Origin of the sequence: Streptomyces sp. NA02950 (genome assembly GCF_013364155.1) — a bacterium.
Lineage (GTDB): Bacteria > Actinomycetota > Actinomycetes > Streptomycetales > Streptomycetaceae > Streptomyces.
Genome location: NZ_CP054916.1, coordinates 5,183,299 through 5,298,641, shown reverse-complemented (window position 1 = coordinate 5,298,641; position 115,343 = coordinate 5,183,299). Strand labels below are relative to the sequence as shown.

Annotated in this window: 79 protein-coding genes and 3 pseudogenes (2 of these 82 only partly in view); 28 read left to right on the top strand and 54 right to left on the bottom strand. The window is 72.3% G+C overall.

The genetic code is table 11. The features are described 5' to 3' along the window. Together HUT19_RS23240 and cdgB are read right to left on the bottom strand one after the other, a co-directional pair. A protein-coding gene (locus HUT19_RS23240) for a carbohydrate-binding protein (RefSeq protein WP_176182306.1) crosses the window boundary here: on the bottom strand, positions 1-374 show its beginning. It extends 601 nt beyond the left edge of the window; the window shows 374 of its 975 coding nt (coding positions 1-374); it begins with the start codon at positions 372-374; its stop codon lies off the left edge, out of view. A 231-nt stretch (positions 375-605) separates the two neighbouring features. Beyond that, positions 606-2,276, bottom strand: a complete 1,671-nt coding sequence (gene cdgB, locus HUT19_RS23235) for a diguanylate cyclase CdgB (RefSeq protein WP_176182305.1) — start codon at positions 2,274-2,276, stop codon at positions 606-608. Positions 2,277-2,609: 333 nt separating this feature from the next. On the opposite strand from cdgB, the gene HUT19_RS23230 reads away from it, so the two are divergent. Further along, complete coding sequence (locus HUT19_RS23230) at positions 2,610-3,194, top strand: flavin reductase family protein (RefSeq protein WP_176182304.1); 585 nt, start codon at positions 2,610-2,612, stop codon at positions 3,192-3,194. Between the two features lie 41 nt (positions 3,195-3,235). On the opposite strand, the gene arfB is transcribed toward HUT19_RS23230, so the two are convergent. Next, complete coding sequence (gene arfB / locus HUT19_RS23225; protein ID WP_176182303.1) at positions 3,236-3,664, bottom strand: alternative ribosome rescue aminoacyl-tRNA hydrolase ArfB; 429 nt, start codon at positions 3,662-3,664, stop codon at positions 3,236-3,238. Positions 3,665-3,876: 212 nt separating this feature from the next. Between arfB and HUT19_RS23220 the strand changes: the two genes are divergently transcribed. Beyond that, positions 3,877-4,452 carry a TerD family protein gene (locus HUT19_RS23220; protein WP_009716966.1) on the top strand — a complete coding sequence of 192 codons (576 nt, stop codon included), beginning with the start codon at positions 3,877-3,879 and terminating at the stop codon, positions 4,450-4,452. A 200-nt stretch (positions 4,453-4,652) separates the two neighbouring features. Here HUT19_RS23220 and HUT19_RS23215 read toward each other — a convergent pair whose 3' ends face one another. Beyond that, positions 4,653-5,660, bottom strand: a complete 1,008-nt coding sequence (locus tag HUT19_RS23215) for a helix-turn-helix domain-containing protein (protein WP_176182302.1) — start codon at positions 5,658-5,660, stop codon at positions 4,653-4,655. 206 nt (positions 5,661-5,866) lie between these two features. Continuing rightward, entirely contained in the window at positions 5,867-7,207 is a 1,341-nt protein-coding gene (locus tag HUT19_RS23210; protein ID WP_176182301.1) for a tetratricopeptide repeat protein, read from the bottom strand. 166 nt (positions 7,208-7,373) lie between these two features. On the opposite strand from HUT19_RS23210, the gene HUT19_RS23205 reads away from it, so the two are divergent. Both HUT19_RS23205 and HUT19_RS44025 read left to right on the top strand, forming a co-directional pair. Beyond that, entirely contained in the window at positions 7,374-7,634 is a 261-nt protein-coding gene (locus tag HUT19_RS23205; RefSeq protein ID WP_176182300.1) for a hypothetical protein, read from the top strand. 274 nt (positions 7,635-7,908) lie between these two features. After that, the gene (locus HUT19_RS44025) at positions 7,909-8,040 is read left to right on the top strand and encodes a hypothetical protein (RefSeq protein WP_303332037.1); all 132 of its coding nucleotides are present in this window, start codon (positions 7,909-7,911) and stop codon (positions 8,038-8,040) included. A gap of 213 nt (positions 8,041-8,253) precedes the next feature. Here HUT19_RS44025 and HUT19_RS23200 read toward each other — a convergent pair whose 3' ends face one another. Together HUT19_RS23200 and HUT19_RS43155 are read right to left on the bottom strand one after the other, a co-directional pair. Then, positions 8,254-8,838 carry a Uma2 family endonuclease gene (locus HUT19_RS23200; protein ID WP_254886207.1) on the bottom strand — a complete coding sequence of 195 codons (585 nt, stop codon included), beginning with the start codon at positions 8,836-8,838 and terminating at the stop codon, positions 8,254-8,256. A 126-nt stretch (positions 8,839-8,964) separates the two neighbouring features. Next, a pseudogene (locus HUT19_RS43155) lies at positions 8,965-9,096 on the bottom strand (NADP oxidoreductase); the annotation flags it as partial. Between the two features lie 26 nt (positions 9,097-9,122). Here HUT19_RS43155 and HUT19_RS23195 point away from each other — a divergent pair. The 7 genes from HUT19_RS23195 (at position 9,123) to HUT19_RS23165 (ending at position 15,806) form a co-directional block, all read left to right on the top strand. Further along, positions 9,123-9,485, top strand: a complete 363-nt coding sequence (locus tag HUT19_RS23195) for a helix-turn-helix domain-containing protein (protein WP_176187193.1) — start codon at positions 9,123-9,125, stop codon at positions 9,483-9,485. Positions 9,486-9,881: 396 nt separating this feature from the next. Beyond that, positions 9,882-11,531, top strand: a complete 1,650-nt coding sequence (locus tag HUT19_RS23190; protein WP_217712281.1) for a M4 family metallopeptidase — start codon at positions 9,882-9,884, stop codon at positions 11,529-11,531. A 124-nt stretch (positions 11,532-11,655) separates the two neighbouring features. Further along, complete coding sequence (locus tag HUT19_RS23185; protein ID WP_176182297.1) at positions 11,656-12,744, top strand: S-(hydroxymethyl)mycothiol dehydrogenase; 1,089 nt, start codon at positions 11,656-11,658, stop codon at positions 12,742-12,744. Next, complete coding sequence (locus HUT19_RS23180; protein ID WP_176182296.1) at positions 12,741-13,379, top strand: MBL fold metallo-hydrolase; 639 nt, start codon at positions 12,741-12,743, stop codon at positions 13,377-13,379. The genes HUT19_RS23185 and HUT19_RS23180 overlap by 4 nt, the downstream gene beginning before the upstream one ends. A 104-nt stretch (positions 13,380-13,483) precedes the next feature. Then, a complete protein-coding gene (locus HUT19_RS23175) occupies positions 13,484-13,981 on the top strand; it encodes a hypothetical protein (protein WP_176182295.1) in 498 nt (165 codons plus the stop codon). 111 nt (positions 13,982-14,092) lie between these two features. Then, a complete protein-coding gene (locus tag HUT19_RS23170; protein WP_176182294.1) occupies positions 14,093-15,097 on the top strand; it encodes a zinc-binding dehydrogenase in 1,005 nt (334 codons plus the stop codon). 397 nt (positions 15,098-15,494) lie between these two features. Continuing rightward, the gene (locus HUT19_RS23165) at positions 15,495-15,806 is read left to right on the top strand and encodes a hypothetical protein (protein ID WP_176182293.1); all 312 of its coding nucleotides are present in this window, start codon (positions 15,495-15,497) and stop codon (positions 15,804-15,806) included. A gap of 244 nt (positions 15,807-16,050) precedes the next feature. On the opposite strand, the gene HUT19_RS23160 is transcribed toward HUT19_RS23165, so the two are convergent. From HUT19_RS23160 to HUT19_RS23050, 22 genes are all read right to left on the bottom strand, one after another. Continuing rightward, complete coding sequence (locus tag HUT19_RS23160) at positions 16,051-17,958, bottom strand: BTAD domain-containing putative transcriptional regulator (protein WP_254885733.1); 1,908 nt, start codon at positions 17,956-17,958, stop codon at positions 16,051-16,053. 27 nt (positions 17,959-17,985) lie between these two features. After that, positions 17,986-18,771, bottom strand: a complete 786-nt coding sequence (locus HUT19_RS23155; protein ID WP_254885732.1) for an IclR family transcriptional regulator — start codon at positions 18,769-18,771, stop codon at positions 17,986-17,988. A gap of 11 nt (positions 18,772-18,782) precedes the next feature. Then, the gene (locus tag HUT19_RS23150; protein ID WP_254885731.1) at positions 18,783-19,580 is read right to left on the bottom strand and encodes a thioesterase II family protein; all 798 of its coding nucleotides are present in this window, start codon (positions 19,578-19,580) and stop codon (positions 18,783-18,785) included. Between the two features lie 113 nt (positions 19,581-19,693). Next, a complete protein-coding gene (locus tag HUT19_RS23145) occupies positions 19,694-20,533 on the bottom strand; it encodes a LuxR family transcriptional regulator (protein WP_254885730.1) in 840 nt (279 codons plus the stop codon). 88 nt (positions 20,534-20,621) lie between these two features. Then, positions 20,622-21,353, bottom strand: coding sequence for a hypothetical protein (locus tag HUT19_RS23140; protein ID WP_254885729.1), 732 nt, complete (start codon positions 21,351-21,353; stop codon positions 20,622-20,624). A gap of 50 nt (positions 21,354-21,403) precedes the next feature. Beyond that, positions 21,404-21,781: a hypothetical protein gene (locus HUT19_RS44345; protein ID WP_368661748.1), complete on the bottom strand. Its 378-nt coding sequence runs from the start codon at positions 21,779-21,781 to the stop codon at positions 21,404-21,406. Positions 21,782-21,961: 180 nt separating this feature from the next. Then, positions 21,962-23,554 carry a phosphoglycerate dehydrogenase gene (gene serA, locus HUT19_RS23130; protein ID WP_176187183.1) on the bottom strand — a complete coding sequence of 531 codons (1,593 nt, stop codon included), beginning with the start codon at positions 23,552-23,554 and terminating at the stop codon, positions 21,962-21,964. Between the two features lie 44 nt (positions 23,555-23,598). Then, complete coding sequence (gene sbnA, locus HUT19_RS23125; RefSeq protein ID WP_176182290.1) at positions 23,599-24,603, bottom strand: 2,3-diaminopropionate biosynthesis protein SbnA; 1,005 nt, start codon at positions 24,601-24,603, stop codon at positions 23,599-23,601. A gap of 40 nt (positions 24,604-24,643) precedes the next feature. Beyond that, entirely contained in the window at positions 24,644-25,687 is a 1,044-nt protein-coding gene (sbnB, locus tag HUT19_RS23120; protein WP_176182289.1) for a 2,3-diaminopropionate biosynthesis protein SbnB, read from the bottom strand. 51 nt (positions 25,688-25,738) lie between these two features. Beyond that, positions 25,739-26,719 (bottom strand): TauD/TfdA family dioxygenase, encoded by a 981-nt coding sequence (locus tag HUT19_RS23115; protein ID WP_176182288.1) that lies wholly within the window; start codon positions 26,717-26,719, stop codon positions 25,739-25,741. Between the two features lie 13 nt (positions 26,720-26,732). Then, complete coding sequence (locus HUT19_RS23110; protein WP_176182287.1) at positions 26,733-29,117, bottom strand: amino acid adenylation domain-containing protein; 2,385 nt, start codon at positions 29,115-29,117, stop codon at positions 26,733-26,735. Beyond that, entirely contained in the window at positions 29,114-29,830 is a 717-nt protein-coding gene (locus HUT19_RS23105) for a 2-hydroxychromene-2-carboxylate isomerase (RefSeq protein WP_176182286.1), read from the bottom strand. The genes HUT19_RS23110 and HUT19_RS23105 overlap by 4 nt, the downstream gene beginning before the upstream one ends. Then, positions 29,827-30,591 (bottom strand): 3-oxoacyl-ACP reductase FabG, encoded by a 765-nt coding sequence (gene fabG, locus HUT19_RS23100; protein WP_176182285.1) that lies wholly within the window; start codon positions 30,589-30,591, stop codon positions 29,827-29,829. Before fabG ends, HUT19_RS23105 begins: the two co-directional genes overlap by 4 nt. Beyond that, entirely contained in the window at positions 30,588-31,433 is an 846-nt protein-coding gene (locus HUT19_RS44340; protein ID WP_368661704.1) for a 3-hydroxyacyl-ACP dehydratase FabZ family protein, read from the bottom strand. The genes fabG and HUT19_RS44340 overlap by 4 nt, the downstream gene beginning before the upstream one ends. Then, complete coding sequence (locus HUT19_RS23085; protein ID WP_176182284.1) at positions 31,430-32,539, bottom strand: beta-ketoacyl synthase N-terminal-like domain-containing protein; 1,110 nt, start codon at positions 32,537-32,539, stop codon at positions 31,430-31,432. The genes HUT19_RS44340 and HUT19_RS23085 overlap by 4 nt, the downstream gene beginning before the upstream one ends. Beyond that, complete coding sequence (locus tag HUT19_RS23080) at positions 32,536-33,549, bottom strand: hypothetical protein (protein ID WP_176182283.1); 1,014 nt, start codon at positions 33,547-33,549, stop codon at positions 32,536-32,538. The genes HUT19_RS23085 and HUT19_RS23080 overlap by 4 nt, the downstream gene beginning before the upstream one ends. 36 nt (positions 33,550-33,585) lie before the next feature. Continuing rightward, positions 33,586-34,356 (bottom strand): alpha/beta fold hydrolase, encoded by a 771-nt coding sequence (locus HUT19_RS23075; protein ID WP_176182282.1) that lies wholly within the window; start codon positions 34,354-34,356, stop codon positions 33,586-33,588. Then, entirely contained in the window at positions 34,353-35,330 is a 978-nt protein-coding gene (locus HUT19_RS23070) for a beta-ketoacyl synthase N-terminal-like domain-containing protein (protein ID WP_176182281.1), read from the bottom strand. Before HUT19_RS23070 ends, HUT19_RS23075 begins: the two co-directional genes overlap by 4 nt. Next, positions 35,327-36,460 carry a beta-ketoacyl synthase N-terminal-like domain-containing protein gene (locus tag HUT19_RS23065; RefSeq protein WP_176182280.1) on the bottom strand — a complete coding sequence of 378 codons (1,134 nt, stop codon included), beginning with the start codon at positions 36,458-36,460 and terminating at the stop codon, positions 35,327-35,329. The genes HUT19_RS23070 and HUT19_RS23065 overlap by 4 nt, the downstream gene beginning before the upstream one ends. Beyond that, complete coding sequence (locus HUT19_RS23060) at positions 36,457-37,755, bottom strand: beta-ketoacyl synthase (protein WP_176182279.1); 1,299 nt, start codon at positions 37,753-37,755, stop codon at positions 36,457-36,459. The genes HUT19_RS23065 and HUT19_RS23060 overlap by 4 nt, the downstream gene beginning before the upstream one ends. A gap of 36 nt (positions 37,756-37,791) precedes the next feature. After that, positions 37,792-38,043 carry an acyl carrier protein gene (locus tag HUT19_RS23055; protein WP_176182278.1) on the bottom strand — a complete coding sequence of 84 codons (252 nt, stop codon included), beginning with the start codon at positions 38,041-38,043 and terminating at the stop codon, positions 37,792-37,794. Positions 38,044-38,103: 60 nt separating this feature from the next. After that, a complete protein-coding gene (locus tag HUT19_RS23050) occupies positions 38,104-38,322 on the bottom strand; it encodes an MbtH family protein (RefSeq protein ID WP_176182277.1) in 219 nt (72 codons plus the stop codon). A 360-nt stretch (positions 38,323-38,682) separates the two neighbouring features. Here HUT19_RS23050 and HUT19_RS23045 point away from each other — a divergent pair, with 360 nt between their 5' ends. Continuing rightward, positions 38,683-39,450: a thioesterase II family protein gene (locus HUT19_RS23045; RefSeq protein ID WP_176182276.1), complete on the top strand. Its 768-nt coding sequence runs from the start codon at positions 38,683-38,685 to the stop codon at positions 39,448-39,450. On the opposite strand, the gene HUT19_RS23040 is transcribed toward HUT19_RS23045, so the two are convergent. Together HUT19_RS23040 and HUT19_RS23035 are read right to left on the bottom strand one after the other, a co-directional pair. Continuing rightward, the gene (locus tag HUT19_RS23040; protein WP_176182275.1) at positions 39,439-39,699 is read right to left on the bottom strand and encodes an alpha/beta fold hydrolase; all 261 of its coding nucleotides are present in this window, start codon (positions 39,697-39,699) and stop codon (positions 39,439-39,441) included. The two genes, HUT19_RS23045 and HUT19_RS23040, sit on opposite strands and share 12 nt — an antisense overlap. A 151-nt stretch (positions 39,700-39,850) precedes the next feature. After that, positions 39,851-40,429 (bottom strand): hypothetical protein, encoded by a 579-nt coding sequence (locus HUT19_RS23035; RefSeq protein WP_254885728.1) that lies wholly within the window; start codon positions 40,427-40,429, stop codon positions 39,851-39,853. Between the two features lie 167 nt (positions 40,430-40,596). Here HUT19_RS23035 and HUT19_RS23030 point away from each other — a divergent pair, with 167 nt between their 5' ends. After that, entirely contained in the window at positions 40,597-41,841 is a 1,245-nt protein-coding gene (locus tag HUT19_RS23030) for a sensor histidine kinase (protein WP_176182274.1), read from the top strand. Here the strand turns inward: HUT19_RS23030 and HUT19_RS23025 are convergent. After that, positions 41,759-42,376, bottom strand: coding sequence for a hypothetical protein (locus HUT19_RS23025; RefSeq protein WP_368661703.1), 618 nt, complete (start codon positions 42,374-42,376; stop codon positions 41,759-41,761). The genes HUT19_RS23030 and HUT19_RS23025 overlap by 83 nt on opposite strands. 305 nt (positions 42,377-42,681) lie before the next feature. Between HUT19_RS23025 and HUT19_RS23020 the strand changes: the two genes are divergently transcribed. Both HUT19_RS23020 and HUT19_RS23015 read left to right on the top strand, forming a co-directional pair. Beyond that, positions 42,682-43,659, top strand: coding sequence for an ATP-binding cassette domain-containing protein (locus tag HUT19_RS23020; RefSeq protein ID WP_254886206.1), 978 nt, complete (start codon positions 42,682-42,684; stop codon positions 43,657-43,659). After that, the gene (locus HUT19_RS23015; protein ID WP_176182273.1) at positions 43,656-44,510 is read left to right on the top strand and encodes an ABC transporter permease; all 855 of its coding nucleotides are present in this window, start codon (positions 43,656-43,658) and stop codon (positions 44,508-44,510) included. Before HUT19_RS23020 ends, HUT19_RS23015 begins: the two co-directional genes overlap by 4 nt. Before the next feature lie 19 nt (positions 44,511-44,529). Here the strand turns inward: HUT19_RS23015 and HUT19_RS23010 are convergent, their stop codons facing one another. From HUT19_RS23010 to HUT19_RS22980, 7 genes are all read right to left on the bottom strand, one after another. Further along, on the bottom strand, positions 44,530-45,639 hold the full coding sequence (locus tag HUT19_RS23010) for a hypothetical protein (RefSeq protein ID WP_176182272.1): 1,110 nt from the start codon (positions 45,637-45,639) through the stop codon (positions 44,530-44,532). A 218-nt stretch (positions 45,640-45,857) separates the two neighbouring features. After that, complete coding sequence (locus HUT19_RS23005; RefSeq protein ID WP_254885727.1) at positions 45,858-60,803, bottom strand: non-ribosomal peptide synthetase; 14,946 nt, start codon at positions 60,801-60,803, stop codon at positions 45,858-45,860. A 21-nt stretch (positions 60,804-60,824) separates the two neighbouring features. Continuing rightward, positions 60,825-76,235: a non-ribosomal peptide synthetase gene (locus tag HUT19_RS23000; RefSeq protein WP_176182270.1), complete on the bottom strand. Its 15,411-nt coding sequence runs from the start codon at positions 76,233-76,235 to the stop codon at positions 60,825-60,827. Beyond that, positions 76,232-82,579 (bottom strand): non-ribosomal peptide synthetase, encoded by a 6,348-nt coding sequence (locus HUT19_RS22995; RefSeq protein WP_176182269.1) that lies wholly within the window; start codon positions 82,577-82,579, stop codon positions 76,232-76,234. The genes HUT19_RS23000 and HUT19_RS22995 overlap by 4 nt, the downstream gene beginning before the upstream one ends. 261 nt (positions 82,580-82,840) lie before the next feature. Beyond that, entirely contained in the window at positions 82,841-84,127 is a 1,287-nt protein-coding gene (locus tag HUT19_RS22990; protein WP_176182268.1) for a cytochrome P450, read from the bottom strand. 7 nt (positions 84,128-84,134) lie between these two features. Beyond that, positions 84,135-85,103: a TauD/TfdA family dioxygenase gene (locus HUT19_RS22985; RefSeq protein WP_176182267.1), complete on the bottom strand. Its 969-nt coding sequence runs from the start codon at positions 85,101-85,103 to the stop codon at positions 84,135-84,137. Further along, positions 85,100-89,155: a PA14 domain-containing protein gene (locus tag HUT19_RS22980; protein WP_176182266.1), complete on the bottom strand. Its 4,056-nt coding sequence runs from the start codon at positions 89,153-89,155 to the stop codon at positions 85,100-85,102. The genes HUT19_RS22985 and HUT19_RS22980 overlap by 4 nt, the downstream gene beginning before the upstream one ends. 214 nt (positions 89,156-89,369) lie before the next feature. On the opposite strand from HUT19_RS22980, the gene HUT19_RS22975 reads away from it, so the two are divergent. After that, positions 89,370-90,020, top strand: a complete 651-nt coding sequence (locus HUT19_RS22975) for a response regulator transcription factor (protein WP_217712280.1) — start codon at positions 89,370-89,372, stop codon at positions 90,018-90,020. A 168-nt stretch (positions 90,021-90,188) separates the two neighbouring features. Here the strand turns inward: HUT19_RS22975 and HUT19_RS22970 are convergent, their stop codons facing one another. The 3 genes from HUT19_RS22970 to HUT19_RS22960 form a co-directional block, all read right to left on the bottom strand. Beyond that, complete coding sequence (locus tag HUT19_RS22970; protein WP_176182264.1) at positions 90,189-90,443, bottom strand: LysR family transcriptional regulator; 255 nt, start codon at positions 90,441-90,443, stop codon at positions 90,189-90,191. Between the two features lie 270 nt (positions 90,444-90,713). Continuing rightward, positions 90,714-93,263, bottom strand: coding sequence for an ABC transporter permease (locus HUT19_RS22965; protein WP_176182263.1), 2,550 nt, complete (start codon positions 93,261-93,263; stop codon positions 90,714-90,716). Then, the gene (locus tag HUT19_RS22960; RefSeq protein ID WP_176182262.1) at positions 93,263-94,027 is read right to left on the bottom strand and encodes an ABC transporter ATP-binding protein; all 765 of its coding nucleotides are present in this window, start codon (positions 94,025-94,027) and stop codon (positions 93,263-93,265) included. The genes HUT19_RS22965 and HUT19_RS22960 overlap by 1 nt, the downstream gene beginning before the upstream one ends. Positions 94,028-94,286: 259 nt before the next feature. Between HUT19_RS22960 and HUT19_RS22955 the strand changes: the two genes are divergently transcribed. After that, the gene (locus HUT19_RS22955; RefSeq protein ID WP_176182261.1) at positions 94,287-95,504 is read left to right on the top strand and encodes a cytochrome P450; all 1,218 of its coding nucleotides are present in this window, start codon (positions 94,287-94,289) and stop codon (positions 95,502-95,504) included. Positions 95,505-95,547: 43 nt separating this feature from the next. On the opposite strand, the gene HUT19_RS22950 is transcribed toward HUT19_RS22955, so the two are convergent. Both HUT19_RS22950 and HUT19_RS22945 read right to left on the bottom strand, forming a co-directional pair. Beyond that, positions 95,548-96,183, bottom strand: coding sequence for a DUF4142 domain-containing protein (locus tag HUT19_RS22950; protein WP_254885726.1), 636 nt, complete (start codon positions 96,181-96,183; stop codon positions 95,548-95,550). Between the two features lie 210 nt (positions 96,184-96,393). Then, positions 96,394-97,389, bottom strand: a complete 996-nt coding sequence (locus tag HUT19_RS22945; RefSeq protein WP_176182259.1) for an SDR family NAD(P)-dependent oxidoreductase — start codon at positions 97,387-97,389, stop codon at positions 96,394-96,396. A gap of 87 nt (positions 97,390-97,476) precedes the next feature. On the opposite strand from HUT19_RS22945, the gene HUT19_RS22940 reads away from it, so the two are divergent. Next, positions 97,477-97,914, top strand: a complete 438-nt coding sequence (locus HUT19_RS22940) for a MerR family transcriptional regulator (protein ID WP_176182258.1) — start codon at positions 97,477-97,479, stop codon at positions 97,912-97,914. A 29-nt stretch (positions 97,915-97,943) separates the two neighbouring features. Here HUT19_RS22940 and HUT19_RS22935 read toward each other — a convergent pair whose 3' ends face one another. Next, on the bottom strand, positions 97,944-98,453 hold the full coding sequence (locus HUT19_RS22935) for a MarR family winged helix-turn-helix transcriptional regulator (RefSeq protein ID WP_176182257.1): 510 nt from the start codon (positions 98,451-98,453) through the stop codon (positions 97,944-97,946). A gap of 112 nt (positions 98,454-98,565) precedes the next feature. Here HUT19_RS22935 and HUT19_RS22930 point away from each other — a divergent pair, with 112 nt between their 5' ends. Continuing rightward, entirely contained in the window at positions 98,566-98,970 is a 405-nt protein-coding gene (locus HUT19_RS22930) for a hypothetical protein (RefSeq protein WP_176182256.1), read from the top strand. A gap of 6 nt (positions 98,971-98,976) precedes the next feature. Here HUT19_RS22930 and HUT19_RS22925 read toward each other — a convergent pair whose 3' ends face one another. Continuing rightward, on the bottom strand, positions 98,977-99,171 hold the full coding sequence (locus HUT19_RS22925) for a hypothetical protein (RefSeq protein WP_176182255.1): 195 nt from the start codon (positions 99,169-99,171) through the stop codon (positions 98,977-98,979). Between the two features lie 45 nt (positions 99,172-99,216). Between HUT19_RS22925 and HUT19_RS22920 the strand changes: the two genes are divergently transcribed. After that, a complete protein-coding gene (locus HUT19_RS22920; RefSeq protein WP_176182254.1) occupies positions 99,217-100,056 on the top strand; it encodes an alpha/beta fold hydrolase in 840 nt (279 codons plus the stop codon). A 37-nt stretch (positions 100,057-100,093) separates the two neighbouring features. Here HUT19_RS22920 and HUT19_RS22915 read toward each other — a convergent pair whose 3' ends face one another. After that, entirely contained in the window at positions 100,094-101,392 is a 1,299-nt protein-coding gene (locus HUT19_RS22915) for a phosphatase PAP2 family protein (protein ID WP_176182253.1), read from the bottom strand. Between the two features lie 1,374 nt (positions 101,393-102,766). Here HUT19_RS22915 and HUT19_RS22905 point away from each other — a divergent pair. Continuing rightward, a pseudogene (locus tag HUT19_RS22905) lies at positions 102,767-103,288 on the top strand (IS5 family transposase); the annotation flags it as partial. 19 nt (positions 103,289-103,307) lie between these two features. Here the strand turns inward: HUT19_RS22905 and HUT19_RS22900 are convergent. The 6 genes from HUT19_RS22900 to HUT19_RS44010 all read right to left on the bottom strand — a co-directional run bounded on the left by HUT19_RS22900 (position 103,308) and on the right by HUT19_RS44010 (position 109,244). After that, complete coding sequence (locus tag HUT19_RS22900) at positions 103,308-103,739, bottom strand: hypothetical protein (RefSeq protein WP_176182251.1); 432 nt, start codon at positions 103,737-103,739, stop codon at positions 103,308-103,310. A 32-nt stretch (positions 103,740-103,771) separates the two neighbouring features. Continuing rightward, positions 103,772-104,143, bottom strand: coding sequence for a restriction endonuclease fold toxin-2 domain-containing protein (locus HUT19_RS22895; protein WP_254885725.1), 372 nt, complete (start codon positions 104,141-104,143; stop codon positions 103,772-103,774). Between the two features lie 43 nt (positions 104,144-104,186). Then, complete coding sequence (locus HUT19_RS22890; protein ID WP_176182249.1) at positions 104,187-105,305, bottom strand: hypothetical protein; 1,119 nt, start codon at positions 105,303-105,305, stop codon at positions 104,187-104,189. A 353-nt stretch (positions 105,306-105,658) separates the two neighbouring features. Beyond that, complete coding sequence (locus HUT19_RS22885) at positions 105,659-107,035, bottom strand: IS1380 family transposase (RefSeq protein ID WP_176178549.1); 1,377 nt, start codon at positions 107,033-107,035, stop codon at positions 105,659-105,661. Between the two features lie 580 nt (positions 107,036-107,615). Continuing rightward, complete coding sequence (locus HUT19_RS44015; protein ID WP_303332032.1) at positions 107,616-107,750, bottom strand: hypothetical protein; 135 nt, start codon at positions 107,748-107,750, stop codon at positions 107,616-107,618. A gap of 684 nt (positions 107,751-108,434) precedes the next feature. After that, the gene (locus HUT19_RS44010) at positions 108,435-109,244 is read right to left on the bottom strand and encodes a transposase (protein WP_303332599.1); all 810 of its coding nucleotides are present in this window, start codon (positions 109,242-109,244) and stop codon (positions 108,435-108,437) included. A 99-nt stretch (positions 109,245-109,343) separates the two neighbouring features. On the opposite strand from HUT19_RS44010, the gene HUT19_RS22870 reads away from it, so the two are divergent. From HUT19_RS22870 to HUT19_RS22845, 6 genes are all read left to right on the top strand, one after another. Beyond that, positions 109,344-109,541 (top strand): ferredoxin, encoded by a 198-nt coding sequence (locus HUT19_RS22870; RefSeq protein ID WP_176182248.1) that lies wholly within the window; start codon positions 109,344-109,346, stop codon positions 109,539-109,541. 1 nt (position 109,542) lies between these two features. After that, positions 109,543-110,790, top strand: coding sequence for an NAD(P)/FAD-dependent oxidoreductase (locus HUT19_RS22865; protein WP_176182247.1), 1,248 nt, complete (start codon positions 109,543-109,545; stop codon positions 110,788-110,790). A gap of 65 nt (positions 110,791-110,855) precedes the next feature. After that, positions 110,856-112,088: a cytochrome P450 gene (locus HUT19_RS22860; RefSeq protein WP_176182246.1), complete on the top strand. Its 1,233-nt coding sequence runs from the start codon at positions 110,856-110,858 to the stop codon at positions 112,086-112,088. After that, positions 112,085-112,942 (top strand): SDR family NAD(P)-dependent oxidoreductase, encoded by an 858-nt coding sequence (locus tag HUT19_RS22855; RefSeq protein WP_254885724.1) that lies wholly within the window; start codon positions 112,085-112,087, stop codon positions 112,940-112,942. Before HUT19_RS22860 ends, HUT19_RS22855 begins: the two co-directional genes overlap by 4 nt. Further along, positions 112,939-113,361 carry a carboxymuconolactone decarboxylase family protein gene (locus HUT19_RS22850; protein WP_217712278.1) on the top strand — a complete coding sequence of 141 codons (423 nt, stop codon included), beginning with the start codon at positions 112,939-112,941 and terminating at the stop codon, positions 113,359-113,361. The genes HUT19_RS22855 and HUT19_RS22850 overlap by 4 nt, the downstream gene beginning before the upstream one ends. 60 nt (positions 113,362-113,421) lie before the next feature. Next, positions 113,422-114,075 (top strand): TetR/AcrR family transcriptional regulator, encoded by a 654-nt coding sequence (locus HUT19_RS22845; protein ID WP_176182245.1) that lies wholly within the window; start codon positions 113,422-113,424, stop codon positions 114,073-114,075. 88 nt (positions 114,076-114,163) lie between these two features. Here the strand turns inward: HUT19_RS22845 and HUT19_RS43145 are convergent. After that, a pseudogene (locus HUT19_RS43145) lies at positions 114,164-114,774 on the bottom strand (MFS transporter); the annotation flags it as partial. A 314-nt stretch (positions 114,775-115,088) separates the two neighbouring features. Between HUT19_RS43145 and hemC the strand changes: the two are divergent. Continuing rightward, positions 115,089-115,343, top strand: partial view of a hydroxymethylbilane synthase gene (hemC, locus tag HUT19_RS22830; protein ID WP_368661702.1) — the 5' portion only. The gene runs 438 nt beyond the window's last position; only the first 255 of its 693 coding nucleotides appear in the window; it begins with the start codon at positions 115,089-115,091; its stop codon lies off the right edge, out of view.

Here is a 115,343-nt window from a genome sequence, read left to right as displayed (position 1 = left end):
AGCAGACCCCGGTTGTTGGGGCCGCGGCCGCCGCCACGGCCGCCGCTCGGGGGCGCGGCGGCGGGCTGCTGCTGCCGGGGCGCGCCGCCGGGCAGGGTCTCGGGGGCGGCGTAGTGGGCGTTCTGCCGGCCGTAGCCCCCCTGCTGTCCGTAGCCCTGCTGTCCGTAGCTGCGTTCTCCCACCGCGCGGACCTGGTTGTACGAGGTCCGGGGCACGCCGGGCTGGGCCGGACCGGGATAGCCGTAGCCACCGGTGCGGGGACCCGGCTGCCCCGGCTGAGCCGACTGGCCGGACTGCTCGCCCTCGGAGCGGTACAGATAGGCGAACGGGTCGTCGTTCTCCGGTGTGTCCGAGCCGTTGTTGCCGGCCGTCATCCCTCGTCACTCCCCTGTGCATTGGCCTTCGGCGTCACGATGCGTTTGCGCCACGACTGCTCATACCAGGGCCGACAGGGCCGCGGCAGGTGGTGCGCTGTCCGGATGGCCAATATTCATGATCGGTTCACTGTCGGCGGCAAGGCCGCATCGGCGCAGCCTACCGTGACAGGGACGTCCCCAGGCCCGGCCCGGGTTCCACCAGGGTCGGACCAGGGGGACGCCCCGGGGTTATCCGGCCCGTCTGCGCTCCTTGGAACGGGACCGCTTCTCCACATACATCCGCTGGTCAGCGGATTGCAGTACCTCTTCGGCCGACATTCCGCACCCCGCCCAGCCGATTCCGAAGCTGGCCCCGACCCGGACCGCGCGGCCGTCCACCCGGATCGGCGGAATGATGGCGTTCCGCAGCCGGACGGCGAGGTCCTGGGCGTCGGCGCGGCCGAGGCCGTCGGCGAGGACCACGAACTCGTCACCGCCGAGCCGGGCGACGGTGTCCCCGTCCCGGACGCCGTTGGTCAGCCTGCGGGCGACCTCGATCAGCACGGCGTCGCCCGCGTGGTGCCCGAACCGGTCGTTGATGGACTTGAAGCCGTCGAGGTCGCAGAAGAGCACCGCGAGGCCCTTGTGGCCGTCGTCGATGTCACTCTCCTCGTTGGGCGGGACGGTGTGCACATGGCTGTCGAACGGGACGCTGCCCGGGGCGGGCGGGCTGCCGAAGCTCTCGAACTCGTCGAAGCCGTAGAGATGCCCGCCGGGGTGGGCCCGGGCGGAGCCGACCGCGACGGGCCCCGTCTCCACCCCGCCCGGCAGCGGCGGAGTGCCGCACAGCCTGCTGCCCAGACGGGCGCGCAGCTCGGCGCTGTTGGGCAGACCGGTCAGCGAATCGTGGCTGGCGCGGTGGGCGAGCTGGAGCTCATGGCGCTTGCGCTCCTCGATGTCCTCGACATGGGTGAGCAGGAACCGCGGGCCGTCGGCGGCGTCGGCGACCACCGAGTTGCGCAGTGAGACCCAGACGTAGGAGCCGTCGCGGCGGGCGAGGCGCAGCTCGGAGCGGCCGCCCTCGGCGGAGGTGCGCAGCAGGGTGCCGATGTCCTCGGGGTGGACGAGGTCGGAGAAGGAGTAGCGGCGCATCGCGGAGGCGGGGCGGCCCAGCAGCCGGCACAGGGCGTCGTTGGTGCGCAGCAGCCGGCCGTGCTGGTCGCCGCCCATCTCGGCGATGGCCATCCCGCTGGGCGCGTACTCGAACGCCTGCCGGAAGCTCTCCTCGCTGGCGCGCAGCGCCTGCTGCTCGCGCTCCAGGCGGAGCAGGGCGCGCTGCATATTGGCGCGCAGCCGGGCGTTGCCGATCGCGATGGCGGCGTGGAAGGCGTACATCTGGAGCGCTTCGCGGCCCCAGGCGCCGGGGCGGCGGCCGTTGCGCGGACGGTCCACGGAGATGACGCCGATGAGCTCGCCGCCGGAGGCGCCCGCCGCGTACAGCGGGGCGAACAGCCGGTCCATCGGATGCCATTCGTCGGCGAAGCGGGGGGCGGGGCCGGGGGTGTGCCACTGGGGGACGTCGTCGTCGTCGAGCACCCAGCCCTCGGTGTACGGGATGAAGCGCAGATCCCCCCAGCGGTCGCCCATGGAGAGCCTGCGGTCCCAGGAGGCGCGGGAGCCGACCCGCCCGGCCATCAGCGCCTCGGCCCCGGCGCTGCCGCCGACGGCGGCGACCACGAGATCGCCGTCCGGGCGGACCAGATTGACGGCCGAGAGCTCGTAGCCGAGCCCGGCTATGACGCCGTCCGCGACGGTCTGAAGCGTGTCGGCGAGGCTGCGCGCGGTATTCAGATCCGCGACCACCTGGTGCAGCTGCCGCAGGGTCGCAAGGCGGATATAGGGCTCCGACTCGGTCTCCATCGTCGCACTCCCCCGAGACCTCGACAGCAACTCCTGGCTTCTTGTCGTCCGATTGCCACGGCCACTGAATCACAGCGAGCTGCCCACTCGGTACACAGGGTCAACAATTACTGGCTGCTGTGACTCATGTCACAGACCGTATTCATTCCTTGGCAAGAGGGTGTGGGAGCGCTCCTATCTTTCCTGTCCGCAAATTCCGGAATGACAATGCCTGGTCATCGCTGGCGTTCCCTGGTAACCGGGGCGACGTCCGACCTAGAACCGAGGACCTAAGCCCGCTTTGGGCCCTGGGCCCGATGCACGGAAGAAGTGGGCGACGTTAGCGTTCGGAACGTGTTTCCGACGACGCCTCCCCCTCCCGCCTCCACCCCCGCCGAGCCCTCCGTCCCCCATCCTGGTGGAGTGAGTGAGGACGATTTCCGCGCCGCCCTGTCGCGCCTCGCCGCGGGCGTGGTACTGGTGACCGCGCACGACCCGGACGAGGGTCCGCGCGGCGAGGACGTCGGCATGACGGCCACCGCGTTCATGTCGGTGTCACTCGACCCGCCGCTGGCGATGGTGAGCGTGCGCAACGGCTCCCGGATGGACGACCTGCTGGAGCGACAGCCGCTGTGGGCGGTGTCGGTACTGGCGGAAAGTCAGCGTCATATCGCGGGACGATTCGCAATGAAGGGGCGCATCAGCGACAGACTGCTCTTCGACGACATGCCGGTCGTCCGGGGCGCGGAGAGCGGCGCCCCGCTCGCCGCCGGAGCGCTGGCCACGCTGGAGTGCCGCACCGAGCAGCGGGTGCCGGCCGGGGACCACACGCTGGTGGTGGGGCGGGTGCTGGCGGCGTCGACGCATACGGAGGCCGGGGCGGGGGCGGAGGGCGGCCCGCTGATGTACTTCCGGGGCCGCTACCGGACGATGGGCTGACGCCCCTCGCGGGCTCTCATGGCGCTTCCGCTGTGAGCGCTTCAGTGCCAGTCGCGGCCGGAGCGGCCGCGCTTGGTCTCACCGCGCTGCTTCTTCTCCCGCAGACGGCGCTCGTTGATACCGCGCGGAATGCGGGTGGGGCGGCGCGGCCTCGGCGGCGGCGCGGTGGCCTCCGCGAGCAGCGAGGCCAGCCGGACGGCGGCCGTCTCGCGGTTGCGCCACTGGGAGCGGTGCTCGGACGCCCGCACGGTCACCACCCCGTCGACCAGCCGCCCCGCCAGCCGCTCCAGGGCGCGCTGCTTCCACACCGGCGGCAGGGCGGTGGTGCGTACGAGGTCGAACCGCAGCTCGACCTGGCTGTCGCTGGTGTTGACGTGCTGTCCGCCGGGTCCGGAGGACCGCGAGAAACGCCACATCAGCTCGGCCTCCGGCAGGGAGACCGAGCCACGGATGACATAGGGCGCGGACATGCCCCCATGGTCGCGTGCCGACCGGGGCCCCGTCACCTCGTTTTGCCGGGGGTCCGTTCGGCCCGGGTTCCGGTCCGGCATCAGGATTTGGCAAAGAAAGTAAAGGAAGCTGGAACCCGGCACCGCCCTGATGGCGTTGTGGAGGGTGACGGTAGCTTCGTCCGGTACGAAGCCCGACGCTCGGATCCACGAGACCACGAAAGGGACTCCCCATGGCTGTAAGCCTGTCCAAGGGCGGCAACGTCTCGCTCACCAAGGAGGCACCGGGCCTGACCGCCGTCACGGTCGGCCTCGGCTGGGACGTCCGCACCACCACGGGCACCGACTTCGACCTGGACGCCAGCGCCATCGCGGTGAACACGAACGGCAAGGTCTACTCCGACCAGCACTTCGTGTTCTTCAACAACAAGGCCACCCCGGACCAGACCATCGTCCACACCGGTGACAACGTCACCGGCCAGGGCGAGGGCGACGACGAGCAGATCAACGTCAACCTGGCGGGTCTGCCGGCCGACATCGAGAAGATCGTCTTCCCGGTCTCGATCTACGACGCCGAGTCCCGGAGCCAGAACTTCGGCCAGGTGCGCAACGCGTTCATCCGCATCGTCAACCAGGCGGGCGGCACCGAGATCGCGCGCTACGACCTCAGCGAGGACGCCGCCACCGAGACCGCCATGGTCTTCGGCGAGCTCTACCGGAACGGCGCGGAGTGGAAGTTCCGCGCCGTCGGCCAGGGCTACGCCTCGGGCCTGGTCGGCATCGCCCAGGACTTCGGCGTCAACGTCTGACGTACCGCCGGAACCACCGGCACCGCCGGTGAATGACACCGAGGGCCGGATCCCGCAGCTGCGGGATCCGGCCCTCGGTCGTAAGGATCATGGCAAGGAGAACCCCCGTGTCTCCTTGCCGGCCCTCGTCGGGCGGCATCGGCCGCCGCCGTCCAGCATTCCGCAACCGCCGCGGAAAGTTGTTCGCACTGCGTCCACAGTTATAGGCGCTGAGTCGACAACAGGACCGGAGCGGCACCGTGGAGGACCTGCTGCCGGTAGTCCCTGGGCGGCATGCCGTAGGCGGTGCGGAAGGCACGGGTGAAATCGGCGGCGCGGACGAAGCCCCAACGGGCGGCGACGGCGTGGATGGTGGTGGAAGCCATCGCCGGGTCCGCGAGATCGCGCCGGGCCCGCTCCAGCCGCTGGTGGCGAATCCAGGCCGCGATGGTTTCGTGCTCGCCCTGGAACAGGCGGTGCAGATAGCTGATCGAGATGTTGTGCGCGGCGGCGATCGTGGTCGGGGTCAACCGCGGATCGTGCAGATTCCGTTGCACATGGGCCCGAATGCGCAGCACCAGACTCCGGGTGCGGGTTTCCGGCGGAAGAGCACGGTCCGCGTCCAGCGTGCGCGCGAACAGCGAGGAGAGCAGATCGACCACGACCGTGCCCAGACGGGGACCGTCGGACGGCAGATAACAGCTGGTGTCCGACACCACCTGGGTGAGGAACTGTACGAGCAGGGCGCCGAACCCTTCCCGTCCGGACATTCCACGGGCGAACAGCCGGTCCATGCTGTGCTGCGGCAGATGCAGCAGCCGCTTGGGGATTTCGATCCCGATCCCCGAGAACGGATCGGTTCCGTTGGTGCAATTGACCTCGACATCCCGTGAGCTGTCGTAGACCTGTATCTGATAAGCGCCGAGCAGGGCCCGCTCATCGCCCCAGCTGATGCGGTTGGTGCCCTGGAGCGGGATCCCGATGTGGTACTGCTCGGGGTCGGACTGGCGAATCAGCTTGGGGGTCCGGCGATAACGGAGGGCCTGGTGGGTCGTGGGCCACACATGAAGCGCGCCGAGCTCCACCACGCGCTGATGCGCCCGGTAGTCCGCCGCATAGGGGCTGTGGAGGTCCAGCGGCGCATGGGTCCGCCCGATGCGCTCGCACCAGTAGTCGAACCGGTCCGCCCCCGGCAGATCCTCCGTCCGGAACACGGTCTCGTTCAGCATCCCGATGTCTCCTCGCCCTCATGACCTGCCCGGACGCCCTGGACCAGACGCCGACGGACAGGCTTGCAGCTCACCTGCGGGAACTCCATTCGAGTCCATCACAAGGTGGTGACATGACACCGACAGGGCCGGGATCGAATGCTGTTGTGAGTGGTGGGTGAGGGATCACTGGTCTGCGCCCGGCCGTGCGGCGGACGCCGGCGTTCCTACGCCCCGAGGGAAGCGGGCGCCACCGTACGAGCGCGCTCGCGCAGTTCCCGCGCTGCTCGATTCTTGAGGTGCGGACGGATCAGTCCCACCATCGCCCGCATGCGGTCGTCCGCTCGGCCCGACTGGACCAGCGGGTAGTCGTCCAGGGCCTGGTGCCAGGTCGCGCAGGCCGCCTCCAGATGGCCCACCTTCATCTGACGCTCGGCGAGCATGGCCCGGTGGTGGACCCGAGTGCGACGGTAGACGCTGTGGCGCAATACGTCCGCCTGCCGCATGGCCGTGATGGAGCCGTGGACATCGCCGAGCTCATAGCGCACCTGGCCGATGTGGTAATTCAGCGCGGCCGGGTCGTAGCGGCCGGTCACCTTCTCCCTGGACTCCGCCCTCTCCATGGCCGACTCCGCTTCCCGCAGACGCAAGAGAGCCGTACCACGGTCACCGATCTGCGCCGCGGCATGAGCCTGTTGACCCGCCAGGAACGCCCGCATCCTGGGCCCGGCCTGGGGCGACGCCGATGCGGCGGCGTCCGCCAGACGCATGGCCTCGCGGCCGTGGCCGAGGTTCACCGCCTGAACGCTCATCCCGCGTAACGTCGTGCAGTAGGTCAGATGGTCCTCCGAGGCACCGGCCAGTTCCAGCGCTTTGAGGTAATACCGCTGCGCCAGGCCATGCAGGCCCTCGTCGACAGCCATGTATCCGGTCAGATAGCAGAGGTCGGACGCGGCCGACATCATCGCCTTGCGAACGGCCTCGGGGGCGTCCGCCGTCAGATAGGGCGCGACGGTGTTCACCAGGAATGCCGCCGCCATGGGGCGGGCGTGACGTCCGCCGAACTGGTCGTCCACTTCGGAAATGCGCTCGGTCATGGCCGTGACCATCTCCACGTCGGCCATTCCGGCCCGCTGGATCCGGCCCTTCCCGGCGGCCTCCATCCGGCCCACGACATCGGGCCAGTGCGGCACGGTCAACGCGACGGAGAAAATGCTCGCGCCGAGGACGCTGCGGCGTGAGGGGTCCATGTCCTGCCTCCCCAAGTCGACCAACGCCTCCACGGTACTCGGGCGGGCGTTCGACTCGTCGGCGGTCACGGGGAATCCCGCTTCGGCGTGTGTGACCGGGCGGCCCAGTTTCCGGGCGAACGCTTCCAGGATCAGTGGCCGGGTGGCCTCCCTGGGCATATGGCCACGGAGCCACTGATGAGCGGAGGGTTCCCGGTACTTCTGCGGTGTGCCTCGTTCGGTGCCGATGCGGTTGATCTCCTGGACCCACTGCCGCAATGTCCATCCGGTCGCCCGGAACAACCGGTCCAGGCCCGCGTTGGACTCCCACTGGCTCACTCGCCTCAACTCCTCGGCAAGGCAGGGCGCTTAAAGCTCTTAAAAGCTGCCGGGCACATCACCGTACCGCGATGCGTAGCGGGCCGGTTGCATAGAGCGAGAAAAGCACCCCCGCGGCCGTGCGACCGGCCCGGGGGCATGGCCAACGCTGAACAGGAGCGTCAACATGCGCGAGCGTATCGCCCGGTTCATGGTGCGGTGGCTGGGGACATTACGACCCGTCGTCCTCAGCCACCTCACGATGCCGGAACCACCGCGGTCCGCGCCGGTGCGCGTCCCCGCCCCGGCACGCGTACCGGCCGCTCCGCCCACGCCGTGTCTGCCGCGCCTACCGGTCGGGGAACGCTTCCCCATCGCGTGGGACACGGACCCGGTGCCGCTGTACATCCTCCAGCACGAGCGGCTGCGGACGCTGGGGGTGCGGTGAGCACCGCGCGGCCCGAACCGGGCCAGGAGGCCTACGACAACGCCACGGGGCGGGTGGGCGTTCTCCAAGCCGTCTGTGACGTCAAGGAGCTCATGTTCGACCATCAGATGCCGGGCCCGCTCGTCGCGTTCCTCCGCCCCGTGGGGGGCGGGCAGGAATGGACGGCTGATCCCAGGGACGTCTCGTTCCCGGAGAGAGCACAACCGCGTCCCGACTCCGGCGACGAGTGCCATGCGCCATTCCACATCAGGGAAGGAACACAGCAAAGACAGCAGTGGCGAGCGAGCAGCGGACCGGCCGTGCACTGGTCAGCGAGGAACTGTTCGACAGCATCGCCCACTTCGGGGCCGTCCACGACGAACAGCCCATACGGGCAGCCGGAGTAGCCGTCGGCCGGGTGACGTAAGACGGGCCGCCCCTTAGCCTGCACCGAGGGTCGGCCCGTTCTCGAGAGGACCGGAACCAATGGCCACCGCCGAAGCGCCGTACGAGATCCCCATCAGCGTCTCGGCGGCGCTGGATCCGTTGTCGCCTACCCCGACGACGCGAGCCGCGCGGAGCAGCGGCAGGCCGTCGTGGACGGACCTCATCGGCCGGCAGACGCCAAAGCCCGCAGGGGTCAGAACTCGCTGGTGTCCAAGTCGAATCCGAAAGGTTCGGGCAGGGAGAGCGGCTGCGAGAGGTCGACCTCGACCTTGCGGGTGTAGCGATTCCCGACCGGCAGGCTGTGCAGGACCGCCAGCCCCCGCTCGCGGTCGATCAGCAGATAGAACGCGATACCCGACTGGGCATACCCTCGCAGCTTCGGCCCACGGTCGTTGTCGGCGGTGGAGGGCGACGTGACCTCGCCGACGAGCATCGCGGGACCTGGGTCGTGGTATTCGAGGGCGTCACTGAAACTGCCCTTCGGCGCGATGACAAGATCGGGAACCACTCTGCCCGCGGGCGAGGCGCCGGGGACGAGCAGTCCGATCCCGGTGTAGCGCCCCAGATCCTTCCGGTGGTCGCGCACCTGACCGGACACTTCCGACACGATCTCTTCGTGCTCACCGTTCGCCGGAGGCACCACGTGGATCTCCCCTTCGATCAGTTCCACGCGCCACCCCTCCGGGGCTGCCGCGCTCAACGCCTCGAAGGCGTCCTCGACCGATGAGGTGGCGCCCCCGCCGCCTCCCGTGTGGGGCGCACGCTCGGGAGCCGTCAGTGCCACGGTGGACCTCCTTCGTACGGAGCGACGCTTCCAGCGTAGGCGAGTCGCTGTGACCGAATGGGCCGCACCTCACCCGTATGGGTGATGAACAGATTGTCCCCAGGTGAGGCCGCCGACGCGTCACCCGGTGGGGCCCGTCGCGTAGGCCAGGGGTGGGGCGATGGCCTGGGCGTCGGCGGCTTCGCCGACCCAGAGGCCGATGAACAGGGCGGCGGTGGCCTCCAGGAGGCCCGCTCGGTCGACGCCGCCCGGACTGCCGGGCGCGCCTCGCCTTCGATCTGCTCTCCCACACCTGGAACGCCGTGGTGCTGTGGTCGCTGCGCGACGGCCCCGCGCGCCCCGGTGAACTGCGGGGGCGGATCGGGCGCATCAGCTCCAAGGTGCTGACCGAGACCCTGCGGCGGCTGGAGTGCAACGGGCTGGTGGAGCGGCGGGCCTATGCCGAGGCGCCGCCCCGGGTGGAGTACGGACTGACCGCGCTGGGGCGGACGTTGCTCGGTCCGATCGACGCGTTCGGGGCATGGGCCTTCGAGCACGGGGACGAGGTGATGGCGGCGCAGGAGCGCGGGGCCGGTTCCACTTCCGGGCCCCCTTCCGGATCCGCTCCCGGGTCCGCCTCCGGCGCCGCGTCAAGGAAATAAGCTACGGGGTCAAACGAATTGGCCATCCCGTGATTCCCGGTCCGGGACCGGCGGGCTGCCCGGGATCCGCCAGGGAGGGCGGCCGGAAGCCGTCGCGGCGGTACGACGGAAGGGCACGGGTTACCGCCAGAAGTCGCCATATTCCAGGCGTAGTTCAACCTCAGAAGCTGACCGATTTCGCCTGCGTACCAACAAGCGCAAGTCAAATCCTTGTTACGCACCTGTCAGAACCGGTCGTTCGGTGACAGTCTCTGCTCGACCTCGCCACGCACATCGGCTGACACGTGGCAAGGCGGCACCTCACGTACCACTCCTGCTGTACCGGACGGTCCACCCATGGCCGTCCGCACCCCCTACACAGGGCCGCGACCAGCGGCCCCCAAGCAAGGAGACCGAGTGAGACCCAACGCTTCCTCCCCCCGCAGAAGGACCGTCCGCGCGGCGGCGTTCATCGCCTCCGCCGCCATGGTGGTCATCGGTGTCCAGACCGGCCAGGCCAGCGCCCGGCCGGACCGTGGCAGTGAGGCGGGCGCGTCCGCGCTGCCGCTGAGCGCCGCGCAGCGGACCACCGCGATCAAGGCGGCACAGGCCGACGCCTCCGCGCAGGGCCAGACCCTCGGGCTCGGGGCCAAGGAGAAGCTCCTCGTCCGCGACGTCATCAAGGACGCGGACGGGACCGTCCACACCCGCTACGAGCGCACCTACGCGGAGCTGCCCGTGCTCGGCGGGGATCTGGTGGTCCACGAGAAGAAGAGCGGTGCGCGCTCCGTCACCAAGGCGACCGGCGCCCGGATCTCGGTGCGCAGCACGGCCGCGGGGATACCGGCCGCCGACGCCGCGAAGACCGCGCTGAAGACCGCGGAGAAGACCGCGGAGAAGGCCACCGTCAAGGCCGACGCGGGCGACCACCGGCGGAGCCGGTCGCCGCGCAAGGTGATCTGGGCGGCCACCGGCGAGCCCGTGCTGGCCTGGGAGACCGTCGTCACCGGCACCCAGCACGACGGCACCCCCAGCGAGCTGCACGTCATCACCGACGCGACCACCGGCAAGCGGCTGTTCCAGGACGAGGCGGTGGAGACCGGCACCGGAACCAGCCAGTACAGCGGCACGGTGTCGCTGGGCACCACCCGCAGCGGCTCCAGCTACAGCCTGACCGACGGCACCCGCGGCAACCACAAGACGTACGACCTGAACCAGGGCACCTCGGGCACCGGCACCCTGTACACCGACGCGGATGACCGCTGGGGCGGCGGACGGCAGACCGCCGGGGTCGACGCCCACTACGGCGCCGGGCAGACCTGGGACTTCTACAAGAACGTGCTGGGCCGCAACGGCATCCGGAACGACGGCGTCGGGTCGTACTCCCGCGTCCACTACGGCAACAACTACGTCAACGCCTTCTGGTCGGACTCCTGCTTCTGCATGACCTACGGCGACGGCTCGGGCAACACCCACCCGCTCACCTCACTCGATGTGGCAGGCCACGAGATGACCCACGGCGTCACCGCGGCCACCGCCAAGCTCAACTACAGCGGTGAGTCCGGCGGCCTCAACGAGGCCACCTCCGACATCTTCGCGACCGCGGTGGAGTTCTACTCGGCCAACTCCGCGGACCCCGGTGACTACCTCATCGGCGAGAAGATCGACATCAACGGTGACGGCACCCCGCTGCGCTACCAGGACAAGCCCAGCAAGGACGGCGCCTCCAGGGACTACTGGTCCTCCTCGCTCGGCGGGATCGACGTCCACTACTCCTCCGGGCCCGCCAACCACTTCTTCTACCTGCTGTCCGAGGGCAGCGGCGCGAAGGTGATCAACGGCGTGAGCTACAACAGCCCGACGTACGACGGCTCCAAAGTCACCGGCATCGGCCGGGACAAGGCGATCCGGATCTGGTACCGGGCGCTGACCACGTACCTGACCTCCACCTCGAAGTACGCCCAGGCCCGCACCGCAACCCTCAACGCGGCGCGCGACCTGTACGGCTCCACCTCCACCGAGTACAAGACGGTCGAGGCGGCCTGGACCGCGATCAACGTCCGGTAGGCCGGTGAGGCGGTAGGCCGGTAAAGGCGGTACGAAGCGGTACACAGCGGGACAGCGGACCGCACCGGAAAACCGGTGCGGTCCGTTCCTGTTGTCACCGCTGATCGGCGCTTACGCTGCTGTCATGACTCAACAGGTACGCGGCGTGGTGGCCCCCGGAAAAGGCGAGAGGGTCAGGATCGAGACGATCGTGATCCCCGACCCCGGCCCCGGCGAGGCGGTGGTGCGGGTGCAGGCGTGCGGTGTCTGCCATACCGATCTGCACTACCGGGAGGGCGGGATCAACGACGACTTCCCCTTCCTGCTCGGCCATGAGGCGGCCGGGATCGTGGAGTCCGTCGGCGACAACGTCACCGAGGTGGCACCCGGCGACTTCGTGATCCTCAACTGGCGTGCGGTCTGCGGCCAGTGCCGGGCCTGCCGCCGCGGCCGCCCCTGGTACTGCTTCGACACCCACAACGCGTCCCAGCCCATGACGCTCACCGACGGCACCGCGCTGACCCCCGCCCTCGGCATCGGCGCGTTCGCCGAGAAGACGCTGGTGGCCGCGGGCCAGTGCACCAAGGTCGACCCGGACGCGTCCGCGGCCGCGGCCGGGCTGCTCGGCTGTGGGGTGATGGCCGGAATCGGCGCCGCGATCAACACCGGCGCGGTCGGGCGCGGCGACTCGGTCGCCGTCATCGGCTGCGGCGGGGTCGGCGCCGCGGCGGTCGCCGGGGCCCGGCTGGCCGCGGCCGAGAAGATCATCGCGGTGGATGTGGACGACCGGAAGCTGGAGTGGGCGCGCGGGCTCGGCGCCACCCACACCCTCGACGCCACCCAGGGCGACGTCGTGGAGCGGATCCGCGAGCTGACCGACGGCAACGGCGCCGATGTGGTGATCGAGGCGGTCGGCCGCCCCGAGACCTACCGGCAGGCGTTCTACGCCCGTGACCTGGCGGGCACCGTGGTGCTGGTCGGCGTCCCCACCCCGGAGATGAAGCTGGAGCTGCCGCTGCTGGACGTCTTCGGCCGCGGCGGTGCCCTCAAGTCCTCCTGGTACGGCGACTGTCTGCCGTCCCGCGACTTCCCCATGCTGATCGACCTCTACCGGCAGGGCCGGCTCGACCTGGACGCGTTCGTCAGCGAGACCATCGGCCTGGACGACATCGAGGAGGCGTTCGCCAAGATGCACCGCGGTGAAGTACTCCGCTCGGTGGTGACGCATCGATGACCCCTCCGCCCGTACGCATCGACCACCTCGTGACCTCCGGCACCTTCTCGCTGGACGGCGGCACCTGGGAGGTGGACAACAACGTCTGGCTCGTCGGTGACGACCACGAGGTCTACGTCATCGACGCCGCGCACGACGCGGACGCCATTGTCGAGGCCATCGGCGGCCGCAGGCTGCTGGGCATCATCTGCACCCACGGCCACGACGACCACATCGATGCCGCCCCCGCCGTCGCCGACCGCACGGGAGCGCCGATCCTGCTGCACCCGGAGGACGAGGTGCTGTGGCGGATGCGCCACCCGGACCGGGCGCCGGACCAGCCGCTGGCCCACGGCGACGTGCTCACCGTCGGCGGGGCCCAGCTGCGGGTGCTGCACACTCCCGGCCACTCCCCCGGTGCGGTGTGTCTGCACGCCCCGGCGCTGACCACGGTCTTCTCCGGGGACACGCTCTTCCAGGGCGGTCCGGGCGCGACCGGGCGCTCGTACTCGTCCTTCCCGACGATCATCGAGTCGATCCGGGAACGGCTGCTGGCGCTGCCGCCGCAGACCGTCGTGCGCACCGGGCACGGTGATACGACGACCATCGGCGACGAGGCCCCGCACCTGGACGAGTGGATCGCCCGCGGGCACTGAGGCGGCCGTGACCGGAACGGGGCGCCGGGCCCGTCCCCGGCGCCCCGCGGCGTCCCCGGCGCCCTCGGGTGAGGGTCTCCTCGGCTCATGACACCATCGACCGCGTGATCGACCTGGGCTACTCCCTCTCCCGCCGCTTCCCGGATCCGCCGCAGACGGACTACCGGAGCGCGGACCAGCGTGCGCTGCGGCACGATCTGTTCTGCGGGGACGTCTATCTCGCCGACACCCGCGAGGACCGTGAACTGTCCACCGCCTGGGGCTGGGTTCCGGTGCTCGACTTCGCCTGGGCGCTGTGCGACATCGTGGAACGGCTCGACCGGGACCCGCGCGGCAGCCGCTCGTCGACCCCCGTCCACGCGGAGCTGGACTTCACCGAGTCCACCGACCGGCTGCTCTTCGAGCGGCGCTTCGGCTGGGTGGACATCACCGCCGACTGGGTCCCGGCCGGAAAGCCGCCGCTGACCTTCGACCACGCGGCGCTGCGCCGTGAGGCACGCGACTTCCTGCACGATCTGCTCGCCGATCTCGTCGACCTGCACGAGGGCCTGGGCGACAACCCCGTGGTGTGGGACCTCCAGTCCCGCTTCCCGCGCGTCTGACCCTGGCCGGCCGTCCTCGGGACGGCCTTGACTTCAACCTTTGTCGAGGTTGGAGGCTCACAGGGCAGGGGCACCGATCACCCGGTGCGCCACCAGCCTTGGGAGAATGCCATGCACGCCGTACGACTGCACGCCTTCGGCCCCGCCGAGAACCTCGTCCTGGAGGAGACCGACGACCCCGTACCCGGTCCCGGCCAGGTGCGGATCGCGGTCGCCGCGGCCGGGGTCCACCTCCTGGACACCGCGCTGCGCGAGGGACTGACCAGCGCGGTGCACACCGCTCCCGAACTGCCCACCGTCCCGGGCCGGGAGGTCGCGGGCACGGTGGACGCGCTGGGTGCGGGCACCGACCCGGGATGGCTGGGCAAGCGGGTGGTCGCCCATCTGGGCATGGTGCCCGGCGGCTATGCCGAACGGGCCGTGGTCGCCGCCGGGAAGCTGCACGAACTGCCGGACGGACTGGACGAGGCGCAGGCCGTGGCCATGATCGGCACCGGCCGGACCACGATGGGCATCGTGCAGTTCGCGGAGCTGACGGCGGACGACGTGGCGATCGTGACCTCGGCGGCGGGCGGAATCGGCCAACTGCTCGTCCAGTACGCGAAGAACGCGGGCGCCACCGTCATCGGACTCGCGGGCGGCGCGGCCAAGGTGGCGCGCGTCCGTGAACTGGGCGCCCGGATCGCCGAGGACTACAACGACCCGGCCTGGCCCGAGCGGGTCCGGGCCGCGCTGGCCGGGCGTACGGCCACCGTGCTGTTCGACGGGGTGGGCGGCGACGCGGCGCGGGCCGGGGTGGAGCTGCTCGGCCGCGGCGGACGCCATCTGGTCTTCGGCTGGTCCTCCGCGGGGCTGCGGGGCGGCGGGCCGCTGGAGCTGGACGAGCGGGAGCTCACCGAGCGCGGGATCACCTCGACTCCGGTGCTGGGCCCGCCGATGCTGGAGCGGGCCGGTGGCCCGGACCCGATGCGCACTCTGGAGGAGCGCTCGCTCGCTCAGGCGGCGGCCGGGCGGCTGGTCCCGGCGGTGCAGCGGTTCCCGCTCGCGGAGGCGGCCGCCGCGCACCGGGCGCTGGAGAACCGCGCCACGATGGGAAAGGTCGTGCTGATCCCCTGAACCGGCCGGCCGGGAACGGGAATTCCCGGGGGTTCGGATTTCGGTGCGGAGTTGCCGCCTGGCGGGGGTCCAGGCGGCGGCTCAGAAGCTAGCAGCGGGTGGAATACCGGTGCGATCGCAATGCAAAGAATTTGATCTCACTACCCCTCCGCCCGTCCCCGGCCGCACCATGACAACGGTGTCCACGGCGTGCCGCGCGCCCGCTCCGTCCCCGCTCCGGCCTGCGCCGAACGACCGCCGCCGACGGATCTATCAAACGTCTATCGCCGACCCCGGCCGGAGAATAGGACGGTGATGGGAGCGTATTCCATGCTGGTTCCGCGGCACCGCTGTCGGGGTCGGCATGAAAACCGGGGAGGAAACATTGGAAACGAACACGACGGAGATCCTCGCCAGAATGGAACGCGACTACACGACCTGGCTGGAGCAGGGCGGGCTCAGTCGTATGGTGGATCTGGACGGCCGTGATCTGACCGACCCGGCCGTGTTCGCCGAGGTGATCAGCGAACTCGCCCTGGAGGCACACCGGGCGGAGTACACCGGATCGCTCGCGGGCCAGTCGCTGATGAGCGACGCCAGCGCCCGCTGGGCCAGCCTGGTGGCGATCTTCATCAACGCCGTGCACAACGACACCCTGGACGCCCTGCGCGCCGAGAACTCCGTGATGGCGGCGAGCCTCGACGGCGGCCACGCGGGCGGCTGCGGCTGAACCACCCGTACGTACTGCCGCGTCAGCCGAGGGCCGCCCCGCTCGCCGCCCTGGCACGCTCCCCCGGCTACCGCTGGGAGGTGCCCCCTCTCGCCGCGTTGGCCGAAAGCCCGAGCAGGCCCACTGCGAGGGCTTCCGGCCGCCTTGCGATCGCACGCGCCAGGACACCTCGCTCCCGGGCAAACCGTGACTGACGCGGCAGTACCTGGGCCGGCGGCCACCGCGCGGTGGCCGCCGGCCGGGCTCAGGCCACCAGCGCCGGACCGGGGAACCCGGTCAGCTCCGGCTCGGCCGCGTCCTGCTCCCGGGCGAACTGCCGCACCAGGGAGCGGAAACGGTACTCCAGCCGGTCGCCCCGGGCCGAGAGCTCCAGCAGCCGCGCGGTGGTGAGGGAGTCGAGCGCGTCCTCGGCGCTCGCCTCGGACCAGCGCAGCTCCGCCGCCGCGTCCCGGGCGGTGAACGCCGCCGCGTACCGGTGGGCCAGCGCCCGGAAGGCGTGCCGGGCGTCCGCCGCGAGCCGGATATGGCTGCGGCGCAGCGCGGCGCGGACGGAGAGGCTGCCGAGGGAGAGTTCGCCCAGCAGCCGTTCCACCGGGGCCAGCCGGTTGGCCAGATGGTCCAGCCGCCACTGGGGCTGGGCGGCCAGCCGGGCCGCGCAGATCCGCAGCGCCAGCGGCAGTCCGTCGCAGCGCTCCACGATCCGGTCGGCCGCTTCCGGCTCCGCCGCGACCCGTTCGGTCCCCGCGACCGCGGCCAGCAGTCCGCGGGCCTCCGCCGCGTCCAGCGGGTCGAGCCGGACCAGCCGTACGCCCTCCACGGAGGTGAGCGGCGAATGGCTGGTGACCAGGGTGCGGCAGCCGTCGCCGACCGCGAGCAGCGGACGGACCTGGCGGTCCTCGACCGCGTTGTCCAGGACGACCAGGGCGCGGCGGCCCGCGAGGCGGCTGCGGTAGAGCTGGGCCCGTTCGTCGAGGGCGGCGGGCAGATCGTGGGGGCCGACCCCCAGGGCGCGCAGAAACCAGCCGAGCACATCCGAGGGATCCTTGGGGGTGCCGTCCTCGGCGCGCAGATCGGCGTAGAGCCGGCCGTGCGGAAAGGCCTGGCGGCAGCGGTGGGCGGCGTGCACGGCGAGCGCCGAGGTGCCGGTGCCGGGAGCGCCGGTGAGCACGATGCCGCCGGTGCCGCGGGGATCGTCCAGTGCGGCGCGGAGTTCGGCGAGCGGCTGGTGGCGGCCGGTGAAGTCGGCGATGTCGGGCGGCAGCATGGCGGGGACCAGCCCCGCCCAGATGTCCGCCGGGGGCGGTGCGGCCCCGGACCCCGTCCCGCCTCCGGAACCGCTCCCGACCGCCGGCGTGAAGGCCCTCGGTGCGGCGGCCGGTCCGGTCAACTCGCCGGCGATCAGCTCCCGGTGGAGTCGGCGGAGGGCGGCCCCGGGATCCACGCCCAGTTCGTCGCGGAGCGCCCGGCGCCCCCGCTCGTACACGGCGAGCGCGTCGGCCTGCCGGTCGCAGCGGTACAGGGCGGTCATCAGCTGATAGCGCAGGGACTCCCGCAGGGGGTGTTCGGCGACCAGCCGGGTCAGTTCGGGCACCGACTGGGCATGGCGGCCGAGGGCCAGTTCGGCCTCGATCCGGTTCTGCACGGCGGCGATCCGGGCCTCTTCCAGGCGCGGCAGTTCGGTCTCCGCGAGACGGCCGGTGACATCGGAGAGCGCGGGGCCGCGCCACAGGGCGAGGGCGGCGGTCAGCCGGTCGGCGGCGGTGGCGTAGTGATGCGCGGCCAGTGCGGTACGGCCCTGTTCGGCCAGCCGCCGGAACTCGTCCCAGTCGTAGCGGGCGTCGCCGACGTCCATCGCGTAGCCGCTGCCCCGGCGTTCGGTGCACAGCCAGGGGCCGCAGCGCTTCCGCAGCCGGGAGACATAGGTGTAGAGCTGCGCGGTCCGGGTCGGCGGCGGGGTGGGGCCCCACAGCAGCTCGCTGAGCCGGTCGTCGGAGAGCACCCGGCCGCCGGAGAGCAGCAGGGCGGCGAGGACGGTGCGCTGTTTGGCCCCGTCGACCGGTACCGCCGCCCCGTCGACCCGGACCTGCACCGGACCGAGGATCCGGAACTCCACGTGCGGCGGGCGCTCCTGACCATCACATTCCAGCCGCAAAGCTGCACTCCTCCGGGCTTGTGCCTGTCAGCATCCTGACAGTTCGCTGAGTCTGACGGCGGCGTCGATCGTGTCGCATCCGTACTCCCGCCCGGGGTGCCGGGTGAGCCGGCCGATCGGCCCGGAGAGCGACACCGCGGCGATCACCCGGCCGCCGGGGCCGCGGACCGGTGCGGAGACGGTGGCCATGGCGGGCTCCCAGCCGCCGAAGCTCTGGGCCCAGCCGCGGCGGCGGACCCCGGAGAGCATGCCCGCGCTGAACCGGGCGCCGCGCAGCCCCTCGTAGAGCAGCTCGGGCTCGTCCCAGGCCAGCAGCACCTGGGCGACGGCCCCGGACTTCAGCGGGAAGGCGCTGCCGACCGGCACGGTGTCGGCTCCGGTGCCGCGCGCCTCGGCGGCGGCCACGCACACCCGGAGCCGGCCGCGGCGCCGGTAGAGCCGGGCACTGGCGCCGGTGCGGTCGCGCAGGTCGGTGAGGACCGGTTCGGCGGCGAGCAGCAGCCGGTCGTGGCGCGCCTCGACGACCATGTCGCCCAGCCGCGGGCCGAGCGCGAACCGCCCGTCGCGGTCGCGGGCGACCAGCCGCAGCCGTTCCAGGGCGAGGGCCAGCCGGTGCACGGTGGGCCGCTTGAGGCCGGTGGCGGAGACCAGGGTGGCCAGGGTGGCCGGACCGCTCTCCAACACGCCGAGCAGCAGCGACGCCTTGTCGAGTACGCCGACGCCGCTCTCCAGCCGGGGCGGGCCGGGCTGAGCGGGCCCGGCCGCCCGCCGTGCCGCGGGGTCAGCTGTTGTTGTCATCGTCAAGGTGGCCATGGCAGTTGTCCTCAGCCGAGGTGGGCGGCCAGCGCGTGGAGGACGGCCTCCCGCTGCTGGACCAGGTAGAAGTGGTCTCCGGGCAGCACCGTGAGGTCGAACCCGGCGGGGGCCACGGCGGCCCAGGCCCGCAGGTCGGCCACGGTGACGCGGGGGTCGCGGTCGCCGATGAGGCCGACGACGGGGCAGCTCACCGGGATCGGGGTGCGCGGCCCATAGGTGCCCACGGCCTTGAAGTCGGCCCGGAGCGCGGGCAGCACGAGCTCGCGCAGCTCCGCGTCGTCCAGCAGCGCGGACTCGGTGCCGCCGATCCGGTGGACCTCCGCCAGCAGGGCGCGGTCGCCGTGGCGGTAGGTGTCCTTGGGGGTGACCTGGTGGGGTGCCTTGCGGGCGGAGACGACGAGTGCGTCGAGGCGGATGCCGTGTCTGCTCTCCAGCCGCAGCGCCACCTCGTAGCCGACCGAGGCGCCCATGCTGTGGCCGAAGAGGGTCAGCGGGGTGTCGGCGAACGGCAGCAGCGCGGCGCTGACTTCGTCGGCGAGCCGCTCGATGCTGTCGATGGCGGGTTCCTCCAGCCGCTCCTGGCGGCCGGGGTAGCGGGTGGTGAGGAGCTCCACCCCGGCGGGGAGCACACCCTCGGCGACCGCCCGTCCCCAGCTGTGGAAGAAGCCGGCCGAGCCGCCCGCGTGCGGCAGGCAGACCAGCCGTCTGCGGACCTCCCCCACCGGGGCGTACCTGCGGAACCACCTGCTGTCGACACCGACGGCCATCGTCTGCTCGCCTCCCCGTGCGAGAAATCCGTGATTCACCCTACGGACCGGACAGCCCGGATTCCCCTCATCTTTTGTAGCGGTGCGGCTCGGTGTCCGGCAACGTGGCTTCATGAAGCTGCCAGCGGGTTGCGGAAAATCAAGAATGCCGTTCATCTTCGGTTGCCGGGGGATTGCGAGAGCAAAAGGCCCAGTTCGGCGGCGCGCACACCGGCCTGAAATCGGGAGGTGGCGCCTAACAGCGCCATAATTTCGGCCACATATCTTCGGTAGGTGCGGACCGACATGGACAGTTCACGGGCGGCGACGTCGTCGGTGATCCCGGCGCGCAGTCGCTCCAGGATCTGCTGGGCGATCTCGGTGCGGGCCTTGTCGCCGAAGTCGATGCGGTCGGAGACCACCACGGCGTTGCGCCAGACCCCGTCGAACAGCGCGAGCAGCGGCCGGATCACCCCGCCGGAGCGGATGACCGAGGCCCGGCGGCCGACCGCGGAATCGGCGCAGACCAGGGCGTGTTCATGGTCGGCGATGACGGCGGCCAGGGCGGGGATCCGGGCGACCCGGGTCTCCACCCGGGGTTCGGCGACATGGCTGGTGACGAACCGCCAGTCGAGGGTGGCCGGGGTGCACAGCAGCCGCACCGTCAGCTCCTCGTGGTCGTCGGCGGCCAGCAGCGCGGTGAGGGCCTGGTGAACGGCGCGGGAATAGCCGGGTTCGGCGGCGAGCACCACATCAACGCGCGTAGTGGCGTCGGCGACCAGTTGTGCCGCGGTGTCGACCGCGGTGTCCCGGCCTTCGATGACGGCGACCGTCGCGCCCTGGTGCATCCGGTCGCGGCGGCGTACGACGGTGGAGGCCAGCAGCGCGCTGACTTCCAGGAGTTCCTGTTCGAATTCATCGCCGACGCCGGCCTTTTCCAGGCTTTCCAGGCTTTCCAGGCCGCGTTCCGGCCGACCGGTGCCGGACGCCCGGTCGGGCATCACCGATGCCACACCACTCACCCCCGTGTGAGTTCCGTTCAACGGACGGCGCCGCCGAACATTTCTCCAGCTCTGTGTCCCCCCGCGCCCCGGCGGCGCCTCAGTCGTTCGACGACAGCAGCCCCAGCTCGACCGCCCGCACCCCGGCCTGGAACCGGGAGCTGGCGCCCAGACCGCGCATGATCTCGGCGACATGGCGGCGGTAGGTGCGCAGCGACACCTCGACCTCCCGGGCCGCCACATCGTCGGTGTAGCCCTGACAGAGCCGCTCCAGGATGCGGCGGGCGGACTCGGTCCGCAGCCGCTCGCTGATCCACTCGTGCTCGGCGGGCTGGACGGCGCTGCCCCAGGCGCCCGCGAACAGCAGGTCCAGCGCCCGGACCAGGGCCGGGTCCTCGATGACCGAGACCACTTCCTCGCCGCCGCGCTCCAGCCGGGAACGCACCATGGCCACCCGGCCGTCCACGATCAGGGTCTCCGCCAGGGCCTGGGTGACCCGGAGCTGCACATGGGCCCCGCCGCGTTCGGCGACCGCCCGTACGGCGGACTCCCGCAGCGATTCGGGGGTGCACAGCAGCCGGGCGGGAATGCGCTTGCGGCCGCCCGAGGTGAGCCGGCCGACGGCGGCGCCGACCGCCTTCGCGCGGTCGCCGCCCTCCGGCAGGGCCGCACTGACCCCGTGCTTGGCCTGGCTGATGAGCACCTCGACGGCATTGGCGACGGCGGCTTCGTCGCGCTCGAGGGTGACGATGGAGTTCCGGGCCGCCGTGCGGCGATGCAGATTCACCGTCGACTCGATCAACTCGCGGGCCTGGAGCAGCGCTTCTTCCACGCTGTCGGCCGTTCTCGAGGAATCGGATGCCTTCGACGGACCTGTCATGCCTACCCCCGAGACGTTACGACGAACAGCGCGGCCCACGGCACGTCGATCGACCAGGAGTGACCCATCGGTTGACCCATCGGTTGACCCATGAATGTATTGCTGGTGACCAGGGTCCGACCGAAGGGGAATCGCCTGAGCATCCGAGCGGAACTCCGTGAACGGGAAAAGCTGCGAAGCACGGAACACTTCACCAAGTGGCTCCCGGCCGAGGTTAGTTTGAGCGGTGTACGGCAGTCAACGCACCGGAAACGGTCAAGAGTCGGCAAAGTCCGCTTCTCATGGATGACTTCCCGTCCACCTGGGCGGCGACGAGTCCGCCTTGTCAGCAACTTACGCCACCCAACCGGAAACTCTCCCCCATTTCGCCCCACGACCATCACCCTACGCACCGATCTCGCGACCTTCGGCTATCATCACGCCTCTCTCTGTCCTCTTGCTGCCACCTCCGGAGCAATAGCGGGACTGACCCCGCGCTATAGTCCGGCCGTCGCGCAAATTGCTCCGGTCTTCCATCGGATGCGGAATACAGGAATCTATACAACCGTCTTCCGGAGTTTTTATCCGCCGTCGCCCAGCGTCCACCAGCGCGTCGCCCGCACCTCACCGGCGACTTCCGCCAGCAGCTCGGGTCGCACCGGGGCGTCCACGCTCAGCGCCACCACGGCATCGCCGCCCGGCGCCGTCCTGGCCAGCGACATCGCGGCGATGTTCACACCCGCCGCGCCCAGCGCCGCACCGAGCGCGCCCAGCGCCCCGGTCCGGTCCGGACATCGGACGAAGACCGCCTCACCGGCCAGCGGGAAGTCGATCGGCAGCCCGGAGATCTCCACCAGCCGGGCGCGGCCGCCGGGTTCGGTGAGCGTCCCGGTCACCGACGCCTCGTCGCCGTCGGGGAAGAGCGCCCGCACCGTCACCGCCGAGTGATGGCCCAGCGCCTCCCGGCCGGTGGCGGCGACCGCCTCCAGACCGCGTTCGGCGGCCAGCGCGGGGGCGTTCACATACGACACCCCGCCCTCCACGGGACCGGTCAACGCGCCCTTGAGCGCGCCCAGTTCGAGCACCCGTACATCATGCTCCGCGATCTCGCCGCAGGCCACCGCCTCCAGCCGCCCCGGCAGCCGCCCGGTGGCCGCGACCAGCAGCCCGGCCAGCCGCTCGGTGAGCACCAGCCAGGGCGCGAGACCCGGGGCGACCGCCCCGGCCCGTACGTTGACCGCCTCCGGCAGCAGCGCACCGGCCAGCGCCCGCCGCACCGAGGTGGCCACCGAGACCCCGGCCCGCTCCTGGGCCTCGGCGGTACCCGCGCCCAGATGCGGGGTGACCACCACCGAGTCCAGCTCGAACAGCGGGGAGGCGGTGCAGGGTTCGACGGCGAACACATCGATGCCCGCGGCGGCCACCCGCCCTTCCTTGAGCGCGGCGTACAGCTCTGCCTCGTCCACGATGCCGCCGCGGGCCGCGTTGACGATCCGCACCCCCGGTCTGAGCCGGTGCAGCGCCTCGAACCCCAGCAGCCCGGTGGTCTCCGGGGTGCGGGGCAGATGCACCGAGATCAGCTCGGCGCGCTCCAGCACCTCGTCGAACGGCACCAGCCGCACACCCTCCTGGGCGGCGTGGGCTGGCCGGACATACGGGTCGTAGGCGATGACGTCCATGTCGAACGCCCGCATCCGCCGGGCCACCAGGGTGCCGATCCGGCCCAGCCCCAGCAGTCCGAGCGTCTTGCCCGCCAGCTCCACCCCCGAGAAGCGGGAGCGCTGCCACCGCCCGGCCTTGAGCGCCGCGTCGGCCTGCGGGATGTGGCGGGCCACCGACACCAGCAGCCCCACCGCCAGCTCCGCCGCGCTCACCACGTTCGCGGTGGGGGCGTTGACCACCATCACCCCGGCCGCGGAGGCGGCGGACACATCCACATTGTCCAGCCCCACCCCGGCCCGGCCGATCACCCGCAGCCGGTCCGCCGCGGCCAGCGCCTCGGCGTCCATCCGGGTCGCGCTGCGGATCAGCACGGCGTCGGCCCCGGGGAGGGCGGCGAGCAGCGCGGCGCGGTCGCCACCCGCGCAGTGGCGCACCTCCACATCCGGCCCGAGCGCGTCCACGGTGGCGGGCGACAGCTCCTCGGCGATCAGTACGACGGGCCGGCGGACCACGGGCTCGTCCATGGCATGCCTCCTGGAACGTTGCGGAAAGGGGCTCAGCCGACGCCCGCGACCAGCCGGCCGGCCGGGACCGGCGGCACCGGCGGTTCGCCGGCCACGGCGTCGTAGTGCTCGGCCACCCACTCCGGGTCGTACACCGAGTCGAGATAGCGGTCGCCCTGGTCGGGGGCGATGGCCACCGCGGTCGGCCGGTCACCGCCCGCCCGTGCGGCCAGCCAGCGCCGGGCGCCGCCGACCACCGTCCCGGTCGAACCGCCGAAGAGGAAACCGCGCCGGGCCATCGTCCGGCACGTCTCGATGGTCTCCCGCTCCTCCACCAGCACCACGTCGTCGACCAGTTCGGTGTCCAGCAGCGGTGGCCGCACCCCGGCGCCGAGCCCCGGGATCAGCCGCCGCGCGGGCGGCCCGCCGAAGGTCACCGAGCCGACCGAGTCCACGGCCACCACGGTCACCGACCGGCGGTGCTCCCAGAACCAGCGGGCGCAGCCCATCAGGGTGCCGGTGGTACCCGCGCCGACGAACAGCACGTCCAGCCCCGGGAACTGGGCGGCGATGGCCGGGGCGGTGGTGCGGTAGTGAGCCGACCAGTTGTGCGGATTGGTGTACTGGTTGAGCCAGACGTAGCGGGGGTCGTACGCCACCAGCCGCTGTACGTAGTCCATCCGCGCGCCGAGCAGTCCGCGGGTCCGGTCCGGTCGGCTGATGGTGAGCACCTGCGCGCCGAAGGACTGCATCTGGCGGCGGCTCGCGGGGTTGCAGCGCGAATCCGTGACGCACAGGAAGCCGTAGCCGCGGCTGGCCGCGATCATGCTCAGCGCGATGCCGAGGTTGCCGGAGGAGGACTCGACGATGACCGAACCCGGGGTCAGCACCCCGTCGCGTTCGGCGGCGAGCACCATCTCCCGGGCGGCCTTCAGCTTCACCGAACCGGCGAAGTTGAAGCTCTCGCACTTGAGGAACACCGGGATGTCGCACACCGCGGCGAGATCCACATAGAGGTCCTCCACGTTGATCTCGTGCGGGGCTTGGATTACGGGCACTTCATCACCGCGATTCGTTGGGGGCGCCGCTGCCCGGCGCTCAGGAGCCGGACCGCCCGTAGCGGCTGAGCTCGTGGAAGAAGCCGTCCACGACCGACAGCTCACCCGCCCGGGCCAGCCGGTCGTGGACGAAGCGGCCGAGCGCGATGTCGAGCACGCCCAGGCCGAACGGGGAGAACACCACCGGGCGGTCGGCGGGCAGCTCCACCCGGCCCTCCAGCACGTCGTACAGGGTTCCGGCGATGAAGTCCCGGTTGCCGGTGAGCCGTTCCACCAGATGCGGGGAGGTGTCCGCCTTCAGACAGTGGTCCACGTCGTCCACGACATTGGTGGCGCCCAGCAGGATCTCGGGGGCCAGATCGCGCAGCGACACATGCAGCACCAGCGGGTTGTGCGCGAACCAGGCCGGGTCGTGGATGTGCGGGGTGCCCGCCACCGTCGCGAACACCACCAGGTCGCTGGCCTCGATCAGCTCCCGGGCGGAGCCGTGCACCACCGACGGGGCGGCGTCCGGACGCGAGCCGAGGTACCCGGCGAAGCCCTGGGCGTGCTGTGCGGACAGGTCGAAGACGCCGACCTCGTCGAAGCTCCAGCCGGTCGCCACCAGATAGGTGTGGATGTAGCGGGCGATCAGTCCGGTGCCGACGAAGCCGATCCGCCGCGGCCGCTCGCCCCGGGTGAGCCTGTCGGCGGCCAGCGCCGCCGAGGCCGCGGTGCGCGCGGCGGAGATGATCGAGGACTCGAGGCAGGCGAACGGATAGCCGGTGGTGTGGTCGTTGAGGATCAGGACGGCCGAGGCGCGCGGAATGCCCGCCGCCACGTTCTCCGGGAAGCTGGAGATCCACTTCAGTCCGTCGGTGGGCCGCTCCCCGCCGACCGAGGCGGGCAGCGCGATGATCCGCGAGCTCGGCCGGTCGGGGAAGCGCAGGAAGTACGACGGCGGATTGACGGTCCGCTGCTCGCCGTGCAGCCGGTAGACCTCCTCGACCAGGCTCAGGACCTGCTTCTCGTGGCCCGAGAGCACGTGGTCCACCTGGGCTCCGGAGATGACGGCGAAGGGCGGCACGCCGGACTGCGGGGACATGTTGGGCTCCATCCATGACATCGGTGGCGGTGGGTGTCGGTACAGCGGGGCTCAGACCGGGTCCGGGATCCGCACCGGGTCGCCGAGCACCACGGCGATCTCGCGCTCCCCCTCGTACGGTTCGCGGCTGTGCGCCATCCGCAGGTTGTCCACGACCATCAGGTCCCCGGCCTGCCAGGGCTCCCGGAGGGTGTGCTTCTCGTAGACGCCGTTGATGGCCAGCACGGTGTCCTCGGCGATGGCGCCGCCGTCCCCGTAACGGCTGTTGAACGGCAGGCCGTCGGCGCCGAACTCGAACGTCAGGTACTCGCGGATGACCGGGTCCAGCGTCCATTCGTTGAGGAACGCGATCTGGTTGAACCAGCCGCGGCGGCCGTCGGCCGGATGGCGCAGCACCGCGGCCGAACGCTGCCGGGTACGCAGATCGCCCCCCGGCCGCCACTCGGTCCCGATGCCCCAGCGGGCGCAGTACGCGTCGATGCCCTCGCGGGACGCGGCGCCGAAGGACTCCTCGCGCCCCACGCCGACGGTGTCGGTGTAACTGCGGTCCAGCCGCCAGCCGTTCCGCTCGAACCGCTCGACCAGCGCCGGGTCCAGTGACTCCAGCACCGTCCGGGAGTCGGCCACCCCGGTGATCCCGCCGGAGGCGGGCGGGGTGAGACAGCCGAAGAGCAGGGTGGCGGGCACCTCACGGCGATAGCTCAGCTCGTGGTGCATGCACATCGGCTGGTCCGGCGGCCACTCCGAGGAGGAGTACACCCCGTCGGCGAGGAGCCGGCGGGTGGCGAACCCCTCCCGCTCGGTCATCACCCCGTCCAGCAGCTCCCGGCCGACCCGGCCCACCGTCGCCGCGTCGGCGAGGCCGAGCCCGCGCACCAGCACCGCGCCGTGTTCGGCGACGGCGGAGCGCAGCGCGGTGCGGTGGGCGGCGGCCCAGGCGGCTGGGTCGGCGGGCGGCGGCCCGTCGAGCCGGAGCACGGCGGGGCGGTCGGCGAGGACCTCCGCCGGGGGAAGCGGGGATTGCACGGCCATCGTCGGGAAGTCCTCACGTCTCGGGGGCGGCGTCGATCAGCGCGGCCAGCTCGGCAAGTACGGGGCGGCGGTGGAGGTCCTCGAGCGTGAAGCGGCGCTCCATGCGGACGATCAGCCGCACCGCGGAGAGCGAGGTGCCGCCCCGGTCGAAGAAGTTCTCGGCGCGCCCGATCTCCTCGGCGGGCACCTTCAGCACTTCGGCCCAGGCCCCCGCCAGCCGCTGTTCGGTGGGGGTGCGCGGGGCCTGGTGGCCCATGTCGCCGCCGCTGTCGCCGAGTTCGGCGGCCAGGGCGCGCAGCGCCTTCTTGTCGATCTTGCCGTTGCCGGTGAGCGGCAGGGGCTCCAGCCGTTCGATCCGGCGCGGCACCATGTAGCCGGGCAGCACCTGGTCCAGCTGTTTGCGCAGTACGTCGGCGGGTTCGGCGGAGCCGGACTGGAAGGCCACCAGGTGCTTTCCGGCGTCCGGGGTCTCCACGACCACCACCGCCCCGTCGCGCACCCCGGGGAGTCTCAGCAGCTGGTTCTCGATCTCGCCGATCTCGATCCGGAAGCCCCGGATCTTGACCTGGGCGTCCCGGCGGCCGAGGAACTCCAGTTTGCCGTCCGGCAGCCAGCGGCCGAAGTCACCGGAGCGGTAGAGCCGCCTGCCGGGCCGGTGCGGATCGGTGCCGAACGCCTGGGCGGTGCGCTCGGGGTCGTTGACGTAGCCGCGGCCCACACAGATCCCGGAGAACACGATCTCGCCGGGGGCGCCGAGCGGCACCGGCCGGAGCCGTTCGTCCACCACGTACACGGTGACGTTGCCGACCGGCGGGCCCAGCGGTACGGAGTCCCGCTCGGGCACCTCCGTCATCACCTCGTGGTTGGTGTCGTCGCTGGTCTCCGTCAGGCCGTAGGCGTTCATCAGGGCGATGTGCGGGAAGCGGGCGAACCAGCGGACGGTCAGCTCCTTCTTCAGCGCCTCGCCGGTGACGGACACACAGCGCAGCGCGGGCAGTTCGCGCGGCCGGGTCTCCAGCCGGGAGAGCACCACCTCCAGATAGGAGGGCACCGCCTGGAGCACCGCCACCTCGCCGCGCTCGACGGTGTCGAGGTAGCGGTCGACGTCGAGGATCGCCTCCTGCTCGACGATGAGTGTCCGCCCGCCCACCACCAGCGCGGCCACCAGCTGCCACAGCGAGATGTCAAAGGACTGCGGGGCGGTCTGCGCCACCACCTGTCCCTCGGTGATCGACTGGTCGTCGATCTTGGCGTAGAGGTGGTTGACGAAGCCGCCGTGTTCGCACATCGCGCCCTTGGGCTCACCGGTGGAGCCCGAGGTGAAGTAGAGATAGGCCAGCCGGTCGGGGCCGATGTCCAGCCCGGGGTCGGTGTCCGGGTGGCCCTCGGCGCGGGCGTCGCCGACGGTCAGCAGCTCCGTGCCCGCGGGCGCGGCCCGCTGGAGGTGGCCGGGGCCGCCCGGCTCGGTGAGGACGAGCCGGCATCCGGCGCGCACCAGGGTGCGGCCCATCCGGTCGGCGGGTGCGGACGGTTCGATGGGCAGATACGCGGCTCCAGCCTTGAACACACCGATGACCGCGGCCAGCCAGTCGAGGTTCCGCTCGGTGACCACGGCGACCACGGCCTCCTCGCCCAGGCCCCGGGCGAGGACGGCGTGGGCGATCCGGTTGGCGTGCGCGTTGAGTTCGGCGTACGTCCAGCTCTCCCCGGCGTGGACGGCGGCGACGGCGTCGGGGCGGGCGGCCGCCTGCTCCTCGAACAGCTCGTGGAACCGGCGGTCGGGCAGGGCCCGTTCGGGTCCGGACATCCCGGTGAGCTGGTGGCGCAGCTCGTCATCGGAGAGCAGGGTGCGGGCCCGGCAGGGCGCGTCGGGTTCGGTGGCCAGGCTCTCCAGCGCGGTGACGTAGTACCCCGCGATCCGGTCGGCCGCGGCGGTGTCCAGCACCCCGGCGGGGTGGCGCAGCCGCAGTTCGGCGCCGCCGGGGGCGAGGTGGAGGGAGACGGTGAGCACCACGGGGGAGTCCTCGGCCGGGGTGTGGCCGCCGCCGAGGTCGAGCACCGTCTCGTACGCGGTGTCGTCCGGCCGGGGTGCGGCGGACGTCCGCAGCAGCTCCCGCCAGCTCTCGTCACCGGCGGCGATCCGCAGCCCGGCCGGGGCGGTCCCGCCCGGGGCCACATAGCCGGTGGTGAGTTCCCGGTCGCCGCTGAGCGCGCTGAGCACCACGGTGTGCGCGGCCAGGGCCGCGGCCTGCCAGCCGCAGCCGGTGCGGCGGGCCCGCAGCCGCACCGCCGCCAGCAGCCTCGTCGGGAGCGGCCGGGAGGTCTCGACGGGGCGCGCGGCGGCCGGGCCAGTCTCCAGCGACCAGCGGGGGACGGTCCGTTGGGGTTCGGCGCTCATGGCGAGGTCCTCTCCAGCGGGTCACCGGCGGCGGCCGCCGCCGCGGGAACGGTGGCCGGGGCCGCCGCGAAGGGGGCGTCCGAAGCGCCGTCCCACGCTGTGCCGCGCACCGCGGCCACGAACGCCGAGACCCGCTCGGCGCCCCAGAACCCCTCACGGCCGTGCACGAAGTACGGCACCCCGAAGGCGTCGTCGTGGTACGCGGCGGCCAGGCAGGCCACGCCCTTGGCGCGCAGCCGTTCGTCGTCGACGGCGTCGGCGATTCCCGGGCCCAGGCCCAGTTCACCGGCGATGAGGCCGATGGTGGCCCGGTCCGCCAGATCCAGACCGCGGTTCCAGCGGGCCCGGTAGGCGGCGGCCACGAACTCCCGGCCGCGGCCCGCCTCCTCGGCGGCGAGATAGGCCAGATGCGACACCTCCCAGTGCGGCGCCCGGTCCACCGGCCAGGTCACCTGCCAGCCGCGGGCGTGGGCCCAGCGGCGGGCGTCGCGCAGGATGTAGAAGTTCTTGGCCCGCGACATGGGGACCACGGGCAGGGTGATGCCCTCGTCGGCGAGCAGCTTCTCGGACGCGGCGTCGGGCTCCCAGTACGGGATCCACTGGATCGCGTCCAGGACGTCCGGGTAGCGCTCGCTCAGGTCCCGGTACGCGAACCACGAGTACGGGCTGCGCAGCGAGAAGTACCAGCGGGGCTGTTTGTTCCGGCGGCTCACAGCACGATCCCCCCGTCGATGTGGACTACGGATCCGGTGATGTATCCGGCGCGGGCCCCGGCGAGGAAGGCCACCAGGTCGGCGACTTCCTCCGGGGTGCCCATCCGGCCGAGCGTCACGTTGCCGAGCGCCTTGTCGCGCGCGGTGTCGCCGACGGCCGCCACCATGTCGGTGTCGATGAAGCCGGGCGCCACGACGTTGACGCGTACGCCGTAGCGGCCGATCTCCTTGGCCAGCGAACGGGAGAAGCCGATGATCCCGGCCTTGGAGGCGGAGTAGTTGGTCTGGGTGGCATTGCCGTGCACCCCGGCCACCGAGGAGATGTTGACCAGGGATCCGGAGCGGCGCTTCATCATGGAGAAGGCGACCGAGCGGCAGACGTGGAAGACCCCGTCGAGATTGGTGCCCACCACCGAGCGCCAGTCGTCGTCGCTCATCATCACCATCGCCTTGTCACGGGTGATTCCGGCGGAGGTGACCCCGACGTCCACCGGGCCCAGCTCGCGTTCGGTGCGCGCCACCCACACCCGGACGGCATCCGGGTCGGACACGTCCACCCGCTCGGCCAGCACCCGGGCGCCCAGCGCCTCGGCCTCCTTGGCGAGGAGTTCGGCGGCCTCGGGCCGGGAGTGGTAACAGAAGCCGATGTCGTAGCCGTCCTCGGCCAGCTTCAGCACCGTGGCCCGGCCGATGCCCCGCGATCCGCCGCTGATCAGCGCCACCGGCCGGTCGTCGGCCTGCCGTCGCACATCCTGTGTCATGAAGTCGCCTCCTTCAGCGCGCCGGCCGGCCGGAAGGCCATCACCATGCGCGCCACGGACATCACCGGGCGGCCGCCGCAGCGGCTCTCGCCCTCGAAGATCACCGAGTCGCCGAGCGAGCGCGCCACCGTGACCCGGTGCTCGATCAGCTCACCGGGGTGGACGGGGCTGTGGAACTCCGCGTCGGCGACCGAGCCGAACAGCATCACCTGACCGCGGGTCTCCGGGGCCCCGGCCGAGGCCAGCAGCCCGGCGGTCTGCCCCCAGGACTCGACCACCAGCGAGGCGGGGTAGGCCAGGCCGGTGCCCGCGGCGATCCCGGCGTACCAGGGCTCGTTGAGGGTCACGGCCTTGACCGCCGTCACCCGCTCCCCGGGCACCAGCTCCACCACCCGGTCCACCAGCAGCATCGGATAGCGGTGCGGCAACAGCCCGGCCACCGCGGGGCCGTCCCGGTCCGGGGCGCCGGTACCGTCCGCGGGCCGGTAGCGCAGCCGTACGGAGGCGGCGTCACCGCGCGGGGTGACGGCGGAGGCCGAGCAGCGCCAGCCGTCGTCCCGGCGGCGCCAGGTCAGCTCGAGGTCGAGGACGTCGCCCGGGTAGACCGCGCCGCCGAACCGCGCCGAGCCCACGGCCGCCAGGGCGACCGGCTCGGGGGCGGTGGCGAGCGCCGCGCGGTGGGCGCACTCCACCACACAGACGCCGGGGAAGATCGGGAAGTCGGGGTAGTGGCCCGCGAACACCGGCTCGGCGGCGTCGATGTGCACCCGCGCGGCCGCCTTCCCGCCGGCCGGCGGCGCCACGACGCTCACCCCGGCGGCGACCGGGCTCACGCCGTTCACGCCGCCACCAGCCGCAGTACGGCACAGACCAGTGAACCGTCCCGGTCGGCGGAGGTCACCACCGCGAGCCGGCCGGCCGCCTCGTCCGACAGCGCGGCGGTGGCCAGCAGAAAGGCGATCTGGAAGGTGGCCGAGGCGGCCGAGACGTCGCCCAGCCGCCCCACCCCGGGCACCCGCTCCAGCGCCTCGGCGCCGAACAGCGCGGTCAGCGCGTCGCGTTCGTCCCGTCCGAGCCGCCCGGGGGCGTCGCCGGGGCTCGCGGCCCAGACGTCCCGGGGCCGGGCGCCGGCCGCCTCCAGGGCCGAGGCCACACACGCCTCCAGCACCGGCCGCACCCGGTCGCCGGTGGCCACCCGGGTGCGCACGGACAGGATCTCGGCGAGTGGGGGCCGGCCGGGGCTGACCGCGTCCGGTCGCTGGACCAGCAGCACCGCCGCGCCCTCGCCCAGCGCCACGTCCTGATCCCCGCGGCTGTGCCGCTCCAGCCAGTAGCGGGCCCGGGAGAACTCCTCGGCCGCGGCGCACAGCACCGATCCGGCGCGCCCCGACGCCAGCAGCCGGGCCGAGTAGTGGAGGGCGGCGAGCCCGGCCGTACGGCCCCCGGCGAGCGTGGTGTTGGGGCCCCGGATGCCGTACCAGATGGAGCACTGTCCGGCCGCGCAGTTCATCACCGCGTTGGGCATCACGGCCGGGTCCACGTCGAACGGCGCCTCGCCCTCCAGGGAGGTGCGGGTGAAGTCCATCATCGACTCGGCGCTTCCGGTGGTGGTGCCGAGTACCAGCCCGGCCCGTTCCCCGGTCTCCCGCTCCCGGTCCGCCTCCGGCTGGTCCAGCAGCCCGCCGACCGCGCTGACCGCGAGACCGGTCACCCGGTCCATGGAGCGGGTGCCCTTCTTGCCGAGCACCTGGCGGGTCTCGAAACCGGGCACCAGATGGGCGGTTCCCCCGGGCACCCGCCAGCGGGCGGTGTCCACCGGGGCGCCGGTCGGCCGGCCCGAGCGGAGCCCGTCCACCAGCGCCGGGGCGCCCAGGCCGTACGGGGAGACCGCCGACCACGCGGAGATCACCGGTGGCGCGGCCGCCGGTGCGCTTGTCCCGCCGCTCATACGGACGCTCGCTTGGGGCTGCTGAGCGCGGCGACGGTGGCCTCGTCGAGGGTGGCCATCGCCCACTGGTTGGGGGCGTGTTCACGGAGGTAGCCATGGGTGATGGTGCCGGTGGCGGTGTGCACCAGCTCCCCGCCGCGGATGACGTAGCAGTCCATCCGGGCGGTGTAGAGCAGGCTCTTGAAGATGTCCTCGATGGTGTAGACGGTGTAGAGCTCCTCCTCCATCACCGTCTCGTCCAGCAGCCGGATCCGGGACCGGGTGACGACCGGGATCCAGCCGCGCGAGTCCAGGACCTCCTTGATGGGCAGCCCCCGGTCGGCGAGGAACAGGTCCTCGGCCTCCTCCATCACCCGCAGGAAGCCCGACATCTGCACGCGCTCGTTGAAGTGGCAGTAGAAGTACGGCATCCGCCAGCGCCACCCGAACGCGTTCTCCTCGCCGATCAGCTGGGCCAGCACCGGGTCGGCGGTGCCCGTGGTCCCCCGGCCCTCGGCGAGGCCGCCGTACGGGCGCGGGGTGACGGCCAGTTCGCGGCGGTCCCCGGTGCCGAGCCGCGGTACGGCGAACCGGCCGAGCCCGGCGGGGTACTCCCCGGACGGGGCGATGTGGCCGTCGACGCGCAGCGCCACCCGCACCGTGGAGCTCGCGCATGTGACCCGCCGGCCGTCGCGCTGGACGAACTGGCGCACGGTGAAGGTGAGTTCAGCCGCCTCGGCCTTGGTGGCGGGGACCACCTCCGCCTCCACCTCGTCGTCCACCGCCAGCAGCGCGCCGAGCCGGGAGCGCAGCTCCACCACCTCGAAGCCGAGCCCATACCGCTGGTACAGCTCGCCCACCGGGAGCCCGGCCGTGCGGAAGTGGTGCAGCACCGCCGCCTCGGCGACATAGTTGATGTGCTTGAAGCCGATGGCGTAGCTGATGTTGTTGCCTTCGAACACCGGCCGCAGCCGCACGGTGGTCGGGGCGTCCAGCAGAGCCGACACGGCCGGATCTGACACCGGGCCCATCGCAGTCTCCTTCGGTTCCAGGGGTCGTTTCCGGATTCAGGTGCCGACGGGGTACGCACCGCTGTCGCTCCGGGCGCGCCGGGCGAGTCCGTCGAGGAAGTCGTGTACGGCGCCGGTGAACCACCCGGGGCCCTCCAGCATCGGGAAGTGGCCGCCACCGGGCAGGATCCGGGCCCGGCCGCGCGGCAGGGCGGCGCCCAGCGCGCGGGCCTCGGCGACATCGACGGTGGCGTCCCGGCCGCCGCCGATGACCAGACACGGGGTGCCGATGGTGTGCACCGGGACCAGCGGGGTGCTCAAGTAGGCGTCCAGGAAGCGCAGCCAGCCGTAGGGGCCGACGAACTCGCAGAGCCGCTGGGCGATATCGGCCCGCAGCTCCGGGTCGATCGGCCGGTCACCGGACTGGAGCCGGACGCCCTCGGCCATGGTGGCCGGGAAGGACTCCAGCAGCGGCGCGATCACGGCCCAGGGGAAATCGTCCGCCGACGGCCGGTAGAAGGGGTTCACCAGCACCGCTCCGGACACCTCCAGCGGGTCCCCGGCCAGCGCGCGGCGGCCGAGCAGCTCCAGCAGCGGCATCGAGGCGAAGGAGTGGGCGACCACCAGATCGGCGCCACCGGGCACCGCCGCGAGCACCTCCTCCAGCAGCCGGGCCGAGTCCCGCTCGTGCCGCCATCCGGTGATCCCGGCCCCGCTCCAGGGGAGTTCGGGCGCGTGGATCTCCGTGTCGGGACGCCAGTGGGCGGCGCACGCGGACCAGATGCCGCCGCTGTTGCCCAGTCCGTGCAGCAGGACGACCCGTTTCACGCCGCACGCTCCGCCGCGAGAGCCGGATCCGCGGGGCGGGCCGGAGGCTCCACCGGGAGGAAGGCCGTACCGGTCGCCTCGGTACCGGCCCCGCCCAGCAGCGCGTACACCGGTCCGGTCCGGCCGGAGTCGGCCCAGCCGACGGCGGCCGCGCACTGGAGCAGCCCCAGCGCGCCGGAGCACTCGCCCCAGCCGGACAGCCCGGCCGTCGCCGCGCCGGACGGGACGAGCGCCGGATCGGGGCACAGCCACAGCGCGCCCTCGTCCGGTACGGCACCGGTCAACCGGGCGGCGGCGTCGGGCAGTTTCCCGGTCCGCACCGAGGGGCCGAGCAGCAGCCGGGGAGCGGCCACGCCCACCGCGTCCGTACGGTCCACCGCGTCCGTACGGCTCACCACCACGGCCGCGCCGCCGTCGACCACCGGTCCGCCGGTCAGCCGCCGGGTGATCTCGTTGTCCGGTTCGACCCCGATCACCAGCATGTGATCGGCGCGCCCGGACCGCAGCGTCAGCCCGGCCCAGCGCAGGGCGTCCAGCCCGGAGGTGATGCCGTTGCACACCGTCAGGTTGGGTCCGCGCAGCCCGAAGCGGATCGCGGTCTCGGAGGCGATGATGTTGCTGGAGGCGTTGGGGGTGTCCATGGGGCTCAGCCCGCCGGTGGTCTCCCGGGCGATGGTCTCCACCGCCCGGCAGACGGTGTCGGCGTTGCCCAGGTTGGAGCTGACCACCACCCCCACCCGGTCGCCGGGGAGCCGCGGGCCGTCCTGGCCGAGCAGTCCGGCGTCGGTCAGCGCGGCGGCCGCCGCGCACAGGCCGAGCTGGGTGGCCCGGTCGCTGAAGCGCAGCCCCTTCCTGCCGATGAGGTCGGCGGGCCGCACCGGCTCGGCACCGGCCACGGGGCCGCGCAGCAGCCCCGCCGGGTCGTTCACCCCGGGCAGCACCACGCCCGTGCCCGTGATCGCCGTCCCCGTCATGCCGCACCCGCCACGATCGCGACGGCGTTGACCCCGCCGAAGCCGAATCCGTTGATCTGCGCCATCCGCACCGGGGTGGTGAGCGGGACGTCGCGGACCAGCCGCAGCCCCGCGCCTTCAGGCAGCGGATCGGTGAGATGGGCGATCGGCGGCACCCGGCCGCTCTCCACCGACGCCAGCGCCACGATCAGGCTCATCAGCCCGGCGGAGCCGGAGGTGTGGCCGGTCAGCGACTTGATCCCGGTGAGGGCGGGGCCTGGGCCGCCGAACACCCCGGCCATCACCTCCGCCTCGGTACGGTCGTTGAGCGGTGTTCCGGTGGCGTGCAGCACCACCAGGTCGATGTCCTCGGGGCGGCTGCCCGCCGCCCGCTGTGCCCGCTCGACCGAGGCCCTGACTCCGTCCGCGTCCGGCGCGGTCTGGTGGTGGGCGTCGCAGTTGACCGCGACCGAGCGCAGCCAGCCGCGCACCGGGCGGTCCGCCACCTGCTCCCGGCGCAGCACGACGGCCGCGGCGCCCTCGCCGAGGATGGTGCCCCGGCGGGCGCGGTCGAAGGGGCGGACGACGTCGGGCGGATCGAACTGCACCCGGTCGGCCAGGCCGAACATGGACTCCGTCACCGTGTCGCAGCCCGCCACGATCACCGTGTCGCTCTCGCCCTGTTCCAGCAGGTCCCAGCCGAGTGCGAGCGCGTAGAGCGAGGCCGAACAGGCGCCCGCGAAGGTGTGGGTGTCGTACGCGCCGAAGCGGCGGCGCAGCGCCGGGCCGAAGTCGAGGCCCCCGGCGTCGAACGGGACGCCGTCGCGCCACCACAGCTCCAGCGAGCGCAGTTCGCGCAGTCCGGTGCCGACCAGCACCGGTGTGCCGCCGAGGTCGTCGGGGAGCCCTGCGTCGGCGGCGGCCTGCCGGACGGCCTCCAGCAGGAAGCGGGTGGCGCGGCCGGGTTCGTCGGTGCCGTCGTCGCCGGAGCGGTCGTCGATCTCGAAGAGCTGCTGGGCGGTGAACCGTCCGCGGTCGAAACCGCGCAGCGGGCCGAGCCCGCTGCGGCCCTCGCACAGCGCGGTGAAGATCTGCCCGGGGTCGTCCCCGATGCTGGCGACCGCGCCGACGCCGGTGATCGGATAGCTCATGACACGCTCCCGGCGAGCGGGCGGTCCACGGCGCCCGGGGCGCTCTCGCTCTCGCTCTCCTCGTATCTTCCGAGGATCACGATGGCGTTGTTGCCGCCGAACGCGAGCCCGTTGTTCTGCACCACCCGCAGATCGGCGTCCACGGCCCGGTTGGGCACACAGTCGATCTCGCAGGCCGGGTCGGTGGTGGTGTGGTTGATGGTCGGCGGGATGAAGCCGTGGGTGATGGCGAGCCCGCAGGCGATGGCGCCCAGCGCGCTGGCCGCGCCCATGGTGTGGCCCAGCATCGACTTCAGCGAGATGGTGCGCGGGGTGGCGTTCCCGAACACGTCGCGGATGGCCCGCGATTCGGTGATGTCGTTGGCCTTGGTGCCGGTGCCGTGGGCGGAGATCAGATCGACCTCGTCCGGTTTGACCCCGGCGTTCTCCAGGGCGATCCCCATACAGGCGGCGACGCTCGCCCCGTTCGGCGCGACCTGGTGGTAGGCGTCGCAGTTGAGGCCGTAGCCCAGCACCTCGGCGTAGATCCGGGCACCGCGCGCCAGCGCCGATTCCAGGCTCTCCAGCACCAGCACCCCGGCGCCCTCGCCGGTGAGGATGCCCTTGCGGTCGATGTCGAACGGCCGGCAGCACTCGGGGGCGATGGTGCCCAGCCGGTAGAAACCGGTGAAGGTCTTGCGGCACATGGCGTCCGCGCCCCCGCACAGCGCGAACTCCACCTCGCCGGAGCTCACCGCGTCGAAGCCGTAGCCGATCGCGTAGTTGCCCGCGGAGCAGGCGGTCGCGATGGTCAGCGCCTCGACGTCGGTGAGCTGGAGCTCCTGCGCGATGGTGGTGGACAGCCGGGCGGCCGGGACCCGGCGTACGGTCTGCCGGTCCATCCCCTCGGGCCCGTCGGCGAGTTCGGTCTCCACCAGCCGGTCGAGCTCGAAGGACTCACCGTCGGTGGTGCCCACGGAGATCAGGCCGCGCCGGTCGGCGAGCCATTCGGGGTCGAGGCCCGCGTCCGTCACGGCCATCCGGGCCGCCGCGACGGCGAACCGGCTGGCCCGTCCGAGCTCCTGGACCGGGGTACGGGTGATCCACTCCTGCGGGTCGAATCCCCTGACCTCGCATCCGTTGACATGCGCGAAACCCTCGGTGTCGAACACCGAGATGGGGCTGACTCCGCTGCGTCCCTCCCGAAGGCTCCGGGTGAACTCGGCGGCGCCGATACCGATACTGGAAATGACGCCGAAACCGGTGAGCACCACACGGCGTTTCACCGCCGCGGCACCGGGACGTGACTCGGACATGGTGACTTCCCTTTTGACTCGGCGGCCACGGGCCGGTTACCGGCTGGGGGCCTCCGCCACGACCTGGTAGACCTTCTCCAGATTCACCATCTCGCTCAGTTCGGACTGATCGATGGTGATCTTGAATTCCTTCTCCAGCGAGGCGAGGATCTCGATCGCGCGGAGGGAGTCGGCACCGTGGTCGTCGATGAAGAGGCTGGTGTCGGTCACCTCGTCCTCTTCCAGTTCGAGAATGTCGCAGACGATCTCCTTGATCGCTGCCTGGCGCTCCGTGGTGATCGTGGCCATACCGGTTTTCTCCTTGTGACGTTTGACGATGCGGGTGACATCAGGTGCGCGGGACGGCGTTCAGGACGCGTTGGCGGCCATGGCCTCGGCGAGGCTGCGCGGACGCATATCGGTCCAGTTCTCGTTGATGTAGTCGAGGCATTCCTGCCGGGCCGCCAGTCCGTGGACGGACTTCCAGCCGGCCGGGATCTCGGCGAAGGCGGGCCACAGAGAATGCTGGCCCTCGTCGTTCACCAGCACGTAGTAGGTGGCCTCGTCGTCCTCGAATGGATTAGCCATCTGCTTCCCCTTCCAGGGCGCTCGCCCATTTCGGGTCGACCATAGGCAGCCGTGATTCTTGGCCACAAGCGTTGTCGGGAACGAGCGGAGCGAAGGGCGTCAGAGATTCCAATGAGAAGAATTCGATAAAGCGTTGCCAACGAACCGGCCGGTGGTTTCCGCCGGTGCGGGAACACGGGAAAAGGGGCGTTTGCCGCGGTACGGCCCCGGCACGGCCCGTCCGGCCGTCACCCAGCCCGCCCGCTCCACCACACACGGTCACCTCGGGCCATCAAGAAATTCTCGTTCCCGGGCCGTCGGCCGTGTGCCGCGCGGTACCGTGACCGCGCCAACCGCCGTCCACCGCACGGGAGTCCACCGATGTCGCGGTCGCTGCTCCGTCCGCTCCCCCGCCCCGGCGCGACCCGGACCCTGCTGTGCCTGAGCTTCTGCGGCGGCGGTACGGCTTCCTTCCGGCCCTGGGCCGAGGCCCTGCCGCCGGATGTGGAGCTGGTGCTGTACTGCTACCCCGGACGGGAAGGCCGATACACGGTTCCTTTCGCGGCCGACTGGAACGCGCTCATCGCGGACGCGCTGGAGGCCGTCCGCACGGTCGCGGCCGAACGCCCCTACCTCCTGCTGGGCCACAGCATGGGCGCCTGGGTCGCCTTCGACCTCACCTGCCGGCTGGAGGCGGGCGCGGGCGCCCCGCCGCGCGCGCTGATCGCCTCCGGCGCCGACTCCCCGGTCCGCTGGGCCGAGAAGCGCCGGGAGACCCCCACCCCGCGCGACACCGACGACGAACTCCTCACCTGGATGAGCACGGTGGGCCAGCTGTCCGACGTGGTGCTCGCCGAACCCGAACTGCGGTCGATGGCGGTCGAGGTGTTCCGCGCCGATCTGCTGGTCTCCGACGGTTACCGCTACCGCGAGGGCGTCACGGTCCGCACCCCGCTCCAGGTGCTGTACGGCGCGGACGACGACCTCGACGCCCCGGCCGCGCGCTGGCGGCCGCTGGCCACCGGGGAGTTCCGCGCCGACGAACTGCCGGGAGGCCATTTCTACACCCCGCCGGTGTGGGCACGCCTGCCCGAGTGCATCGCGGCGCTGCACCCCGCCCCGGCCGGGGGCCACCGGTCATCCGCCTGACCGCGGGCACGGCCCCCGGCCACGGCGGCCCTCGCCGCTCTCGCCGTGCCCCGCACCGCGGATCCCCACCAGGGCCCAGCGGGTGAGGAAGGCGGCGACGGTCCGTGTGAAGCGGACGGGGACGTCCAGCCGTGGGTGGTGGCCGGCGCCCGGCTGGACGGTCAGTTCGGCATGGCGGAACAACGACGCGATGCCGGCGGCGACCCGGGGGCGCGGGCCGCTGTCCAGTTCACCTGCGAGTACCAGCACCGGGGCGGCCAAGTTCGCGATGGCGGCGCGGGCCGCGGCGGGGTCGATGGCGCCGGAGGATGCGTAGATGTCCGCCGCCGGCTCATCGGTCCGTCCGACCTCGGCACGGCGGTGAGCGTGGGCATGGCGCCATCCTCATCACCGGCGACGATCACGGCAAACGGTTTCCGGGCAGCGCCGGGCCCTGGCCCTGACCGGTGCCGAGCGCCCGGCGGCGGATCGCGCGCAGCATCGACGTCCGGGTGAGGCCGCTCCCGGCCCGGATGGCCAGCCAGTACGGCCGGAACCGGCGCCGGGTGCGGTCGTCGGTGGCGTACACCCGGGTCTCCGTGCTGAGCACACCCCCGCCGAAGCGCACGTTCATCACCACCTTCAGCAGCCCCGGCTCCGCACACCCCCGGACCACGTCCAGCGCGCTCCCCTCGGGCCGCGCCCTGCCCTCCTCCAGCGTGTCCACGCCGACGAACAGCACCTCCCGCTCCCCGGCGCGCACCGTCTCCCCCATTGCGCCGAGGAAGTCCCCGACGATCCGCCGCTCCCTGCCCACATCGGCCCGCGTCAGCGCCACCAGCGCCCGTGCCATCGGGGCCTCGGCCCAGGTGGTCTCCCACACCGCCCGCATCACCGCTTCGGCGGACGCCGTCACACACACCCGGTGGACTTCCCGGAAGTGCCATCGCGGGAGCAGTCGATCCAATTCCGCCCGGCCGTCATGGTCCTGCGCATCCATCGGCATCTCCCGGGGACAGCGATACGGCTTCCCGGCAGTCCTCCCATGGGATCCGCATTCCTGTCCACGCCATATCGAATTCTTCGAAAGCCCGTCAACTCCCTTTAGAATTCGCGCGGCAGTGGCGCGAAACGGGTCGACGGCAAACGGACGGCGAGGGGAAGTCATTGGGCAGGGAGAGCGGACACGGAAACCGGTACGGCTCCTGGCGCACCGCCGTCCGGGCCGTGTGCGGGGGCGCGGCGGGGCTGGCCGTGGTGGGCGGGCTCGCGGTGGGGTCCGCGGCCGGGTGGGTTGCGGCCGTGTCGATGGTGGTGGCGGTGGGGGCCACGCTGGTGACGGTCGGGTGGTGGCCGCGCACCCGGGCGCGGCTCGGGGCGACGGCGGCGGTGGTGGCCGTGGTCTCCGCGGTGGCGACCGTGCTCACGGGGGACGCCGGGGAGGACTCGCCGCTCGGGGTACTGATGCTGGTGGAGTTCGCGGCGGTCACGGCGCTGGTGTTCGTGGTGACCCGGTTCGCGCCCGCGCCGCAGGGGGTGCCGCTGGTGCTGCTGCTGTCGGCCGCCGGGTCCACGGTGATCCTGCGGGTGGGGGCATACGAATCGTTCCTCGAGGCGTTCGGGCAGTGCGCGTTCATGGGGCTCGGGGCCATCGGCGCGACGCTGGTCGGCGGGTACTTACGGGCGCTGGACGCGCGGCGGCTGAACTCGGTGCGGGCCGCGCGCCGCAGCCAGCGGCTGGAACTCGCCCGGGACCTGCATGACTTCGTCGCCCACGACGTCTCCGGCATCGTGGTGCTCGCCCAGGCCGCGCAGCTGGTGGGGGCCGAGCAGCCGGAGCGGCTGATGCCGCTGCTGCGGCAGATCGAGGCGGCCGGACAGCAGGCGCTGCGTTCGATGGACCGTACGGTGCGCATGCTCGGTGACGCCGACACCGGGGGCGGCGAGGCGGAGGACCGGCCGCGGACGTACGGGCTGGAGGACATCACCGATGTGGTGGAGCGGTTCCGCTCCTCGGGGCGGGCCGAGGTACGGCTCGAACTGGAGCTGACCGCCGAGGCGATCGCGCGGGTGCCGCGCGAGGTGGCGAGCACCGCGCACCGGATGGTGGTGGAGGCGCTCACCAACGTCCGCCGTCACGCCCGCACGGCGGCCACCGTACGGGTGCGGGTGGCGCTGGAGCGCCGCGGCAACGCGCTGGCCGTGAGCGTGGTCAACGGCGTCGAGGCCCTCAGCTCGGGCTCCGGCGGCCATGTCGGCGAGGACGGCCGCCGGGGCGGCACCGGGCTGCTGGGGCTGACCGAGCGCATCGAGGCGCTGGGCGGCACGCTCAGCGCGGGCCCGGACGCGGGGGGCGGCTGGCGGACGGCCGCCGTTCTGCCGCTCGCCGACGCCGGTAGTACGCCACGGTGACCACGCCCAGCAGCGGGCCCCAGGCCAGCAGGGGCGCGTAACAGGCGGTCTGGAGCCAGTAGAGCGGGCCGTACGGATCGCTGATCTCCGCCAGGTTCTCCGGGGCGTTCCAGGTGAACGCGCCGACGATGGTGATGAGGGTGACGGCGAGCGCGCCGAGGGACGCCGGGATCACCGCGCACAGCACCGGAATCCGCCTGCCGCCCAGGAACGGGATCCAGCGCGGCACCACTTCGCCCCACGGCTGGATCAGCCCCAGTGTGAGCAGCCCCAGTGCCTCCGCGAAGAGGCTGAGCGCGATGACGTACAGCGTCATCCAGCCCGGGAAGTGGCTCTCGTGCAGATCCGAGGTGGTGGCGAAGCCCAGCGGCACACCGAAGCCCATCGCGCACCGCCACAGCCCGGTGGGCAGCAGGGTGAACGGCACGGTGTGCGCCGCCCGGCGGGCGAGCCACGAGGGGCGGGGGGACGGTGCGTCGTCGGCGTCGGTGCGGGGCGGCGGGGACGCCAGGTCCCGTTCGGCGCTCATGGTCATGGTGTCCTCCGTCGGTCCGCCGGTCCGCTGCCAGCGTGACGGAACGGGACGGGTCGGCACATCCACCGATCGGCAGGTCGTCATGGGTCCTGATCCGGCGGGGAATGTGCCGTTCGGCAGAGCCCGGACCGGCCCCCGGAGCGGATTCGGCCGCCGGTTTTCCCCGCGCATTCCGGCCCGCGTTTCCGGCCCGCCGCCCCGGCGGAAATAGCACGGCTTTCACCAAGCGGCAATTCCACTTCGACGTTGCTGATAGCCCGGCCCCACGGCGGACAATGCCACCTACCGTATATCCGGTGGACACGATGATGATCGACGTCTCGCATATCTCGAAGCGATTCGGGACGATGACCGCGCTCGACGATGTGAGCCTCGCGGTGCCGCGGGGCTCGGTCCTGGGTCTGCTCGGCCACAACGGCGCCGGAAAGACCACCCTGGTCAGCATTCTGAGCACGCTGACCCGCCCCTCCTCCGGACGGGCCCGGGTCGCCGGGCTCGATGTCACCGCCCGGGCCGAGGAGGTGCGCCGGCTCATCGGGCTCACCGGCCAGTACGCGGCGGTGGACGAGACGCTCCCCGGGCGCGCCAATCTGATCCTGCTGGCCCGGCTGCTGGGCGCCACGCGCACGGAGGCGGCGGAACGGGCCGACGAGTTGCTGGAGCTGTTCGATCTGACCGGAGCCGGACGCCGCAACGCCAAGAACTACTCCGGCGGGATGCGGCGGCGGCTCGATCTGGCGGCCAGTCTGGTCGGCCGCCCCGAGGTGATCTTCCTCGACGAGCCGACCACCGGACTGGACCCGGTGGCCCGGCGCGGACTGTGGGAGATCGTGGAGCGGTTGGTGCAGGACGGCACCACGGTCCTGCTGACCACGCAGTACCTGGAGGAGGCCGACACGCTGGCCGACTCCATCACGGTGCTCGCCGCGGGCCGGGTCATCGCCTCGGGCACCGCCGCCGAGCTGAAGGAGCGGGTGGGGCGGCGCAGTGTCTCCGTCACCCTGCGCCGGGCCGAGGACCGGGCCCGTACGGTCCAGGCGCTGCGCCGGGCCGCCCTGGTTCCGGCCCATGACGAGGACGGGCTCGTCCTCACCGTGCCGGTGGCCGACTCCACGGACATCGCGGTGGTGGTCCGGGCCGTGGACGAGGCCGCTACGGACATGGCGGGGCTCGCGTTCTCCGAACCGACCCTCGACGACGTGTACATGGCCCTGAACCACCCCACGGCAGCGCACCACGCCACCAACGCCGGTAACCCGACCGAGGCAGGGACGTCCTCATGAGCATCATCGCCGACCGCCCGCACTCCCCGGAGCCGGAGACCGCCGGCCCGACCGCCCCGGTCACCCCGCCGCGCTTCCGCGGTTCTGGCCCGCTGCGGCAGATCCAGGTGCTCTCCGGACGGTCGCTGCGGGCGCTGCGCGAACCGGCCCTGGTGCTGCCGGGCATCCTGGAGCCGATCCTGATGCTGACCGTCTTCAGCCAGGTCTTCAAAAGCGTGTCGCAGACACAGTCGTTCCCGGCGGGCGTCAGCTACATCGACTATCTGCTGCCCGCCTTCCTCATCACCAGCGCGATCAGCGCGGGGCTGAAGTCGGGTGTGGCGCTGACCACCGAGCTGAACAACGGGATCATCTCCCGCTTCAAGTCCATGCCGATCCACACCGGCACCATCCTCATCGGCCGCAGCATCGCCGACACCGTGCTCAACGCGGTGAACATGGTGGTGATGCTGGTGGCAGGTGCCCTGGTCTTCGGCTACGGCCCGCAGGGCGGGGTGCTGGGCTCCCTGGGGGCGCTGCTGGTGGCGATGGTCCTCGGCTGGTCGCTGGGCTGGGTGTTCATGGCGCTGTCCGCGTGGCTGCGCAAGCCGGAGGCGATGCAGCCGGTGGGCGGCATGGTCAACATGGTGCTGCTGTTCGCCTCCAACGCGTTCGTCCCGACCGACGGACTGCCGTCCTGGCTGCGGGCGTTCGCGGAGGTGAACCCGATGTCCCACGCCATCACCGCGGCGCGCGACCTGGCCCTGGGCGACCCGGACGCCGGGACGGTGCTGGCCACGTTCGGCATCTGCGGCGTGGTCGTGGCCGTCATCGCCCCGCTGGCCATCCGCAACTTCCGCCGCGCGAGCTGAACCGCCCGCCGACGGGGTCTCACCGCCGTCCGCAGCGCTTGCAGCGGCCCCGGCGGCGCAGATGGTAGGCGAGGGTGGCCGCGGCCAGCGCGGCCCCCCACAGCGGCCAGAACATCTCCGGCACCGTGGTGCCCCAGTCCTCGCTCTGGTTGTCGAACCTGCCCTGGATCTCCAGCCGGATGTACATCACCCCGGCGATCGTGATCAGCAGTGCCACCAGCGAGGCCGGGATGATGGCCAGCGGCGGCGGCACCCGCTTCCCCCGCAGCCCCACCATCCAGCGCGGGAAGACCTCGCCCCAGCGCTGGACCAGGCCGAGGGTCAGCAGCGCGCCGAGGGCGCCGAGGGTGGCGAGACCGGCTCCCCAGTACCAGAGGTGGTCCTCCTTGCCCTCCTCCCACAGCTTGTCGGAGATGCCCAGGGGGATGCCCAGCGCCCAGGCCCAGCGGGTGCTGGCGTAGACGAACGGGATGACGACGGCGATCCGCACGGCCTTGCGGCCCCACTGCGCCGCCGCCTCCGGGCCGGTCCAGCCCGGTTCGCCGTCCGTGCGGCCGCAAGCGCCGCAGGCGTCCCGCAGCCGGCGCTGGTACGCCAGCGCCGTGAGCGCCATCAGCCCGACGCCCAGGACCAGGAAGAACTGGTTGAGCACCGTCCAGTTGATGGCGCCGAAGCGGAGCAGCAGCGCATAGGCGAGATTGCCCAGCAGCCGGAAGTCGGCGAACGCCGCGAGCGCCACGGCGACGAAGCACCAGGTGTAGCCCAGCAGCAGATTCCGCGGTACCCGGCGGTGGCCCGGGAGCGCCATCAGCAGCGCGACGGCCGCGCTGGGCAGCAGCAGCGCTGCCAGCGCCGGGGCCAGGGTGGACGCCGGGGTGTGCTCGAAGGCCGAGTACTCCGGGTTGGCGTCCTCCGCGCCGAACGGGAAACCGTCGCCGCCCAGCGCCCAGTGGACGTTGGCCAGTCCGTACAGCAGCAGAGCGGCGAAGGCGGCGTAGCCGACCCACGACGGCCATCCGGGACCCCGGCGGGAGCCCCGTGCTGCCCCGTCCGCCCCGTCCGCCCCGTTCAGTGGTTGCCTCCGCTCCTCCCGCGACCGCTGGGGCTCACTGTCCGCGAGCTGCGTCATCGTTGTCCTCTCCTCCTCGTCACCGCGTCGGCGACGAGCGCTGTTCCTCCCGCTCAGCATTCCGAGCGGACCCGCGCCGGACATCTGCCGAATGGGAGATTTCGGGGCGGGAACACCCCGCGGGGCACCCCTGGAAACCCCGCGACGCACCCCGGGAAAACCCCGGTGCTCCCGGGCGCGGAGGCTCGGGAGCACCGGGATACGGAGCGGCCGGGGGGTCAGCCGCCGTGGCCGGGCCGGTCCACGGGCCGGTCCAGAAGGTCCCGTACCACCCGCGCGACCTCGGCCAGCGGCCCGGGCCGGAGGAGCTGCCGGTGTTCGCAGTCCACCTCGTGGGTGGCCACCCGCCCGCTGGTGTACGGGGCGATCCGGCCGGACCAGCTCGCCACCTTGCCCGCGGGGTCACCGGGGAAGTCCTCGGACTCGGTGGCCACGAACAGCGTCACATCGCCGTCGTAGACCCCGGGCACATGACCGAGCGTCAGCTCCCAGTTGTTGTTGTTGACCCGGCCGATGCGGAGGATGTCCCGCTCCTCGAAGGTGGCCAGCGCACTGCCCTCGGCCCGCAGCACCTCCATGACCCGGCCGTACTCCAGCGGGCCGTCCCCGAACATCCTCGGGTCGTGTCCGGTGAAGTCCAGCAGCACCGCCAGCACCTTCTGCTCGTCCGCCGCCACGTACGCGTCGCCGAACTCCTCGACCGGCACCGGCGGCTGGTCGAGGTTGGCCAGCAGTCCGACCTCCTCGCCGCTCAGTCGCAGCTGGACCGCCATCTCATGGGCGACCAGCGCCCCCATTGACCAGCCCAGCAGGTGGTACGGGCCGTGCGGGCGCACCTTGCGGATCTGCTCGACGTAGTCCGCCGCCATCTCGGGGATCGAGGCGGGCAGCGGCTCCTCGCGGGCGATGCCACGCGCCTGGACGCCGTAGACGGGCTGGTCGGCCGGGAGATGGCGGAGCAGCCCCGCGTACATCCAGCTGACCCCGCCGACGGGGTGCACACAGAACAGCGGTGGCTTGTCCCCGGCGGTGCGCAGCGGCAGGACGACCTCGAAACCGCTGTCCCCCGTCCCCTCCCCCTGGTCCTCCTGTCCCATCAGCTCGATCAGCTGGGCGACGGTGGGCGCCTGGAAGACGGCCCGGTTGGAGACCTCCGCGCCGAACACCGAACGGATCCGGCTGACCAGCTGGATGGAGACGATGCTGTCCCCGCCCAGCTCGAAGAAGTTGTCGTCGATACCCACCTTGGGCAGCCGCAGCAGCTCGGCGAAGAGCGTGCACAGCAGTTCCTCGCGCGGGGTGCGCGGACCGCGGCCGCCACCGGCGGCCGCCCCGAAGTCGGGCGCGGGCAGCGCCGTGCGGTCCACCTTGCCGTTGGGCGTGAGCGGCAGCGCGTCGAGGGTGACGAACGCGGCGGGCACCATGTACTCCGGCAGGGCCGCGGCCACCCGGTCACGCACCGCCTGGACGTATCGCTCCCCCCGGCCCCCCTGATCAGCGGCGGGGACGAGATAGGCCACCAGCTTCTTGGCTCCCGGCCGGTCCTCGTGGACCACCACCGTCACCTGGGCGACCCCCGGGCCGGCGGCCACCGCGCTCTCGATCTCGCCGAGTTCGATCCGCAGGCCGCGGATCTTCACCTGGTGGTCGGCCCGGCCGACGAACTCCACCCGCCCCTCGGCGTCCCACCGCACCAGGTCCCCGGTGCGGTACATCCGCGCCCCGGGCGGACCGTACGGATCGGCGGTGAACCGCTCGGCGGTGAGCCCCTGCAGATCCGCGTAGCCGCGGGCCACTCCGGCGCCCGCCACGTACAGCTCGCCGACCACCCCCGGCAGGGCGAGCCCCAGCCGGTCGTCCAGGACATAGGCCCGCATCCGGTCCATGGCCCGGCCGATGGGCACGGTCGTCCCCACCCGGTACGGGGCGCGCATCGGATGGCAGGTGGCGAAGGTGGTGGTCTCGGTGGGCCCGTAGACATGCACCAGACCGGTGTCCGGGCAGGCGTCCAGAACCCGCTGGAACGCGCCCGGCGACACCTGCTCACCGCCGGTCCACACCTGCGCGAGACCGGCGAAGCAGCCCGGGTCCTCCTCGGCCATCAGGTTGAACAGCGCGGTGGTGAGGAACACCGCGGTCAGTCCGTCCCGATCGGCATGGCCGCGCAGCCGGGCCGCGTCGAGCTGACCGGGCGCGGCCACCACGAGGGTGCCACCGCCGAGCAGCGGCGCCCACATCTCGTACGTCGAGGCGTCGAAGGCGTGCGGCGAGTGCATCAGCACCCGGTCGTGCGCCCCGCCGCGCCAGTGGCCGTCGGCGGCCAGCGCCACCACGTCCGCGTGGGTGACGGCGATGCCCTTGGGCCGCCCCGTCGAACCGGAGGTGTACATGAGGTACGCCAACTGGCCCGCCAGCAGCGGGATCCCCGGATTGTCCGCCTCGTGCTCCGCCTCGTGGTCCGCCGCACCGTCCGGCCGCTCCTCGTCCACCACCAGCACCCGGGCGGTGTGCGCGAACTCCACTCCGGCCATCGCCCGGTCGGTGAGCAGGGTGCCCGCGTTCGTCTCGGCGACGATCGTCTCCAGCCGCGCCCTGGGCGCCCGGGAGTCCAGCGGCACATACGCCGCGCCCGCCTTGAGCACGGCGAGCGTGGCCACCACCAGCTCCACCGAACGCTCCTGGAGGATCGCCACCCGGTCGTCGGGCCGCACCCCCAGCGCGATGAGGCGGTGCGCCAGGGCGTTGGCGCGGGCGTTCAGCTCGGCGTAGCCCAGCGTCACCCCGTCGGCGACCACGGCCGTGGCCCCGGGGGTGTCCGCAGCGCGGGCCTCGAACAGCGAGACCACCGTGCCCGCCGGAACCGCGTCCTCGGTGGCACCGGGCAGCAGCCGCGCCCGCTCCTCGCCCGCCATCAGCTCAAGCCGTGCCAGCGGCCGCTCGGGATCGGCGACGGCCGCCGTCAGCAGCCGCACCAGCCGGTCGGCCATCGTCTCGACCGTCGCCCGGTCGAAGAGCGCGCTGTTGAACTCGATACCCGCGCCCAGCACCGGTCCGGTGCCGTCCTCCCCCGGCTCCTCGCTGAAGCCGAAGGTCAGGTCGAACTTGGCGAGTTCGGAGTCCAGCGGATACGGCTCCGCCGTCAGCCCCGGCAGCTCCAGATCCGCCCGCTCGTTGTTCTGATAGCTGATCGCCACCTGGAACAGCGGGTTGCGGGACAGTGAGCGGACCGGGCTCAGCTCCTCCACCAGCCGCTCGAACGGCACGTCCTGGTGGGCGAAGGCGGCAAGATCGGCCGTCTTCACCCGCTCCACCAGGGCCAGGAAACCGGGGTCGCCCGAGGTGTCCGTGCGCAGCACCAGCGTGTTGACGAAGAAGCCGACCAGATCCTCCAGCGCCTCGTCACCGCGGCCCGCCACCACCGTGCCCAGCGGGATGTCCGTCCCCCCGCCGAGCCGGGTCAGCAGCGCGGCGACGGCGGCCTGGAACACCATGAACAGACTGGCCCCGGTGCGCCGCGCCAGCTCCGTCAGCCCCTCCGCCAGCCCCTCCGGCAGGACGACCGGCACCGTGCCGCCGCTCACCCCGGCCTCGGCGGTGCGCTGCCGGTCCAGCGGCAGGCTCAGCTCCTCCGGCAGCCCGTGCAGGGCGCCGCGCCAGTGGTCGAGCTGACGGCCGACGGCGCTGTCCGGGTCGTCCTCGCTGCCCAGGGTCCGCCGCTGCCACAGCGCGTAGTCGGCGTACTGGACCGGCAGCGCCACGAACGCGGGCGCCAGCCCCTCGCACCGCGCGCGGTAGGCGGTGCCGAGGTCGCGGACGAGCGGGGCCAGCGAACCGCCGTCCCCGGCGATGTGGTGCAGCACCAGCAGCAGCACATGCTCATCGGGGGCGAGCCGCAGCAGCCGGGCCCGCAGCGGGATGTCGGCCGCGAGGTCGAAGTCCCGGCCCGCCTCGGCCTCCAGGGCCCGGTCGAGCCCGGCCCGGTCGATGTCCGCCGCCTCCAGGGCGAGGGCCACCTCCCCCGGTGCCAGGACGTGCTGGGACGGTACGCCGTCGGACACCGGGAAGACCGTCCGCAGGCTCTCGTGCCGGGCCACCACATCGGCGAGCGCGGCACGCAGCGCGGCGGTGTCCAGTTCGCCCCGCAGCGTCACGGCGAGCGGGATGTTGTAGGTGCCGCCGCCCTCGACCTGGTTGATGAACCACAGCCGGCGCTGGGCGTACGACAGCGGGACCACCGACGGCCGCTCCACCGGACGCAGGCCCTCCCGGGCCCCGGCCGCCCCGGCCAGCCGCTCGGCCAGCGCGGCGACGGTCGGCGCCTCGAAGACGGCCCGCACCGGGAGTTCGGCGCCCAGCTCGGTACGGATCCGGTTGACCAGCCGGGTCGCCAGCAGCGAATGGCCGCCGAGGTCGAAGAAGCCGTCGTCGATACCGGGCGCGTCGATCCCCAGGACCTCGGCGAACAGCCCGCACAGGGTCTCCTCGCGGGGGTGGCGGGGTGCGCGCCGCTCACCGGCGGCGCCGTACTCGGGCACCGGCAGCGCCGCGCGGTCCAGCTTGCCGTTCGACGTCAGCGGCAGGGCGTCGGCCAGGACCACGACGGCCGCGGGGACCATATAGCCCGGCAGTTCGCCCGCGAGGTACCCGCGCAGTTCGGCGGGGGTGACGGACGGGTCGGCCACGGCGTAGCCGACGAGCCTGCGGTCCCCGGGACGGTCCTCCCGGACCACGACGGCGGCCTGGGCGACAGCCGGATGTCCGGCGAACCGGTTCTCGATCTCGCCGAGTTCGATCCGGAAGCCGCGGATCTTCACCTGGTCGTCGGCGCGCCCGACGAACTCCAGCTGGCCGTCGGCCCGCCGGCGCACCACATCCCCGGTGCGGTACATCCGCGACCCGGGCGGACCGTAGGGATCGGCGGTGAACCGCTCGGCCGTCAGCGCCGCACGCCGCAGATAGCCACGCGCCAACCCCGGCCCCGCCACATACAGTTCACCGGCCACTCCGGGCGGGGCCAGCCGCAGCGAACCGTCCAGCACATACGCCCGGGTCCCGGGCACCGGGGTGCCGATCGGGGGCGTTCCGGTCCCCGCGGTCAGCGGCTCGCTCATCGACACGGCGACGGTGGACTCGGTCGGACCGTAGGCGTTCACCATCCGGCGGCCCGGCGCCCAGCGCTCCACCAGCTCCGCCGGGCACGCCTCCCCGCCCACGACCAGACAGCGGAAGTCCGGCAGCGCGGTGGCCGGGACGGTCGCGAGGGCGGCCGGGGGAATCAGGGCGTGGGTCACCCGGCGCTCCGCGAGGACCTCGGCGAGCGGTTCCCCCGCCAGCGGTCCAGGGGCCGGAACGACCAGCGTGGCACCGGACGTCAGGGTCATGCACAGTTCCAGCACCGAGGCATCGAAACTGGGCGAGGAGAACTGCAACACCCGACTGTCCGCCGACACCGCGAACCGCTCCCGCTCGGCCGCCGCGAACGCCGCGATGCCACGGTGGGAGACCACCACACCCTTCGGCACACCGGTGGAACCGGACGTGTAGATCACATACGCCGGACCGTCGAGCGCGACGGGGACCGGCACGGGCGCGGCCGATGATGCCTCGGTGCCGTCGACCATCAGCACGGCCCGGCCCCCGGGCACCACCTCCGCGTACGCCTCCGTGGTCAGCACCACCACCGGACGGGCATCGTCCAGCATGAACGCCACCCGCTCCGCCGGATAGTCCGGATCCACCGGCAGATACGCCGCCCCCGCCCGCATCACCGCGAGCGAAGCCACCACCGACTCCACCGAACGCCCCAGCACCAGGGCCACCACATCCTCCGGCCCCACCCCCGCCGCCGACAGCCGACCCGCCAACGCGTCCGCCCGCGCCGCCAACCCCGCGTACGACAACGCCACATCCGCCGACTCCACCGCCACCGCGTCCGGCGACCGCCCCACCTGCGCCGCGAACAGCTCACAGAAGGTCACCGGTTCCACCGCACGGCCGGTGGTGTTCCACCGCGCGAGCCGTTCCCGCTCGGTGACCGACAGCAGGTCCACCGCCGCCACCGGCCGCGCCGGGTCGTCGGCGAACGCCTCCAGCAGCCGCACCAGCCGCTCCCCGAGGGCGTGTGCCGCGGCCGCGTCGAAGAGGTCGGGGCGGTAGTCCAGCTTGAGGGTGAGCGCGCGGGCGGTGTCGGTGACGGCGAGCTGGAGCGGATAGTGCGTACCGTCCTGGATCTCGGCGTCCACGACCCCGAGCCCCTGGGCGGCCTCCTCCAGGCCGCCGGAGTCCACCGGGAAGTTCTCGAATGCGGTGGAGGTGTCGAACAGCGCACCGCCCGCCCCGGCCAGCCGCTGGATGTCGGTCAGCCCCAGGTACTTGTGCGGCATCAGGTCGAGCTGCCGGTCCCGGAGCCGGGTCACCACGTCCAGCAGGGTGTCGCCGCGTTCGACGGTCACCCGCACCGGGAGGGTGTTGATGAACAGGCCCACCATGGTCTCGACACCGGGGAGTTCGGCGGGGCGTCCGTTCACGGTCTCGCCGAACAGCACGTCGTCCCGGCCGGTGGCGGCGCACAGCAGCAGCCCCCACGCGGCCTGCACCACGGTGTTCTTGGTCAGGCCGTGGCGGCGGGCGCGGGCGGTGAGCGCCGCGAGGGCGTCCGCCGACAGCCCGCCCTCCCACGCCTCGGGCCGCACCGGACGGCGGGCCGGGTCGGCGGGGGCGACGAGCGTCGGCTCGTCCACCCCGGCCAGCGCGGTGCGCCAGGCGTCCTCGGCCGCCCGCCGGTCCTGTTCGGCCAGCCACGCCAGATGGTCGCGGTACGGGGTCACCTCCGGCAGCCCGGAGGCATCGCCCGCCCGCCCGTACAGCTCGAACAGCTCGGCCATGACAAGCGGCCCCGACCAGCCGTCGAGCAGGATGTGGTGGTTGGTGAAGAGCAGCCGGTGCTGGTCCTCGCCGAGCCGGATCAGGGTGAACCGCAGCAGCGGGGGCCGCCGCAGATCGAACCGGGCGGCCAGGTCCTCGGCGAGCAGCCGGTCCAGCCCGGCCCGCCGCGCGTCCTCGTCCAGCCCGCTCAGGTCCACCTCCGTCCAGGGCGGTTCGACCTCGCGCGGAATGGCCTGGAGGGACTGTCCGCGGGCGCCGGTCCGGAAGGCGGCGCGCAGGTTGTCGTGGCGGCGCAGCACGGTGCGGGCGGCGTCGCGCAGTACGGCCGGGTCCAGTTCCCCGCGCAGGTCCAGCGCCATCTGGACGTTGTAGACATCGGCTCCGCGCTCGTCGTAGAGGGCGTGGAAGAGCAGCCCCTCCTGGAGCGGGGAGAGCGGGAGGACATCGGCCAGACCGCCGGGGTGGGCGGCCTCCAGCCGGTCGATCTCCTGCTGGCCGAGGTCGACCAGCGGAAGGTCGGACGGAGTGAGCCCGCCGCCCTCCGGGCGTTCGGCGTAGGCCACCAGGGCGCGCAGCGCACGGAACCAGGCCCGGCCCAGCTCCCGTACGTCGGCCTCGGTCAGCAGCCGGGTGGGGTAGACCCAGTTGGCCACCAGACGCGGTCCGTCGGGGTGGGTGACGGCGGTCGCGGTGAGGTCGAGGGTGTGCGGCAGCGGCATCGCGGCGTCGGCGACGGCCGACAGATCGCCCGCGGCCACCGGCTCCTCGGGGACGTCCGCGTCGGGTGCCTCGCCCAGCCGTCCCAGGTAGTTGAAGCCGATCTGGGGTTCGGCGCAGCGGCCCAGCGCACGGGCGGTCTGCGGGTTGAGATGGCGCAGCAGCCCGTAGCCGATGCCGTTGTCGGGGATGGTGCGCAGCCGCTCCTTGATCCGCTTGAGGGCGGCGCCGACGGCCGGACCGGCGGCCGCGATGTCCTGTCCGGTCAGCTCGCCCGCGTCCAGCCGCACCGGGTAGAGGCTGGTGAACCAGCCGACCGTCCGGGAGAGATCGGCTCCGGGCACGATCTCCTCGCGGCCGTGGCCCTCGAGGTCGATCAGCACCTGCGAGCCCTCACCGCGTCCGGCGGTGCGTCCGGTGCCGCGGCGCCAACCGTCGACGGCGACGGCGAGCGCGGTGAGCAGCACGTCGTTGACCCCGGCACGGAACGCGGCGGGCACCCGGCCCAGCAGCGGCCCGGTCACCTCGGCGGGCAGGGTGAAGCGCAGCATGGCCGCGGTGCCCATGGTGTCGCGGGCCGGGTCGAGCGGTTCGTCGGTCAGCAGTGGATCGGGGCCGGTGAGCATCTCGCGCCACAGCGCCAGTTCCCGCATCCGCTCCGGCTCCCCGGCCGCCTCGGTGAGCTGCCGGGACCAGCGGCGGAAGGAGGTGCCGACGGGGTCGAGGGCGACCGGGCGCCCCGCGCGCAGCGCGTCGATCGCGGCTTGGAGATCGGGCAGCAGAATCCGCCAGGACACCCCGTCGACCACCAGGTGGTGGGCGACGACGGCGAGCTGACCGGGGGCGTCGGATCCGGCGTCGAACCACACGGCCCGCACCATCCGGCCCTGGTCGGGGTCGAGTTCGGCCTGTGCGGCGGCGATCTCCTCGGCGGCCAGCGTGTCGAGCCGGTCCTCGGTGAGCCCGGTGCGCACCAGCGCGGCCGCGTCCACCCGGCGCAGACAGTCCTCGGCCCGTACGGCGCCGGGCGGCGCGGTCTCCAGCGACCACCCGATGTCCTCGGCGATCCGGGACAGGGTCATCCGCAGCGCGTCGTGGTGGTCCAGCACGGCCTGGAGCGCGCCGTGCAGGGTGGCCGCGTCGGTGCCGGGCGGCACGGGCATCGACATGGTCTGGTTGAACTGGTCGATGGTGCCGCCGCGTTCCCGCAGCCAGTGGACGATCGGGGTGAGCGGGATCTCGCCGACGCCGTCGGAGGAGGACGCCTCCTCGGCGGCCGTCTCCGCCGTGCTGTCAGCGGTGGCGACGGCAGCGGCCAGGGCCGCCACCGTGCGGTGGGCGAACACATCGCGCGGGCTGAACCGCAGCCCCTCCGCACGGGCCCGGCCGACCAGCTGGATCGAGATGATGCTGTCGCCGCCCAGCTCGAAGAAGCTGTCGTCGACACCGACCGTCCCGACCCCCAGCACCTCGGCGAAGAGCGCGCACAGCGTCTCCTCGGCGGCGGTGCGCGGCGCCCGCGCGCCCTCGCCACCGCCCTCGTCACCGCTTCCGCCTCCGAACGCCGGGGCGGGCAGCGCCCGGTGGTCCAGCTTGCCGTTGACGGTCAGCGGCAGCGCGTCGAGGGTGACGAAGGCCGCGGGGACCATATGGTCCGGCAGCGCGGCGGCGGCGTGTTCGCGCAGCTCGCCCCCGTCCGCCGCGGCGCCCGGCGCGGGCACCACATAGGCGGCCAGCAGCCGGTGGCCCGGCCGGTCCTCGCGGACCCGCACCGCCACCTGCCCGACCGCCGGATGCCCGGCGAGCACGGCCTCGATCTCGCCCGGTTCGATCCGGAAGCCGCGGATCTTCACCTGGTCGTCGGCGCGCCCCAGGTACTCCAGCCGTCCGTCCGGGCCCCGGCGGGCCAGGTCGCCCGAGCGGTACATCCGGCCGCCGGGCGGGCCGAAGGGGTCGGCGACGAAGCGGCCCGCGGTGAGCGCCGGGCGCCCGAGGTAGCCGCGGGCGAGACCCGCGCCGGAGATGTACATCTCGCCGGGCGCGCCGGGCAGTACGGGCCGCAGTGCCGGGTCCAGGACCTGCACCCGCAGATCGGGGATGGCCTCGCCGATGACACTGCCGGTCGCGGCGGCCGCGCCCGCCCGGTCCAGGGCGGCATGGCTGACGTGCACGGTGGTCTCGGTGATCCCGTACATGTTGACCAGCCGCGGCGCGTCGTCGCCGTGCCGCTCGTACCACTCCGCCAGGCGCCACGGGTCCAGTGCCTCACCGCCGAAGACGACGGTGCGCAGGGCCAGTCGGCGGCCGAGTCCGGGGTGCTCCCGGTCGGCGGCCATCAGCTGGTAGAAGGCGGACGGGGTCTGGCTGAGCACCGTGACCCGCTCGCGGACCAGCAGTTCGAGGAACGCCTCGGGGGAACGGCTGACGGTGTGGTCGACCACCACCAGCCGTCCGCCGTGCAGCAGCGGGCCCCAGATCTCCCACACCGAGAAGTCGAAGGCGTAGGAGTGGAACATGGTCCACACGTCGTCGGGGCCGAAGCCGAACCAGTGGTCGGTGGCGGTGAACAGCCGCACGGCGTTGCGGTGCGGGACCACGACGCCCTTGGGGCGGCCGGTCGAGCCCGAGGTGTAGATGACGTACGCCGGGGCGTCGGGGGTGAGCGCGGCCGTCCGGTCGGCGTCGGTGGGGTCGGTCTCCGGCCGCCCGGCCAGCTCCTCCCGTACGGCCGGGTCGTCCAGGGCCAGCACCGGCACCCCCTCGGGTACCGCGGCCGGGCCGGCTCCGGTGGCGGTGAGCACCAGCGCGGGCGCCGCGTCGCCGACCATGTACGCGAGGCGGTCGGCCGGGTAGTCCGGGTCCAGCGGCAGATAGGCCGCGCCCGCCTTGAGGACGGCCAGCAGCGCCACGATCGTCTCGGCCGAGCGCGGCAGCGCGAGCGCCACCAGCCGCTCGGGCCCGGCGCCACGGTCGATCAGCTGGTGGGCCAGCCGGTTGGCGCGCGCGTTCAGTTCGGCGTAGCTCAGCGCGGTGTCCCCGCACACCACGGCGGTGGCGTCCGGGGTGGCCGCGGCGGCGGTCTCGAAGACCTCGGTGAGGGTGTGCGGCTCGTCCTCGGCCGCGCCGTCCGCCGCGTCGGCCGCGGCCCGCCGCGGCGCCCGCTCGTCCTCGGTGCTCAGATCGAGCCTGCCCACGGGTGTGGTGGGGTCGGCGGCGAACGCCTCCAGCACCCGCCGGTAGCGCCCGGCCAGGGTCCGTACGGCGGCCGCGTCCAGCAGATCGGGGCGGTGGGACCAGGTCAGCGACAGCGCGTCACCGCGCTGGGCGGCCAGCAGCCCCAGCGGGTAGTGCACCGCGTCCCGGACGTCGGCGTCGACGACCCCGAGGTCGCGGGCGGTGGACTCCAGGGTCTCGGCGTCCACCGGATAGTTCTCGAACACCACCAGGGTGTCGAAGAGTTCCCCGGTGCCGGTGAGCCTCTGGAGGTCGGCCAGGCCCAGGTACTGGTGGGCCAGCAACCCCGACTGCCGGGACTGGAGCCGGCCGGCCATCCCGGCGAGGTTCTCCCCGGGCCGGGTGTCCACCCGCACCGGCAGGGTGTTGATGAACAGCCCGACCATGGACTCCACACCGGGCAGCTCCGGCGGGCGCCCGGAGACCGTCGAGCCGAACACCACGTCCTCACGGCCGGTGAGCGCGCCGAGCACCACCCCCCACGCGGCCTGCACCACGGTGTTGACGGTCAGCCCGTGTTCGCGGGCGGCGGCGAGCAGCCCCTGGCTCAGCTCCGCGGGCAGCTCCTGGGTCCACCGCTCGGGCGCGGCGGGGGCGCGGTCCGCGGGGGCGCCGGACACCAGCAGGGTCGGCTCGGTGACGCCGTCGAGCGCGGTCCGCCAGGCGTCCTCGGACACCTGCCGGTCCTGTGCGGCCAGCCAGGCCAGATAGTCGCGGTACGGAACGGCCGGGGGCAGTGCGGTGTCGTCGCCGCCCCGGCCGTACAGCTCGAACAGCTCCCCGATGAGCAGCGGCATCGACCAGCCGTCCACCGCGATGTGGTGCACGGTGAGCACGAAGCGGTGCCGGTCGGTGCCGAGCCGGACCAGGGTGCAGCGCAGCAGCGGCGGCGCGGTGAGATCGAACCGCTCGGCGCGGTCGGCGGCCAGCAGCCGGTCCAGTTCGGTCCGCCGCGCCTCCTCGTCCAGCCCGCTCAGGTCCACCTCGGCCCAGGGCACCTCGGCCTCGCGCGGCACGACCTGGAGGGACATGCCGGAGGCGGAGGTGACGAAGGCGGCGCGCAGATTGCCGTGGCGGCGCAGCAAGGTGCGGGTGGCGGCGCGCAGCCGCGCGCCGTCCAGGGGGCCGTGGAGCTCCAGGGCGGACTGGATGGTGTAGACGTCCGGCGCGGACTCGTCGTAGACGGAGTGGAACAGCAGCCCCTGCTGGAGCGGGGAGAGCGGCAGGAGGTCGGCGAGTCCGCCGGGCGCCGCCGCCAGCCGGTCGATCTCGTCCTGGCCGACGGTCACCAGTGGCAGGTCGGAGGGGGTGAGCCCGCCCGCGTCGGGCCGGGTCGCGGCGGTGGCCAGGGCGCGCAGCGCGTCGAACCACATCCGGGCGACCTCGCCGACCTCCTCCTCGGTGAGCAGTTCCGCGGAGAAGGTCCAGGAGGCCACCAGCCGCTGCCCGTCGGGGTAGGCCAGGGCCGCGGCGTTGACCTCCAGGGGATAGCCGAGCGGCATGGCGGGGTCGCCCGCGCCGGTGAGGTCGCGCACCGCCACGGTGTCGGCGGCGGCGGCGTCCTCGGCGTCGGCCTCGCCCATCCGGCCCAGGTAGTTGAAGCCGATCTGGGGTTCGGCGAAGGCGGCCAGCTCCGGTCCGGTGGCGGGGTTGAGATGGCGCAGCAGCCCGTAGCCGAGGCCCTTGTCGGGGATGGCGCGCAGCTGCTCCTTGACGGTCTTCAGCGCGGTGTCCAGCGCCCGGCCGCCGGTCCACAGCTCGTCCTCCGGCAGCGTGCCGGGGTCGAGGGCCACCGGGAACAGGCTGGTGAACCAGCCGACCGTACGGGACAGGTCGATGCCCTCGGCGATCTCCTCGCGGCCGTGGCCCTCGAGGCCCACCAGCACCGCGGAGCCGTCGCCCCGGCCGCGTTCGCGCCGCCAGCGGGCGACGGCCAGTGCGAGACCGGTGAGCAGCACCTCGTTGATCCCGGCGTGGTACGCGGCGGGCACCTGGCCCAGCAGCGGTTCGGCCACCTCGGCGGGCAGGGTGAGCGTCAACTGCCGGGCGGCGCCCACCACATCGCGGGCCGGGTCCAGCGGGCGGTCGGTGAGCGCGGGGTCGTCCGTGGCGGCGATGGCGCGCCACAGGTCCAGTTCGGCGACGCGGCCGGGCGCGGTGGCGTTCTCGGCCAGCAGCTGCGTCCAGCGGCGGAACGAGGTGCCCACCGGCTCCAGTTCGGGGGTCTTGCCGTCGGTGAGCGCGTCCAGAGCCGCCTCCAGATCGGGCAGCAGCACCCGCCAGGACACCCCGTCGACCACCAGGTGGTGGGCGATCACGGTGAGCCGTCCCGGGGCGGCCCCGGCGTCGTACCAGACGGCCTGGAGCATCCGGCCGTCCTCGGGCGCCAGCCGCCGCATCGCGACCCGCAGCTCCTCCTCGTCGTCCGGGTTCCCGGCGCGGCGTACGCAGTCCTCGGCCCGGACGGCGCCCACCGGGTCCACGGTGAGCGCCCAGTCGGCGCCGGGGGTGCGGGCCAGCCGCAGCCGCAGCGCGTCGTGCCGGTCCAGCAGCGCCTGGACGGCGGCCCGGACCTGTTCCAGTGCGAGCCCGGCCGGCACCGGCAGGGTCATGGTCTGGTTGAAGGCGTCGACCGGGCCGCCCCTGGCCTGCTGCCAGCGCATGATCGGAGTGGGCACGACGGCGCCCACCCCGTCCTCGGCGGTCACGGCGGGCTGCCGGGGGCCGTGGTCGAGGGCGGCGAGCCGGGCCACCGTACGGTGCTCGAAGATCTCCCGCAGGGTGATCTCGACGCCCTCCTTGCGGGCGCGGTGGGCGAGCTGGATGGAGGAGATGCTGTCCCCGCCCAGTTCGAAGAAGCTGTCGTGGACCCCGACCGGGGCCACACCCAGCACCTCGGCGAAGAGCGCGCACAGCGCCGTCTCGCGCTCGGTGCGCGGCGCGCCGCCGGACGCCTCCGCCACGGGCTCCCGGGTGGTGGCGGGCCTCGCGGTCACCAGCCGGGCCCGGTCCTCGGGGGTGAAGGCGGGCACCGATCCGGCGGGCCGCCCGGGGTCGGCGGCGAACGCGGCCAGGACGGCGAGGAAGCGGTCCAGGATCTCCCGTCCGGCGCCGTCCGCGAACAGGTCCGGCCGGTGGTCCAGCCGGACCGTCATCCGCTCCCCGCGGACCGTGCCCTCCAGGTTGAGGGTGTAGTGGGTGGCGTCCACCGTGGTGGCGGCGACGGCCCCGATGCCCTCGGCGGAGTTCTTCAGGGTGTCGGTGTCGATCGGATAGTTGGCGAAGATGGTGATGGCGTCGAACAGCTCCCCGCCGCCCACCAGTTGCTGGATCTCGGCAAGCCCCAGGTGCTTGGCGGCGATGAGTTCGCTCTGCTGGTCCTGGAGCCCGCGCGCCAGCTCGGCGAGCGAACGCTCCGGGTCGATCCGCAGCCGCACCGGCAGGGTGTTGATGAACAGCCCGACCATGGACTCCACACCCGGCAGCTCCGGCGGGCGGCCGGAGACGGTCTCGCCGAACACCACGTCGTCCCGGCCGGTCAGCCCGGCCAGCACCAGCCCCCACGCGGTCTGCACCACGCTGTTGAGCGTCAGCCCGTGGGCGCGGGCCCGGCGGGCCAGTCCGGCCGCCAGCTCCGCGTCCACCTCCTCGATCAGCGTCGCGGGCAGCGCGGGGCCGCGCGCCGGGTCGGGCGGCGCCACCAGCGTAGGCCCGTCCAGACCGGCCAGCGCGCGCCGCCACGTCTCCTCCGCCTCGGCCCGGTCCTGCCGGGCCAGCCAGGCCAGGTAGTCGCGGTACGGGGCGACCGGCGGCAGCGCCGAGGCGTCCCCGCCGCTGGTGTACAGCGCCATCAGTTCGCCCAGCACCAGCGGCATGGACCAGCCGTCCAGCAGGATGTGATGGGCGGTGAACACAAACCGGTACTCGGCGTCGGCCAGCCGCACCAGCGAGAACCGCAGCGGCGGCCGGGCCAGGTCGAACCGCCGGGTACGGTCGTCCGCCAGCAGCCGGGCGAGTTCCGCCTCCCGGTCCGCCCCGGCCACCCCGCGCAGATCGTGTTCGGCCCAGTCGGGTTCGGCCTCGCGCAGGATCACCTGCACCGGTTCGCCGCTGGTGCGGTTGCGGAAACTGGCCCGCAGGTTGTCATGGCGCGCGAGCACCGTCCCCACGGCGCCGCGCAGCAGCCCGGCGTCCACGTCCCGGCGCAGGTCGAGAGCCATCTGGATGACATAGACATCCGCGCTGTGCTCCTCGTACAGGGCGTGGAACAGCATGCCCTTCTGGAGCGGGGACAGCGGCCACACGTCCACGAAGCCCGGCTTCGTCACTTCGCTGTGTCCTTTCATCAGCTAAAGCCCACTCTCGAACGCGTCGATCTCGTCCTGCGACAGCGACAGCAGGGAGAGGTCGGACGGGGTGAAGCCGCCCGCCTCGGGGCGTTCGGCGTGCGTGACCAGGGCGCTCAGCGCCTCGAACCAGTAGTCGGCCACCCGGCGGACCTCGTCCTCCGCCAGCAGTTCGCCCGGCCAGGACCAGATGGCCACCAGACGCACCCCGTCGGGGCGGTCCTGGGCGACGGCGCTGACGCCGATCGCGTGGGCCAGGGGCAGGGCCGGATCGGCTCCGGAGCCCAGGGTCTCGACGGCCTCCGGGGGCGCCGCCCAGTCCTCGGCGCGCACCTCTTCGGGGTCCACGGCCGCGAACCGGCCGAGGTAGTTGAACCCGATCTGCGGTGCGGCGAGCGCGGCCAGCTCCGGGCCGTGCTCCGGGTGCAGATGGCGCAGCAGCCCGTAGCCGAGGCCCTTGTCGGGCAGGGCGCGCAGCTGCTCCTTGACCGCCTTCAGCGCGGTGCCCAGGGCCGGTCCCCCGGTGCGCAGCTCCTCCTCGGACACCGGTCCGGGGTCGACGGCGACCGGGTACAGGCTGGTGAACCAGCCGACCGTACGGGACAGATCGACGCCGTCCGCGATCTCCTCGCGGCCGTGGCCCTCCAGTCCGACCAGCAGCGCCGAGCCCTCGCCGCGGCCGCGTTCCCGCCGCCGGCGGGCGACGGCCAGCGCCAGGCCGGTCAGCAGGACGTCGTCCACTCCGGCGTTGAAGGCGGCGGGCACCCGGCCGAGCAGCGGTTCGGCCACCTCGCCCGGCAGGGTCACGGTGAAGCTGCGGGCGCTGCCCACCACATCGCGGGCCGGGTCCAGCGGGCGGTCCGCGAGCGCCGGATCGTCGGTGGCCAGCACCGAACGCCACAGCTCCGGCTCTCCGCCGCGCTTCCCGGCCGTGGCCTCCTCGGCCAGCAGCCGCGCCCAGCGGCGGAAGGAGGTGCCCACCGGCGCGAGCCGGACGTCCTCACCGGCGGTCACCGACTGCCAGGCGGCCTCCAGGTCCTCCTGGAGGACCCGCCAGGACACCCCGTCGACGGCCAGGTGGTGCACGACGAGCAGCAGCCGGCCCGGGCGGTCGCGTCCGGCGTCGAACCACACGGCCCGCACCAGCTCCCCGTCCTCCGGCGACAGTTCGCCCTGGACCCGGACCTGTTCCGCCGCCACCCGCTCGATCAGCGCGGACGGCGCCACCCCGGCGATGTCCGCCCGGCTGATCAGCCGGGCGGCCTCCACCGCGCCCTTGGGGGCGACCTCCAGCCGCGGCCCGGCCCCGCCACCCGCGGGCAGCAGCTTCGCCCGCAGCATGTCGTGGTGGTCCAGGACGGCCTGGAGGGCGGCGGCGAGCAGGCTCTCCGAGCAGTCCGCGGGCACCTGGACCAGACTGGCCTGGTGCACGGTGCCGGTGGGCCCGCCGCGCTCGTACAGGTCCAGCATCACCGGGGTGAGCGGCAGTTCGCCGAGGGCGTCCTCGGGGGCCTCGGCGGGGGCGGCGGCCGTCTCCTCGCGGGCGACCCGCGCCAGCGCCCGTACCGTCTTGTGCCGGAACACCTCCCGCAGACTGATCAGCAGCCCGGCCTTACGGGCCTTGCCGGCGAGCTGGATGGAGACGATGCTGTCGCCGCCCAGCTCGAAGAAGTCATCGTCGGGACCGACCTCCTCGACGCCCAGCACCTCGCGGAAGAGCGTGGTGAGCAGCTCCTCGCGGGAGCCGCCGGTGCCCTCCCCGGCCCCGGCCGGGTCGTCGCCGCCGGTGCGGGCGCGCGCTTCGAGCGCCGGGCGCACCGACGCCCACCAGCGGGCGGGCGCGTCGTCGCCGAGCTCGCCGACCGGGCTGCCGGGGGCCTCGGCCATGGCCGCCAGAACCCCGCGCAGCGCGGCCATCAGTCCGGCGATCTCGGTGGCGGTGAACAGGTCGGGGCGGTAGCCGAGTCGGCAGTGCAGCTCGGTGCCGTCGAGACCGGCGTCCAGGGTGAGCGGGTAGTGGGTGGCGTCGTTCATCTCCAGGTCCACCGCGCGCACCCGGCCGTCGTCCTCGCCGCCGAACCCGGCGCCGTCGGCGGGCACGTTCTGGAACACCAGCAACGTGTCGAAGAGTTCGCCGTGGCCGGTCTCGCGGCGCAGCTCCACCAGCCGGATGTGCTCATGCGGCATCAGCTCGGTCTGCCGCTCCCACAGCCGGCGCAGCAGCGCCTCCAGCGGTTCGGCCGGATCGATCCGGACCCGCACCGGGACGGTGTTGATGAACAGCCCCACCATCCGCTCGACGCCCGCCACCTGGGGCGGCCGTCCGGCCACCGTGGTGCCGAAGACCACGTCCCCGGAGCCGGTGATCCGGCTGAGCAGCAGCCCCCACGCGGCCTGGACGACGGTGTTCATCGTGACCCCGTGCCGCTGGGCGGTGGCGGTGAGCGCGGACACCAGCGCGCGCGGCATGTTGGCGGAGACCTTCTCCGTCATCACCGGCGGCCGGTCCGGGTCGGCGGGCGCCAGCAGGGTGGGCCCGGCGAGACCCGACAGCTCCCGGCGCCAGGCGGCCCGGGTGGCCTCCCGGTCCCGGTCGGTGAGCCAGCGCAGGTAGTCGCGGTACGGGCGGGCCGGGGGCAGCCCCGAGCCGTCGCCCTCCGCCGCGTACAGCCGCATCAGCTCGTCCAGCAGCACCGGGGTGGACCAGCCGTCGAGCAGCAGATGGTGCCAGGTCAGCACCAGCCGGTGACGGCCGGTGGCCAGCCGCACCAGGGTGCAGCGCAACAGCGGCGGCCGGGCCGGGTCGAAGCGGTGGGCGCGGTCCCCGGCCATCACCCGGGCCAGTTCGGCGCCGCGCTCCTCCTCGGGCACCGCGCTCAGATCCCGTTCGGACCAGGGCAGTTCGCCCTCGGCCAGGACGATCTGCACCGGCTGGGCCAGTCCGTCGTGGGCGAATCCGGCGCGCAGGTTCGGATGGCGGCGCAGCAGGCCCGCCACGGCCGCCCGCAGCGCGCCCGGGTCGGGCTCCCCCTCCAGGTCCAGCCCGAACTGCACGGTGTAGACGTCCAGTTCGGTGTCGCTGTAGAGGGAGTGGAAGAGCAGCCCCTCCTGGAGCGGGGCCAGCGGCAGTACCTCCACCAGATCCGGGTGGTCGCGCTCCAGGGTGTCCACCTCCGCCTGGGTCAGGGAGACCAGCGGGAAGTCGGACGGGGTGCGGCCACCGGCGCCGGTGCCCGAGGCCAGCGCGGCCAGGGCGGCCCGCCAGCCGTCGGCCAGCTCCCGGACGTCCGTCCCGGCCAGCAGCTCGCCCGCCCAGGTCCAGCGGGCGGTCGGCTCCCCGCCGCCGGTGACCGCCCACTCGATGTCGAGCGCGTACGGCAGCGGGGTGTCCGGGGCGCCGGGCGGGGTGGGAACGGCCGCGCCGGGGGTGACCCGGATCTGGGGTGCGGCGAATCCGGCGAACACGGCGGCGGTCTGCGGGTTGAGATGGCGCAGCAGCCCGTAGCCGACCCCGTGGTCGGGCACCGCGGCCAGCCGCTCCTTGATCCGCTTGAGCGCGGCACCCGGCTCCGGGGCGTCCCCGGTGTCGAGGCGGACCGGGCGGGTGGCGGTGAACGGGCCCACGGTGCCGGACAGTTCCGCCGGGGCGCGGGTCCGGCCGTCCGCCGCGACGTCGAGCAGCAGCCCGGCGGGGGCCGGACGGCCGTGGCGGTCGCGCCACTCGGCCACCGCGAGGGCCAGCGCGGTCAGCAGCACCGTGTCGGGGTCGGTGGTGAACCGCCGCGCCACCTCGGTGAGGGCTCCGGCCGGCAGGGTCACCTCCAGGGTGCGGGCGGTGGCGGCGAGATCGCGGGAGGCGTCCAGGGCCCGGTCACCCAGCGGGGTGTCCCCCGCACCCAGCACACCGGTCCACACCGCCACTTCCTCGATCCGGGCCGGGTCGGCGGCCTCGGCGGCCAGCCGCTCGGCCCAGGCGCGGAAGCTGGTGGCCACGGGGGTGAACGCCGGGGTCCGGCCCTCGTCCGCCGCCCGCCACGCCTCGTCCAGATCGCCCAGCAGCACCGGCCAGGAGCCGGGGTCGGCGGCGAGCTGGTGGACGACCAGCAGCAGCCGGTGGACGGCACCGGGTCCGGCGTCGAACCACACGGCCCGGACCACCACCCCGCTCTCCGGGGCGAGCCGGGCGCGGGCGGCGGCCGCCTCCTCCCGTACGGCGGCGTCGAGGGGTTCGCCGGTCAGCTCGCGGGCGTCGACCCGGGTGAGCAGATCACCGGCGGACACCGCGCCGCGCGGCAGCGTCTCCAGGCTCCACACGTGGTCCCCGACCCGGCGGGTGAGCCGCAGCCGCAGGGTGTCGTGGTGGTCCAGCAGCGCCTGGAGCGCCGCGGCCGGTCCGTCCCCGCCGCGCACCGCCCGCTCCACCAGAGCGTCGCGGCCGAGGTGATCGGCCGGAGCGCCGGTGCGCAGCACATGCAGCGCCGGGGTCAGCGGGATCTCGCCGACTCCGGTGTCCGGGGCGGTCCGCTCGGCCTCCCCGACGGCCACCGCCGCCGCGGCCAGCTCCTCGACCGTGCGGTGGCGCAGCACATCGGCGGCGGTGAACTCCAGGCCCGCTTCCAGCGCCCGGCTGACGAGCTGGATGGAGACGATGCTGTCGCCGCCCAGCTCGAAGAAGCCGTCGTCGATACCGACCCGCTCCACCCCGAGCAGTTCGCCGATCAGCGCGCACAGCAGCCGTTCCTTGGCGTCGCGCGGCTCCCGGCCGCCGCCCCCGGCCCCGAGCTCGGGTTCGGGCAGCGCGGCGCGGTCCACCTTGCCGTGGGCGGTCAGCGGCAGTTCGTCCAGTGTCACCAGGGCGGCGGGCACCATGTAGGCGGGCAGCCGCGCCGCCAGATGGGCACGCAGCGCCTCCGGGCCGGGCGGCCTGCCGCCCTTGGCGACGGCGTAGCCGATGAGCCGGTCGCGGCCGTGCTCGTCGGGGCGTACGGCCACCGCGGCGCGGTCCACCTTGGGGTGGGCGGCCAACGCCGCCTCGATCTCGCCGAGTTCGATCCGGAAGCCGCGGATCTTCACCTGGTCGTCGGCGCGGCCGACGAACTCCAGCTGACCGTCCTGGCGGTGGCGGACGACGTCCCCGGTGCGGTACAGCCGCTCGCCCGGCCCGCCGAACGGGTCGGCGACGAAGCGCTCGGCGGTCAGCACCGGCCGGTGGAGATAGCCACGGGCCAGCCCGGCCCCGGCGATGTACAGCTCGCCCGCGACCCCGGGCGGGACCGGGGCCAGCCGGTCGTCCAGGACGTAGACCCGGGTGTTCCACACCGGGCCGCCGATGGGCGCGCGCACCGCCCCGGTCAGCGGACGGCTCATGGTGGCCGCCACGGTGGTCTCGCTGGGCCCGTAGGCGTTGACCATCCGTCGCCCGGCCGACCATCGCGCCACCTGGTCCGGGGCGCAACTCTCACCGCCGACGCCCACGGTGCGCAAGGAGGGCAGCTCGGTGTCGGGCACGGTGGCCAGCGCGCCCGCGGTCAACTGGAAGTGGGTGATGGCCTGGTCGCGCAGGAGCGCGGCCAGCTCCGGCCCCACGGGTGCGCCGTGGCCCTCGGGCAGCACCAGCGCGGCCCCGCTGAGCAGCGTCATCGCCAGGTCGGCCATGGAGACGTCGAAACTGGGCGAGACGGCTTGCAGCACCCGGCTGTCGGCGTCGAGGGCGAAGGTCTCCCGGTGGGCACCGGCCATGCTCGCGATACCGGTGTGGGTGACCACCACGCCCTTGGGGCGGCCGGTGGAGCCGGAGGTGTAGATGACGTACGCGGGGTGGGCCACGGTCAGCGGCCGCAGCCGGTCCGCGTCCGCCGGATCGCCGGTGGCGGCCGCGGCCGCCTCGGCAGCGGTCTCCGCCCCGTCGACCACCAGCGGTGGCGCTCCGGTGGCCGCGCCGATCCGCCCGGCCTCGGCCGCGGTGGTGAGGACCAGCGCGGGCCGGGCGTCGCGGGCGATGAACGCGATCCGCTCGTCCGGGTAGCCGGGGTCCACCGGCAGATACGCCGCCCCGGCCTTGAGCACGCCCAGGGTGACCGCGAGCCAGTCCGGCGACCGGGGCACGGCCACCGCGACCAGGTGCTCGGGGCCCGCGCCCCGCGCGATCAGCAGCCGCGCCCACCGGTTGGCGCGGGCGTTGAGCTCGGCGTACGTCAGGCTCTGGGCACCGGCGACCACGGCGGTGCGGTCGGGGGTACGGGCGGCCTGCGCCGCGAACAGGTCCGGGAACGTGGCCGGTCCGGCCTCCCGCGCGGTGTCGTTCCACTCGACGAGCACCCGCCGCCGGTCCTCGCCGCCGAGCAGCTCCACCCGGCCCACGGGCTGGTGCGGATCCCCGGCGACGGCGGCCAGCACGGCGCGGAACCGCGCCGCCAGCGCCTCCACGGTGGTGTGGTCGAACAGCTCGGTGCGATAGGTGATCTGCCCGCGCAGCCCGGCGGGCGCGCCGTCCGCGTCGAACACCTCGCCCAGCTCCACACCGAGGTCGGCCTTGGCCGACGTCAGGGCGAAATCGGCCGGGGAGGCGGTGAGACCGGGCAGCTCCAGCCGCGGGGCCGCGTTGTTCTGGAACGCCAGGAACACCTGGAACAGCGGGCTGTGCGCACGCGTCCGGTCCGTTCCGAGCGCGTCGACCAGCCGCTCGAACGGCACGTCCTGGTGGGCGTAGGCCGCCAGGTCCGCGGCCCGCACCCGGCCCAGCAGCTCGCCGAAGTCCGGGTCGCCGCTGAGATCGGTGCGCAGCACCAGGGTGTTGACGAAGAACCCGACGAGGTCCTCCAGCGCCTCGTCGGCGCGTCCGGCCACGGCCGTGCCGATGGGGATGTCGTCCCCGGCGCCCAGCCGGTGCAGCAGGACGGCGAGTCCGGCCTGCACCACCATGAACAGGCTGACCTGGTGTTCCCGGGCCAGCTCGACGAGGCGTGCGTGCAGGTCGGGGTCGTAGCCGAACTCCACCGTGCCGCCCTCGTGGCCGGGTTCGGCCGGGCGCGGCCGGTCGGTGGGCAGCGGCAGTTCGGCGGGGGCGCCGTCGAGCGCGTCCGCCCAGAAGTCCAGCTGCCGGGAGATCAGGCTGTCCGGGTCGTCCTCGCTGCCCAGCACGGTCCGCTGCCACAGGGTGTAGTCGGCGTACTGGACGGGCAGCGGGGCGAGGTCCGGGGTGCGGCCCTGGACCCGGGCGGCGTAGGCGGTGGACAGATCGCGGGCCAGCGGCGCGTTGGACCAGCCGTCGCTCGCGATGTGGTGGACGGTCAGCAGCAGTACGTGTTCGTCCTCGGCCACCCTGAACAGATGGGCCCGCAGGGGAAGTTCGGCCGCCAGGTCGAAGCCGCGCGCGGCGGCCCCGCGCAGCGCCTCCGCGAGACCGGTGGCCGAGGTGTCGGCCGTCTCCAGCGGGACGGTGATCTCCTCCGGGGCCAGGATGTGCTGGCGGGGCCGCCCCTGGGTGTCGTGGAAGACCGTCCGCAGGCTCTCGTGGCGGGCGAGCACATCGCCGAGCGCCGCGCGCAGCGCGTCCCGGTCCAGGGTGCCGCGCAGCCGGATCGCGATCGGCACGTTGTAGGTGCCGCTCGGCCCGTGCAGCCGGCCGAGGAACCACAGCCGCGACTGCGCGAAGGACAGCGGGATCTCATCGGGCCGGGCGGCCGGGACGAGCGCCGGGCGGGCACCGCCCGCGTCCGCCAGCCGCCGGGCGAGCAGCCGCGCGGTGGGGGCCTCGAACACCGCCCGCACGTCGACCTCGGCGCCGAAGGCGGACCGGACCCGGCTCAGCAGCCGCACGGCGCTGAGCGAGTTGCCGCCGAGCGCGAAGAAGTCGTCCTCCACCCCGGCCTCGGGGATCTCCAGGACCCGTGCGAACAGCCCGCACAGGATCTCCTCCTGCGGGGTGCGCGGCGTCCGCGCGGCCGCCGTCCCGGAGCGGAACTCCGGCTCCGGCAGCGCCGCGCGGTCCAGCTTGCCGTGCGCGGTCAGCGGCAGCGCGTCCAGCACCACGACCGCGTCCGGGACCAGGTACGCGGGCAGCGCCCCGGCCATCCGCTCGCGCACCGCCGCACCGTCCAGGGTCCGCCCCGGGCGGGCGGTGGCGTAGGCGATCAGACGCCGGGTGCCGGGCCGGTCCTCGCGGACCACCACGGCCTGCGCGGCCACGTCCGGGTGGGCGGCGACGGCCGCGGCCACCTCGCCCGGTTCGATCCGGTGGCCGTGCAGCTTCACCTGGTCGTCGGCGCGCCCGGCGAACACCAGGTTCCCGTCGGCCCGTCGGCGCGCCAGATCGCCGGTGCGGTACATCCGGGTCCCGGCCGGGCCGTACGGGTCGGCGGTGAACCGCTCGGCGGTCAGCGCGGGCCGGCCCAGGTATCCGCGGGCCAGCGCGGTCCCGGCGATGTACAGCTCGCCCACCACCCCGGCGGGCACCGGCCGCAGCGCCGCGTCCAGGACGTACGCCCGCACATTGCCCTGCGGACGGCCCATCGGCACCGGACCGCCGGGCAGTTCGGCACCCGGGGCGATGCGGTACTCGGTGCAGTTCACGGTGGCCTCGGTGGGCCCGTACACGTTCCACACGGTGGCCGCCGGATGGCGCGCCCGCCACTCCGCCAGCGCCTCCCCGACCAGCGCCTCCCCGCCGAGCAGCAGCTCCTGGGCGGGTGAGAAGCCGTCGGGCAGCGCGCCCAGCAGCGGCAGATGGCTGGGGGTGGCCTTCATGAACGTCACCGGGGTGGCGGCGAGCCGGGCCGCCACCGGGTCGTTCTCCTCCAGCGCCCCGACGAGCACCGCGCCACCGGTCACCAGCGGGGTGAACAGGGCGGTGACGGTGAGGTCGAAGGAGACCGGCGAGTGCAGCAGCGCCGCCCCGGCCGCGCCCGGATAGGTACGCGCGGTCCAGGCCAGATAGTCGGCGACCGAACGGTGCGCGACCACCACACCCTTGGGGCGCCCGGTCGATCCCGAGGTGTAGATGACGTACGCGGGGTGGTCCGGCGTCAGCGGCGCGGCCCGGTCGTCGTCGGTCAGCCCACCGGACGGCAGCGCGGCGAGGGCGGCGGCCGTGTCCGCGTCGTCCACCACCACCCGCGCCACGTCGTCGCCGGGCAGTCCGGCGGCGAGCTCCGCGGTGGTCACCAGCAGCACCGGGGCGCTGTCGGCCAGCATGGAGCCGATCCGCTCGGCCGGGTACGCCGGGTCCACCGGGACGTACGCGGCCCCGGACTTCACCACCGCCAGCAGCGCGACGACCAGTTCGGCGGAGCGCTCCATCGCCACCGCCACCAGCCGCTCGGGTCCGGCCCCGCGCTCGGCCAGCAGCCGGGCGAGCCGGTTGGCGCGCGTCTCGACCTCGGCGTACGACAGCTCGGTGCCGTCGTGGAAGAGCGCGGGCGCGTCCGGGGTACGGGACACCTGCGCCTCGAACAGCTCCGGCAGCGTCCGGTCGGAGGCCGGGAGTTCAGGACCGGCCCACTGGGACTCCAGCCGGGCCCGCTCCTCCTCACCGAGCAGATCGACGCGGCCGACGGGCAGTTCGGGGGTGGCGGCGATCGTCTCCAGCAGCCGCCGCATCCGCACGGTGATGGCGGTGGCGGTGTCCGCCTCGATCAGATCGGGACGGTGGTACCAGTGCAGCGCCATCCGGCGCTCGTCCCGCATCACCACCACGCCCAGCGGATAGTGGTTGTCGCCCTTGGTGTCGACCTCGGTCAGGGTCAGCCCGTGCACCGGTCCTCCGGCGCCGTCCGCGCCGTCCGCGCCGTTTGAGGGATAGTTCTCGAAGACGACGGCGGTGTCGAACAGCGTGCCGAGGCCGGTCAGCCGCTGGAGGTCGGCAAGACCCAGGTAGTGGTGGGCCAGCAGTCCGACCCGCCCCTCCTGGACCCGCACCAGGGTGTCCAGCAGCGAGGCGGCCGGGTCGACCCGCACCCGCACCGGCACCGTGTTGCTGAACAGCCCCACCATGGACTCCACGCCCGGCAGCTCCGGCGGACGGCCCGAGACGGTCTCGCCGAACAGCACATCGTCCCGGCCGGTCAGCCCGGCCAGCACCAGCCCCCAGGCGCCCTGCACCACCGCGTTCATGGTCAGCCCGTGGCGGCGGGCGAGCGCGCCCAGCGCGGCGGTCAGCTCCGCGGGCAGCTCATCGGTGATCCGTCCCGGCAGCACCGCCGCCCGGCCCGTGGCGTCCGGCGCCACCAGCGTCGGCCCGTCCACCCCGGCCAGCGCGGTACGCCAGGCGTCCTCGGCGGCGCCCCGGTCCTGCCGAGCCAGCCAGGCCAGATAGTCGCGGTACGGGACGACCGGCGGCAGCACCGTGTCCTCGCCCCCGCTTCCGTACAGCGCGAACAGCTCACCCGCCAGCACCGGTGCCGACCAGCCGTCCAGCAGCAGATGGTGGGCGGCGAACAGCAGCCGGTGGGCGTCCTCGGCCAGCCGGATCAGGGTGAAGCGCAGCAGTGGCGGCAGCTCCGGGTCGAAGCGGTGGGCCCGCTCGGCGTGCAGCAGCCGGTCCAGTTCGGCGGTGCGTTCGTCCTCGCCGAGCCCGCTCAGGTCGATTTCGTTCCAGGGCAGTGCGGCCTCGTGCGGGATCAGCTGGAGCGGCCGTCCGTCGGCGGTGCGGTGGAAACCGGCGCGCAGGGTGTCATGGCGGCGCAGCAGTCCGCTCACCGCGGCGCGCAGCGCACCGGTGTCCAGGCGGCCGGTCACATCGACGGCGAGCCGGGTGATGTAGACGTCCTCGGCGTCCTGGTCGTACGCGGTGTGGAAGAGCAGCCCCTCCTGGAGCGGGGAGAGCGGCAGCACATCGGCGAGGCCGGGCTGGGCGGCGGCGAGCCGGTCGATCTCCTCCTGGTCCAGCTCGACCAGCGGCAGGTCCGACGGGCTGAGCCCACCGCCACCGGGCCGGTCGGCGTGCGCGACCAGCGCCTGAAGCGCGTCGAACCACGCCCGCGCCACCTCCGCCACCTCGTCCTCGGTGAGCAGTTCGCCCGGCCAGGTCCAGGTGGCCGACAGCCGGGGGCCGTCGGGGTGGGTCTCGGTGACGGCGTTGACGGTGAGCGCGTACGGCAGCGGGGTGGCCGCGCCGGCGCCACCGCCGAGGCCGTCCCCGGAACCGTCCGCGCCGTCGGCGGTGCCGATCCGGCCGAGGTAGTTGAAGCCGATCTGCGGTTCGGCGTACTTCGCCAGGGTCACGGCGGTGCGCGGGTTGAGATAGCGCAGCAGTCCGTAGCCGATCCCGTGGTCCGGAACCGCCCGCAGCTGCTCCTTGACCCGCTTCAGCGCCCCGGCCAGCTCCGGGCCCGCCGCCGCCCTCTGCTCGCGGGACAGCGACCCCGGGTCGAGACGCACCGGATAGAGGCTGGTGAACCAGCCGACCGTACGGGACAGATCGACGCCCGGCACGATCTCCTCCCGGCCGTGGCCCTCGAGGCCGACCAGCACCGAGGAAGTGTCACCGCGTCCGTGGCGGCGCCGCCAGTCGGCCACGGCCAGCGCCAGCGCGGTCAGCAGTACGTCGTTGACCTCGGCGCGGAACGCGGCCGGCACCCGGCCCAGCAGCGGTTCGGTCACCTCGGCGGGCAGCCGCAGGGTGAGGTGTCCGGCGGTGGCGAGGGTGTCCCGGGCCGGGTCCAGCGGGCGTGCGGTCAGCGCCGGATCACCGCCGCCCAGCACCTCGCGCCACAGCGGCATCTCACGCATCCGCTCCGGTTCGGAGGCGGCGGCCGTCAGCGCCCGCGCCCAAGCGCGGAACGAGGTGCCCACCGGCTCCGGGACGAAGCGGCGGCCCGCGGCGGCGGCCTCCAGGGCGGCGGTCAGTTCGGGCAGCAGAATGCGCCAGGAAACGCCGTCCACGGCCAAGTGGTGGATCACCAGCAGCAGCCGCCCCGGCTCGGCCGGGCCCGCGTCGCACCACACGGCCTGCACCATCCGGCCCTCGCCGGGTGCCAGCCGGGCCTGCGCCGCGCCGAACTCCTCGGCGGTCAGCGCCGGCAGGGCGTCTGCGCCGAGACCGGCGGTGTCCACCCGGCGCAGACAGTCCTCGGCGCGCACCGCACCGCGCGGGGCGACCTCGAGGGTCCACTCGCCGATGTCCTCGATCCGGTGCAGCCGCAGCCGCAGCGCGTCGTGGTGGTCCAGCAGGGTCTGGAGCACCTGGCCGACGCGCTCGGCGTCGAGACCGGCCGGCACCGGGACGGGCATGGACTGGTTGAACTCGTCGACCGGGCCGCCGTGTTCGCTGAACCAGTGGATGATCGGGGTGAGCGGCACCCCGCCGATCCCGTCCGAGGGCGCGGTGCGCCGCGCGGGCGCCTTGCCCTCGGTGGCGACCCGGGCCAGCGCCTCGACCGTCTTGTGGCTGAAGACGTCGCGGGGGCTGAACCGCAGCCCGGCCTTGCGCGCCCGGCTGATCAGCTGGATCGAGCCGATGCTGTCGCCGCCCAGCTCGAAGAAGGACTGGTCGGCGCCGACCTTCTCCACCCCCAGCACCTCGGCGAAGAGCGCGCACAGCAGCTTCTCGCGGTCGGTGGCCGGTTCCCGGCCGGTGTCGTCCGAGCCGAGGTCGGGGGCGGGCAGGGCCTTGCGGTCCAGCTTGCCGTTGACCATGAGCGGCAGCGCGGCCAGCGGGATGAACAGCGCCGGGACCATGTACGCGGGCAGCAGCCCGGCGACATGGTCGCGCAGCGCCTCGGCCCCGGGGGTACGGCCCGGCGCGGGCACGACGTACGCCACGAGCTGCCGTACGCCCGGCTGGGACTCGTGGACGACCACGGCGGCGCCGTCCAGCTCCTCGTGGCGGGCGAGCACCGCCTCGATCTCGCCGAGTTCGATCCGGAAGCCGCGGATCTTCACCTGGTCGTCGGCGCGCCCGACGAACTCCAGCTGGCCGTCGGCCCGCCGGCGCACCACATCCCCGGTGCGGTACATCCGCGACCCGGGCGGACCGTAGGGATCGGCGGTGAACCGCTCGGCCGTCAGCGCCGCACGCCGCAGATAGCCACGCGCCAACCCCGGCCCCGCCACATACAGTTCACCGGCCACTCCGGGCGGGGCCAGCCGCAGCGAACCGTCCAGCACATACGCCCGGGTCCCGGGCACCGGGGTGCCGATCGGGGGCGTTCCGGTCCCCGCGGTCAGCGGCTCGCTCATCGACACGGCGACGGTGGACTCGGTCGGACCGTAGGCGTTCACCATCCGGCGGCCCGGCGCCCAGCGCTCCACCAGCTCCGCCGGGCACGCCTCCCCGCCCACGACCAGACAGCGGAAGTCCGGCAGCGACCCGGCGGGGACACTCGCCAGCGCGGCGGGCGGGATCAGGGCATGGGTCACCCATCGGCCGGAGATCACCTCGGCGAGCGGTTCCCCCGCCAGCGGTCCAGGGGCCGGAACGACCAGCGTGGCACCGGACGTCAGCGTCATGCACAGTTCCAGCACCGAGGCATCGAAACTGGGCGAGGAGAACTGCAACACCCGACTGTCCGCCGACACCGCGAACCGCTCCCGCTCGGCCGCCGCGAACGCCGCGATGCCACGGTGGGAGACCACCACACCCTTCGGCACACCGGTGGAACCGGACGTGTAGATCACATACGCCGGACCGTCGAGCGCGACGGGGACCGGCACGGGCGCGGCCGATGATGCCTCGGTGCCGTCGACCATCAGCACGGCCCGGCCCCCGGGCACCACCTCCGCGTACGCCTCCGTGGTCAGCACCACCACCGGACGGGCATCGTCCAGCATGAACGCCACCCGCTCCGCCGGATAGTCCGGATCCACCGGCAGATACGCCGCCCCCGCCCGCATCACCGCGAGCGAAGCCACCACCGACTCCACCGAACGCCCCAGCACCAGGGCCACCACATCCTCCGGCCCCACCCCCGCCGCCGACAGCCGACCCGCCAACGCGTCCGCCCGCGCCGCCAACCCCGCGTACGACAACGCCACATCCGCCGACTCCACCGCCACCGCGTCCGGCGACCGCCCCACCTGCGCCGCGAACAGCTCACAGAAGGTCACCGGTTCCACCGCACGGCCCGTGGTGCGTCCGCCACCGAGCTCCCGCCGCTCGTCCTCGGACAGCAGCGCGATCCGCCCGGCCGGACGGTCCGGCTCGTCGATCAGCGTGCGCAGGATGCGGACCAGCCGCTCGCCCGCGACCGCCACATCGGCCCGTGCGAAGAGGTCGGGCCGGTAGTTGAGCACCAGCCGCAGCCGTCCCTCGAAGACATGCGCCACCAGGCACAGCGGATAGTGGTTGGCGTCCAGGACGTCGAAACCGTCGATCCGCAGCTCGCCCGCGAGCGCGCGCAGCGACTCCAGGTCGAAGGGGAAGTTCTCGAACGCCACATAGGTGTCGAACAGTTCGCTGTGTCCGGCCAGCCGGTGGATCTCGCTCATCCCCAGGTGCTGGAACGGCATCAGCTCCATGTGTTCGCGCTGGAGCCCGGCGAGGGCGTCGGCCAGCGGGGTGCCCGGGGTGATCCGCATCCGTACCGGCAGCGTGTTGATCAGCATGCCGACCATCCGCTCCACGCCCGCGACCTCCGGCGGACGGCCGGAGACGACCGTGCCGAAGGTGACGTCGTCCCGGCCGGTCAGGGCGGCCAGCAGCAGCGCCCAGGCGCCGTGCACGGCGGTGGAGAAGGTGAGGTCACGGCCGCGCAGCCGGGCCGACAGCGCCTCGGTCTCCGCCTCCGTCAGCTCCAGCGCGAGCTGTTCGGGGTGGACGACCGCGCGCCCCGGGTCGGCCGGGGCCAGCCGGGTGGGCGCGTCGATGCCCTCCAGGGCCTGCTTCCACACCTTCTCGGCGCGGGTGCCGTCCTGTCCTGCCAGCCACGCCAGATGGGTGCGGAACGGGGTGACCGCGGGCAGCGCGGCGGTGTCGCCCCCGCGGCCGTAGAGCTCGAACAGCTCGCCCAGCAGCACCGAGGTGGACCAGCCGTCCAGCAGGATGTGGTGGAAGGTGCACAGGAAGCGGTACGCACCCTCGCCGAGCCGCACCAGCAGGAACCGCATCAGCGGCGGCCGGGACAGATCGAAGCCGTGGGCCTTCTCGGCGTTCTGCAACCGCTCCAGCTCCGCGGCGCGCTTCTCCGCGCCGAGCCCGCCGAGGTCGGCCTCCGCCCACGGCAGCTCCACCTCGCGGGAGACCACCTGCACCGGACGGCTCTGTTTGGGGTGCAGGAAGCCGACGCGCAGATTGGCGTGGCGGCGCAGCAGGGCCGCGGCGCTCTCCCGCAGCGCGGCCACCTCCAGCGCCCCGCCGAGGTCCAGCACCACCTGCACGGTGTAGACGTCGTGGCCCTTCTCGTCGTACAGCGCATGGAAGAGCAGCCCCTCCTGAAGGGGCGACAGGGGAAGGATGTCCTCGGGGCCCGACTTCGTCATTGCAGCGTCCTCCACTCGGCTTCCAGGCCGTCGATCTCGTCTTGGGATAGCTCCACCAGCGCCAGGTCCGACGGCGCGTAGCCGCCCGCCTCCGGCCGCTCGGCGTGGTCGGCCAGCGCGCGCAGGGCCCGGAACCAGCCGTCGGCCAGCTCACGCATGTCGGCGTCGGACAGCAGCCGTCCCGGCCAGGTCCAGGAGGCCAGCAGCCGGTGGCCGTCCGGATGCCGGTGGGCCACCGCGTTCAGCTCCACCACGTGCGACAGGGGCTGACGCGGGTCGCCGTCGCCGAGCACGGCGTCGGACTCGGCGGCGGGGCTCCAGTGGCCCGCCGCACCGGATCCGGGCGCGTCGGCGCGGCCCAGGTAGTTGAAGAGCAGCTGCGGGGTGGCGAGTCCGGCGAGCCGGGCGCCCGCGGCGGGGTCGAGACGGCGCAGCAGCCCGTAGCCGATGCCCTCGCCGGGCAGGGCGCGCAGCTGCTCCTTGACGGTGCGCAGCGCCGCACCGGCCGCCGCGCCGCCGGACCACAGTCCGGCCCAGTCGCCGTCGGCCACGCCCGGGTCGAGCCGGGCGGGGTGGACATCGGTGAACCAGCCGACGGTACGGGACAGGTCGAGGCCGTCGCCGAGGTCCTGGCGGCCGTGGCCCTCCAGGTCGATCAGGGCGCCGGGGCCGCCGGGCGCCCCGCGCCGCGCCCGCCAGTCGGCGACGGCGAGGGCGAAGGCGGTGACCAGCACCTCGTGCACGGTGGCGCGGAGGGCGGCCGGCACGCTGGTCAGCAGTGGCTCGGTGCGGTCGGCGGGCAGGGTCATGGTCAGCCGCCGGGCGGCTCCGGCGGTGTCGGTGGCCGGGTCGAGCGGGGTGTCCACCAGTCCGGGGGCGGGCTGCCGCAGGATCCCGGCCCAGATCCCGCTCTCGGCCGCGCGGACGGCGTCGGTGGCGCGTGCGCGCAGGGCGGTGGCCCAGTGGCGCAGCGGGGTGCCGACGGGCGGCAGTTGGGGCGCACGGCCCTCGCCCGCCGCCTCCCAGGCGGTGCGCAGGTCCTCGAGCAGGATCTGCCAGGACACCCCGTCCACCGCGAGGTGGTGGACGGCGAACAGCAGCCGTCCGGGGGCACCGGGCCCGGCGTCGCACCAGACGAGCTGGGCCATCACCCCGGCCTCCGGGTCGAGCCGCCGCCAGGCCGCGCGGGCCTGTTCGGCCACGGTGGCGCGTACCGCGTCCGGGTCCTGACCGGTCATGTCGATCCGCCGGACCAGGTCGCGCGCGGCCACGGCGCCGCGTTCGGCGATCCGGTACGTCCAGCCGCGCCCGTCGCGCCGGGCGCGCATCCGCAGCGCGTCGTGGTGGTCCAGGACGGCCGCGAGGGCGGTGGTGAACCGGTCGTCGTGGCCCGCGCCGGGCGGCACCCGGGTCAGGGTGGTCTGGTGGAAGGCGGCGAACGGGCCGCCGGGGCCGCCGCGTTCCTCCAGCCAGCGCATCACCGGGGTGGCCGGGAGGTCGCCGGTGGCGCTCACGGCCGCCTCCAACGCGGTGGCCGCGGCGGGTCCGGCCGCCGGCAGCGCGGCGGCGATCCGGGCCACCGTCTTGTGCTCGAAGACGTCCTTGGGGGCGAGGTCCAGGCCCATCCGGCGGGCGCGGGCGACGAGCTGGATGGAGACGATGCTGTCGCCGCCCAGCTCGAAGAAGGAGTCGTCGAGGCCGACCCGCGCCACGCCCAGCACCTCGGCGAACAGCCCGGCGAGCGCTTCCTCCCGGGCGTCGCGCGGCGCCCGGTGCTCCGTGTCAGCGCCGTCGGGGCCGAAGGCTCCGGTGTCCGGGGCGGGCAGCGCCCGCGCGTCCAGCTTGCCGTTGGGGGTGAGCGGCAGCTCCGGCAGGGCGACGAACGCGCTGGGCACCATGTAGTCGGGCAGCAGCCCGGCGGTGTGGGCGCGCAGGGCCGTCCCGTCCACCGCCGCGCCCGGTTCGGGCACCGTGTAGCCGACGAGCCTGCGCAGCCCCGGCTGGTCCTCGCGGACCACCACCGCGGCCCGCGCCACTCCCGGGTGGCGCCGCAGCACCGCCTCGACCTCGCCGAGTTCGATCCGGAAGCCGCGCAGCTTCACCTGGTCGTCGACGCGGCCGAGGTAGTCCAGCACGCCGTCCGGCCGCCTGCGGGCCAGATCGCCGGAGCGGTACATCCGGGCGCCGGGGGCGCCGTACGGGTCGGCGACGAACCGTTCGGCGGTCAGCCCCGGCCGGCCCAGATAGCCGCGGGCGAGCTGGCCGCCCGCGATGTACAGCTCGCCGGGCACCCCGGGCGGCACCGGCCGCAGCGCCCCGTCCAGCACATAGACCGCCGAGTTCCACATCGGGCGGCCGATCGGCACCGGTCCGGCGGGTATCTCCTCCTCGGGACCGATGCGGTGCTCGACACAGCCGACGGTGGCCTCGGTGGGTCCGTACTCGTTGACGACGGTGGCGCCGGGCCGCTGCTCCCGCCACCGCGCCACCACCTCGCCGAGCAGCATCTCGCCGCCGACGACCAGTTCACCGGTGGGCGAGAACTCCTCGGGAAGCACTCCGAGCAGCCCCAGGTGGGACGGGGTGGCCTTGAGGAAGCCGGGCCGGGGCGCACCGTCGCCCGGCCCCTCCAGCGCGCCGACCCGCACACAACCGCCGCTGATCAGCGGCGCGTAGAGCGCGGTGACGGTCAGGTCGAAGGAGACCGGTGAGTGCAGCAGCGCGCTCTCCGCCACCGACGGGTACCGCTCGCGCGCGTAGCCGAGGTACACCGCCACCGAGCGGTGGGCCACCACCACGCCCTTGGGGCGGCCGGTGGAGCCGGAGGTGTAGATGACGTACGCGGGGTGGTCGGCGGCCAGCGGGGCGCGGCGGTCGGTGTCGGTCGGGTCCCGCTCCACCGTGCCCGCGGCGCGCGTGATGTCGAGCACCGGCAGCCCGTCGGGTACGGCTCCGGCGGCGGAGGGGGCGGTGAGCACCAGCGCCGGATCCGCGTCCGCGAGCATGAAGGCGATGCGCTCGGCCGGGTAGTCGGGGTCCACCGGGACGTACGCGGCGCCCGACTTGACCACCGCGAGCAGCGCCACCACCAGATCGGCCGAGCGCGGCAGCACCACGCCCACCAGCCGCTCGGGTCCGGCGCCGCGCGCGATCAGCTCGTGGGCCAGCCGGTTGGCGCGTACGTTCAGCTCGGCGTAGCGATACGTCAGCGCGCCCTCGGTCAGGGCGGGCGCGTCCGGGGTGCGGGCGGCCTGCGTCTGGAACAGCTCGGGGAGCAGCGCGCGGGGCGTCACGGTGGGCGCCTGGTTGACGCCGTACAGCAGCCGTTCGCGCTCGGCGGCGGTGAGCAGTCCGATGGCGCTGAGCGGGCGGTCGGGGTCGGCGGTCACCGCGTCCAGCAGCCGTACGAACCGGTCGGCCATCCGCTCGACGGTGTCGCGGTCGAACAGATCGGTGGCGTACTCCAGCCGTCCGTCGATCCCGGTGGCGGCGCCCTGGTCGGCGGCCCGTTCGTCCAGGCCGAACAGCAGGTCGATCTTGGTGACTCCGGGGTCGACCTGCTGCGGGGTGGCGGTCAGCCCCGGGAGTTCCAGGGTGGATTCGGACGGCGTCTGCACATCCATCATCACCTGGAACAGCGGGTTCCGGGACAGGGAGCGCTCCGGGTTGAGCGCCTCCACCAGCCGCTCGAACGGCACGTCCTGATGGGCGTGGGCGGCGAGCGCCATCTCCCGGGAACGGCCGAGGAGTTCGGCGAAGCTCGGGTCGCCGGTGAGGTCGTTGCGGAACACCACGGTGTTCACGAAGCAGCCGATGAGATCGTCCAGCGCCGGATCGGTGCGCCCGGCCACCGCGCTGCCCAGCGGGATGTCCTCGCCCGCGCCCAGCTTGTTCAGCAGCACGGCCACCGCGCTCTGGAAGACCATGAACAGACTGGCGCCGTGGGCGCGGGCGAGCTCCGCGAGCCGGGTCCGGAGTCCGGCGCCGACGGCGAACCGCACGATGTCCCCGCGCTGGCTCAAGCCCGGCGGCCGGGGCCGGTCGGCCGGCAGCGACAGCTCCTCCGGCAGCCCCTCCAGGGTCCGCTTCCAGTACGCGAGCTGGCGGCCGAGCGGGCTGTCGGCGCTGTCGGTGCTGTCCTCGCTGCCGAGCACGGTGTGCTGCCACAGGGTGTAGTCGGCGTACTGGACCGCGAGCGGCGGGAGATCGGGTGCGGCGCCCGCCGCCCGCGCGGTGTACGCCCGGCCCAGATCGCGGGCGAGCGGGGCGAGCGAGAGCCCGTCGGCGACGATGTGGTGCAGCACCACCAGCAGTACGTGCTCCTCGGGGCCGAGCACCAGCAGCCGGGGCCGTACCGGCGGTCCGGCCGCCAGGTCGAAGCCCTCGGCCACCACGGCGGCCACGGTGGCGTCGAGCGCGTCCTCGGTCACCTCGGTGACCGACAGCACCACCCGGGCATCCGCCTCGGCGGGGCTGAGGACGTGCTGCCGCGGGCGCCCGTCGGTGTCCGGGAAACAGGTGCGCAGGCTCTCGTGGCGGGCCAGCACATCGGACAGCGCCCGCCCCAGCGCCGGCCGGTCCAGCCGCCCGGACAGCCGCAGCGCGAGCCCCATGTTGTAGGCGCCGGTGGGAGCTTGGAGCCGGTTCATGAACCACAGCCGCTGCTGGGTGAGCGACAGCGGAAGCTCGGCGGGGCGCGCCATCGGCGCCAGGGCGGTACGGGCGCCGTCGGCACCCTCGATCCGGGTCACCAGCCGGGCCACGGTCGGCGCCTCGAAGACGGTGCGCACCGACAGCTCGGCGCCCAGGGTCTCGCGGATCCGGCCGAGCAGCCGGATGGCGGAGAGCGAATGGCCGCCGCGTTCGAAGAAGTCGTCGTCCAGGCCGATGCGTTCGGCCTTCAGCACCTCGGCGACCAGGGCGCACAGGGTCCGTTCGCGCGGGGTGCGCGGGGCGCGGTACGGCGCCCGTACGGCCTCCTCGGCGGGCGCCGGGGCGGACGCGGCCACCGGCGCGATCCAGCCCTCGGGCAGCGGCAGTTCGAGTGCGCCGACGGTGTCCCCGGGCGCGGCGTCGGCCAGGGTGGCGAGGAAGTCCACCAGCCGCTGCCGGTGGTCCGCGACCGCGTCGTGGTCGTACAGATCGGCGTTGGCGTGGAAGTCGACGAGGAAGCCGTCGCCCGGCTCCCGGTTGTCGACCACCAGCGACAGATCCTCCTCCGGGCCGATGGAGAAGCCGCGCACGGTCGAGGGGCGGCCCGCGAAGGTCAGCGGGGTGCCGTACATGATGAGGTTGATCTCCGGGCCCCACAGCCGCTTGCGCGTCCCCACCCGGCGCAGATCGCGGTGCACGTCCTCGTAGCGGTAGCGCTGATGGCGCAGCACCTGGTGGAGTTCGCGGCTGACCGAAGTGAGCAGCGCGGCCACGGTGGTGTCCGGGCCGACCTCGGTCCGCAGCGGCAGCGCGTTGGAGACCATCCCGGGGGTCCTCCGGGCGGCCGGGTCGGGGCGGGCGGCCACGGCAAGGCCCAGCACCACATCGGTGGCGCCGGTGAGCCGGTGCAGATAGGCGGCGATGGCGGCGACCGTCACGGCCGGCCAGCTCACCCCGGTCTCCCGGCCCAGCGCGCGCAGGCCGTCGGCGGTCTTGGCGGGCACCTCCCCGGCCAGCCGCACATGGTCGGTGGGCACCCGGTCCGGCCGCGGCGCCAGGCTGACCGGCTCGCCGAGACCCGCCAGTCGGCCGGTCCAGAACTCCCGGTCCTCGGCGAACCGTTCGGACTCCCGGTAGGCCAGGTCCTGGGCCACCAGCTCACGCACCGACCCGAACCGGTCGGGCGACGGCTCGTCCCCGGCCACCAGCGCGGTGTACACCTCGGCGACCCGGGCCACGATCAGCGACCAGCTGTAGCCGTCCACGATGGCGTGGTGCACCCGGCTGAACCAGGTGTACCGGTCCTCGGCCAGGGTGATCAGCCCGAACGTGAACAGCGGCCCCGCGGAGAGATCCACCGGGGCCGCCACCCGCGCGAGCATCCACGCCTCCGCCTCCGCGGAGGGATCGGCAGCGCCGCTCACATCGAGCGTGTGCAGCGGCCAGTCCACGGCCTCCTGGACGATCTGGCGCGGACCCTCGGCACCGGGCACGAACCGCAGCCGCAGGGTGTCGGCCTCGTCCACGGTGCGCCGCAGCGCGGCCTCGAACAGCACGGTGTCGACCGGACCGGATATCTCGACGCATTCGGCGATGCTGTACATCGGGTTGTCCGGATTCACCTGCTGGGCGAGCCACATTCCGGACTGGGCGGCCGTCAGCGGCACATGGGGACCATTCTGATCGGCCATTGCCATTCACCTCGATTGGGTAGGCTCATCGATCGGGCCCAACCCTACGGAGCTTCGGGAACGGCCCCAGGGGCGCATGAAAAACTTGAAATCGCCGAGAAACGCATATCGAAGAATGCGTATCGCGCTGTACCGGATGCGCGCCGGACGGCTACCGTCGACGGCTGCTCCGCACCTCGACGGCCACCCCGCACCTCGACGGCCGCCCGGTACGGAGACTGCCCCGGCCTGGGGACGGCCGGGGCAGTCGGATGCGGTGGCTCAGGCGGTGGCCGGGGTCAGGGACACCGGCAGACTGCTGTAGCCGTGCAGAAAGTTGGAGTGGATCGGCCGGCCCGGTCCGGTCAACTCCGCCTCGGCCACAAAAGTGCGCAGCGCGGTGAGCATCGCGTGGATTTCCGCACGCCCCAGATAAGCGCCGAGACAGAAGTGCGGTCCGTATCCGAACGACACGTGCTTGTTCGGTGTGCGGCCCAGATCGAATTCCTCCGGAGCGGCGAACACCTCCTCGTCGTAATTCGCGGAGCTGTTCCACAGGGTGACGATGTCCCCGGCGCGGATCCGCTGTCCGCCGATGTCGGTGTCCACCACGGCCCGCCGTCCGAAGTGCATGGCCGGGGTGACCCAGCGCAGCACCTCCTCCACGGCGCTGTCCACCGTGACGTCCCCGCCGCGCAGCCGCTTCCACTGCACCGGGTGCTCGATCAGCTCCCGCATCCCGCAGATCATCGACAGCCGGCTGGTCTCGTCGCCGCCGAGGATCAGGCTGTAGCAGTTGAAGACGATCTCTTCCTCGGTGAGCGGCTCACCGTCGACCGTCGCCGTGGCCAGCACGCTGACCACGTCCCCGGTGGGCTCCTCGCGCCGCTCCTCGGCCAGCTCGGCGAAGTACAGCAGCAGTTCGTTGCGGGCCACCAGGGAGTCCTGGGCGCTCTGCCCGGCCTCCTCCGCGCTCAGCGCCTGTTTGGTGAGGGTGAGCAGATAGCCCCGGTCGGACTCCGGGACACCGAGCAGATCGGCGATGGTGGCCATCGGGATGTGCTCGGCCACGTCCTGGGCGAAGTCGCAGCCACCGCGCTCGACGGCGGTGCGCACCAGCCGTTCGGTGCGCCGTCGCACCCCCGCCACCACCCGCTCCAGCACCCGTGGCGCGAACGCCTTGAGCAGCAGATTGCGGATCTCGCGGTGGCGGACCCCGTCGGTGACGGCGAGCATCTTGCCGCTCGCCGAGTCGCCGCCCTGGAGCAGGGTGGTGAGGACGTTGCCCTTCTCCGAGGTGAAGGCGCGGTTGTCGCGGTAGACCGACATCACGTCCCGGTAGCGGGAGAGCACCCAGAAGCCGGGCATCAGCCCCTCGGTGGGATGCCAGTGCACCGGGCTGTGCTCCCGGAACCGCCGCCACATGGGCGCCGGGTCACGGTTCAGGAAGGTCTGCGGATCGGTGAGATCGACCTCGGTGAGATCGGCCTCGGTGAGATCGGCCTCGGCGGGTTCCGGCCCGTCGAGGGCGTTCGGCTCATCGAGGGCGTTCGGCGGCTGACCGGACATCCCGCGCCTACCCCTCGCGCCGGGTCATCGACACCAGCACCTTGCGGTCCCCGGTGAAAGGGCGCCGCCCGTGCGTGGTGAGGATGTTGTCGATCATGATCAGATCGCCGTCCTCCCACCGCTCGGCGAGCGTGGTGGTGGCGTACACGTCCAGGATCGTGGCCAGCTCCTCCGCGGTGATCGGGGTGCCGTCGCCGGCGTAGGCGTTCCGCGGCAGCCCGTCCTCGCCGCAGATCTCCAGCAGCCCTTCGCGCACCGCCTCCGGGAGCGCGTGCACATGGAACAGATGCGCCTGGTTGAACCACACCCTGCGCCCGGTGAGCGGGTGTTCCACCACCGCCGGACGGCGCTGGCGGGTGCGCAGCACCTCGCCGTCCCACTCCGCCTCGATACCGTGCTCGGCGCAGTAGCGGTCCACCTGCGCCTTGTCCTCGGTCTGGAACCCCTCCTGCCAGGACAGGCCCATCCCGGTGCGATAGGTGCGGGTGTAGAGCACCCCGTGCTCCTCGAACCGCGCCACCAGGTCCTCCGGCAGCCGGTCCAGGACCGCGCCGCTGTCGGCCACCGGGGTCTCCCCGCCGGTGGCCGCCGCCTTGGCGCAGTACAGGAAGAGGTTGTGCGGCCAGTTGTGGGAGTACGCGCTCTCGTTGTGCTGCGGAATGGACTGGTCGGCCGGGTACTCGGTGGAGGTGTAGACGTTCCCCTTGACCCGGCTGCGCGGGGTGGAGCGCTCGTTGTACTCCAGCGTCCGCCCGCCGATCAGCCCGGCGAGCCCCGCGAGTTCGTCCTGCTCGCCCAGGCCCAGGTTCTTCACCATCACCGCGGCGTGGTCCAGCATCGCCGACCGCAGCCCGTCCACGTTGGCGGCGATCCACCCCGGTCCGTCGCCCCCGTGGCGCGGGGTGACCCGGACCAGTTGGGTGCCGTGGTGTTCCAGCAGGTCGACCTCGGCGTCCGTGAAATACTTCTCCGTCATTCCTTCTCCACCTCCAGGCTGAAGCCGTCGATGCTCACGTGGTTGACCGGGTCACCGGCCGCGTACTCGTACGCGTTCAGGAACGGCCCACTGGAGACCGGCTGGGTGAAGCGGCCGAGCGCGTTGTTGAGCAGCCGGGTGTCCAGCACCGTGGCGTACTGCGCGCCCGCGTGCTCGGTCCCGCGCTGGTACTGGCCGAGCCAGCCGTAGTCGTAGTCACCGGGCAGGTTGTCCGGGACGTGGTCGGGGTCCACGGTGCCCTTCGCGGTGAGCGGTTCGCCGTACGGGCCGTAGCGGTACACCCCGCCCCGCTGCTGTCCGTCGTCCCCGGCGACGGCGAACACATCGCCGCGCACGGTCGGATAGCTCCAGCTGGTGCGCGCGCCGTCCACGGCGCCCTTGCGCACCCCCATTACCCCGCCGGGCAGTGCCACCACCCGGGCCAGCACCCGCTTGTCGGCGCGGAGCACGAAGTCGACGTCCCCGTCGGCCGGCGAAGTGTGACCGTAGAGCAGGCCGGTGTCACCGGCGCCGGTGGAGGTGCGCTCCACCAGGTGGTCGGCGATGTCGGAGCCGTAGCGCACCTCGGCCGGGTCCGTCCCGGTGATCTTCGTACCGAGGTAGCGCTCGGCCGCGTCGTGGCGCTGCACCACCGTGGCACCGCCGGTCCGGTAGCCGGTCATATGGCCGTTCTCGGCGTAGGTCACCCCGCTCACCGGGTGGTCGCCGGTGGTGGCCAGCAGCCGGTCGGCGGCGTCGTAGCAGTAGCCGGTCTCGGTGGTCCCGTCCGCCGTGCGGTCGGTCAGCCGCAGCCGGTTGCCGTTGTCCCCGGCGCCCGCCTCGGTGCCCTCCGGGCAGTCCTTCGGCGCGGCGGTGAAGTCGTAGCCGTAGTGGTGTCCGGTCACCCAGGCGTCGACCAGCCGACCCGCCGCGTCGTAGCGGTAGTCGGGCCCGTCCTCACGGGGATCCTCACCCGCCGTGGACTCGTCCGTCACCACCCCGGACCGGGCGCGGGTGACCCGGCTCGGCAGCTTCCGGCCGTCGGCCAGCTCCCAGTCCTTGGCGGTGATCCGGCCCGCGGCGTCCCGGCGCACCGCGAGACGGCTGCCGTTGGCGTAGCTCACCTTCTCGATCCGGCCGCCCTCGTCCAGCGCGACCGTGGCCAGCGTCCTGCCGTCCAGCGCGACTCCGGTCTCCCGGCCCGCGTCGTCGTACGCCACCGTCTTCACCTGCGTCCGGTCCCCGCCGCCGGGCGGCGTGGACGTCTCGCGCACCGCGCGCCCGGCCCGGTCGTAGCGGGTGTCGGTACGGATGCCGTGGACATCGGTGAACCGCACGGTGCGGCCGAGCAGATCGACCGTGTACACCAGATCGCCACCGGGCTCGGACGCCTTCGTGGTCAGCGGATCACCGCCGTGCGCGGTGTCGTAGGCGATGGTGCGCGCCGGGGCGTCGGCAGTGCCGGGGACGTGCATGGCGAGGATCTGGCCGCGCTCCCCGTAGTCCACACAGGCCCACTTCGGCCCGCCGAAGTTCACCGCGACCGGCAGCCCCCGGGTGTTGTAGACGAACCGCTCGGCCCGCGCGGCGCCCTTGGCCGGTGCCGCCGAGGTGACCGACTTCGGCAGCCCCGCCTGGGGCAGCGGATCGTCCTTGTCGGTGCAGGGGTTGTCGGCCTTCTCGTCCGCGCCGTAGTACGCGTACGTCTGCCGGGCGCCGCTGGGCATCACCTTGGCGGTGGGCCGGAACATCTCGTCGTAGGTGTAACCGGTCCTGAGCTTCAGCCCCTTCGGATCGGTGACCGTCGCCACCGGGACACCCATCTCGTTGAGCCGGGTCTCCACCGTGCGGTCCGGGACCCCGTCGGAGCCCGCGGTGACGGTGGTCATGCTCGTGGCGCCGTAGGTCGTGGTCTCGGACGGCACCTTCGCGCAGCCGTCCGGGGCGGGGGCCATCAGCCTGCCGCCGGCGGTGAAGCACTTCTCGGGGCCGGGCCCGAAGGTGCCGACGGGGCGGCCCGCCCCGTCGTGGACCGTGGTGGTCAGCAGGCCCGCGGCGTCGAGGACGGTCGCGGGCTCGCCGCCCGCGGTCCAGGTGGTGCGTACGGTACGGCCGGTGGCGTCGGTGTCGGCGCCGACCCGGCCCGCGGTGTCGTACGCCACGGTGCGGACCCCGCGCAGCCCGGCCACCTCGATCCGGGTGGAGCCGGAGCCGTAGCGGTAGGCGTGCTCGGGGCGCGCGGGCTTGCCGCCGGCGAAGCCGGTGGGCTCGGGACCGGCCAGCAGCGTGGCCCGGTTCCGGTGGGCGTCCGTATCCGCGTACGCCAGCCGGTAGTTGGCGGTGGCGTGGTTCCGCCGGACCGGGTCGACCGCGATCCAGTCCATCACCAGCGGGGTGCGCACATCGGTGAGCCGGTGGTCGGCGGTGTAGCCGAAGTCGGTGGTCTCGTCACCGGGGTTGACGATCCGGGCCAGCTTCCCGGCCGCGTAGTGCAGCTGGGTGGTGCCCACGCCCGGCACGGTGACGGCGCAGACGAAGCCCCGCGGGGCGTGGTCGTCGGCACAGGTCGGGCTGCCCGCGTAGGAGAACTTCAGACCCGCGTCCTCGGCCTCCTCGGCGGCCTTGACCTGGGCGGCGTCGGACGTTCCCTTGGCCTTGCCGTTGGCCTTGCCGTTGTCGCCGGGCTCGGCGAACGACGCGGGCCGTCCGGAGGCCGCGGCGGAGGGCTTCTCCTCCGCTCCGCCGGGGCTCAGCGGATTGGCCGCGCCCGTGTTCCCCGTCGTCCCCGCGCCCGGCGCACCGTCGCCCGTGCCCTCCTTGACCGCGCTGGCGCCGTCCGCCCCGGTGGCGGCCGGGGTCACGCTCCAGCCGGGCGGCAGTACGGCACCGGCGGGCGCCAGCCACGACGAGGGCACCGGAAGGCTGCCCTTGCCGGACCGCTGGACCCACAGGGCCACCCGACCGCCCTTCGCGGGCCGCTGGTACTCCATCCGGATCCGGTAGGTGTGCCCGGCCTTCAACTGGCGTACGGCTCCGAACTCGGGCGCCGTACCGCCCTTGTCGCCCTTCCAGTCGTCCACGACCGGGGTGCCGTCCAGCCAGATCCGCACCCCGCCGTCGTAGACGCCGCCCAGGCGGTAGCCGCCCGAGTCGGGCACCCGCAGGCGTCCGGTCCAGCGCGCCCGGAACCGGTCGCCGGGCGTGGCGTCCGGCCACGGCGCGCTGTCGCCGCCCCAGCCGAACGAGGGCTGGGTGTCGGTCCGTACGGCCGCCGGGTCCTCGTCGTCGCCGATACCGGTGCCGGAGGTGCCGGTGTAGTACGCGCCGGTGAGCCCCACTTCGGCGGTGGCCAGTGAGTTGTAGGTGAAGGTGGCGCCCTGCGGACCGGCGGGGGTGGCGGCCTGCGGGGTGGCGACGGAGGCCGTGGCGTTGCCGTTGGCCAGGTTCACCGACACCGGGCCGAGGGTGTCGGCGGGCACCGGCCCCCCGGGGGCCTGCGCTCCGAGCCGCAGGTTCACCGCGAGGGAGCGGGCCGGGGCGTCGGCGGTCACCGTGCCGCCCGCGCGGTTCCGCGCCCGCACGGTCCAGCGGTACCGTTCCCCGTCCTTGAGCACCCCGTCCGGCACCGTCCAGCGCGGTGTCCGCAGCCAGCCGGAGGAGACGGTCTGCCCGCTGCGCGGGGTGTCACCGGTGCCGATCACGAACTCGTACGCGGCACCGCCCGCGGCGCGCGCGGCGCTCAGCACCGGGCGGCGGGCGGCCGTGGTCGCTCCGTCGGCCGGGGAGGCGGGCCTCGGTGCCGCGGCGGTGTCCTTGCCGGACGTGCCCGCCGGTGCGCCGGTGCCGTCGAAGTCCCCGGCGGGCCAGGCGGGCCGCACCGGATCCCCGGCCTTCGCGGACAGCATGGCCACGTCCGAGGGGGAACGGTGTGCGGCGCGGCCCAGCCAGTCCGGGGCCGCCGAGGCCAGGGGTCCGCTCGCGATCAACGCCACGGAGGCGGTCACGGACGCCGCACACGCCGCCGCCACTCTGAGTGTTCTGGTGCGAGCCATGCTCAGTCACCACTCCAACCTGAAAAGCACCGCGCGGAGCCGCACGGCGTCGAGAAGGGGGGCCGCGGGCTGATCCGAGCTGATCCGCAGGACACGGCCTGGCCGAATGCTCCCAACCGCCACCACGCCCCCAAAGCCCTTAACGAAACTTTGAATACGGGCCCCGAGGCCGTCCCGGTGCGGAGGGTGTGCCCTTCCGGCTACGGTGAGTGCCGTGACCACCCGCATCCTGCTGGCCGACGACCAGGACACCGTCCGGATCGGCTTCCGGCTGATCCTCGACTCGCAACCGGACATGGAGGTCGTGGGCGAGGCCGGGGACGGCCTGGAGGCCGTCGAACTCGCCCGCAAGCTGCGGCCCGACGTGGTGCTCGCCGATATCCGGATGCCGCGGATGAACGGGCTCGAGGTCACCCGGCTGCTCACCGGGCCCGATGTCGAGGACCCGGTCAAGGTGATCGTGGTGACCACCTTCGACCTCGACGAATACGTCCACACCGCGCTGCGCAACGGCGCCTGCGGCTTCCTCCTCAAACGCTCCGGGCCCACCCTGCTGGTGGAGGCGATCCGGGCGGCGATGGCCGGGGACGCCATGATCAGTCCCTCGGTGACGGTCCGTCTGCTGCGCCAGTTCCAGGAGCCGGAGAAGCCGCGGGCCAAACAGCCGGTCGAGGCGCTGACCGAGCGCGAGGTGGAGATCGCGGGGCTGGTCGCCCAGGGGATGACCAACGCCGAGATCGCGGGCGAGCTGTTCATCTCGGCCGGCACGGTCAAGACCCATATCGCCAACGTCCAGCGGAAGCTGGACGTCCGGAACCGGGTGGGGATCGCCGCCTGGGTCTGGGACAGCGACCGCGTCGGCTGAACCCCCGTGACGTAACCGGTGGTTGTGTTCCCTGCACGTTCCTGCCATCCACACCCTGTGGACAGCCCTGCCCCGCCCCGGACGGCGGCGTCCCGCCCGCGACGGGACGGACAAAGGGCCCGGCCCCCCGTTGTGCGGGGGACGCGGGCCCATCGGGGTGGTGCGGGGTCAGGCGGCGCAGACGCCTTTCATACTGTCGATGAGAGCCAGTACGGCACGGGCCGACGGCAGGATCATGCGCCCTTCCCTGGTGAGCTGGGCGCCGGTGGAGTCACGGGTGAAGAGCTTTGTGCCCAGCATTTGTTCCAGGCACTTGATCTGATAGCTGATGGCGGGCTGTGAATAACCGAGGACCTTCGCCGCCTGATCCATCCGCCCTATCTCCGCTATAGAGACGAAGGCGCGGAATTCCCGCTCGTGCATTTTGCCCCCTGTCCGATTCGGCTGCCTTCTGGGCTGCCGAGAACCGGTTCCACAGCACCGGTCATCCGATCCGTCGAACCCATATCAACGTAACTGATCTCGAAAGGCAACAGCCGGTGCAGGAAGCTGCAATGCGGTGCGCCGCGGTATGGGTAGGACAGCCCCGCGGTGCCTCGTCGGGGGAATTTTCGAGGCACCGCGGGAGTCTTTTCGGTGTTTCCGCGACACGTTCCGGAAGCGGGGGGCACGCGGCCTGTCACGGCCGGAGCGTCACTCCTGGGTGACCGCCCTCAGCACATTGAGCCGGGCGCCCCGCCGGGCCGGTCCCAGCGAGGCCAGCATCCCGACCAGCGCCGCACCCACCAGATAGACCGCGATCAGCGCCCACGGCAGCGACAGGCGGCTGACGCCCTGGGACTTCATCGAGCGCGCCACCGCGAGTCCGAATCCGGAACCGACCACCACCCCGAGCACCGCGCCGAAGAGCGAGATCACCACCGACTCCGCCATGATCATGCGGATCGTCTGGCCCCGGCCGAGGCCGATCGCGCGCAGCGCGCCCAGCTCCTTCGTCCGCTCCATCACCGACAGCGCCAGGGTGTTGACGATGCCGAGCACCGCGATGATCATCGCGACCGCGAGCAGCGCCTGCACCACGTTCAGCATCATGTCGAAGCCGTCGTTGAACTTCTCCGCGACCTTCTCCTTGGACTGGACGGTCACTTCGGGGCTGTCCCGGAGCGCCTTCTCCACCCGCGGCTGGACCGAGGCGGCCGACGCGCCCGGCGCCAGCTTGATGTACGCCTGCGACGGCTGGGCGTAGCGGAAGCCCTCGGTGGCATCGGCCCAGGGCACCACCACACTGTTGGCCAGCGCCATCTCCTCGAAGGTGCCCGCCAGCCGGTAGGTGCGGCGCTCACCGCGCTGGAGCTGGAGGGTGACCTTGTCCCCGACCTTCACCTTGCGGTCCTCGGCGGTGTTTTTGTTCATCAGCACCGAGCCGGGGGCGAGTTCGTCGATCGACCCGGCCTCGGCCCGCAGGCTCAGCAGCCCGCGCGCCGCCTTCCAGTCCTCCCACGAGGACACGGTCTGGGTGGCCGTACCGACCTTCGCGGTGTCGAACGACGCCGCCGCCACCGCGTCCACCCCGTCGATCCCGCGCACCGCGCGCAGCGCCGCCGGGTCGATGGAGGCCGACATGCCCTGGCCGATGTCGCCCATGGCGACCAGTTCGGACGTCAGCTTGCCGGAGATCTCGTTGTTGACGCTGTCCTTCGCCGACGCGGCCACCGTGCTGAGCGTGGTGACCAGCGCGACACCGATCATCAGGGCCGATGCGGTGATCGCGGTACGCCGCGGATTGCGCGCCGAGTTGCGCCGCCCCAGCTGACCCGGGAGCGAACGGGAGAACATCCCGCCCAGCAGCCAGACGGCCGGCCGGCTGATCAGCGGGGTGAGCAGCGCGACCCCGATGAACGCGAGCAGCACCCCGGGCAGCACGGCGGACACCGCGGCGTCGCCCGAACCCATGAGCCCCGTCAGCAGCAGCCCCGCGCCCACCACCAGCAGGATCGAACCGGTCCAGGTCTGCTTGCGGTGCTTGCGGTCCGGGGCCGCGGCGGCGCGGATGACCGCGATCGGCGGGACCTTCGCCGCGCGCAGCGCCGGAAACAGCGCGGCCAGCATCGTCACTCCGACACCGACCAGCAGCGACACGATCACGGCACTCGCCGGCACGGCGAGGTCGGCGACCTCCAGCCCCGCCATGGAGTCCGCGAGCAGCGAGGCGCCCAGCGCCCCGAGCCCCACCCCGAGCCCGAGTCCGACCACCGCCGCGACCAGCCCGATGACCATCGACTCCAGCAGCACCGACCCGATCATCTGGCGGCGGCTGGCGCCCAGCGCCCGCAGCAGCGCCAGTTCCCGCATCCGCTGGGCGATGATGATGGAGAAGGTGTTGATGATCAGGAAGACGCCCACCAGCACCGCGACCGCGGCGAAGCCCAGCAGCACCTGGGTGACCAGGTCCAGTACGTCCCGCGACCGGTCGGCCGACTTCTTCGACAGCTCCTCACCGGTGCGCACCTCGAAGCCGCCGCCCAGCTCCTTCTTCAGCGCGGTCTGCACGGAGGCGGCCTTCGCGCCGGAGGCGAGGGTCACGGTGACGGCCGAGTACTCGCCCGTCTTCCCCAGCATCAGCCGCTGCGCCACCGGTTCGGTGAACGCGACGGTCTGCTCACCGCCGATGGAGTCCCGGTCACCGGAGTATCCGAAGACGCCGGAGACGGTGAACGTCCGCTTCGGCTCCCCGGTCAGCACCGCGATGCTGTCGCCGACGGAGAAGTGGCCCTTTTCGGCGAGTCCGGCGTTGATCGCCACCTCGCCCGCCTGGCCCGGCGCCTTGCCCTCGCGCAGCTTCAGCAGCGAGGTCTCGCCGGTCCAGCTCTTGCCGTACCGGGGACCGCCGGTGCCCGGCACCACCTTGCCGTCCTTGCCGAGCGCCCGCGCGCCCTCGACCCGCACCTCCCCGTGGGCCGTGCCGACCCCGGAGACGCCCGCGACCTCGCGTATCGTCCCCGCGTCCAGCCCCACCGGCGCGCTGGCCGCGTCGCCCACCCCGGCGTCGACCCGCGGTTTCGCGGCGACCTGGAGGTCGATGTCGTCGTACGCGCCGGCGAACTGGGCGTCGAACGACCGGCCCAGGGTGTCCTGGAGGACAAACGCCCCGGAGACGAAGGTGACGCCCAGCACCACCGCGAGCCCCGACAGCAGCAGTCTGAGCTTGCGCGAGAGCACGCTCTTGAGAGTCGCCTTGAACATCAGGCCACCTTCTCCAGCGTGTCGATCTTCTTCATCATGTCGAGCACGGCCTCGGCGGTCGGTTCGGTGATCTCGGCCACGACCTGGCCGTCGGCGAAGAACACCACCCGGTCCGCGTAGGAGGCGGCGTTCGGGTCATGGGTGACCATCACGATCGTCTGGCCCAGCGTCCGCACGGAGTTGCGCAGGAAGCTCAGCACCTCGGCACCGGACCGCGAGTCCAGATTGCCGGTCGGCTCATCGGCGAAGATCACCTCGGGCTGGGACACCAGCGCCCGCGCGCACGCCACCCGCTGCTGCTGCCCGCCGGACAGCTCCGACGGCCGGTGGCCCAGCCGCTCGCTCAGCCCCACCGTGTCGATCACCTGTTGGAGCCACTCGGGCGAGGGCTTGCGCTTCGCGATGGCGAGCGGCAGCAGGATGTTCTCCTCCGCGGTCAGCATCGGCAGCAAATTGAATTGCTGGAAAATAAATCCGATACGCTCCCTGCGAAGCCGGGTCAACTCCTTGTCGCTCATTCCGTTGACCTTCATGTCGGCCACATACACATCGCCCTCGCTCACCGAATCAAGACCGGCGAGGCAGTGCATCAGGGTCGACTTCCCGGAACCCGAAGGACCCATGATCGCGGTGAATTGACCGCGGCGCAGCTCCACATTCACCCCCCGCAGGGCGGCGACTTGGGCATCGCCGGTGCCATAGAGCTTGTGGACGTTCACCGCTCGGGCGGCCAGTTCCGTCTCCGTCGAAATCGTCGCGCTCACGCGGCTCACTCTCCCTGTGCCGGGCGGTGCTTACGCCTGCCTACGCTGATGAGCCGAGAGTAGGACGGGCCGCGGGGCTGCCACCTCTGCCGAATGGCAGAGATCGGGACGGAGTTCGGGGCGGAGGCGGGTGGGGCCGCCGGGGGCCCGCTTCGAAGTCTTTGCATCACATCTGTGCGGAGCGGGGGCCGGGCCTAGGGTCGCGGGGAGGCAGGAGCACCTACCGGACAGCGCCTACCGGACAGCTGAGGGGGACGGCATGGCCGCCACACGGACACTCTCCAAGTACTGGATGCTCACCAACGAGTTCACCCAGAACCCGTATCCGGTGCTGGAGCACGTCCGCGAGGAACGCCCGGTGTGCGAGATCGCGCTGCCCGACGGCGGCCGCGCCTGGGTGGTGACCCGCTACGACGACGCCAAGGCCGCGCTCGCCGACCCCCGCTTCAGCCGCGACATCCATGTTCACTACCAGTTGATGTCCCGCCGCTCGGGACGGACCCTGACCCCTCCCCCCGAGGAGGCCAACCATCTGGCCAACCTCGAACCCCCGCGCCACACCCCGCTGCGCAAGGCCATCAGCTTCGCCTTCACCCCGCGCCGCGCCGAGGCGCTGCGGCCGCGGATCCTGGAGATCGCCGACGAGTTGCTCGACCGGATGGCGGGCCGGACCCGCACCGATCTGATCGCGGGCTACGCCGATCCGCTGCCCGTCATCGTCATCGCCGAGCTGATGGGTGTGCCCGCGGACGCCTGGCCGGACTTCCTGCGCTGGTCACAGGCGCTGCGGACGTTCTCCCCGACCGACACCTCGGGGGTCCTGGACCGCAACATCCAGGATCTGTCCGCGTATATGTCCTCGCTCATCGCGGCGAAGGAGCGCGAGCCGGGTGAGGATCTGCTGTCCTCCCTCATCCACGCCGACGCCGAACGGCGGCTGACCCCCACCGAGATCCTGTCCACCGGCTTCGCCCTGATGACCGGCGGCAACGACACCACCGCCAGCCTCGTCGGCGGGGTCATCGCCGCCCTGCTCACCCACCCGGAGGAGCGGCGGCGGCTGCTCGCCGAACCGGGCCGCTGGGGCGCCGCGATGGACGAACTGATCCGCTACGTCGGCCCGATCAGCAACGCCCTCCAGCGCGTCACCACCGAACCGGTGGAGATCGGCGGGGTCACCATTCCGGCCGACGAGGTGGTCATCATCTCGGTGATGTCCACCAACCGTGACCGGGGCCAGTTCCCCGACCACCCCGACGAACTGGACCTCGACCGCGCCAAACCGGCCCATCTGAGCTTCGGCTTCGGCATCCACTACTGCTCCGGGGCCCATCTCGCCAAGATCATCACGGAGATCGGGGCCCGCCGGCTCTTCGAGCGCTTCCCCGGGGTGCGGCTGGCGGTCCATCCGTCGGAGCTGCGGTACCAGCAGAACGTGGTGGTACGCCCGCTGGAGGCCCTGCCGGTCACCTGGTGAAGCGGCGTCTGCCGGTCACCTGGTGACCGACCGCTCGGGGCGGCTACTTGGACTTGGGGACGGTGGACGCCACATCGTCCAGCACGGCGTCGGTCACCAGACCGGTGTCCTCCAGGACCTCCATGTGGTCGTTCACGGTGTTGTTGGCCTGCGTGGCCAGCCGCCGGATCATGGCGTTCTTGGTGGTGGCGCGGACCTGGCCGATGGTGATGAAGATCTTGCCGTGCGAGGCGCGCAGCAGATCCACGAAGGTCTGGTCGAACTCGCGCCCCTTGGCGGCCTTCATCTGGTCCACCCAGCCCTGCTGCTCGGCACTGGCCTCGTCGGGGAGCGGGACGTTGAGGGCCTTGGCGTCCTCACGAGTGAGCTGGTCCAGCTTGCTGTGGCCGTCCAGCAGATGCATTCCGGCCCGTTTGATCGCCTCGCTCGAGGCCTGGCTCTGGGCCATCCGCCCGGCCGGTATCTCCCACAGCCCGGCCTGCCGGACCTTGACCAGGAAGGTCTTGTCCAGTTCGGTGAGTCCCCCGGACCCGGCGGCCGCCGCTCCGGCGTTCTGCGCCGACGGCAGGTGCCCCGCCACCGAGTCACCTTCGTCCGCGCCATCGCTCTGCGACATCCAGACGGCCACCCCGGCGACGATCGCCACCAGGGCGACCACGGCAGCGAGTACGCGACTCATGGGAAAGGCGGGGCCGTTGCTTCGTGCGTTCCGGGCGTGAGATTTCATCATGCCTCCTGGGGGCACAACGGTCCGTCACTGAGGAGCCGTGGCCGTAGTGCAAGGGACTGCTGTGGACTCCTGGGAATACGCAACACACGAACTTTGCACTGAGCAAGAATCTTTTTCGTCGGTTGTGCTCAAAGCGGGCCCGAAGCGCAGTCGGTTCGCCTACAATCCCCTGCCCGGAAACGTCCGTACCCTCCCAGGGCCACAGAAGGACGGGTCCACACCGGTGAGTTCGGCGGAGAGGCCCCAGAGCCGGGCCGCCGCCTCCGGGTCCACGGCCCACGGTTTGACCCCGCCGACGAGCATGTCGTCGCTCGTGGCGGGCTCCGCGAGATCGCAGTCCTGGCAGTAGACACCGCCGTGGCCGTCGAGCAGCGGTGACGTCGCCGCCCAGACGGCCGTCGCCGCCCCTTGCGACGGCGTCTTGAAGCCCTCGGCGGCGCGGCCGTCGGCGGTGATCCAGCCGAGCGCGGACCACTCCTCACGCGGAACATGGCGCTGGAGCGGGGTGAGGATGCTGCCGGGGTGCACAGCGAAAGCACGTACCCCGGCAGCGGCACCGATCCGGTCCAGGTGCCGGGCGAAGAGGGCGTTCGCGGTCTTGGACTGCGCATAGGCCAGCCAGCGGTCGTAGCCGCCACGGAAGTGGAGGTCGTCCCACCGGATGCCGGAGAGGAAATGGCCCGACGACGCGACGGCCACCACCCGGGCACCGGGGGCGAGGGACGGGCGCAGACGGCCGACGAGAGCGAAGTGTCCGAGGTGGTTGACGGCGAAGTGCGCCTCCCAGCCCGGCCCCACCCGGGTCTCCGGACAAGCCATCACCCCGGCCCCGTTGATGACGATGTCCAGGGTGCGCCCGGTGTCCAGGAAGCGGTCGGCGAAGGACCGTACGCTCTCGAGATCGCCCAGGTCCATCGGCTGCACCTCGCTCCCGGGTACGCCCCGCAGGGCTTCCCCGGCGGTGGCGGTCCGCCGCGCGGGAACGATGACGCGCGCTCCGGCGCGGGTCAGGGCGCGCGTCGTCTCCAGTCCGAGCCCGGAGTACCCACCGGTGACCAGTGCGGTGGTGCCCGTCAGATCGATCCCGGTGAGGACGTCGTCGGCGGTGCTGTGCGCGCCGAATCCGGTACCCAGCCTGCGCTGTTCGTTGATCATGCGAAAGGACGGTAAAAGCTGGACCGCAGGCGAGGTCAAGCGATGGGCCGGATCAAGCGACGGACGGGCTCAAGCTACGGTGCCCCCATGGCGGAGAACACGGGCGGCTTGTCCATCGGCAGGGTTTCCAGGGTGACGGGTATGAGCGTGCACGCGCTGCGGTTCTTCGAGCGCGAGGGCCTGTTCCTGCGGGAGATACCCCGGACCGCGGGCGGACAGCGTACGTACGAACAGGCCGACGTGGACTGGCTCCTGCTGTGCGACCGGTTCCGTGCCTCGGGTATGCCGATCGCCACGATCAGGCAGTTCGCCGCCCTCGTCCGCGCCGGAGGGGGCAATGAGCCCGAGCGTCTGGCCCTGCTGCGGGAACACGAACGTCATGTCCAGTCCAAGATCGCGGCCCTCACCGCCTGCCTGGACATCATCCGCACCAAGGTCGTGACCTACGAACGGCACCTGGATGAGGGAACCGCCGCGGGGTTGTGGTCCCCCGCGCCGCCGGACGGGACGACGGACGACCGATGACCTCGCGGGACGGGTCCGCGGCCGCACCCTCACCAACCGGCGACCTGCCGCCGCGCCCCCCGCCCGTCGCCCGACGGCCCGCCCGAGGGCTCGCCACCGGCCTTGGTGAACGCCTGCAACGCCTCGATCAGTCCACGCCGCTGTCCCACCGGCATGGCCTCCACGATCCCCGCGAGCTCACCCTTCCGCCGCTCGGTGACCTCCTCCACCGTCCGCCGCCCTGCATCGGTCAGCGAGATCACACTCGCCCGCCGGTCCACGGCCGAGACACCGCGGGCCACCACACCGGCCGCCACCAGCCGATCGATCATCCGCATCGCCGTGGACGGCTGCACCCCCAACTCCTCGGCCAGCCGGGACAGCGTGAGCGGCCCGCTGTTGTCCAGCGCCACCAGCATCCGGAACTGCGGCAGCGTCAGCGTCTCCTCCACCGCCGCCAAGGACCGCGCCGAGACGGCGAGCAGCAGACGGGAGGCGATCAACAAGGCGTGGACCATCGCCTCGACATCGGACTCGGGAACGGGCGAACTCGTCGGCATGATTCCCTTTCTACCGTGGACCCCGCCGGAAATACGGTGGCCTGCCGAATCGGACTGTGCCACCCTGCGCGCATGACACCCACGCCCCGCACACCGGACCAGCCCGGGAGCCATGCCGCGTAAATCACCGGCAGCGGTACGGGCCGCCCTCCCCCGTCACCCGCGCAGAGGCGAGCGCTCCTCGGTCATCGACGGTGTGTCCGCGGCGACGCTGGGCGAGACCCACCGCCTGGAGCGCGCCCGCGGCAACCCCGGCGAGGTCGCCCGGGACCTGGCCGGGTGGAAACGCCAGGCGGCGGAGGCGAACCGGCGGGGCGGCACCGGCCCCTCCACCCTGTGTCCGTGCTGTGAGCCGGAACCCGAGGGCCGCCGGGGCCTGGAGCGCGTGCTCCACTCCCTCTCCCGCCGCGCCCGCCGCGAACTCGCGGCGGTGGTAGGGGCGGTGGACCGCCGGGTGCTCGCCACGACGTACGGGGCCCCGCCGGACGTCCCCGGCTGGTGGGAGCACCGCGTCTGACCACGCTCAGATCGGCCGGTACATACCCGGCTCGTCACCAGGTGGCAGCCCCCGGCTGATGTTGACGTAGACCGTCCCGTAGGGAGTGGGCGTCCGCCACGCCTCCCACTGATCGAGTTCATCCGCGCAGAACCGCTTCAACAGCCCGAGAAACAGCTCGAATTCGCCGTCCGACAGCGGCCCGTCACCGATCGCTTCCATTCTCCGCAGCCTATCCAGCCGCGTACCTCCCGAAAGGCCCCGCCCATGCCCGCCTTCACCGCACCCGACGGCACCGAACTCGCCTATGACGTCCTCGGAGAGGGATCCCCGCTGATCGTCATCCCCGGCGGCCCGATGCAGGACCCCGCCTACCTGGGCGACCTCGGCGGTCTCTCCGCCCACCACCGCCTGATCAAGCTGCACCTCCGCGGAACGGGCCGCTCGGCCGCCCCGCGGGACCCCGCCACCTACCGCTGCGACCGGCTCATCCCCGACGTGGAAGCCCTCCGCGCCCACCTCGGCCTCGACCGCGCCGACCTGCTCGCCCACTCCGGCGGCACCAATCTGGCCCTCCGCTACGCGGAGGGCCACCCGGACCGCATCCGCAGACTGGCTCTGATCACTCCGAGCCCCATGGCGCCCGGCATCACGATCACCGCCGACGACCGCCACGCGACGGCCCTGCTCCGCCAGGACGAACCGTGGTTCCCGACGGCCTTCGCGGCCCTGGAAGCGATCGTCTCCGGCCGTTCCACCCCTGACTCCTGGCAGGCCATCGCGCCCTTCCGCTACGGCCACTGGGACGCCACCGCCCAGGCCCACCAGGCCGCCGAGGCCACCCAGCGCAACAACGAGGCCGCCGCCGTCTACGTCTCCGAGGGCGCCTTCGCCCCCGACGCCACCCGCACCGCCCTCGCCGGCTTCCACCAGCCGGTGCTGCTCCTCGCCGGAGAGTTCGACCTGAACTCCCCGCCCCCGGCCGTGGCCGCTCTGGCCGACCTCCTCCCCGCCCCCCACTTCACGACCCAGACCGGCGCCGGCCACTTCCCCTGGCTCGACGACCCCAGCCGCTTCGTGTCGACCACGACGGCGTTCCTGATCTGACCGCCGAACCGCCGGGGGCCACCGGGGACCGCCTGCCTCAGACCAGCTCGGGTTGCGGCTCCGGCAGCGGCGCCGGTACGGCCTTCCCTTCCCACAGTTTGGTGGTCCGTGCGTAGCGATGGACCACCGAGCCCATCGCCAGCAGGAGAAGGGGCCCGAACACCCACGGATGCTTTGCCATCTCCACCGGCAGACAGCGATACGCCACCAGAAGCGCGGCGAAAACCGTCGCGCCATGAGCGACCAGCTGAATTCCTGACCGGTCCCAGCCATACGCGAGCGAACGCAGCGCCGCCTCGATCGTGAGCGCGAACACCACCCCGGCAAGGAGATCCACGCCGTAGTGGTAGCCGAAGCCCAGCGTTGCGCCGAGCGTGGCAACCAGCCAGAACGCGCCGGCGAAGCGCAGTATCCGTGGGCCCTTGCGGGAATGAATGAAGATCGCGGTAGCCCACGCCGTGTGCAGGCTGGGCATGCAGTTGCGAGGGGTGATCTGGTCGTACGGCATCGGGTGCGGGACAGCGATCGGCGGCGGCGTATGCGGCCACAGGTTGGCCACCGCCCATTCCACGCCGCCGGTGCCGGTGGCGCCCGGACCGTAGGCGAAGATCGGTCCGACCACCGGGAAGATCATGTAGATGCCCGGCCCGACGAGGCCGATCACCAGAAAGGTGCGCACCAGATGATGGCGCGGGAACCGGCGCTCGACCGCCACGTGACGCAGCTGGTAGATTGTGACGATGACCGCGGCCACCGCAAGCTGAATGTAGACGTAGTCGAGAACATGGCTGCCGATCGGGCCGGTGGCCTTGACGATCCGGCCCACCAGCCACGACGGGTCGCCCAGCGCGTGATCGGCGGTTGCCAGGTACTGGTCGAGCACCGCCGGGCGGGTCTTGGACGTGATGAGCAGCCAGGTATCGCCCGTCTTGCGGCCGGCCACCAGCAGCAGACCCAGCCCGACGCCCTTCAGCAGCAGCGCACGTTCCCGGCCGGTGCGGCGCGTGACAGCGATGACCGCACAGCCCAACATCACCCACAACGCGCCGTTTCCGAAGGGGTGGCCTTCGGTCACCTTGACGTCGAGCACCCACCGCACCAGCACGAAGACGACGTCGATGCCGATCGCGACACCAGTCGCGATGAATCGTTCCCGCCAGGTCAGCACCACCATCATCAACGCCATACCGGCGTACAACAGGAACCCCGACTTGGGCGCGAGGACCACCTCTTGCGCCTGGGTGGTGATCGGCCCCGGCAGACCGTACCGACGCGCGGCGAGCTCCAGCGCGATGAAGAACCCGAGGGCCACCACACCCGCCGCGGCCCACAGCATCGCCCGTGGTTGACGCCACGCGGCGAACCCAATTGTGCGGCTTATTCGCGAAAACATCCGCGATGCTATAGATATCAATTGTCTGGCCGATTTGTTGGACGTTGATTAACCAAGTCACGCTTTGTGCTGGACAGCATGGTTTTCCGGTGAAGGACGAGCGATGAGGGCGATCATCGTGAGTTTGAACATGCTATCCGAGCGGTGCGAGTGGGTTCGCTGGTCATGAGTGGTGCGAAGATCACCCCATCCTGCGCTCGAGGAAAGCCCGTGGGGAAGCGAGGGGATGAGGACGAGCCGGTCAGGGAGGAGACGAACTCGAACGCCGTCGGGGCAGGGGCGCGGCTCCGGATGCGGATGCGGACAGGCCATCACAGCGTCCTCGAACCGAGGGAAGCGCCACGGCCGTACCGGCGCGACGTCCCGCGTGCCCCCCGCGGCGATGTCTCGCAGCTTCCCCGTACGCGGGCCATCCGGCCCGCGATACGCCACGGGCCGGTGCCCCGTCCAGCACCAGAACAGCGCTGCCCCCCAGCGCCCACACATCGGACGCGGCCGTGGCACGGACGTGCCCGGTCTCGGGGGTGTCCAGCAGGGCCCGGGCGATCTCCGGGGCGGTCGTGCGCGTGAGAGCGCCTCGGTACGGGACCCGACCGGTCTCCAGATCAGGCAGACCGGCTGCCACCGGACCGTGCACCGGCGCGTAGTCGATCAGGACAGCCGAGCCGTGCGTTCGTGGGCTGGATGTCGGCGTGGGCCCACCCGACAGCGTGAAGGGCCGCCGCCGCGGTGGCCATGGACCGCGCGCAGGCGGCTACGACCTCGCGCGCACGGGGAGTGTCCTGGTGACGGGCTGGAGCCAAGGCGTCCCATCAGGTCCCCCGGCGCCCACCGCACCGCCATCCAGCGCCCCTCCTCCATGCCCCCGCACCGACCGGGTAGTCGGCCTGGATGGCACCAAGGCGATCAAGCTCAGCGATGACCCGGATCTCACGGTCGAGCTCGGCACGCTTGTCCCGTCGCGCCGCGCCACCGCCATGGCCGTTGACCTTCAGGCCATCGCGGGCTAACAGCTCGTTACGGAATGAGCCGTTCGTGGCTGGTCGAGTTTCCGACCCGGTCCCTCTGCTCTTTGGGCCGCAAGCTACCCATCGCCAAATGTTGGCCACCGATCCTGGGTAGGCTGCGCGGAGAGTCCTTCAGGGGGGCGTTATGACGAAGGTCACTATCAGCCTGGACAGCGATCTGGCGATCGAGGTGATGCTGCTGGCCGGTACGAGGAGTCCGCAGGACGCTGTCGAGTTGATCGTCCGAGACTACCTGGCGCGGGGTCGCCGCACCGAGGCTCGTACCGGAGACGCCGCCGACCAGGATCGCCTCTCTGACCGGCGGTCGGCGCCGGAAGAGGGCCGATGAGCGCTTCAGAATGAGTTCAGGGCGCTCAAAAGGGGGTCTCACTCCGGACCTTCACCGGTCGACCGCAGCCGTCCCGGCACCAAACACCATGTGATCGTCGACCGGCACAGCACTCCGCTCGCCATCTCGCTGACCGGCGGAAACCGGCATGGCGTGACCCTGTTCGCGCCCTCCTTGACGCAAGCCCGCACATCCGCGGACGACGCGGCCGCCCCGCCACCGGCCCAAACGCCTTTTCGCTGACCGCGGCTACGACTTCTCAAGCACCGTCGCGCGCTGTACGCCCGCGGCATCACGCCGAAGATCGCCCGTCGCGGCGCCCCGCACGCTCCGGCCTGGGCAAGACCCGATGGGTCGTCGAGCGCAGGTTCGCGTGGCTGCACCGGTTCAAACGCCCGTATCCGCTACGAGATACGTACCGACCTGCACCAGGGCCTACTCGAACTCGTCTGCGCCATCATCTGCTTGAGGCGACTACGCGCCGCATTCTCGAAGGGAGGGCCTAGAGTGTCTGCTCCAGGTGTGCCAGGAAGATTGCGATCAGGCGTGGGCGCGGGACATCGGGTACGGGAGCGTCAGGCAGACCCTCTTCCAGTCCCCATTCAGTATTGAACGTCATCGCCATCCCATCCGGAACGATATTCTCCCGAAGCCAGTTCACGAAGGCCGCAGCCGTAGGCGCGGGACAGTCATCGATGGCCACACCTTCCGGTGACAGTCTCGCAATGCCCTCGAGCTTCTCGTCCCCGAGCGTGATACCGAAGTACATTTTGGTCCCCCGAATCGACTCGCCGAGTTCGAGGTCGACGAACTCGTCAGGGCCCCGTTCACGCAGCTTGGCTTCCAGGTCCTGGTACGTGAGGCCCCAAGTTTCGCCCTCCATTGGCGTGAAGATGTACATGGTGCGGAGGGCAGCCAGTTCGGAGGCGTCCACGTGATGACTCCATTGTGTTGCATCGATGTTGGTCAGGGGACATAGCGCGCATAGCCTTTGACACCGTACGCCGCCATCATCACGCGCCAGTATGCTACTGAGTCCGCGTTGTTTGTGACTGTCTCCACGCCCCGCATCTCAGTGTTCCGGGGGTCTTTGAGCGCTGCGGCGTACTTTTTGAGTTCCCTTTCGTCCTTGTCGTAGAGGAAATCCTTCTTGTGCGTTTGATGGTTTTGACGCAGTTCATCGAGGGTGCGATAGCACTCCTTCTTCCCGTTGTTGACGTACTTGGCTTCGATGGCCATACCGTCGCTTTCGCGGAAGCCGTCGACCATCAGCGTGTTGTTCTGGCTTTTGACGACGCCAGGCGGGATCGGCACCTCGTACTCAGGGTATCCGGCCACGCGCTTCTGGTAGGCGACCTCGGGGGGCTTACCACCAGATACGTCACCCGCACGCAAGGAGTTCAGCCAAGTGCGGAATTTCCGCTGCTGGCCAAGGTTGAGGAGGGGAAAACGGGGATCCGGTGGTACCGGGGGTGGGATTGGGGGGAATTCGCGGCCCAGTCGGTACCCGGTAGCCGGCCGGGACCAGGGCGGGGACCCGAATGAGCGGAGCAAGAGGGATTGGCAGCCCCGGCAGCGAATCGCCATCAGGTTGCGGCACGGGGACACGCGCTCTGGAACTGTCCAGCGCACGCGGAATTTTCCCGAGCGCTGCTATGTGGGTGTCAGACGCGACGAGTTCATGGAGGCCGCCATCGGTTCCGTTGCCGCCGAGCCCGGGGCTCAACTCAGGCCCACGGAAGGGCTCATTCTCATCCCAAGGTATCTGTTCGAGGGCTGTGTCGATATGGTCCGCGTAAGCATCGCATGCGGAAGCAAGCATCTTGCAGGCTGATGGCAGATTAGCCATGAGGGTCTCATCCTCGCCCACTACGGACGGAGGGGCAGTCTTGCCGACGAACGTTTTGAAGAAGCTATGAGCTGCGTCCGCAGTTTCGCCGGCCTGATCAAGGGTGGCCGTCTTCCAGGCAGTGTCGGAGTCCCAGTAGGCATCCTCGAGGATCTTCGCGGCAGAACGCCAACTCTTGGCGACCTTACGGAGCTTGTCACGCTGTCCACGAAACCGTTGATGATGCAGCCACTTCTGGGACCAGCTTGTCTCACCCACAACGTCCGGTAGATCCTCGGCGTTGTGACTGGACCGCGGTGTGCAGTCCGGTCCGGAGGGCTGCGAACCGAAGTCAGCGGCTCCAGGGCTCTGGTCGAGCAGTGAGGCCGCAACTTTGCTGTCCTGCCTGAGGAATTGCTCAGCAGCAAGCAGCAGCGTTCCCGCACCCGTAGCCATGACCTGATGAGCGCTGCCAGCCTTCTCGAAGACCATCTTCACTGCCGGTGTGTACACGGCAGCGAACGCCCGACCGGCGTCATCATCACCGGCCATGCCGCCGTTCTTTTCGAGGTCGACGAAAAGTTGGTCGACCATCTCGTAGATCAAGTCTCGTAAGCCCAGCAATGACCACGAGGCATTGACAAAGTTTCCGGCCTGATGCTGAAGATTCAACCTCTCCCCCTGTGTGACGCTCCAGCCACCGCATGCAACGTACATGCTGCGCGGTTTCACGGAGGTGGAGCAGCCTCTTTTAAGCCCTCTGCACGCGCATCTGGCTCCTGCGACCGGCATATCGCCGTCCCGAGCCTGCCATGCCCCACGGCGTCGGTGAAGCCCAACTCCTCCATGAATTCCCCCATTAGCCTCGATCGTTCATGAGGGGTCGTCAGTTTGCTGGCGGACTCTTTGTGGTGGGGGTTTCGGCGTCTGGGCAGGCTGACGGCCCGGTTGTCGCGTCGGGTGGGCGCCGGGTTCCACGGCTCCGGTCGGGGGTGGTGCTGCTCGCAGGGACGGGAACGTGCCGGTCAGCCGGGGTTCGGGAGGACGCGGAGCCGGTCCAGGGCATCGCTGATCACGTCGGCCCAGGGCCAGTGCCTGGCCAGGCGGAGGTAGCGGCGGCGGCCGGTGGTGATGAGCTGCGCGGCGGCGGAGAACAGCCGAAGCCGAAGGCGGCGGGGCTCCCACAGGCGGGCCTTGCCGGTGAGAGCGAGCAGGGGCATCCAGGCCAGCAGGTCCAGGGCGATCTGGACGATCTCCAGCCAGATCTGGTTCTGTGCGGCGCCATGGTGGGGAAGGTTGCGCAGGCCGGTGGCGCGGGCGGCGCGGATGCGGTCCTCAGCACGGGCACGCTGGCGGTGGCGCAGTTCAAGGGCGGCGATCGCCTCGCCCGCTGTGTTGGTGGCAAAGCAGGTCAACCGCATGCCGTCGGCGTCGGTGAAGCGCAACTGGGCACCGGGGTGCGGCCGTTCCTTCCGCACGATCAGCCGCAGCCCGTTGGGCCAGCCGGTCAGGCAGTCGCCGCCGAGTTCGGCAACCCAGGCGCCGTCGCGGATGTCGCCGTCGGGTTCGACGGCCGGTGTCCAGGCCGAGGCCGGGACCTTCAGGACGGCCTGGTGGATGGCGTCGGTGATGGTCATGCCGACCGAGTACGACAGCCACCTTCCGCGCCGGGCGAGCCAGGCGACGAACTCGTGGGTGCCTCCGCCGGAGTCGGTACGGATCAGCGTCTGCCGGCCGCGCCGGAGCCGTTTCGGCAACTGGGCCAGGGCCAGTCTGGTGGCCTCGATGTGGTCGGCGGCGGTGTTGGAGCCCGCGTTGCCGGGCCGCAGCAGGCCCACGACCGGCTCGCCGGACCCGCTGCGGCCGTGGTCGACGAATCCCATCAGCGGGTGGTGGCCGAACGTCTTCTTCCAGGTCGCGGCTGCGTCCTGCTTCTCGGAGTGGGCCAGGACGAGGACGCCGTCGATGTCCACGATCACCTGCCCGCCCGTGTCCGGCGCTGCTTCACCGGCCAACCGCCATACGCGTTCGCGTACTTCAGCACGGGCGGTGCGCAGTGCTGCCAGGACCCGCTGTCCGCCCGACGCCAGCGTGTTGATCAGCCGGGAGACCGTGGGGTCGGAGGCTACCGGCCCGAACACGGCCGGCTCAGCCCGCAGCAAGCCCACGTCGGCCAGGCAGTCCCCGCCGAGTGCCACCGCGAGCGCGACATCCAGCAGGATCTTGCCCGGATCGTGCACCGCCCGGGCCTTCCGCCACGGCTCAAGCGCCGCCGATATCGCCGTGTCGAGACCGGACTTGCGGATCGTCTCGACCAGCAGCACGGCCCCGGCCTGCGAGACGACCCCACGACCGCCGCCCTCGACGCGGACACGCGGGTAGGACCCGATACGCTTCTTCACCTGGAAAGTGCCTCCGGCGGTGGCGGGAACAAGGACCTCAGCAATCCTCATTCTCGCTGGTCAGAGGCACTTTCTGCTTTCTTGATCACCAGTCGGACAGCCCGCCTCGTGAAAGCGCGAGGTTAGAGGCGCTCGCACACGCTGAACATCAGGCTGCGGCCACGGGGGATGCGCAGACTCCATCGTCCCCTGGACCCGTGCAGCTACTGCCCGCTTCACGCGGCGGGCGAGTCGTGGGAGCGCAAAGACCGGACTACTCCTCAAACCGTGGCAGGGGTGGGTAGTCAGGTTGAGAGCTCTGTTCAGGACCCCGGGCCGATGGCACCGGGGATGTCGTCATGCCCTCATTCGAGGACTCCCCCCTCCAGCCGGGGCGCATCGATCAGGCTCAACGCGAAGGCTCGTGGTGATGCGAGACGGACGGCGGCCGACGGTCCGTTGGTCACCCGCCCGGATAGTGGCGCGCTATGGGCAAGCGGCCGACCGAGAGCGTTGGGGCGATGTCCTGCCCGGTCTGGGTGCGGGCATGGTCAGGGGGCCGTACGCTCGTTGGGACTCGGGCAGGCTTTGGACCGTTGGTTCACTCGCCCGGAGCGAGGATGACCGCCTTCTCCTCAACTCCTCGGTGAAGGGCCCATTGCTGGGCGGCTTCGGCCATGTCGTGGAGCCAGTTCGCGTCCGGGAACCGCTCCGCCTGGCCTCGGCTCATACGCACGGTGGCGACAGTGAACGCGTCGATCGCGGCGGGATTCGCCGTCGCCCACCCCTTTGCACTCGGCCGCCCACGCTTCAGCCCGTTCCGCTGTGTGTCCGGCTGCGATCAGTTGGACCACGAGACACGCGGGGTCGATGAAGGCAGCGCCCACGGTGGGCCACGACCAGTCCACGATCGACGTCCGCCGCGCGCCGATCATCAAGTTGTCGGGGTTGACATCGGTGAACAGCAGGGCGTCGCCCAGGAAATGAACCCTGTCCCCCTCATCGGCGAACCGGTCCCACCGCGTCTCCCCCTCACCCGGCGCACCACGAGCTCCCCGAGGCTGTCGAGGACACCTACGACCGCGGGGAGGTCGGGTGAGCCGGGTGTGAAGTCCGCGGAGCGTCCGTCCACGGGCTCGAAGCCGAGCACGATCCAGTCGTCACCCTCGACATGCCACCGCAACGTCGGCGAGAGAGCCCGCACCGACGGATTGACCAGCCGCTCCCGGACGATCGAGGCCCGGCGGCCCCCAGGCCGGTTGCGGCACGCCTTGACGAAGAATGATCCCCGCTCTCCCAAAACCAAAGCTGTGACATCGGCCCCTTTGCCGCGCGAGGTGGGCCGGACCTCGTACTGCTCGCCCGTGTGCGGACGGATCAACGCCCACAGAGCCTCGACCCTCCGGTGGCACAGTGTGCATCAGCTCCTCGGGCTGCACGAACTGCTGGGGTACTCCAGCACCTCAGAGTGTCTTGGAGTGCGTCGAGGATCTGGTAGAGGGTGAGCCCTGCCCGGGGGAGGTCTAGACAATAAGCAGCGCCCGGTCTGTGACCCGGGCCTTTGCCGTGGAGCGGGTGACGAGCATCGAACTCGCGCTCTGAGCTTGGGAATCAATGGCGCCTGCCATAGCTGCATGTCGCTGACCTGGTGAAATGCTGCGGCAGAGGCTTTGGATAGCGGCATGGCCGCACCGCCGTTGACCGCTGTTTGCCGTTCCGGAGGGCACGGATGGGGCACGACGGTTGTCGAAGGCGCGGATGTTCGCCGCCTTCGCCTGGTGGTGGCCCTCTGTGCGTGTGAGCCGTCCACGGGTGAAGCCTGGCCTTGCACGCGCAATCGAAGATACTGCGCCACTGTGTAGTCCTCGTCGCCTGCGACCCGGCCCACGAGGTGCCCAGCGTCAAGGAACCGGCCGATCATGCGGGCGGCCAGCTCCGGCTTGGTCGCGAAGACGGTGTCCTCGCCCAGGCCCGCGGCCCGGCAGCGGTCCGGGTCGCACGTCCACGAGCGCGCGATGTACAGCTCACGGTCCACCGCCGCGTGCCCGCGGCAGCCCGCGTAGACGAGGTAAACCGCAACCTGCGCGTTTTCGATCCTCCCGGCGGTGCCGGTGTACTGGCGCCGGGCACCGACGGTGTGCGTGCCCTTCTTCACGTCCCCGGTCTCGTCGATCACCAGCACCGCATCCGCGCAATGCCGAAGTGGGCGTTCCGTATGCCGCTTCACGATCTCTTGCCCACTCTAACCCGACAGTCGTAAGGTTACGCGTGTCAGGTCATGCGGGGGAGATGGAAAGGCCTGCACTGTGCTCAAGGGAAAGGCAGTTGGGTGAAGATCACGGTCGATGAAGAGAAATGCTGCGCTGCCGGGCAGTGCGTGCTTGTGGCCCCGGAGGTGTTCGATCAGCGGGACGAGGACGGCATCGTGGTGCTGCTCGACCCGGAGCCCGGGACAGCGCAGGAAGCCGCCGCGCGAGAGGCCGCGCAGGTGTGTCCGGCTGCCGCAATTCTGATCGAGAAGGGCTGAGGTGACAGCCGCCCCGCAACCGCGGCGGCTCGTCGTGGTCGGCGCGTCGGCCACGGGCTTGGCGGTGGTGGAGGAGGTGCGGCGGCGCGGGTTCACCGGTGAGGTGACCTTGATCGGTGACGAGCCGGGGCTGCCGTACGACCGTCCACCCCTGTCGAAGCAGCTGCTGGCAGGTGAATGGGAGACGGACCGGTTGCTGCTGCGGCCGGGTGAGCAATGGGAAGCGCTCGGTGTCACACACCTGCCGGGCACGGCGGCCGTGGGGCTGGACACGCAGGCCCGCCTGGTGCGTCTGGCCGACGGCACCACGCGCGAGTACGACGCACTGGTGATCGCCACCGGAGCGGTTGCAATGCATCCCGTCTCGCTGGGCGTCGGCCTGGCCGGCAGCCAGGTGCTGCGCAACCTCCCGGACGCGCTCCGTCTTCGTGACGCGCTCACCCAAGGCAGTCGGCTGGCTGTGGTCGGCGCCGGATTCGTCGGGGCCGAGGCGGCGGCCGTCGCTCGAGGCATGGGCGTGCCGGTGACGATGGTCGACCCGCTGGCGCTCCCCATGGTCGGCGTGCTGGGCGAGGAGGTGGCGCAGATGCTCGCCGAACGCCATCGCGCCGCCGGAGTGGACCTGCGGTGCGGTGTCGGCGTCACCGAGGTGCTCTCCGAGGCCGGCCGTACCACGGGGGTGGCCCTGGACGACGGCAGCGTCGTCGACGCGACGAACGTGCTGGTCGCCGTCGGCGCTCGCCCGGCCGTGGGCTGGCTCGCCGACTCTGGTGTGCCGCTCGGCGATCGGACGCGCGACGGCGTCGAAGGCGTGCTGTGCGACAAGGCCGGGCGAGCGGGCGAGGGCATCTGGGCCGCGGGTGACGTGGCGGCCTGGTTCGACCCGGCGAGCGGACGCCATCGGCGCAGCGAGCACCGGCTCGCCGCGACGGAGGAGGGTCGAGCCGTCGCAGCCGCCCTGCTGGGCGCGGAGCCCCCGGCGCCCTCACTGCCGTACTTCTGGTCCGACCAGTACGACCTGAAGCTCCAGTCCTACGGCACCACCGGCCGGGACATGGCCTTCACGGTCGTGGAGGGCTCGCTCTCCGAGGGCAGATTCATCGGCGTCTACGGCCATCGCGACAGCGACGGCCGGCCGAGCACCGTGGACGGCGTGCTCGGCAACGGCATGGCCCGCTCCCTGCGCACCTGGCGGCAGGCCGTCCTGGACCGGGCCGCATGGCCCGCAGCTGCTCCGTCCGCCGCATAGGCGTCGGCGGACCGCGCACCCCCAACTCACCCAGAACAGAGACGTTCGAAAGAAGGCAAGGCGACATGACCACCTCCGCACCCCCCACCCCGGCACCCGAGAGCGAAGCACCCTTCTTCCCGGCCGCGCGGACCTGTCCCTTCAGCGCGCCGCCGCAGCACGCCGAGTTCCGTGAGGCCGGCGGCCTGCACAAGGTCACCATCTGGGACGGCTCGCAGCACTGGCTCGCCACCCGGCACGACGACGTCCGTGCCGTCCTGGGCAGCCAGTCCTTCAGCGCCGACGTGCGCCACCCCAAGTACCCACTCGACTGGTCCACCCAGCGCGAGGAGCAGGGCGGCCTCTTCCTGCGCCTCGACGACCCCGAGCACGCCCGGCTGCGGCAGATGCTCACCCGGGAGTTCAGCGTCAAGCGCACTCGGGCCATGCGCGACGAGCTCCTGCGGATCACGGACGAGCTGATCGACAAGATACTCGCCAAGGACAGTCCCATCGACTTCGTCCAGGAGTTCGCGCTCGCCCTGCCGTCCCGGGCCATCTGCCTCGTCCTGGGCGTCCCCTACGAGGATCGTGAGGTCTTCCAGAAGCACGCGGACCTCGGCGCCGACCTGACGGCCACGCATGAGGAGCGCGTCCAGGGACAGCTGGAGGCGATCGCATACTACACGGATCTCATCGAGCGCAAGCGCCGCGAGCCCGGCGACGACATGATCAGCCGTCTCCTCGCGGACCACTCCGGTCCGGATGGATTCCCGCCCGAGACCATGCCCGGTCTGGTCGCGATCCTGACCGGAGCAGGACACGAGACCACCGCGAACATGCTGGGTCTGGGCCTGACCGCACTTCTCGTCAACCCCGACCAGCGCGAACGGCTGATCGCCCACCCGGAGCTGGCGGCCAGCACCGTGGAGGAGATGCTGCGCTACTGGAGCATCGTCGCCGTCAACCCGCGCCGTGTCGCTCTCGAAGACGTGGAGATCGGCGGGCAGCTGGTCCGCGAGGGTGAGGGCGTCATCGTCTCGTTGGTCGCCGGCAACCATGACCCGCGCGTCTTCGACACGGACGAGTGCCCCGCCGACCGGCTCGACATCGGCCGCAACCCCCGCAACCACGTCGCCTTCGGCTTCGGCACCCACCAGTGCCTGGGCCAGAACCTTGCCCGCGTCGAGATGGAGGTGGCCTGGCCCCGCCTCTTCGAACGGATCCCCGGGCTGCGGCTGGCCGTCGCCGAGGACGAGTTGGACTTCAAGAGCGAGACCGCCGTGTACGGCCTGAAGTCCTTGCCGGTGACCTGGTGAGCGCCGGCGCGTTCACCGTCGGGGGCTACCTCGACGGCCGTGGCAGGCGTATGGAGGGCACGGCGGCGCTGATCACTGGTGCCGGCAGCAGCGGAGACTTCCTCGGCACGGGAGCCGCGACCGCCCTGCTGCTCGCCGCGCAGGGCGCCACCGTCGGGATTCTCGACGTCGGTGAGGAGCGCGCCGCGCGCACGCGCACGCGTATCGAGGAGGCCGGCGGCAAGGCCGTCACGCTGGTGGCCGACGTCACCGACGAGGACGCCGTCGGTAACGCCGTGGACTCCTTCGCGTTCACGGCGGGCCGGCTCGACGCGGTCGTCAACAACGCGGCCGTCACCCCCAAGGGGGACATCAAGACGGCGACCCGCGCCGACTGGGACCGGGTCTTCGCGGTCAACGCGACCGCCCCCATGCTGGTGGCCCGCGCCGCCTACCCGCATCTCGTCCGCAGCGGTGGGGGCTCGATCGTCAATGTCTCTTCCATCGCCGGCCTGCGCGGCTTCGGCACCGGCGCCTACGGCCCCAGCAAGGGCGCCCTGCAGTCCCTGACCGTCGACCTCGCCCACGCCTGGGGACCGGACAACATCCGCGTCAACTGCCTGGTCCCCGGGCACCTGTACACCCCCATGGGGGACCAGGGCGGCGCCGAGGGCCGGGAGATGCGCCGCAAGGCCAACCTGCTGGGACTGGAGGGCACCGCCTGGGACCTGGCCTGGGCCGCGCTCTTCATGGCCGGCCCGGAGTCACGCTGGATCACCGGCACGGTGCTCCCCGTGGACGCCGGGACCACCACCGCAACCGGCCTGGGCATGTTGTCCCGCCTGACCGCGCCCGAAAACGGAGAACAGCCATGAGCTCGACCGAAGACGTCGAGGCCGCCGGCGCACGACGCACGGCGAGTGCGCGCCGAACGGCGGGGGAGCAGGTCGTGGAGGAGATGCTGGGCGCGGCCTTCCTGACCGCGAACATGCAGGCCGCGCCCGACGGAGACGGCCCCGTGCCCAGCATGGGCCGACTGGCCCTGGAGCACGTCTTCGGGGACATCTGGACCCGTCCGGGGCTCGCCCGGCGCGACCGCAGCCTGATCACCCTCGGAGTCCTGATGGCTCAGGGACATCAGACAGAGATCAGCAACCACGTCGTGGCAGGCCGGGCCAACGGACTCAGCCCCGAGGAGATCCTGGAAGCCGTACTCCACACCGTCCCGTACATCGGATACCCAGCAGCCGGCCAGGCAATGGCCACGGCCACGCGTGCCCTCGGCCAGGCGTAGCCCCCTTCGGGGAGGTTGGCCGGGCCCGGCCAACCTCCCCGAAGCGACTCATGGACCACAATGAGAAAGGTGAACGACCAGCCATCCGCCACCGTACGCAGGCGCAACGCCCGAGGCCAGGGCAAGCGGCTGCGCCAGGACATCGTCGCGGCCGTCGGCCGCCTGCTCGACGAGAAGGTGGCGAACGACACCCTTCCCGTCTCCCTCCGCGAGGTCGCGCGAGAAGTCGGCATCGCCGCCCAGAGCATGTATCTGCACTTCGCCGACAAGGACGAGCTGGCCCGCGCGGTCACCGAAGACGGCTACGAGCGTCTCGTCGCTGCCATGCGCGACGCCGACGCCGAAGCGGTCGACTGCGGAGCCGATGCCCGCGAGCGGCTGCACGCTCAGGCCGACGCCTACTGCACCTTCGCCCGCACCCAACGTGGCGTTTACCGCCTCATGTTCGGCTACGACGCCACCTCCTTCGGGATACCGCGCGATGCCCATCCCGCTCGCGCTCTGTGGCAGCAGTGGCTCGCCGCCCTCCATGCCTGCGAGAACGAAGGCCGGCGCTGGCCCGATGGCGTCGAACACGCAGCCACCACCCTCTGGTCGGCCCTCTTCGGCCGCTTCGCTCTTTGGGCCTCCACTTTCGGACAGCAGGATCCGGAAGAACTGACGGTCTTCGCCCACCGCACCGTCGACACCATCCTCCGCGGTGCGATCGGGTGAGATCCGGCACGGACCTCAGCCCTCGGCCCTGCCCACCGCGTCTTCCAGGACGCGATCCGGTGCGCAAGCGGATCAGGAACGGGGGCGCTCACCCCGGAACACCGTCGCTGACCTCGTCGCGGGCCGCGGGCGCCGCGCCCTTCCGCTGGCCGGGGAGCCTGGCGTTGCGCAGGCCGAAGGCGGAGACCGCCGCCCCCAGCAGCACCATGACCACCGGGACGACGAGCGCGGTGCGGTATGCGTCCATCGGCGTCGGCCGAGGAGCCATCGGCGCCGGCCGCGGCGATCCCGTACACTGCGGTCACCGCTGAGATCCCGACCGCCGAGCCGAACTGGGTGAACGTGTACAGCAGCCCGCCGGCCAGGCCCTGCTCCTCCTTGGCCACGCTGTCGGTCGCCGCGATGGTGAGCGGGCCGTAGGCGAGAGCGAAGGCGGTGCCTGCGATGATCGGGCTCGGGAACCTCGCCGCGTTGACCAGCCCATTTCGACCGGCAGGAAGAGCCCGTAGGCCACGATCGCCAGCAGGAAGCCGATGAAGATCACCGACTGTTGCCGTAGCGATTCACCGGGCGCGGGGTGAGGGTGGGCGCCAGCACGGCGTCGCAGCCCATGACGATCAGCGCGATAGCGGCCTGCAGGGACGACCAGCCGCGCAGCTCCTGCAGGTAGAGCGTGACGATGAACTGGAAGCCGAAGAACGCGCCAGGATGAGCAGCGCGGCGAGGCGGCAAATCCACAGCTCAAAAACCCTGGACACATCCTCCCGAGCCGTAACTTCACTGCCTTGGTATGAGCGATGAGCCTGCAGAGTCTTCTGCGGCAGCTTGTGACGTTCTGTCCGCACAGAGTGACGAGAAGTACCCGCAATGCCAGGGGCGGCTGCCTCGGTCCTACCTGTGGTGGATCGTCGGCTTGGTGGCCTTCTCTCACCCGGTGCTGCGTCCGAGGCAACTTCATGTTCTTCCTCAGCTCTCGCCGTCCCTTCCCTTCTACGCGGATGCCACGGTGTGGAATGGCGCGCCAGGCCGGCGCCGAAGATCCGCCGGGGCTTGTTCTGGTGCCTCCACCGGGCCGGGAAGATGCGCGCGATGCCCTGTGTGGGTCCACGCTGACCGGGTTGCCCAAGGGTGCGCGGGTGGGGACGGGGGCTCCGCGGCGTATCGCCCAGCTGCTGGCGGTGCGACCTGATATTGAGGTCGTACCGATTCGGGGTAATGTCCCGCCACGGCTGAAGAAGATCGAGACAATGGGGCTTGACGCTGTGGTT

Excerpts from the sequence above, each read along its gene's own strand:
- HUT19_RS22860 (WP_176182246.1), top strand. The coding sequence starts at position 110,856 with ATGACCACCTCCGCACCCCCCACCCCGGCACCCGAGAGCGAAGCACCC.
- HUT19_RS23165 (WP_176182293.1), top strand. The coding sequence starts at position 15,495 with ATGGAACGCGACTACACGACCTGGCTGGAGCAGGGCGGGCTCAGTCGT.
- HUT19_RS22850 (WP_217712278.1), top strand. The coding sequence starts at position 112,939 with ATGAGCTCGACCGAAGACGTCGAGGCCGCCGGCGCACGACGCACGGCG.
- HUT19_RS23170 (WP_176182294.1), top strand. The coding sequence starts at position 14,093 with ATGCACGCCGTACGACTGCACGCCTTCGGCCCCGCCGAGAACCTCGTC.
- HUT19_RS22935 (WP_176182257.1), bottom strand. The coding sequence starts at position 98,453 with ATGCCGACGAGTTCGCCCGTTCCCGAGTCCGATGTCGAGGCGATGGTC.
- HUT19_RS23045 (WP_176182276.1), top strand. The coding sequence starts at position 38,683 with ATGTCGCGGTCGCTGCTCCGTCCGCTCCCCCGCCCCGGCGCGACCCGG.
- HUT19_RS23050 (WP_176182277.1), bottom strand. The coding sequence starts at position 38,322 with ATGGCTAATCCATTCGAGGACGACGAGGCCACCTACTACGTGCTGGTG.
- HUT19_RS22990 (WP_176182268.1), bottom strand. The coding sequence starts at position 84,127 with ATGTCCGGTCAGCCGCCGAACGCCCTCGATGAGCCGAACGCCCTCGAC.
- HUT19_RS23220 (WP_009716966.1), top strand. The coding sequence starts at position 3,877 with ATGGCTGTAAGCCTGTCCAAGGGCGGCAACGTCTCGCTCACCAAGGAG.
- HUT19_RS23180 (WP_176182296.1), top strand. The coding sequence starts at position 12,741 with ATGACCCCTCCGCCCGTACGCATCGACCACCTCGTGACCTCCGGCACC.
- HUT19_RS22955 (WP_176182261.1), top strand. The coding sequence starts at position 94,287 with ATGGCCGCCACACGGACACTCTCCAAGTACTGGATGCTCACCAACGAG.
- HUT19_RS23215 (WP_176182302.1), bottom strand. The coding sequence starts at position 5,660 with ATGCTGAACGAGACCGTGTTCCGGACGGAGGATCTGCCGGGGGCGGAC.
- HUT19_RS23060 (WP_176182279.1), bottom strand. The coding sequence starts at position 37,755 with ATGTCCGAGTCACGTCCCGGTGCCGCGGCGGTGAAACGCCGTGTGGTG.
- HUT19_RS22930 (WP_176182256.1), top strand. The coding sequence starts at position 98,566 with ATGCCGCGTAAATCACCGGCAGCGGTACGGGCCGCCCTCCCCCGTCAC.
- HUT19_RS22940 (WP_176182258.1), top strand. The coding sequence starts at position 97,477 with ATGGCGGAGAACACGGGCGGCTTGTCCATCGGCAGGGTTTCCAGGGTG.
- HUT19_RS23000 (WP_176182270.1), bottom strand. The coding sequence starts at position 76,235 with ATGACGAAGTCGGGCCCCGAGGACATCCTTCCCCTGTCGCCCCTTCAG.
- HUT19_RS22985 (WP_176182267.1), bottom strand. The coding sequence starts at position 85,103 with ATGACGGAGAAGTATTTCACGGACGCCGAGGTCGACCTGCTGGAACAC.
- HUT19_RS22950 (WP_254885726.1), bottom strand. The coding sequence starts at position 96,183 with ATGAGTCGCGTACTCGCTGCCGTGGTCGCCCTGGTGGCGATCGTCGCC.
- HUT19_RS23205 (WP_176182300.1), top strand. The coding sequence starts at position 7,374 with ATGCGCGAGCGTATCGCCCGGTTCATGGTGCGGTGGCTGGGGACATTA.
- HUT19_RS22920 (WP_176182254.1), top strand. The coding sequence starts at position 99,217 with ATGCCCGCCTTCACCGCACCCGACGGCACCGAACTCGCCTATGACGTC.
- HUT19_RS23110 (WP_176182287.1), bottom strand. The coding sequence starts at position 29,117 with ATGAGCGCCGAACCCCAACGGACCGTCCCCCGCTGGTCGCTGGAGACT.
- HUT19_RS23085 (WP_176182284.1), bottom strand. The coding sequence starts at position 32,539 with ATGAGCGGCGGGACAAGCGCACCGGCGGCCGCGCCACCGGTGATCTCC.
- HUT19_RS22970 (WP_176182264.1), bottom strand. The coding sequence starts at position 90,443 with ATGCACGAGCGGGAATTCCGCGCCTTCGTCTCTATAGCGGAGATAGGG.
- HUT19_RS44345 (WP_368661748.1), bottom strand. The coding sequence starts at position 21,781 with ATGGTCGTGGGGCGAAATGGGGGAGAGTTTCCGGTTGGGTGGCGTAAG.
- HUT19_RS22945 (WP_176182259.1), bottom strand. The coding sequence starts at position 97,389 with ATGATCAACGAACAGCGCAGGCTGGGTACCGGATTCGGCGCGCACAGC.
- HUT19_RS22845 (WP_176182245.1), top strand. The coding sequence starts at position 113,422 with ATGAGAAAGGTGAACGACCAGCCATCCGCCACCGTACGCAGGCGCAAC.
- HUT19_RS23185 (WP_176182297.1), top strand. The coding sequence starts at position 11,656 with ATGACTCAACAGGTACGCGGCGTGGTGGCCCCCGGAAAAGGCGAGAGG.
- HUT19_RS23155 (WP_254885732.1), bottom strand. The coding sequence starts at position 18,771 with ATGGCCACCTTGACGATGACAACAACAGCTGACCCCGCGGCACGGCGG.
- HUT19_RS23080 (WP_176182283.1), bottom strand. The coding sequence starts at position 33,549 with ATGGGCCCGGTGTCAGATCCGGCCGTGTCGGCTCTGCTGGACGCCCCG.
- HUT19_RS23020 (WP_254886206.1), top strand. The coding sequence starts at position 42,682 with ATGATGATCGACGTCTCGCATATCTCGAAGCGATTCGGGACGATGACC.
- arfB (WP_176182303.1), bottom strand. The coding sequence starts at position 3,664 with ATGTCCGCGCCCTATGTCATCCGTGGCTCGGTCTCCCTGCCGGAGGCC.
- cdgB (WP_176182305.1), bottom strand. The coding sequence starts at position 2,276 with ATGGAGACCGAGTCGGAGCCCTATATCCGCCTTGCGACCCTGCGGCAG.
- HUT19_RS23015 (WP_176182273.1), top strand. The coding sequence starts at position 43,656 with ATGAGCATCATCGCCGACCGCCCGCACTCCCCGGAGCCGGAGACCGCC.
- HUT19_RS22915 (WP_176182253.1), bottom strand. The coding sequence starts at position 101,392 with ATGCTGTGGGCCGCGGCGGGTGTGGTGGCCCTCGGGTTCTTCATCGCG.
- HUT19_RS23115 (WP_176182288.1), bottom strand. The coding sequence starts at position 26,719 with ATGGCCGTGCAATCCCCGCTTCCCCCGGCGGAGGTCCTCGCCGACCGC.
- HUT19_RS23010 (WP_176182272.1), bottom strand. The coding sequence starts at position 45,639 with ATGACGCAGCTCGCGGACAGTGAGCCCCAGCGGTCGCGGGAGGAGCGG.
- HUT19_RS23025 (WP_368661703.1), bottom strand. The coding sequence starts at position 42,376 with ATGACCATGAGCGCCGAACGGGACCTGGCGTCCCCGCCGCCCCGCACC.
- HUT19_RS23055 (WP_176182278.1), bottom strand. The coding sequence starts at position 38,043 with ATGGCCACGATCACCACGGAGCGCCAGGCAGCGATCAAGGAGATCGTC.
- sbnB (WP_176182289.1), bottom strand. The coding sequence starts at position 25,687 with ATGTCCCCGCAGTCCGGCGTGCCGCCCTTCGCCGTCATCTCCGGAGCC.
- HUT19_RS22925 (WP_176182255.1), bottom strand. The coding sequence starts at position 99,171 with ATGGAAGCGATCGGTGACGGGCCGCTGTCGGACGGCGAATTCGAGCTG.
- HUT19_RS22995 (WP_176182269.1), bottom strand. The coding sequence starts at position 82,579 with ATGGCCGATCAGAATGGTCCCCATGTGCCGCTGACGGCCGCCCAGTCC.
- HUT19_RS23035 (WP_254885728.1), bottom strand. The coding sequence starts at position 40,429 with ATGGATGCGCAGGACCATGACGGCCGGGCGGAATTGGATCGACTGCTC.
- HUT19_RS23070 (WP_176182281.1), bottom strand. The coding sequence starts at position 35,330 with ATGACGGGGACGGCGATCACGGGCACGGGCGTGGTGCTGCCCGGGGTG.
- HUT19_RS22965 (WP_176182263.1), bottom strand. The coding sequence starts at position 93,263 with ATGTTCAAGGCGACTCTCAAGAGCGTGCTCTCGCGCAAGCTCAGACTG.
- HUT19_RS22980 (WP_176182266.1), bottom strand. The coding sequence starts at position 89,155 with ATGGCTCGCACCAGAACACTCAGAGTGGCGGCGGCGTGTGCGGCGTCC.
- fabG (WP_176182285.1), bottom strand. The coding sequence starts at position 30,591 with ATGACACAGGATGTGCGACGGCAGGCCGACGACCGGCCGGTGGCGCTG.
- HUT19_RS23065 (WP_176182280.1), bottom strand. The coding sequence starts at position 36,460 with ATGAGCTATCCGATCACCGGCGTCGGCGCGGTCGCCAGCATCGGGGAC.